General features: G+C 73.9%; 83 protein-coding genes and 2 pseudogenes (1 of these 85 only partly in view). 46 read left to right on the top strand and 39 right to left on the bottom strand.

Annotated elements, in window-relative coordinates:
* Positions 1–2,636: the 3' portion of a S8 family serine peptidase gene (locus tag BLR33_RS18395; protein ID WP_093785611.1), read on the top strand. Its footprint begins 1,045 nt before the window's first position; only the last 2,636 of its 3,681 coding nucleotides appear in the window; its start codon lies beyond the left edge, outside the window; its stop codon occupies positions 2,634–2,636.
* Between the two features lie 53 nt (positions 2,637–2,689).
* Here the strand turns inward: BLR33_RS18395 and BLR33_RS18400 are convergent, their stop codons facing one another.
* Complete coding sequence (locus BLR33_RS18400; RefSeq protein ID WP_093785612.1) at positions 2,690–3,307, bottom strand: GNAT family N-acetyltransferase; 618 nt, start codon at positions 3,305–3,307, stop codon at positions 2,690–2,692.
* Positions 3,304–6,300 (bottom strand): glycoside hydrolase family 2 TIM barrel-domain containing protein, encoded by a 2,997-nt coding sequence (locus BLR33_RS18405; RefSeq protein WP_093785613.1) that lies wholly within the window; start codon positions 6,298–6,300, stop codon positions 3,304–3,306. Before BLR33_RS18405 ends, BLR33_RS18400 begins: the two co-directional genes overlap by 4 nt.
* Before the next feature lie 267 nt (positions 6,301–6,567).
* On the opposite strand from BLR33_RS18405, the gene BLR33_RS35250 reads away from it, so the two are divergent.
* Entirely contained in the window at positions 6,568–7,236 is a 669-nt protein-coding gene (locus BLR33_RS35250) for a hypothetical protein (RefSeq protein ID WP_176930312.1), read from the top strand.
* Positions 7,237–7,342: 106 nt separating this feature from the next.
* On the opposite strand, the gene BLR33_RS18415 is transcribed toward BLR33_RS35250, so the two are convergent.
* Together BLR33_RS18415 and BLR33_RS18420 are read right to left on the bottom strand one after the other, a co-directional pair.
* Positions 7,343–8,245: a transketolase family protein gene (locus BLR33_RS18415; protein WP_093785615.1), complete on the bottom strand. Its 903-nt coding sequence runs from the start codon at positions 8,243–8,245 to the stop codon at positions 7,343–7,345.
* Between the two features lie 27 nt (positions 8,246–8,272).
* Positions 8,273–8,806 (bottom strand): annotated as a pseudogene (locus BLR33_RS18420) (transketolase); the annotation flags it as partial.
* Here BLR33_RS18420 and soxR point away from each other — a divergent pair.
* The 3 genes from soxR to BLR33_RS18435 all read left to right on the top strand — a co-directional run bounded on the left by soxR (position 8,778) and on the right by BLR33_RS18435 (position 11,648).
* A complete protein-coding gene (soxR, locus tag BLR33_RS18425; RefSeq protein ID WP_093785880.1) occupies positions 8,778–9,305 on the top strand; it encodes a redox-sensitive transcriptional activator SoxR in 528 nt (175 codons plus the stop codon). The pseudogene BLR33_RS18420 and the gene soxR overlap by 29 nt on opposite strands.
* Before the next feature lie 557 nt (positions 9,306–9,862).
* The gene (locus BLR33_RS18430) at positions 9,863–10,432 is read left to right on the top strand and encodes a GNAT family N-acetyltransferase (RefSeq protein ID WP_093785617.1); all 570 of its coding nucleotides are present in this window, start codon (positions 9,863–9,865) and stop codon (positions 10,430–10,432) included.
* 355 nt (positions 10,433–10,787) lie between these two features.
* A complete protein-coding gene (locus BLR33_RS18435) occupies positions 10,788–11,648 on the top strand; it encodes an alpha/beta fold hydrolase (protein ID WP_093785618.1) in 861 nt (286 codons plus the stop codon).
* A 209-nt stretch (positions 11,649–11,857) separates the two neighbouring features.
* Here the strand turns inward: BLR33_RS18435 and BLR33_RS18440 are convergent, their stop codons facing one another.
* The 3 genes from BLR33_RS18440 to BLR33_RS18450 all read right to left on the bottom strand — a co-directional run bounded on the left by BLR33_RS18440 (position 11,858) and on the right by BLR33_RS18450 (position 14,274).
* Complete coding sequence (locus tag BLR33_RS18440) at positions 11,858–12,133, bottom strand: hypothetical protein (protein ID WP_093785619.1); 276 nt, start codon at positions 12,131–12,133, stop codon at positions 11,858–11,860.
* 80 nt (positions 12,134–12,213) lie between these two features.
* Positions 12,214–13,203: a hypothetical protein gene (locus BLR33_RS18445; protein ID WP_093785881.1), complete on the bottom strand. Its 990-nt coding sequence runs from the start codon at positions 13,201–13,203 to the stop codon at positions 12,214–12,216.
* Between the two features lie 573 nt (positions 13,204–13,776).
* On the bottom strand, positions 13,777–14,274 hold the full coding sequence (locus tag BLR33_RS18450; protein WP_218136672.1) for a YfbM family protein: 498 nt from the start codon (positions 14,272–14,274) through the stop codon (positions 13,777–13,779).
* 114 nt (positions 14,275–14,388) lie between these two features.
* On the opposite strand from BLR33_RS18450, the gene BLR33_RS18455 reads away from it, so the two are divergent.
* A complete protein-coding gene (locus tag BLR33_RS18455; RefSeq protein WP_093785620.1) occupies positions 14,389–14,865 on the top strand; it encodes a hypothetical protein in 477 nt (158 codons plus the stop codon).
* Between the two features lie 731 nt (positions 14,866–15,596).
* On the top strand, positions 15,597–19,685 hold the full coding sequence (locus tag BLR33_RS18460; RefSeq protein WP_176930313.1) for a discoidin domain-containing protein: 4,089 nt from the start codon (positions 15,597–15,599) through the stop codon (positions 19,683–19,685).
* A gap of 216 nt (positions 19,686–19,901) precedes the next feature.
* Here BLR33_RS18460 and BLR33_RS36180 read toward each other — a convergent pair.
* Positions 19,902–20,090 (bottom strand): annotated as a pseudogene (locus BLR33_RS36180) (MFS transporter); the annotation flags it as partial.
* A gap of 65 nt (positions 20,091–20,155) precedes the next feature.
* Positions 20,156–21,385, bottom strand: a complete 1,230-nt coding sequence (locus tag BLR33_RS18470) for an MFS transporter (protein WP_218136673.1) — start codon at positions 21,383–21,385, stop codon at positions 20,156–20,158.
* 253 nt (positions 21,386–21,638) lie between these two features.
* On the opposite strand from BLR33_RS18470, the gene BLR33_RS18475 reads away from it, so the two are divergent.
* A complete protein-coding gene (locus BLR33_RS18475) occupies positions 21,639–22,085 on the top strand; it encodes a hypothetical protein (RefSeq protein ID WP_093785622.1) in 447 nt (148 codons plus the stop codon).
* 49 nt (positions 22,086–22,134) lie between these two features.
* Here the strand turns inward: BLR33_RS18475 and BLR33_RS18480 are convergent, their stop codons facing one another.
* Positions 22,135–22,671, bottom strand: coding sequence for an RNA polymerase sigma factor (locus tag BLR33_RS18480; RefSeq protein WP_245771498.1), 537 nt, complete (start codon positions 22,669–22,671; stop codon positions 22,135–22,137).
* A gap of 279 nt (positions 22,672–22,950) precedes the next feature.
* Here BLR33_RS18480 and BLR33_RS18485 point away from each other — a divergent pair, with 279 nt between their 5' ends.
* Positions 22,951–24,627 carry an AfsR/SARP family transcriptional regulator gene (locus tag BLR33_RS18485; protein WP_176930314.1) on the top strand — a complete coding sequence of 559 codons (1,677 nt, stop codon included), beginning with the start codon at positions 22,951–22,953 and terminating at the stop codon, positions 24,625–24,627.
* A gap of 52 nt (positions 24,628–24,679) precedes the next feature.
* On the opposite strand, the gene BLR33_RS18490 is transcribed toward BLR33_RS18485, so the two are convergent.
* The 14 genes from BLR33_RS18490 to BLR33_RS18555 form a co-directional block, all read right to left on the bottom strand.
* Positions 24,680–25,330 (bottom strand): TetR/AcrR family transcriptional regulator, encoded by a 651-nt coding sequence (locus BLR33_RS18490; protein ID WP_093785624.1) that lies wholly within the window; start codon positions 25,328–25,330, stop codon positions 24,680–24,682.
* 96 nt (positions 25,331–25,426) lie between these two features.
* Positions 25,427–26,209 carry a dienelactone hydrolase family protein gene (locus BLR33_RS18495; RefSeq protein ID WP_093785625.1) on the bottom strand — a complete coding sequence of 261 codons (783 nt, stop codon included), beginning with the start codon at positions 26,207–26,209 and terminating at the stop codon, positions 25,427–25,429.
* Positions 26,210–26,294: 85 nt separating this feature from the next.
* Entirely contained in the window at positions 26,295–26,615 is a 321-nt protein-coding gene (locus tag BLR33_RS18500; protein ID WP_093785626.1) for a DUF4873 domain-containing protein, read from the bottom strand.
* A 97-nt stretch (positions 26,616–26,712) separates the two neighbouring features.
* Positions 26,713–27,654: an AurF N-oxygenase family protein gene (locus BLR33_RS18505; protein ID WP_093785627.1), complete on the bottom strand. Its 942-nt coding sequence runs from the start codon at positions 27,652–27,654 to the stop codon at positions 26,713–26,715.
* Entirely contained in the window at positions 27,651–28,535 is an 885-nt protein-coding gene (locus BLR33_RS18510) for a ThiF family adenylyltransferase (protein WP_093785628.1), read from the bottom strand. Before BLR33_RS18510 ends, BLR33_RS18505 begins: the two co-directional genes overlap by 4 nt.
* Positions 28,532–29,527, bottom strand: a complete 996-nt coding sequence (locus BLR33_RS18515) for a hypothetical protein (protein WP_093785629.1) — start codon at positions 29,525–29,527, stop codon at positions 28,532–28,534. The genes BLR33_RS18510 and BLR33_RS18515 overlap by 4 nt, the downstream gene beginning before the upstream one ends.
* Positions 29,524–30,825 carry an acyl-CoA dehydrogenase family protein gene (locus BLR33_RS18520; RefSeq protein WP_245771499.1) on the bottom strand — a complete coding sequence of 434 codons (1,302 nt, stop codon included), beginning with the start codon at positions 30,823–30,825 and terminating at the stop codon, positions 29,524–29,526. The genes BLR33_RS18515 and BLR33_RS18520 overlap by 4 nt, the downstream gene beginning before the upstream one ends.
* A 147-nt stretch (positions 30,826–30,972) precedes the next feature.
* Positions 30,973–31,350, bottom strand: coding sequence for an SCP2 sterol-binding domain-containing protein (locus tag BLR33_RS18525; protein ID WP_093785630.1), 378 nt, complete (start codon positions 31,348–31,350; stop codon positions 30,973–30,975).
* A gap of 134 nt (positions 31,351–31,484) precedes the next feature.
* Complete coding sequence (locus BLR33_RS18530; RefSeq protein ID WP_245771500.1) at positions 31,485–33,152, bottom strand: GMC family oxidoreductase; 1,668 nt, start codon at positions 33,150–33,152, stop codon at positions 31,485–31,487.
* Entirely contained in the window at positions 33,149–33,841 is a 693-nt protein-coding gene (locus BLR33_RS18535; RefSeq protein WP_093785631.1) for an SGNH/GDSL hydrolase family protein, read from the bottom strand. Before BLR33_RS18535 ends, BLR33_RS18530 begins: the two co-directional genes overlap by 4 nt.
* A 47-nt stretch (positions 33,842–33,888) precedes the next feature.
* Positions 33,889–34,152: an acyl carrier protein gene (locus BLR33_RS18540; RefSeq protein WP_093785632.1), complete on the bottom strand. Its 264-nt coding sequence runs from the start codon at positions 34,150–34,152 to the stop codon at positions 33,889–33,891.
* 99 nt (positions 34,153–34,251) lie between these two features.
* The gene (locus tag BLR33_RS18545) at positions 34,252–35,256 is read right to left on the bottom strand and encodes a ribonucleotide-diphosphate reductase subunit beta (RefSeq protein ID WP_093785633.1); all 1,005 of its coding nucleotides are present in this window, start codon (positions 35,254–35,256) and stop codon (positions 34,252–34,254) included.
* On the bottom strand, positions 35,253–36,977 hold the full coding sequence (locus BLR33_RS18550; protein WP_093785634.1) for an AMP-binding protein: 1,725 nt from the start codon (positions 36,975–36,977) through the stop codon (positions 35,253–35,255). The genes BLR33_RS18545 and BLR33_RS18550 overlap by 4 nt, the downstream gene beginning before the upstream one ends.
* 547 nt (positions 36,978–37,524) lie before the next feature.
* Positions 37,525–39,039 carry a DHA2 family efflux MFS transporter permease subunit gene (locus BLR33_RS18555; protein WP_093785635.1) on the bottom strand — a complete coding sequence of 505 codons (1,515 nt, stop codon included), beginning with the start codon at positions 39,037–39,039 and terminating at the stop codon, positions 37,525–37,527.
* Between the two features lie 254 nt (positions 39,040–39,293).
* Here BLR33_RS18555 and BLR33_RS18560 point away from each other — a divergent pair, with 254 nt between their 5' ends.
* On the top strand, positions 39,294–40,292 hold the full coding sequence (locus BLR33_RS18560) for a beta-ketoacyl-ACP synthase 3 (RefSeq protein WP_093785636.1): 999 nt from the start codon (positions 39,294–39,296) through the stop codon (positions 40,290–40,292).
* A gap of 366 nt (positions 40,293–40,658) precedes the next feature.
* Here BLR33_RS18560 and BLR33_RS18565 read toward each other — a convergent pair whose 3' ends face one another.
* On the bottom strand, positions 40,659–43,913 hold the full coding sequence (locus tag BLR33_RS18565; protein WP_143031714.1) for an AfsR/SARP family transcriptional regulator: 3,255 nt from the start codon (positions 43,911–43,913) through the stop codon (positions 40,659–40,661).
* A gap of 680 nt (positions 43,914–44,593) precedes the next feature.
* Between BLR33_RS18565 and BLR33_RS18570 the strand changes: the two genes are divergently transcribed.
* Positions 44,594–45,316, top strand: coding sequence for a nucleotidyltransferase domain-containing protein (locus tag BLR33_RS18570; protein ID WP_093785638.1), 723 nt, complete (start codon positions 44,594–44,596; stop codon positions 45,314–45,316).
* A 170-nt stretch (positions 45,317–45,486) separates the two neighbouring features.
* Here BLR33_RS18570 and BLR33_RS18575 read toward each other — a convergent pair whose 3' ends face one another.
* From BLR33_RS18575 to BLR33_RS18590, 4 genes are all read right to left on the bottom strand, one after another.
* Positions 45,487–46,482 (bottom strand): slipin family protein, encoded by a 996-nt coding sequence (locus BLR33_RS18575; RefSeq protein WP_093785639.1) that lies wholly within the window; start codon positions 46,480–46,482, stop codon positions 45,487–45,489.
* 108 nt (positions 46,483–46,590) lie between these two features.
* Positions 46,591–47,538, bottom strand: coding sequence for an SCO2400 family protein (locus BLR33_RS18580; protein WP_093785640.1), 948 nt, complete (start codon positions 47,536–47,538; stop codon positions 46,591–46,593).
* Between the two features lie 250 nt (positions 47,539–47,788).
* Positions 47,789–49,843 carry a CBM96 family carbohydrate-binding protein gene (locus BLR33_RS18585; protein ID WP_093785641.1) on the bottom strand — a complete coding sequence of 685 codons (2,055 nt, stop codon included), beginning with the start codon at positions 49,841–49,843 and terminating at the stop codon, positions 47,789–47,791.
* Positions 49,844–50,138: 295 nt separating this feature from the next.
* Complete coding sequence (locus tag BLR33_RS18590) at positions 50,139–51,887, bottom strand: stealth family protein (RefSeq protein ID WP_093785642.1); 1,749 nt, start codon at positions 51,885–51,887, stop codon at positions 50,139–50,141.
* Positions 51,888–52,164: 277 nt separating this feature from the next.
* Here BLR33_RS18590 and ku point away from each other — a divergent pair, with 277 nt between their 5' ends.
* From ku to BLR33_RS18615, 5 genes are all read left to right on the top strand, one after another.
* Positions 52,165–53,343 carry a non-homologous end joining protein Ku gene (gene ku / locus BLR33_RS18595; RefSeq protein ID WP_093785643.1) on the top strand — a complete coding sequence of 393 codons (1,179 nt, stop codon included), beginning with the start codon at positions 52,165–52,167 and terminating at the stop codon, positions 53,341–53,343.
* 337 nt (positions 53,344–53,680) lie between these two features.
* Complete coding sequence (locus BLR33_RS18600) at positions 53,681–54,874, top strand: polysaccharide lyase family 7 protein (protein ID WP_093785644.1); 1,194 nt, start codon at positions 53,681–53,683, stop codon at positions 54,872–54,874.
* A gap of 164 nt (positions 54,875–55,038) precedes the next feature.
* The gene (locus BLR33_RS18605) at positions 55,039–55,242 is read left to right on the top strand and encodes a DUF6381 family protein (protein WP_176930315.1); all 204 of its coding nucleotides are present in this window, start codon (positions 55,039–55,041) and stop codon (positions 55,240–55,242) included.
* A 303-nt stretch (positions 55,243–55,545) separates the two neighbouring features.
* The gene (locus BLR33_RS18610; RefSeq protein ID WP_093785645.1) at positions 55,546–58,419 is read left to right on the top strand and encodes an RICIN domain-containing protein; all 2,874 of its coding nucleotides are present in this window, start codon (positions 55,546–55,548) and stop codon (positions 58,417–58,419) included.
* A gap of 66 nt (positions 58,420–58,485) precedes the next feature.
* A complete protein-coding gene (locus tag BLR33_RS18615; RefSeq protein WP_093785646.1) occupies positions 58,486–60,399 on the top strand; it encodes an arabinofuranosidase catalytic domain-containing protein in 1,914 nt (637 codons plus the stop codon).
* A 100-nt stretch (positions 60,400–60,499) separates the two neighbouring features.
* Here the strand turns inward: BLR33_RS18615 and BLR33_RS18620 are convergent, their stop codons facing one another.
* Positions 60,500–61,636, bottom strand: coding sequence for a peptidoglycan recognition protein family protein (locus tag BLR33_RS18620; RefSeq protein ID WP_093785647.1), 1,137 nt, complete (start codon positions 61,634–61,636; stop codon positions 60,500–60,502).
* Between the two features lie 265 nt (positions 61,637–61,901).
* Here BLR33_RS18620 and BLR33_RS18625 point away from each other — a divergent pair, with 265 nt between their 5' ends.
* From BLR33_RS18625 to BLR33_RS18715, 20 genes are all read left to right on the top strand, one after another.
* Positions 61,902–63,401, top strand: coding sequence for a glutamate synthase subunit beta (locus tag BLR33_RS18625; protein ID WP_093785648.1), 1,500 nt, complete (start codon positions 61,902–61,904; stop codon positions 63,399–63,401).
* A 544-nt stretch (positions 63,402–63,945) separates the two neighbouring features.
* A complete protein-coding gene (locus tag BLR33_RS18630; RefSeq protein ID WP_093785649.1) occupies positions 63,946–65,028 on the top strand; it encodes an NADH-quinone oxidoreductase subunit B family protein in 1,083 nt (360 codons plus the stop codon).
* A gap of 85 nt (positions 65,029–65,113) precedes the next feature.
* The gene (locus BLR33_RS18635) at positions 65,114–66,895 is read left to right on the top strand and encodes a nickel-dependent hydrogenase large subunit (RefSeq protein WP_093785650.1); all 1,782 of its coding nucleotides are present in this window, start codon (positions 65,114–65,116) and stop codon (positions 66,893–66,895) included.
* A complete protein-coding gene (locus BLR33_RS18640) occupies positions 66,892–67,452 on the top strand; it encodes a hypothetical protein (RefSeq protein WP_093785651.1) in 561 nt (186 codons plus the stop codon). The genes BLR33_RS18635 and BLR33_RS18640 overlap by 4 nt, the downstream gene beginning before the upstream one ends.
* 188 nt (positions 67,453–67,640) lie before the next feature.
* On the top strand, positions 67,641–68,318 hold the full coding sequence (locus BLR33_RS18645; protein WP_093785888.1) for a DUF5947 family protein: 678 nt from the start codon (positions 67,641–67,643) through the stop codon (positions 68,316–68,318).
* Positions 68,315–69,013: a DUF6084 family protein gene (locus tag BLR33_RS18650; protein ID WP_245771501.1), complete on the top strand. Its 699-nt coding sequence runs from the start codon at positions 68,315–68,317 to the stop codon at positions 69,011–69,013. The genes BLR33_RS18645 and BLR33_RS18650 overlap by 4 nt, the downstream gene beginning before the upstream one ends.
* Positions 69,010–70,476, top strand: coding sequence for a hypothetical protein (locus BLR33_RS18655; protein WP_176930316.1), 1,467 nt, complete (start codon positions 69,010–69,012; stop codon positions 70,474–70,476). The genes BLR33_RS18650 and BLR33_RS18655 overlap by 4 nt, the downstream gene beginning before the upstream one ends.
* Positions 70,477–70,556: 80 nt before the next feature.
* The gene (locus BLR33_RS18660) at positions 70,557–71,123 is read left to right on the top strand and encodes a hydrogenase maturation protease (protein WP_093785890.1); all 567 of its coding nucleotides are present in this window, start codon (positions 70,557–70,559) and stop codon (positions 71,121–71,123) included.
* Entirely contained in the window at positions 71,120–71,224 is a 105-nt protein-coding gene (locus tag BLR33_RS37155) for a DUF6893 family small protein (RefSeq protein WP_407639696.1), read from the top strand. The genes BLR33_RS18660 and BLR33_RS37155 overlap by 4 nt, the downstream gene beginning before the upstream one ends.
* A gap of 147 nt (positions 71,225–71,371) precedes the next feature.
* A complete protein-coding gene (locus BLR33_RS18665; RefSeq protein WP_093785652.1) occupies positions 71,372–71,749 on the top strand; it encodes a hydrogenase maturation nickel metallochaperone HypA/HybF in 378 nt (125 codons plus the stop codon).
* Positions 71,750–71,754: 5 nt separating this feature from the next.
* A complete protein-coding gene (gene hypB, locus BLR33_RS18670; protein ID WP_093785653.1) occupies positions 71,755–72,600 on the top strand; it encodes a hydrogenase nickel incorporation protein HypB in 846 nt (281 codons plus the stop codon).
* A gap of 12 nt (positions 72,601–72,612) precedes the next feature.
* Positions 72,613–75,066: a carbamoyltransferase HypF gene (gene hypF / locus BLR33_RS18675; protein ID WP_093785654.1), complete on the top strand. Its 2,454-nt coding sequence runs from the start codon at positions 72,613–72,615 to the stop codon at positions 75,064–75,066.
* A gap of 54 nt (positions 75,067–75,120) precedes the next feature.
* Positions 75,121–75,438 (top strand): HypC/HybG/HupF family hydrogenase formation chaperone, encoded by a 318-nt coding sequence (locus BLR33_RS18680; RefSeq protein ID WP_093785655.1) that lies wholly within the window; start codon positions 75,121–75,123, stop codon positions 75,436–75,438.
* Positions 75,435–76,559 carry a hydrogenase formation protein HypD gene (gene hypD / locus BLR33_RS18685; protein ID WP_093785656.1) on the top strand — a complete coding sequence of 375 codons (1,125 nt, stop codon included), beginning with the start codon at positions 75,435–75,437 and terminating at the stop codon, positions 76,557–76,559. Before BLR33_RS18680 ends, hypD begins: the two co-directional genes overlap by 4 nt.
* Positions 76,552–77,673: a hydrogenase expression/formation protein HypE gene (gene hypE / locus BLR33_RS18690; RefSeq protein ID WP_407639697.1), complete on the top strand. Its 1,122-nt coding sequence runs from the start codon at positions 76,552–76,554 to the stop codon at positions 77,671–77,673. Before hypD ends, hypE begins: the two co-directional genes overlap by 8 nt.
* A 346-nt stretch (positions 77,674–78,019) precedes the next feature.
* Positions 78,020–79,642 carry an ABC-F family ATP-binding cassette domain-containing protein gene (locus BLR33_RS18695; protein WP_093785657.1) on the top strand — a complete coding sequence of 541 codons (1,623 nt, stop codon included), beginning with the start codon at positions 78,020–78,022 and terminating at the stop codon, positions 79,640–79,642.
* A 330-nt stretch (positions 79,643–79,972) separates the two neighbouring features.
* Complete coding sequence (locus BLR33_RS18700) at positions 79,973–80,167, top strand: hypothetical protein (RefSeq protein ID WP_093785658.1); 195 nt, start codon at positions 79,973–79,975, stop codon at positions 80,165–80,167.
* A gap of 152 nt (positions 80,168–80,319) precedes the next feature.
* Positions 80,320–82,461 (top strand): DUF4139 domain-containing protein, encoded by a 2,142-nt coding sequence (locus BLR33_RS18705; protein ID WP_093785659.1) that lies wholly within the window; start codon positions 80,320–80,322, stop codon positions 82,459–82,461.
* Between the two features lie 4 nt (positions 82,462–82,465).
* Positions 82,466–84,217, top strand: a complete 1,752-nt coding sequence (locus tag BLR33_RS18710) for a mucoidy inhibitor MuiA family protein (RefSeq protein ID WP_093785660.1) — start codon at positions 82,466–82,468, stop codon at positions 84,215–84,217.
* A gap of 297 nt (positions 84,218–84,514) precedes the next feature.
* Complete coding sequence (locus tag BLR33_RS18715) at positions 84,515–86,596, top strand: PD40 domain-containing protein (protein ID WP_143031715.1); 2,082 nt, start codon at positions 84,515–84,517, stop codon at positions 86,594–86,596.
* 94 nt (positions 86,597–86,690) lie between these two features.
* Here the strand turns inward: BLR33_RS18715 and BLR33_RS18720 are convergent, their stop codons facing one another.
* The 4 genes from BLR33_RS18720 to BLR33_RS18735 all read right to left on the bottom strand — a co-directional run bounded on the left by BLR33_RS18720 (position 86,691) and on the right by BLR33_RS18735 (position 94,196).
* On the bottom strand, positions 86,691–88,328 hold the full coding sequence (locus BLR33_RS18720) for a S53 family peptidase (RefSeq protein WP_093785662.1): 1,638 nt from the start codon (positions 88,326–88,328) through the stop codon (positions 86,691–86,693).
* Positions 88,329–88,430: 102 nt separating this feature from the next.
* Positions 88,431–91,688, bottom strand: a complete 3,258-nt coding sequence (locus BLR33_RS18725) for a helix-turn-helix transcriptional regulator (protein ID WP_093785663.1) — start codon at positions 91,686–91,688, stop codon at positions 88,431–88,433.
* Positions 91,689–92,187: 499 nt separating this feature from the next.
* Entirely contained in the window at positions 92,188–92,943 is a 756-nt protein-coding gene (locus tag BLR33_RS18730) for a class I SAM-dependent methyltransferase (RefSeq protein ID WP_093785664.1), read from the bottom strand.
* Positions 92,944–93,062: 119 nt separating this feature from the next.
* On the bottom strand, positions 93,063–94,196 hold the full coding sequence (locus tag BLR33_RS18735) for a phosphoenolpyruvate carboxykinase (ATP) (protein ID WP_093785665.1): 1,134 nt from the start codon (positions 94,194–94,196) through the stop codon (positions 93,063–93,065).
* A gap of 132 nt (positions 94,197–94,328) precedes the next feature.
* On the opposite strand from BLR33_RS18735, the gene BLR33_RS18740 reads away from it, so the two are divergent.
* From BLR33_RS18740 to BLR33_RS18760, 5 genes are all read left to right on the top strand, one after another.
* Positions 94,329–94,790 carry a prevent-host-death family protein gene (locus tag BLR33_RS18740; RefSeq protein ID WP_093785666.1) on the top strand — a complete coding sequence of 154 codons (462 nt, stop codon included), beginning with the start codon at positions 94,329–94,331 and terminating at the stop codon, positions 94,788–94,790.
* 303 nt (positions 94,791–95,093) lie between these two features.
* On the top strand, positions 95,094–95,675 hold the full coding sequence (locus BLR33_RS18745; protein WP_093785667.1) for a helix-turn-helix domain-containing protein: 582 nt from the start codon (positions 95,094–95,096) through the stop codon (positions 95,673–95,675).
* Positions 95,676–95,731: 56 nt separating this feature from the next.
* Positions 95,732–96,592: an SURF1 family cytochrome oxidase biogenesis protein gene (locus BLR33_RS18750; protein WP_093785668.1), complete on the top strand. Its 861-nt coding sequence runs from the start codon at positions 95,732–95,734 to the stop codon at positions 96,590–96,592.
* 331 nt (positions 96,593–96,923) lie between these two features.
* Positions 96,924–97,430, top strand: coding sequence for a PGPGW domain-containing protein (locus BLR33_RS18755; protein ID WP_107408896.1), 507 nt, complete (start codon positions 96,924–96,926; stop codon positions 97,428–97,430).
* Between the two features lie 209 nt (positions 97,431–97,639).
* Positions 97,640–98,908: a benzoate/H(+) symporter BenE family transporter gene (locus BLR33_RS18760; RefSeq protein ID WP_093785669.1), complete on the top strand. Its 1,269-nt coding sequence runs from the start codon at positions 97,640–97,642 to the stop codon at positions 98,906–98,908.
* A gap of 156 nt (positions 98,909–99,064) precedes the next feature.
* Here BLR33_RS18760 and BLR33_RS18765 read toward each other — a convergent pair whose 3' ends face one another.
* The gene (locus tag BLR33_RS18765; protein ID WP_093785670.1) at positions 99,065–102,631 is read right to left on the bottom strand and encodes a choice-of-anchor D domain-containing protein; all 3,567 of its coding nucleotides are present in this window, start codon (positions 102,629–102,631) and stop codon (positions 99,065–99,067) included.
* 510 nt (positions 102,632–103,141) lie between these two features.
* On the opposite strand from BLR33_RS18765, the gene BLR33_RS18770 reads away from it, so the two are divergent.
* Genes BLR33_RS18770 through BLR33_RS18780 form a run of 3 tightly spaced genes read left to right on the top strand, consistent with a single transcriptional unit; the run spans position 103,142 to position 107,153 of the window.
* A complete protein-coding gene (locus BLR33_RS18770; RefSeq protein ID WP_107408897.1) occupies positions 103,142–104,773 on the top strand; it encodes an SDR family oxidoreductase in 1,632 nt (543 codons plus the stop codon).
* The gene (locus BLR33_RS18775) at positions 104,770–106,143 is read left to right on the top strand and encodes a cryptochrome/photolyase family protein (RefSeq protein ID WP_093785893.1); all 1,374 of its coding nucleotides are present in this window, start codon (positions 104,770–104,772) and stop codon (positions 106,141–106,143) included. Before BLR33_RS18770 ends, BLR33_RS18775 begins: the two co-directional genes overlap by 4 nt.
* Before the next feature lie 53 nt (positions 106,144–106,196).
* Complete coding sequence (locus BLR33_RS18780; protein WP_093785671.1) at positions 106,197–107,153, top strand: SDR family NAD(P)-dependent oxidoreductase; 957 nt, start codon at positions 106,197–106,199, stop codon at positions 107,151–107,153.
* A 162-nt stretch (positions 107,154–107,315) separates the two neighbouring features.
* Here the strand turns inward: BLR33_RS18780 and BLR33_RS18785 are convergent, their stop codons facing one another.
* Together BLR33_RS18785 and BLR33_RS18795 are read right to left on the bottom strand one after the other, a co-directional pair.
* Positions 107,316–108,158: a hypothetical protein gene (locus BLR33_RS18785; protein ID WP_407639698.1), complete on the bottom strand. Its 843-nt coding sequence runs from the start codon at positions 108,156–108,158 to the stop codon at positions 107,316–107,318.
* Positions 108,159–110,444: 2,286 nt separating this feature from the next.
* Entirely contained in the window at positions 110,445–111,677 is a 1,233-nt protein-coding gene (locus BLR33_RS18795; RefSeq protein WP_093785673.1) for a DUF4032 domain-containing protein, read from the bottom strand.
* A gap of 93 nt (positions 111,678–111,770) precedes the next feature.
* Here BLR33_RS18795 and BLR33_RS18800 point away from each other — a divergent pair, with 93 nt between their 5' ends.
* Positions 111,771–112,253, top strand: coding sequence for a MarR family winged helix-turn-helix transcriptional regulator (locus tag BLR33_RS18800; RefSeq protein ID WP_093785674.1), 483 nt, complete (start codon positions 111,771–111,773; stop codon positions 112,251–112,253).
* Between the two features lie 178 nt (positions 112,254–112,431).
* On the opposite strand, the gene BLR33_RS18805 is transcribed toward BLR33_RS18800, so the two are convergent.
* Together BLR33_RS18805 and BLR33_RS18810 are read right to left on the bottom strand one after the other, a co-directional pair.
* A complete protein-coding gene (locus BLR33_RS18805; RefSeq protein WP_093785675.1) occupies positions 112,432–112,875 on the bottom strand; it encodes a PaaI family thioesterase in 444 nt (147 codons plus the stop codon).
* A 30-nt stretch (positions 112,876–112,905) separates the two neighbouring features.
* A complete protein-coding gene (locus BLR33_RS18810) occupies positions 112,906–113,781 on the bottom strand; it encodes a LysR family transcriptional regulator (protein ID WP_093785676.1) in 876 nt (291 codons plus the stop codon).
* Between the two features lie 114 nt (positions 113,782–113,895).
* On the opposite strand from BLR33_RS18810, the gene BLR33_RS18815 reads away from it, so the two are divergent.
* Positions 113,896–114,930: an aldo/keto reductase gene (locus BLR33_RS18815; protein ID WP_093785677.1), complete on the top strand. Its 1,035-nt coding sequence runs from the start codon at positions 113,896–113,898 to the stop codon at positions 114,928–114,930.
* Positions 114,931–115,343: the final 413 nt, after the last annotated feature.

Genomic DNA, 115,343 nt, shown 5'->3' on the forward strand with positions numbered 1-115,343 from the left:
AGACCGGCGCCCTCTTCGTCATCGCCGCGGGCAACACCGGCGGCTCCGGTACCATCGGCTCGCCCGGAGCCGCCGCCGACGCCCTCACCGTCGGCGCGGTGGACGGCGGCGACACGCTCGCCGACTTCTCCAGCCAGGGCCCCCGGGTCGGCGACGGCGCCCTCAAACCGGAGATCACCGCGCCCGGTGTCGACATCCTGGCCGCCCGCTCGCAGTACGCCGCGGAGGGGGAGGGCTACTACCAGACGCTGAGCGGCACCTCCATGGCCACACCGCACGTGACCGGTGCCGCGGCCCTCATCGCGGCCGAGCACCCGGACCTCACCGGAGCGCAGCTCAAGGACCTGCTGACCAGCACATCGAAGCAGACCCCCGCCTACAGCGCCTTCCAGGCCGGCAGCGGCCGGGTGGACGCGGCGGCCGCCGCGGGGGCCGGCGTCTTCGCCACCGCCACGGCGTACGCCGGCGAGAGCGAACCGGGCCCGGTCCGGCGGCCCGTCACCTACACCAACCTGGGCGGCAGCCCGGTGACCCTCGCCCTGTCGGTCTCCGCCCCGGACGCGCCGGCGGGCACCTTCCACCTTGCGGCAGACTCCGTCGCGGTGCCCGCCCACGGCACCGCCGATGTCACCCTCACCATCGACCCCGCCGCCGCGGCGGGCGCATCGGGCAGCTTCAGCGGCCAGATCCTGGCCTCGGGCCCGGGCGGCGTGCTCGCCCACACCGCGATCTCGCTGGGCGCGGCCTCGCACAAGATGACCATCGACGTCAAGGACGCCGCCGGCAACCCGGCCGACGCGCTCGTGACGCTGCTGCGGTCCGGCGACCCGGACCCGGAGCTGGTGGACGTCAGCGGCAGCGCGACCTTCTACATGCCCGACGACGACTACTCCGCCCTCGGCTTCCTGACTGTGCCGGGCGCCCACGGCCCCAGGTCGCAGGGCCTGGCACTGCTCGGCGACCCGGACGTCGTCCTCGACCGGGACCGCACCGTGACGCTCGACGTCGGCGCCGTCCGGCAGGTCGATGAGACGACCCCGCAGCCGGGCGACCCCACGTACCTGCGGCTGGAGTACGACCGGGCGCTGGGCCAGTCCCAGTGGCACGACTTCGAGGTCGGCGACACCGCGTACGACAGCCTGTGGGTCCAGCCCCAGGGAACCGTCGAGCACGGCGACTTCTACCTCGGCACCCGGTGGCGCAAGGAGCAGCCCGCGCTCACCGTCTCGGCGCAGGGGGCCGACTTCACCGACGTGCTCCGGCAGGACGGTGTCACCCCGCTGCCCGCCGGCACACGCTCGCTCCCCCTGGTCTTCGCCGGCGACGGCGCGGCGGCGGACTACACCGGCCTCCACGCCCGCGGCAAGGCGGTCGTGGTGCGCCGCACCACCGCGGTGACCCCCGTCGCGCAGGCGCAGGCGGCGGCCGCGGCCGGGGCGAGGCTCCTGCTGGTCGCCAACGACCGGGCCGGACGCCAGAAGCTCTCCTTCGGTACCGACGCACTGCACCCGGCCGCAGTCGACGTGGGCCTGCTCTCCCCCGACGAGGGCGACAAGCTCATCGCCCGGGCCCAGCGCGGACACGTGGTGCTGCGGGCCGAGTCCCACCCGGTGCCGGACTACGTCTACGACCTCATGCACACCTGGCACGACCGGCTCCCGAAGGACATGGTCGTCCAGGCGTCGAAGAAGAACCTCGTCCGGATCGACGAGGACTTCGACAGCCCGGGCCCCTCGCCCTACGCGCAGGAATGGCGGTACGACTACCCCGTCTACTCGGAGTGGGGCATCGGCCAGGACGTTCCGCTCGCGGTCGACAGCCACCGGACCGACTGGGTCAGCACCGACGGCGCCAACACGTGGGGCCAGGAAGCCACCGACGGGACACAGTACGAGAGCGGTGTCCAGCGGTCCTACACCCACGGAACCACCATCGGCGAGGAATGGTTCAAGCCCGTCCAGCGCCCGTACCTCAACAACAGCTACCTCGGCCCGACGCGGACGGGCGACCAGATGCGGATCGACGTCCCCGGCTACGGCAACGCCACTCACGCCGGCTACTCCCTTGCATGGGGGAGCGACGCCGGCCAGGACGTCACCCTCTACCAGGGCGGCACCCGGCTGGGCTCCACCAGCAACGGACTCGTCATGAGCCCGAACCTGCCCAGCGCCGCGCCCCTGCCGTACCGGCTGGTCGTCACCAACCGGCGCGACACGTCGTACAGCCCGTACTCCTCCTCGACGACGACGCAGTGGACGTTCACCTCCGCCGCCCCGGCCGTCCCCGACGAGCGGGACCTGCTGCCGCTGCTGCAGATCGGGCTCGACGTGAAGACGGACGCGACCGGCTCCGCCTCTCGCACGGCGGCCTTCGGGGTCACCGTCGCGCACCGCGACCCGGTGGCCGTCGGACTCGTGGACGTCTCCGTCGCCGGCGCCGGCCGACCCGGTGCACCCCGGGTCGAGGTGTCCTACGACGACGGCGCCACCTGGCAGCACCTCGCGGCGGACGCGCACGGGCAGTACCGCTTCCACGCCCCGCGCACGGCGACCTTCGCGTCCCTGCGCCTGAGCGCGAGCGATTCGGCGGGAAACACGGTCGACCAGACCATCATCCGCGCGGTCGGCCTCCGCTGAACAAGGCGGCGCCCGCGCCCCCCTCGCACGACGGGGGGCGCGGGCGCGCGGTGCTACGACGTCGGGCGGCCCAGGTAGGTGAGTTCGCCGACGTCGGGCAGCGGGAGTTCCGTGGAGCCGAGGCGGTCGTAGAACGCGCGGGCCGCGGTGTTCGCGGTCAGCATGCTCAGGTGCACCGCCGGGACCCCCTTGGCGGCGAGCGCCGCGAGGAACGCCGTCATCAGGGCGCGGCCGTGCCCGGCCCGCTGGTAGCCGGGCAGCAGGTCGATGTGCAGGTGGGCCGGGTGGCCGGCGAGGTCGGGGCGGACCATCCGCTGCGGGGTGTGCAGCAGATGGGCCATCAGCTCGCTCGGCGTTCCCGGCTCGCCCGCGGGCGCGGGCCACCGGTCGGCCACCGTCGGCAGCCACTCGTCGCGGAACCGCTCGGCGAAGACCGCGGTGTCGGACGTGCCGAGGATGTAGCCGACGGCCTGCCCGCTCCCGTCGTCCACCACGAACGCCAGGTCCGGTTCGAGGACGGCGTAGGGCGCGGCGAAGATCGCGCCCAGCAGCTCGTGGTCCTGCGGCGGGTACGTGCCACTGGCGTCCTGCCCCGCGTCGGCCGTCCGCAGGCAGATCTCGTACAGCGCCGGCAGGTCGGCCGGGCGGTAGGGGCGTACGGCGGCGGTCACAGGTCGTCCCCCTCGTCGGCCGGCGCGTCCGGGCGGCGGCCCGAGCGCAGGGTACTCGGCGTCTCCCGCCCGCCGCCCTCGGTGCGGAAGGTGACGGCGAAGGCCGCCGGCGCCGCCGCCAGCCGGTACTGCGGCAGCACGCCGGGCCCGCACGCGGCCGTGCCCACCCCGTGCACCGCGTGGTCCAGGTGCACCCACAGCGTCTCGCCCGCGACCAGGTCGTGGGTGTGCCGCGCCTGCTCCAGCTCGCGCGTGCTCCACGGGCGGGCGGTGAACCAGAAGGAGGGCTCGCCCTCGATCCGCAGCCCGCTGCCGTCGGCCCGCAGCAGCCGCGCCCAGCGGACGTCCGCGCGGGCGCCGTTCTCCTGCGGGCGCACGTACGGCGTCTGCAGGTCGGCGACCGGGGAGCGCCAGCGGCCGATCCGGGACGCCTGCCGGGTGTCCGGGTACGCCTCGCCCGGCCCGCCGCCGAACCACTCGGCGGTCTCCAGCGCGGCCGGCAGGCCCAGGCGCAGGCCCAGCCGGGGCAGCGGCACCGGCCAGTCGCCCTCGGGCTCCACCTCGACGGCGAGCCGCAGCCGGTCCCCGGTCGCGCTCCAGCTGAACACCGCGCGCAGCGCCAGGTCGGAGGCGGCCGCGGCCACCCGCGTCGCCACCGTCAGGGTGTCGCCGCCGACGCTGACCCGGTCCACCCGGTGGTGCATGCGGTGCAGGCCCAGCGCGCGCCAGCGGTTGTCCAGCCGCCCGTCCTGGTGCCACTCCGAGCCCATGTCGTTGTCCACCGGCGCCCGCCACACGTCGAGTTGCGGGCCCCGCACCGCGGTCCCGTCCAGGTAGCGCAGGGTGCCGGTGGCCGCGTCGAAGGTGCCGGGGCCGAGCACGACCAGGCCGCCCTCCACCCGGCGCGGGGTGTGCGGGGCGCCCTCGGCCGCCCGCGCCCGCGGCACCGCGTGCTCGGCGGCGAACTGCGTCCAGGCCACCTCGTGGCCCGAGGGCGCCCACGCGGTGTCCTCGGCGAGCAGCGCGCGGACCGTCCACCAGCCCTCGCCGGGCCGCGACGCGGCGGCGAGCACCGGCAGTTCGACCTCGGCGCTCTCCCCGGGCCCCAGCGCGGGCACCTTCAGCGGCCCGGCGTCCGTGCGTTCGCCGTCCACCTCGTACGTCCAGCGGAAGGCGAGACCCGAAAGGTCGGCGACATCATGGAGGTTGGTGACGGTGACCAGGCCGCGGGCCGCGTCGCCGGCGATCCGCACCGGCTCGATCACCTTCTTGAACTCCACCAGGCCCGGCGAGGGCGTCCGGTCGGGGAAGACCAGGCCGTCGCAGACGAAGTTGCCGTCGTGCAGCTCCTCGCCGAAGTCGCCCCCGTAGGCGAAGTACGTCCGGCCGTCGGGGGTCCTGCGGCGCAGGCCGTGGTCGATCCACTCCCAGACGAAGCCGCCCTGGCAGCGCTCGTACGTCTCGAACAGCCGCTGGTACTCGGCGAGTCCGCCCGGCCCGTTGCCCATCGCGTGCGCGTACTCGCACAGCACGAAGGGCATCGCGCGCCGCCTCGCGTCCAACGTGGGGTCCTCCAGCGGGTCTTCCTCGCGGCGGCCGATCGCCTCGGTCTCGGCGTGGTCGGCGTACATCCGCGAGTAGACGTCCACGTCGCGGCAACTGCGGTCGCCCTCGTAGTGGATGGGGCGCGAGGGGTCGCGCCGCCTGATCCACGCGGCCATCGCGGACAGGCCGCTGCCGGTGCCGCACTCGTTGCCGAGCGACCACATCACCACCGACGGGTGGTTCTTGTCGCGCTCGACCATCCGGGCGGCCCGGTCCAGCAGCGCGGGCGTCCACTGCTCGTCGTCCACCGGGTTGCGCCGCCAGCCCACTTCGAGGAAGCCGTGCGTCTCCAGGTCGCACTCGTCGACCACCCACACGCCCAACTCGTCGCACAGGTCCAGGAACGCAGGGTGCGGCGGGTAGTGGCTGGTGCGGACGGCGTTCACATTGTGCTGCTTCATCAGCAGCAGGTCGCGCCGCATCGTCTCCAGGTCCAGGGCGCGGCCGTGGTCCGGGTCGAACTCGTGCCGGTTCACGCCGCGGAAGAGGATGCGGCGGCCGTTCGCCTTGAGCACCCCGTCCTCCACGGCGACCGTGCGGAAGCCGATCCGCAGCGGGATGCGCTCGCCCTCGGTGGCCAACTCCGCGTCGTACAGCCGCGGTACCTCCGCCGACCACGGCTCCACCGGCACCGACACGCTCTGGCCGGTCGCGATGTCCAGGCCCAACTCGGGCACCGACACGGTCCCTTGGGGATCGCACTCCACCAGCAGCGTGCCCTCGCCGGTCAGGTGGTCGTAGGAGCAGTGCACGAAGAAGTCGGCGACCGCGCCCTCGGGGCGCTCGATCAGCGTCACGTCGCGGAAGATGCCGGGCATCCACCACATGTCCTGGTCCTCCAGGTAGCTCCCGGACGACCACTGGTGCACCCGCACCGCCAGGACGTTGCCGCGCGGCCGCAGCACCTCGCCGACCTCGAACTCCACCGGCAGCCGGCTGCCCTTGAAGGTGCCCAGCTCCTCGCCGTTGAGCCACACCCGCGCGCAGGAGTCCACACCGTCGAAGCGCAGCACGGCCGCGCCGCCCGGCCAGTCGTCGGGCAGGTCGAAGAAGCGCAGGTGGTCGCCGGTCGGGTTTTCCGTCGGCACCCGCGGCGGGTCCACCGGGAAGGGGTAGCGGATGTTGGTGTAGGCGGGGCTGCCGTGGCCCTGCAGCGTCCAGTGCGAGGGGACGGGCAGCACGTCCCAGTGCGAGCAGTCGAAGCCGGGACGGGCGAACGACTCGTCCTCGGCCTGCGCGGTCGGCGACAGCCGGAACCGCCAGGCCCCGGCCAGGCTCACCCGGCGCGCGTCCGAGACGGCCGTCCAGGCCCGCGGCGGCAGCGCGCCCGTGCCCGGTGAGACGTCCTCGTAGTACGGTAGCGGCCCGGGCGGCGGCGCCTCGTGCATGGTGCTGCTCCTCGCGGTACTCGGTGTTCGGTCTCGGGGACTCGCGCGGATGTACGATCCGCGGAAACGATTCTTGTCAGGCGGCGGGTCCGCGCGCCAGTTGCATGGGACACGGATTTCCCCGCGGCCGCCTGCCGCCGGCCCGCTGTTTCGCCCAACACTCCTCGCCCGTACGGCACTTGGCCCTACCGCCGACAGTTTGGTGCGCTACGATCCAGCCCGCTCGTAACCTGCCGCGTGGGGGGACACACCGAAATGGCGCCGACCGTGCCGCATGCAGCGGCCGCCCTGTCCGCCGGGCCCGTCGCGGGCCTGAGCGGCACCTCCGCCTTCGTGCTGATCGCCGTGGTGGTGGTCGCCGTCGCGGCCATCGCCGTCACGCCGCTGATCCTGGACGTCCGCCGCGCCACCGCCTGGCGGCAGCAGCTCACCGACCACCTGCTCGACCACGCGGCCGACGACGAGGAGGTCCGCGACTTCCTCCGCGACCTGCGCGAGCCCCGCGGGGTGCGCGGGCTCACCCGCAGCATCATCGCGGTCCTCATCCTCGCCCTGGTCGGCTTCGCCCTCGCGGTCGCCATGCTCTCCTCGGGCGCGGACGCGGGCGACCTGCGCAAGACGATCGTGACGGCGCTGATGACGGTGCTCGCCACGGTCGCGGGCTTCTACTTCGGCACACTGGGCGCCCAGAACAGCGCGGAGGACGCCCGCCGCCCCCAGCGCGCGGCCCCGCGCCCGAAGACGCCGGCCGCGGGCCACGGGGGCACGGTGACGGCGACGGCCACGGCGACGACGGACGCGCCAGGAGGTACGGCGGAGGCTCCCGCGGGCGCCGGCCCCGCTCCCGCGGCGGGTTCCGGCGCAGCACCGGCCGCCGCCGCACCGGCCGCACCGCCCGCGCAGACGGACCCCGCGGGCCCCGACCCGGCGAGCTGAACCCGGCGGGCCCGGCGGGGGTGGGCGAACCCCGTCAGGGTCCGGGCCCCGCCCATCCCACGCATCGGGCCCGCACCTGACGGCTCCGCGGCGCCGCCGTGTCACCTCACAGCTGCAGGAACCCCTCGATGCGCGGCCGCAGGGTCGCCGCCGTCAGGCCGTGGGCCCGCGCGTGGTCCGCGGCGGTGCCGTAGCGGCGCAGTTCCGCGCGGCGCGTGCCGAGCGCGAGAATCCGGTGGGGGAGCGCGGAGAGGGCCTCGGTCGCGAACGGCGTGGAGGTGCCCGCGAGGTAGGGCTCCACCAGGATGAGGTCGGGGTGGTCGGCCCGCCCGACCGCCGCGGCGACACCGGCGGCGTCGAAGGGCCGCACCGTCGAGGCGTACAGGACGCTCACGTCCAGCCCCTCGGTCGCCGCCAGCACGGGGTCCAGCATCGGCCCCACCGCGAGCACCACGCCCGCCCGCCCCTCGCGCACCTGCCGGAAGCGGCCCGGTTCGATGGGCCGCGCCGCCGCGTTCGCCTGGTCGCTGAGCCGGACGTAGACGCGGGTGTCGCCGTCCGCCGCCGCGTGCCGCAGCAGCGCCTCGGCCTCGTCGGGGTGGCCCGGCACGTGCACCGTCCAGCCGTCGAGCGTGTCGAGCAGGGCGACGTCGCCGGGGCACTGGTGGGTGCGCCCCGCGGCCGCGCTGTCGTACGAGGCCGCCGCGCTGACCAGCACCGCGCCCACGCCCTGGTGCCCCAGGTCCAGCTTCACCTGCTCGAAGGGGCGCTCGATGAGGAAGCTCGCGAAGGTGTGCACGATCGGCCGCAGCCCCGCCAGCGCGAGGCCGCCCGCCGCGCCCACCAGGAGCTGCTCCCTGATCCCGACGTCGATCACGCGGTCCGGATGCGCCCTGGCGGCCTCGGCGAAGCGGTCGCCGGAGATCACCGCGAGGACGACGGCCAGCCGCGGGTCGTCGTCCAGCAGCCGGCTCACGACGCTGCCGAAGCGGTCGCGCATGGTGTCCATGGAATGCCCTTCGTTCGGTGCGGGGAGTCAGCTCTTCGAAGCGACCCGGGCGACGACCACGTGCGGCCGCCCAGGATGCGGCGCGGTGAACGCCTCGTACAGCGCGCGGTGGTCGCGGCCGTCCACCGTCGCGGTGGACCAGCCCTCGGCGGCGAACCGCGGCGCGAGGCCGCCGGGCCAGCCGTATGTCGCCGAGGCGTTGTCGACCACGACGGTGTGCAGCCCCTCCAGGCCGACCGCGCCGGCGAACTGCACGGCCTCGAAGTTGCTGCCCTCGTCCATCTCGGCGTCGCCGACGAGCACCCACACCCGCGCCTCCGTCAGTCCCTGGGCCCGCAGGCCCAGCGCGGTGCCCACCGCCAGCCCGAGGCCGTGCCCGAGCGAGCCGGAGCCGATCTCGACGCCCGGCACGAGCGTGCGGTCCGGGTGCTGCCCGAGCGGCGAGTCGTACGAGGCGAAACCGGGCAGCCACTCGACGGGCAGGAAGCCCTTGGCGGCGAGCACCGCGTAGTACGCCATCGGGCCGTGGCCCTTGGAGAGCAGGAAGCGGTCGCGGGCGGGGTTCTCGGGGTCACGGGGGTCCACGCGGGACGACCGGCTGACCATCGGCGAACTCGCCGCCCGCAGCGGCTGCGCGACCTCGGCGCTGCGCTACTACGAGGAGATCGGCCTGATCACGGCCGAGCGCACGGCGGGCGGTCAGCGCCGCTACCGCCGGGCGACCCTGCGCCGCCTCGCCTTCGTCCGCGCCGCCCAGCGCATCGGCCTCACCCTGGAGGAGGTCCGCACCGCGCTTTCCGCCCTCCCGGCCGACCAGGTCCCCTCGGCCGCGGCCTGGAACCGCGTGGCCCGCACCTGGCAGCGGCGCATCGACAGCCAGATCGCCGAGCTCCAGCAGTTGCGGGACCAGCTCACGGGCTGTGTGGGCTGCGGCTGCCTCTCGCTGACGAAGTGCGCGCTCTACAACCCGGCCGACACGGCCGCGTCTGCGGGCCCGGGGGCCCGCTACCTCCTCGGGGAGGGGCCGCCTGCGGCGGGGGAGGAGGGTCGCGGGGGGTGAGGGCCGCTTGTCGCGGCTGCGTGCTCGGGGGTTTGCGGGTTCGCTGGTCGCGGCGCGGTGCTTGGGGGGTCGGCGGGTGCACTTGTCGTGGCGCGTGCTCGGTGAGTCACGGGTTCGGCCACGCGGCCTGCGCGAGGTGGAGGGGGGGTGGGCGGTGCGAGGTGTTTGGGGGCGTGGGCCTTTGGGCTCAAGGGGAGCATCAGCCCCCGGGGGGGCCTGGGGTGGTCGGGGCCGCTGGGCTTGCGTCGGGCGGGGGTCCCGGTGGGTAGGGGGTCGAAGTGGTTGGGTGCGTTGAGTCGTGTGGGGGTGGGGGCCTGGTGGGTGGTGTCTGGGGTGGTTGGGTGCGTTGGGCGCGTGTCGGTGCGGGGCCCTGGTGGGTGCGGCTGGGGGGTCGGGTGCGCTGGGGTTGTGTGTGGGGGCTCCGGTGGGCACGGGGTCGGGGCTGTTGGTCGCGTTGCGTTGTGTCGGGGCCGCGGCGTTGCGTGTGCGCTGCTTCGTCGCAGGCGCGTTGCTTAATCGGTGTGCGCCGCGGGTGGGAGGCGCGGCATCATGCGGGGATGACTGCCGCTGTGGATGTGCCGCGTCTGGCCGCCGATGGGGGGCTGGTGCTGCGGGGCTGGGAGTTGGGTGACCTGCCGCTGGTCGAGGAGGCGTCCGGGGATGGCTACATTCCGCTGATCACCACCGTTCCCCCCGTGTACTCGCAGGCGGAGGGCGAGGCGTTCGTCAGGCGCCAGTGGCGGCGTACGGCAACAGGCGTCGGGTACCCATTCGTCATCGAACGGGTCGCGGACGCCCGGCCTTTGGGGACGGTCGGCCTGTGGCTCCGCGAGGTGGGCGAAGGGCGCGCCACCCTCGGCTACTGGCTGGCCGGCTCCGCCCGCGGCCGCGGGGTCGCCGCCGACGCCCTGCGTGCGGTGTCTCGTTGGGCCCTGGAAGAGCTGCGCATCCCGCGGCTGCAGCTCTACGTCGAGCCGTGGAACACGGCGTCCCGCAGAACCGCCGAGCGGGCGGGTTTCCGGAGCGAGGGCGTGTTGCGGGGGTGGCAGCAGGTGGGCGCGGAACGCAGGGACATGATCATGTATGCGCGCCGCTCGACCGACGAGGTGCCAGGGGACGGCAGCTGAGCCGGGTGTCGCGGCGCCGGCCGACCGGTGCGGTGCGGTGACGTTACGGCTCCACGACCTCGGGCCGGGCTCGCTCCTCCCCCCCACTCGCCGTAAGTCCCGAGGCCTTGGGCGAGCCCAGCGGCTCCCGACCAACCGCCCCGGGGCTGGTGCTTCCCCTGGACGCAAAGCCCCAGCCCCGTAACGACCCAACGGCTCCCGACTACCCCGGTGGGCTGACGTTCCCCCTGGCCGCAAAGCCCCAGCCCCGTCAGCCCCCGACGGCCGCGGGCGTTCCGATGACGTGCCGGGGTCCGTCGTGGGCAGGCGGGAGGGCGGGGCGCCGTGCAGGGGCCCCGGAACGGGAGGACGTGTCGTGTTCGAGGGGTTCGCCACCAGGACGGTGCGCACCGGTGAGGCGTCCATCTTCGTCCGGTACGGCGGCGAGGGCCCGCCTCTGCTGTTGCTGCACGGCCACCCGCGCACGTCGGCGACCTGGCACCGGGTCGCGCCCCTCCTGGTGCGGCGCGGCTTCACCGTCGTCTGCCCCGACCTGCGCGGTTACGGGCGCTCCCGCGGCCCGGCGCCCGCCGCCGACCATGTCCCGCACTCCAAGCGCGCCGTGGCCGGGGACATGGCGGAGGTCATGCGGGCCCTCGGGCACCGGCGGTTCGGGCTCGTCGGCCACGACCGCGGAGCCGCCGTGGCGCTCCGCCTGGTGCTGGACCACCCTTCGGCGGTGACCCGGGTGGCGTTCCTGGACGGCCTGCCCCTCAGCGAGCACCTGGCCCGCGCCGACGCCCGGTTCGCCACCGCGTGGTGGCATTGGTTCTTCTTCGCCCAGCCGGAGATTCCCGAACGCGTCATCAACGCCGACCCCGACGCCTGGTACCGCGGCGACCCCGAGGCCATGGGGCGCGAGAACCACGACGAGTGGCGGGCCGCCACCAGGAACCCCGAGGTCGTGCGCGCCATGCTGGAGGACTACCGCGCCGGGCTCACCGTGGACCGCCGGCACGAGGAGGCCGACCGCGCCCGGGGCGCGCGGATCGGCTGCCCCCTCCTGGTCCTGTGGTCGCTGCGGGACGACCTGGAGGACCTGTACGGCGACCCGCGCACCATCTGGCGCGACTGGGCCGACGACGTGCGGGGCCACGGCATCGACGCCGGCCACCATGTGGCGGAGGAGGCCCCCGGCCCGCTCTCGGCCGCGTTGAGCGACTTCTTCACCCACTGATCCGGCCCGGGTCCGGGCCGGGTTCGCGTGGGGCGCCTTCCGGGTGCGGCGCCTTGGGCCGCGTCGCGATGGGGCGTTGAGTCTGCGCGTCAGGGTGAGCGGGCGGGCTGGCGTCGGTGCGGGGCTTTCGTTCGGGGCGGCAGGCGGTGGGGCGCGCGGTGACCATCAAGGGTGTTGCTGTGCTGACGAGGGGGTCCGCTGCCCCGCCTTCAGCCGAGTTCCTCGTATTCGGCCGGCGGTTCGAGGAGTTCAGGGTGGTCGACCCAATAACGGTCGCCGTGGATCGCCAGCATCGCCCAATGCCACGCTTCGTCGTGGAAAATCAGCCCGGGATACGGCGCACCCTCGGCCTCGTACGGATACCGCAACAGGGCCGCTTCCCAGGCAGCTTCGGGCGTCAGCCCGCCGTGATGCCGCATCACCCAGGCGTAGCCCCGCCGTTCGGCCTCCAGGCACCCGACGTACTCCGCCTCGCTCCACCCCACGCCGCCACGGTAGCCCTCGACGGGCCCGCCCCACCTCCCTGACGACCCCGTGGGGCGAGGCAGGCCACGTGGATCGGAGCTCAGCCGGCGACCGAGATGATGCCCGCCTCGACCGGAGCGGACGTGCCGTACTGAGCTCCCGTGATCACGAAGACGAGGCCACGGTCCTCAGGGCTGCCCGGGCCGTCGAGAGGGATGGTGTAGCGGCTGTAGCCCGCCGGCATGGGCGACGACAGGCGCGTCCACTTCCTGGGGTCGCCGAGGTGGCGGTTGATGAAGAAGTCCGCGTCGTCGTTGTCCGTGACGACGATCGTTCCGTCGGGGCCGCCCGAGTCCGACCACGACACGATCGGCGCCGCGTTCGGCGCGTAGCCGCTCTGGTCGACCAGCGGAAGGGTCTCGGAGAATCGGAACGACTCGGGGTTCCTCGCCAGCCGGTAGTGCACGTGGTAGGTGTAGTCGGCCTGGTCCGGGTTCTCGGGGTCGACGGGCGCTCCGTACTCGAAGGTGATGATCCACAGGTCTCCCCGCAGACGCGCCACCGACGTCATACCAGGGCGGTCCGCGTAGGCCGCCCCCGTCACGTCATCGACCACCGGACCCCAGGCGCGCAGGTCCGTACTGGTCTGGTGGGCGAGCTTCTGCCCGAAATTCGGGTCGCGCTGATCCGAGTAGTAGCAGATCAGCACGTCGTTGTGGAGCAGCAGGAAGGGCTCCCAGACCGGCGTGGCGCCGTTGGTCGTGTCGGCCGGCCCGCCCTGGGCCACTGTGCTGAGGAACGTCCACGTGAGCCCGCCGTCCGTGCTTGCGTAGAGCTGGATGTTGGTTCCGACGCCGCCGAGTTGATTGCACGAAAAGAGCAGCGCGCCCTTGGGCAGGCCCGCGAACGCGCGGGGCAGTTCGTAGAGGAAGGGCTGCAGGGCGAACCCGTTGAGGGGAATGGTGCTGTACAGCCGCCAGGTGCGGCCCTGGTCGTCGCTCCGGTAGAGCGGGAATCCGTCACGTGAGCCCTGGAACGTGGCGAGGATTGTGCGCGATCGCCCCGCAGGGTGAGAGGCGGTGAGTCGCACGGCGCGTGCGTAGGAGCCCTGCACGGCGCCGGCGACCGGAACCGGCCCGAACGGCCTGTCGCCCGGGGGCCTCGCGCCGGGAATCTGCGAGTCGGCGAACGCCGGCGCCGACAGTCCCACGGTGGCTCCGGCCGCCAGGACGGCGCCTGCTCCGAGGAACCTGCGCCGGGAGAGCAGCGAGGTGCGTATCGGTTCGTCTTCGTGCGATCCGCGGTGCTGCATTGCTTACCCTCTTCCACGAAGCGCCCCGACCGACAGGCACTCGTCATGTGCGCGTCGTACAGGATCGGGGTCGTGCACGATCGGAAGACGCTGAAAGGTTATCCGTGAGAAACGATCCCGAAACCGAAGGCGGGGTCGCGTCGCCCCAGGTGAGGTGTGCGGTCGCCGCCCGGTGGGCACGCGCGAAGCCGTCGTGCCGGTGCGGGGCGTGCGCGGACGCAGCGGGTGCCGTCGGCGCGTGGGTGTTGCGGAGGCGCGACCCCGTCGGCCAGCACAAGATGCGCTGACGGATGCGCAATCGCTCTATGGGCAACCGCTGGGTTGTTGTTCGACGTCCCTCGGGTCGGCTGCTCAATCGAGCCAGATCAGCATGGCTTGAACGGCAGAGGCGGCGGCCTGGAAGAACGTGGTCAGCGGGGTGAACAGGTCGCGGGCCCACTCCAGTGAGGTCGGCGAGTCCCAGATCTGCGGGTAGGTCCCGGCCTCGGCGAGTTCGGAGTGATCGACGCCGTGGATCAGCTGGTCGTACGTCATCCGGTGCAGTGCGTCGGCAGCCAGCCGGACCCGGTCGGCGGTCAGGTATCGCGGCGGTCCATAGCCCCAGTCGTCCGCGGCCAGGGGCTCCTCGCCGTGCACGATGTCGACCGGGAATGCCGCGCGATGTAGCAGGAATCCCAGCAGGTCCCAGGTCTTGTGCGTGGTGAAGTGCCGAGCCTCAGCGGGTGCCGGCTCGTTCTCCTCTTGAGCGTCCTGGATCTCGTCGGCGAGTTCCAGGGCCCACTCGGGATTCTTGACTGCTCGGGCCAGCTCTTCGGGTGTGACACGCAGGTACTCGCCGTTCATGCTCATGGGCGGCAGCATATGGAGAGGGTCTGACAAGGCCATCCAAGGCTCAGCCCGGTGAACGGGGCGATGCAGGACGACTCCGACGCCGTGACCACATAGGTCACACTGCGTGGGACCATGGCGACCATGTCAGGTCAGGTCTGGGTGTCGCTCATATCCTTGGGCGGCGTGGTACTCGGCGGCACGCTGTCCTACCTCGTCCAGCACAGGACTCAGTTGTCAGCGGAACGAGCCGAGCAGCAACGGCAACTGAACGCATTGTCGGAGGCCCGGCGCGCGGAACGGCTGGCGTTGCTGGAGCGGTTCATCGAGGTGGCGGCCGAGGCGGAACGCTCCGCATTCAGCCGGCCTTCCGAATGGGACGATACTCACCCCTGGTACTTCACGACCCAGGGCATCATGAACAGGCTATGGGTCGCAGAGCGGCTGATCCGCATCCAGTTCCCCCTACCCGTACATGACGCGGCACGCGCGTACTTCCTGGACCTCAACCGGACGGTGTGGCAGGGCTTGCCCGACGGCGAGAGCGTGAGGGACTACCTGGAGGACAACCGGCTGGCGTTCCTCGACGCGGCCCGAGCGGTCATGGGATAACCCAACTGCCAAACGGTCATTCCCGGAGCGTGGAAGCCGCGTCGGCAGCAGAGGGAGTGGAAACGGGGGAAGGTGCGTGGACGTCTGCCGCGGACGGAAGTTTCCATCCGGCCGCGACCGGGATACGTGTGCGGGGCAAAGAGGCGCGCCCCCTGCATTCTTGAGTTCGAGAATCACCCGATGCCCCGGTACGGCAGGTGTTGCGCACGACAGGAACGGAGGCGCGCGAAGAGCGCCGGCTCGTGCCCAGCCGGTGCACCGTACACGCAGGAGACCGACCGCAAGCGCACCCGCCCCCGGAACCCCCGCCACAAGAAACCCGCGGACTTCCGTCCCGGCCAAGCCCCCACCGCTCGTACCCGGCGCCCGAGAACCCCAACAGGCCCGACGAGCGGTCGCCCCCACCCGGCAGGCCCTGATGCCCCCTCAAGCACGAAGCCGACCGCAAACAAGACGGCTCGCCGCACGGCACGTACGCCCCCGCACCCCCCGTACGAGCCGCCCCACCGAACCCCGCACGCGCCCGCACCCCTCGTACGAACCGCCCCACCGACCCCCCGCACGCACCGGCACCCCCCGTACGAAAAGCCCCAAGCAACCCCCGTACACAAGAAGCCGCACCTCTTGACATACCCCCACCCCTGGCAGCAACGTTTGGCAACGTTGTCAGAGCCGAGTTGAGCCGGGGGACGCTCCACTCCAAGACCCTCCCGGGATTGGACATTCCGCACATGTCGAATGAATCGCCGCGCCCGTCCCGCAGATCCGTGGTGGCCACCGGCTCCACCCTGCTGGCCGGTCTGGGCCTCGGTGTCGCACTGCCCGCGACCGCTTCCGCCCAGGGCGCCCAGAGCTCCACTGCGACCGGCGCCCAGCCCACGGCCGGCAGTCCGGCCGAACTCGCCGCCTACCGCCCCGTCGCGGTCTCCTCCACCGACTACGCCGCCACCCCCGCCGAGTTCGCCGTGGACAGCCTCAACTCCACCGGCGTGCGCGGCTCCGGCTGGCGCGCTGCGGCCGGCGACCCGCAGTGGATCTCGGTCGACCTGCAGGCCGACTGCGAGGTCGACTCGGTGAAGCTGACCTTCGAGGCCACCGTCGACGACCCGGTGTGGACCCCCTCCACCAGCGGCAACCCGTGGGACAGCACCACCGGCAAGGAGATCCTCTCCAGCTGCGCGACGGACTTCGTGGTGGAGACCTCCCGCGACCACTCCTCGTGGACCACGGTGTACCGCACCACCTCCGGCACCGGCGGCGTCGTGGACATCCCGCTGGACCGGCCGGTCACCGCCCGCTGGGTGCGGCTGACCGTCCGCAAGCGCTCCAACGCCAACCCGCTGGGCCTGAACGGCTTCGAGGTCTACGGCCGCGCTGCCGGCCACCGCCCGCAGGCCACCGGCTGGACCGACTGGGGCGTCCACGACCACCGCCCGCCCGCGCTGGAGGTCGCCGCCGACGGCACCGTCCCGCTGGAGTCGGGCTGGACACTGACGATGGACGACTGGGCCGGCGCGGACGGCGCCGCCCTGTCCCGCCCCGCGGTGGACACCAGCGGCTGGCTGCCCGCCACCGTGCCCGGCACCGTCCTCACCTCGCTGGTGGACCAGGGCAAACTGCCCGACCCCGTCTCCGGGTTCAACAACCTGCACATCCCCGAGGCGCTGTCGCGCCACTCGTGGTGGTACCGCCGCTCCTTCACCCTGCCGCGCGGCCTGCCCACCGGCGGCGGCCGCCGGGTGTGGCTGGAGTTCGACGGCATCAACCACAAGGCCGACATCTGGCTCAACGGGCAGCAGGTCGGCGAGATGACCTACCCGTTCGCCCGGTCCGCGCACGACATCACCGCGCTGCTGGCCGACAGCGGCGAGCAGGCGCTCGCCGTGCAGATCACGCCCGTGCCGTACCCGGGCAGCCCCGGCGACAAGGGCCCCGAGGGCCTGTCCTTCGTGGATGCCGGCGCGAACATCATGAACCTCAACTCGCCGACCTATCTCGCCGCTTCGGGCTGGGACTGGATGCCGGCGGTCCGCGACCGCGTCTCGGGCATCTGGAACCACGTGCGGCTGCGCTCGACCGGCGACGCGGTCATCGGCGACCCGCGGGTGGACACGGTGCTCCCGGACCTGCCCGACACCGGCACCGCCGAGCTGACGATCACCGTCCCCGTCCGCAATGCCGCGAGCGCCGACCGCAAGGTCGCGGTGAGCGCCTCGTTCGACGGCGTGCAGGTCTCGCAGACGGTCACCGTGCCCGCGGGACAGAGCACCGACGTCGTCTTCACCCCCACCACGTTCACCCAACTCCGGCTGCGCAACCCGAAGTTGTGGTGGCCCAACGGCTACGGCAGCCCGGCGCTGCACGACCTCGAACTGACCGCCGCGGTCGGCGGGAAGACCAGCGACACCCGCACGACCCGGTTCGGCATCCGGCAGTTCGACTACGCCTACGACACCCCACTGCCGTTCGTCTCCGGCGGGGACGCCTACACCCAGAGCGTCGACCTCGGCCCGCAGCAGGCCCAGCACGTCCGCGTGCGCTGCCTGACCCGCGCCACCGGCTGGGGCTCCTCGCTGTGGACGCTCGCCGTGATCGACAGCTCCGCGCCCAGCACGGACCTCGCGCTGCACAAGACGGCGACCGCCTCCTCCGTCGACGAGTCCGACCACCAGCCGGGCAACGCCACCGACGGCGACCCGGACACCCGCTGGTCGTCCTCCTTCGACGACGACCAGTGGATCGCCGTGGACCTCGGGTCGAGCGTCTCCTTCGACCGGGTCGACCTCACCTGGGAGCAGGCGTACGCGCAGACCTTCACCGTGCAGGTCTCGGCCGACGGCCAGACGTGGACGGACGTGAAGTCCGTGGACAACTCCGCGGTGCCGCTGCCCTTCAACACCGGTGACGCGAGCCTGCAGACCGAGACCTTCGACGCGGTCACCGCCCGCTACGTGCGCATCGACTGCCACCAGCGCGCGACCAGTTGGGGCAACTCGCTGTGGACGCTCTCGGTCGTGGACAGTTCCTCGCCGGGCAAGGACCTGGCGCTGAAGAAGCCGGTGAAGGCGTCCACCGAGGACCCGTCCAACCCGGCGGTGAACGCCACCGACGGGAACGCGGGCACCCGCTGGTCCTCCGACTACGCCGACGACCAGTGGATCCAGGTGGACCTCGGGTCCTCGGTCTCCTTCGACGAGGTCGTGATCGTGTGGGAGGCGGCGTACCCGAAGACGTACACGATCCGCGTCTCGGACGACGGCTCGACATGGACGGACGTCAAGACCGTCGACAACACCCCCGACCCGCTGAAGATCAGCGTCAACGGGGTGCGGGTGTTCGCCCGCGGCGGCAACTGGGGCTGGGACGAACTGCTGCGCCGGATGCCGGCCGAGCGGATGGACGCGGCGCTGCGGATGCACCGCGACATGAACTTCACGATGATCCGCAACTGGGTGGGCTCCAGCGACCGTGAGGAGTTCTTCGCCGGCTGCGACGAGTTCGGCCTGCTGGTGTGGAACGACTTCCCCAACGCCTGGGGGATGGACCCGCCGGACCACCAGGGATACAACGACGTGGCCGCCGACACGGTGCTGCGCTACCGCATCCACCCCTGCGTGGTGGTGTGGTGCGGCGCCAACGAGGGCAACCCGCCGGCCGCGATCGACAACGGGATGCGCAGCGCGGTCCAGACCCACGCTCCCGGCGTGCTGTACCAGAACAACTCCGCCGGCGGCATCATCACCGGCGGCGGCCCCTACGGCTGGGTGGACCCGAACCGCTACATCGACCCGTCCACGTACGGCCTGGGCAGCTTCGGTTTCCACACCGAGATCGGCATGCCGGTGGTCTCCACGGCCGCCAGCGTGCGCAACCTCGTCGGCGACGAGCCCGAGTGGCCGATCGGCGGCGCCTGGTACTACCACGACTGGAGCACGAAGGGCAATCAGGCCCCGCAGAACTACCAGGCCGCCATCGAGGCCCGGTTGGGCACGGCGACGGGCCTGGACGACTTCGTCCGCAAGGCGCAGTTCGTCAACTACGAGAACACCCGGGCGATGTTCGAGGCGTGGAACGCCAACCTGTGGGACGACGCCAGCGGGTTGATGCTGTGGATGTCGCACCCGGCGTGGCACAGCACGGTGTGGCAGACGTACGACTACGACTTCGACGTCAACGGCGTCTACTACGGTGCCCGCAAGGGCTGCGAGGCGCTGCACGTCCAGGCCCGGCCCGACACGTGGCAGGTGACGGCGGTCAACCACACCCCGCAGGCACTCAAGGGCGCCCGCGTCACCGCGCGGGTGCTGGACCTGAACGGGCGGGACGTGGCGGCCAAGCGGACGGTCACGCTGGACGTGCCCTCCTCGGACAGGACCGACGCGTTCACCGCGGACTTCTCCTCCGGGCTGCCGGACCTGCACCTGCTGCGCCTCACCCTCACCGACGCCCGCGGCACGGTGCTCTCGGAGAACACCTACTGGCGCTACCGCGACCCGGCCGACATGAAGGCGCTGGGCCAGGCGCGGCCGGCGAAGGTGTCCGCGTCGCTCGGGCGGGTCACGCACGACGGCTCGCGCAGCCAGGTGACGGCGACGATCCGCAACAAGGGCAACGCGGTTGCCGCCATGGTGCGGCTGTCGCTGATGGACGCCGCCGGCGGGGCGCGGGTGCTGCCGACGCTGTACGGCGACAACTACCTCTGGCTGCTGCCGGGTGAGTCGCGCGAGGTCGTCTGCTCCTGGCCGACCGACGCGCTCGCCTCCGGGCGCCCGGAGTTGCACGTCGAGGGCTACAACGCGCCCGCGGTGACCGCGCGTTGAGACAGGCCCTGTGCGGCGGGTCCCCACCTCGGTCGAGGCACGTCCGAGGTGGGGACCCGCCGCCGGTGGCCCCGTGAGCAGCCGTACTCGTATGCGCGGCACACCTGTTGGCGCGGCAGGACGCGTGTCGAGGGGGGGCTGTCGAGCGGCCGCGCCCGACCGGCGGCGGCGCGTTTCGGGGAGGACGCGGGCAGCGCCGCCGTAGCGGACTGGCCTGCCTGCGGCGCCGACCGCGGCGGCCGAGCCGGTGAGCTCCTTCAGCTGGAGCGGCAGGGCGACCAGGGTCAGGAAGCTGCCGAACGTCGTCACCGTGCCGGCCGTCCACATCAGCCGGAAGTCGCGCGAGGTGCGCCAGGGGGCGGTGTCGGGCAGCAGGGCGCGCAGGCGCGACGTCACGCAGGGCATCGTCGCCGCGGGGGCCGCGGGGGCCGCGGGGGCCGCGGGGGCGGCGGGGGCGGCGGGGTTTCGGGCTACTGGGCCTCGGCGCGTTCTTCTGCCACGTGCGGGTCGCGCTGCTTCGGCGGTCGGTGCGGGCCCGGTGCGGGCGCGCGGACGGCCGAGGCGATCAGGGCCGACACGGCGAGGAGCGCGGCCGCGGCCGTGATCGCGTGGAGGACGCCCTGCCGGTGGGCGAGGAAGCCGATCAGGGGCGGGCCGCCGAGGAAGGCGCAGTAGCCGATCGAGGCGATGACGCTGACGTGGGCGGCGGCGTGGTGCGGGTCGTCGGCGCCGGCGCTCATGCCCACGGGGTAGCCCAGGGACGTGCCGAAGCCCCACAGCACGGCGCCCGCGAAGGCGACCGGGGTGGCGGAGCCGAAGGCGAAGAGCAGGACGCCGGCCGTCGCCACGACGGCGAGCACGCGGACCACGGGCACCCGCCCGTACCGTTCGAACAGGCCCGTGCCGAACCAGCGGCCCGCTGTCATCGCGGCGAGGAACACGGCGAAGGCGAGGGTGCCGAGCGCGGCGGGCCGGTGGTAGCCGTCGATGAGGGCGAGGCCGATCCAGTCGTTGCCCGTGCCCTCGGCGAAGGCGAAGGCGAGCACGAACAGGCCGATCAGCAGGGTGCGCGGGGTGCGCCACGCGGTGAGGACACCGCCCGGCGCGGGGTGCTCGCCGCCGGACCCGGCCGCCTCGGCGTCGCTCCGGCGGTCGGGGAGCATCACGCGTGTGGTCGGGGGGATACCGAGGGCGACCACCGCGGCGATGGCGAGCAGGTGCGCGGTCACGGGTACGTGCAGCGCGACGGCCGCGGCGCCGACGAGCGCGCCCGCGACGGTGCCGATGGAGAAGCCGGCGTGGAAGCGGGACATCACCGTGCGGCCGAGCCGCCGTTCCACCAGCGCGCCCTGCACGTTCATGGCGACGTCCCAGGTCCCGTTCGCGAACCCGAACACGAACAGCCCGGCGGCGACCGGGGCCTCGCCCTGCAGGACGCCGACGGCGACCAGGACGAAGCCGAGCCCCAGCAGGACGGCCATCGCGGCGACCATCCGCCGCGACCCGAACCGCCCCACCAGGTGCCCCGACACGGGCAGCGCCACCAGCGAGCCGATCGCGACGGCCAGGAGCAGCACGCCGAGGGCGGAGGCATCCAGCCCCAGCCGGTCCTTCACCTGCGGAATCCGCGCGGCCCAGCTCGCCCCGGCGAACCCGGACCCGGCGAATGCCAGATAGGTGGCACCCAGCGCGCGCCCCACGACTCCACCCTTCCCCAACCCCACCCCTCCCTCAACGGCCTCCCCATCGTACGCACCGGCCCCTCGTAGCCGTCCGGCCACGAAGCCCGCAGGCTCCGCGGACGGGCGGGTGGGCGGTCGCGTCCTGCTCGGGGCCGCTCCCGCGGGGTGCCGGCGGCCGCTGATCAGCCATGCCGCAGCCGGGAGCCGATCGTCTCCAATGACCCCCGGCGCGAGGGAGGGGAATGTCGGGGGGCGGTGACAGACTCGGGGGATGGCGTTGTGCGACTACTTCTCCGCACCCGACGACCGGGCTGCCGCGGCGGTGGCCGGGCGGTCGGGCGGGCCCGCGGTGTGCGGGTTGGACGCGGTCCCGCTCACGGGGGTCGACCCCGTCGTCGCCGTCGCCCGGCTCGAAGCGATCCTCACCGGCTGCAGCTACGAGGAGGCGACCCGCCGCCCGCGGGCCGGGCGGCTGCTGTCCTCCCCGCAGGGGGACACGCCGATCGTACTCAGCCTCTCGGACACCCTGCTGGACGCACTCGTCCAGGCGGAGCCGTCCGATCTCGCCCGCGCGGCCGGGCCCTGGTCGCGGACCGCGGAGCTGGCCCAGGCCCGCGTCGACGCCCGCACCGCGCTGATCGTCCTGGAGTCCCTGGCCGCCCTGACCCGGCGGGCGAAGGCCGACGGCCGGCGGGTCTACTGCTGGTGGTCGCTGTGAGGGCGAAGGGACCGGTGGGGTGACCCGCGCGCACGGAGCCGGGCACGGCTCAGCGGGCCATCTCCTGCATGTAGAGCGTGCGCAGCCGGCTGCGCGCCCGCGTGTACGCGCTCTCCGCCGACTTGTGCGTGATGTTCAGCGCCCGCGCCGTCTCGGCCGTGGACATGCCGTCCGCCCGGGCCTGGATCACCTGCTGCTCGCGGGCGCTGAGCCGGTCGAGCTGGCCCATCAGCCAGCTGCCGGCCGCCCGTTCGCAGGTCTGCAGCTCCACGTCCGGGCCGTGGTCCGAGCCGCCGAGCGTCTTCACCCGGTGCGCCAGGCGCTGGTCGCGCGTGGCCCGGCGCTGCTGGTCCACGCACAGCCGCAGCGTGATGGTGGTCAGCAGGGCGCCGACCCGGTCCTCGTCGAGCGCGGCGTACGTCGCCGCGCGGATCATCGCTTCCTGGACGCAGTCCTCCGCGTCCGCCGTCCGGCCGAGCCGGCCGACGACCAGCCGCAGCAGCCGTTCTCGCTCCCGCATCACCAGCGACCAGCGACGCTCGCCGGTGCGCTGCCTGATGAGCCGCCTGTCGTCCTTGAATGTCATCCGAGTTGCCCCCGAGTCGTCCGACGGATGCTCTTCGTCGCGCTTCACGGATGAGCATCCGGGCACCGGATGAAGCAAAACTTGAGCGTGCCGCGGGACCGCTCACGGGCTGTCAAGGATTCCTCCATCGCCGTGGTACCCGCATGCAGCCGACCTGCCCGGCGAACCGGTCCTGCCGGAAATCGGACTCCTGTACGGGGGTTCGCGCCTAGAGTGGTCGACGGGATCCGGTGTGGCCGGATTGCGTCGAGGGACGTCTCGCCGACAGGGAGTCGCCACATGGCCTTTGTGCGCCTGCTCGGGAACACGCAATGCCGGGGGCCGGACGGAACAGCGGTCGAACTCGGCGCGCCGCGGCAGCGCGGGGTGTTCGCGATGCTGGCCGTGAACGTGAACGAGGCCGTGACGACGGACAGTCTGATCGACTGGACCTGGGGAAGCGACCCGCCCTCCTCGGCCCGCAACATCGTGCAGGGCTACATCTCCCGGCTGCGCGGCGCGCTCGAGGCCGCCGGGATGTCGAAGGTGGCCGCGGTACGCCGGGCGCACGGCGGCTACGTGCTGGAACTGCCCGTGGAAGCGGTGGACCTGAACGTCTACCGCGACCTGGTGCTGCGGGCCCGGGCCGAGGAGGGCGCCGCCGGAGTGCGGCTGCTGCGGCAGGCCCTGTCGGTCTGGGAGGACAGCCCGCTCGGCGGTGTGAGCTGCCCGTGGGCCGACCGGATGCGCCGGGTCCTGGAGCTGGAGCGGCTGTCGGTGCTGGTGGAGTGCCACGAGGCCGAGTTGCGGCTCGGCCGCCACCGCCAACTCCTGGGCGAACTGCGCGCGCTGGCCGACCGCCACGCCGACAACGAGATCGTCGTGCGCAACCTGATGGCCGCGCTGCACCGTTCGGGCCTGCGCGCCGAGGCGCTGAACGCCTACGCCGACCTGCGCTGGCGGCTCGCCGACCACCTCGGGGTGGACCCGGGCAGCGAGACGCAGGCCCTGGCCGCCGAGATCCAGGGCGGCCCGGCGGCCGCCCGGTTGCCGAACGCGGCGGCCGGCACCCTGTCGGCCCCGCCCGCCGCCGACCCGCCGGCCCCCAGCCAACTGCCGCGCGCGGCACGGCTGATCGGCCGCGAGCAGGAAGTCGCCATGCTGGACGGCTCCGTGGCGGCGGCCGAGTCCGAGCGCAGCCTGCGCGTCATCCAGGGACCGCCGGGCGTGGGCAAGACCGCGCTGGCCGTCCACTGGGCGCACCGGGTCGCCCCCCTCTTCCCCGATGGGCAGATCTTCGCGGGCATGCACGGCAGCGAGGACGGCTCCATGGCGCAGGGGCCCGAGGACGCCATGCGGTTCGTGCTGCGCAGCCTCGGCGTGCCCGACCCGGAGGGCTGGGCCTCGCTGGACGAACTGGCCGTGCTCTACCGCAAGGCGGCGGCCGGCCGGCGGCTGCTCATCGTGCTGGACGACCTCGGCGCGGACGTCTCCGGCGAGTTGCTGCGGGACCTCTGCGATGGTGCGACCGTGGTGGCGACCACCCGCTCGACCGCGCTGCAGGGCAGGCTGCGGTCATGGCAGCCGATCCGGCTGGTCCGGCTGCGGGAGCTGAATGCGCGCCAGGCCGAGCGGATGCTCGCGGCGATCCTCGGCGAGGGCCGCGTCGGCGTGGAGGAGGAGGCGCTGCCGCGGCTGATCCAGGCCAGCGGCCGCACCCCGAAGGCGCTGACGCAGGTGGCCGAGATCGCCCTGAGCCGCCCCCACCTGAGCCTGTGGGACCTCAGCCGCATCCTGGAGGCCCGATCCGAGGCCCGACCGGGAACACAACCGGGAGCCCGGACGAAGGCCCACCGGGACAACCGGACTGAGGGCCACCCGGACATCCCGACCGGCGGCCACCCGGATACCCGGACCGCGGCCCATGACAGCGGCCCGCACCCCAACTCCCCGTCCGGGGACGGCATCGGCACCTGACGGCACCGCCCGAGGATGCGAAGGACGCCGATCCCGGGCCGTGGGGCCAGGCTCAGTACGCGCCCGCGCCCAGTGGCTTGCGGCCCGCCACCGCGAGCGCGTCGAAGAGCCCTTCCAGCTCGCCCAGCGTCTCGGCGAGCGCTTCCTCCTGGTCCTCCGCGCCGGCGATCGCCATCGCCGACTCGCACAGTGCCCCGTAGAGCAGGTGGCCGAGCGCGGGGACGGACCGGGTGGCGATGTCGCCCGCCTCCGCGGCCCGCCGGATGCCCTCCTGCATCATCTGCAGGCAGCCGGTGCTCATCTCGCGGATCGCGTCGGTGCCCAGCGCGCTCGGCGCGTCCAGCAGGGTGATCCGCTGGACATCGGCGGCGAGCACCTCGGCGAGGAAGGCCCGCGCGCCCGCGTACACCGCCTGCCAGGCGCCCGGCTCCGCGGTCTCCGCCGCCGTGTAGGCACGGGCCACCACCCGGGCCAGCCGCCGCTGCTCGCGCTCGTAGACCGCCCGGAAGAGGTCCTTCTTGCCGGAGAAGTGGTGGTAGAGCGCGCCCTTGGTCATGTGCGCCTGGCCGCACACCGCGTCCAGGGAGGCCGCGTGGTAACCGTGCGTGGCGAACTGCTCGCGGGCCGCCGCGAGCAGCGCCTCGATGGTGCTGTCCGAACGCTCGCGCTGTGTGACGTGGGTCCTGCCGCTTGCGGCTGCCACCGCTCACCTCCCGATCGTGCGCAATACGTCCAGCGTACAGTGGTTTCCATTCCGAGGGTACGTAAGCTGTGGTACGGGCGCGCGGCCGGGCCAGGTCTACGAGCTGCCGACCGCCGGGGCGCCCACCCGCCGGGCGAAGGCCAGCACCCGCTGCCAGGCGTCGGCGGACGCGTCGGCGTACTGCGACCGGGCGGCGTCGAAGAAGCTGTGCGGGGTGCCGGGATAGGTGACCACCTCGTGGTCGACCCCGGCGGCCGCCAGCGCCTCCTCGAACTCGGCCACGTGCCGCGCCGGGATGCCCGGGTCGTCGCCAGCCATCAGTGCCAGCACCGGGGACTTCAGCTCGGCGGCCCGCGCGGTGGGGCCGGGGGAGCCGTCCGGGCCGGCGGCCGGCCAGCAGTAGAAGCCCACCACCCCGGCCAGGTCCAGGTCCCGGGCGGCGCCCAGCACGGCGATCCGCCCGCCGATGCAGAAGCCCAGCGTCAGCACCCGCGACGCCGCGCCGCCCTGCGGGGAGCGGGCGTGGCCGACCGCCGCCGCCAGGTCGGTGTAGATGTTGCGCGGGGTCAAGGTGGCCATGTGGTCGGTGTACGGGAAGTCCTTGGCCCGCTTGCCGGTGCCCGCCGAGCGGCCGTAGTAGTCGTAGACGAGGGCGCCCAGGCCGTTCTCGGCGAACCGCAGCGCGAGTTCGGTGTAGAAGCCGTACAGGCCGCGCACGTCGGGCAGGATCACCACGGTGGTGTCGCTGCCGTCCTGGGGCGCGGCGGCGAAGGCGCCGAACACGTTGCCGTCGGCGGCCGTGAGCTCCAGGTACGCGGACCGGGTGGACGCGTCCTTGTCGGCGGGTACCGGCGGGACCGCGTCCTCGTCGAAGCACATGCGGGGTCGTTCCCTTCCTCTGTTCACTGGTGGTGCATGACGTGCTGGTGCTGCGCTGCTGGGCTGCCCGGCGGCCGCGGGCGGTTCAGTGGTCGTCGGCGGGCTCGACGTCCTCCACGCCGAAGGGGACGTGGAACGGGGGCGCGCTCTCTCCCTCGATGCGGTAACGATTCCACAGGTCGGGTTCGCCGATGCGCCCTTCGGCGAACCCCTCCTCCGTGCGGAGGATGACGGCCGCCCCGCGGTCGCCCACCAGCCGGGTCAGTGCCTCGTCGGCCGCCAGCCGGCCGTACCAGCGGTACCGCCCGTCCAGCGGCTGGAACTGCCCGAGCAGCCGGGCGCGGGTCGCGAAGCGCTCCTCGCCCACGATCACCACCGCGGGGCCGTCGTAGCCGTCGTCCTCCATGTCGCTCCTCGTCGCTCCTCGTGTGCCGGGGCGCACGGCCCGGCCGTTCAACCGGTGGGTATTGGGTGGCTGGTGCGTTGCAGGCGCGCGGACGCGCTCAGTGCGCCTTGTCCGGCAGCCAGCCCGCCTCGGCCCACACCTTCTCGGACTTGCCGCCGATCAGGCCGATCGACTGGTAGTACGGGGCGATCCGCTCGGCCCCGTAGGCGCCGTTGGCCTTCGCGATCGGGTTGCTGCGCCCGGCCGCCACGGCCTCCTTGGGGTCGATGCCGGCCCGCTCGTACATCAGCGGGTTGTAGCGGTCGTGCCGGATCGTCTTGACCACACTGGCCAGGAAGTTGCGCAGCATCTCCAGCTTGCGCTTGGAGAGGGTGGGCACGAACCGCTCCAACTCGGTGCGGGCGAAGCTGATGTGCCGCGCCTCCTCCACCACGTGGATACGGGCGACCGCGCGGACCACCGGCTGGACCGTCTCGTCGTTGGCCTGCTCGCGCTGGAAGCGGTCGAAGAACTCCTCGGTGAGCAGGATCATCGCCCACAGGGCCGGCACCGGCGCGAAAGTCTTCAGCAGCAGGCCGTTGCGGTGGGTCTTGGGGGAGACCGGGTAGAAGTCGATGCCGATCTTCTCCGCCAGCCGGGCGAACATGATCATGTGGCGGACCTCGTCGGCCACCTCGGTGATCGCGAACTGCACCTGGGGGCTGCTGATGTCGCGCTTGTAGGCGTACCGCGACACCAGGTGCATCAGGATGTGCTCGGTCCACACGCCCGCGGCCAGCGAGGAGCCCAGCTCCTCCCGGCTGAGCAGCAGCTTCTGCTCCTGGGTCAGCGACGCGTAGAGGTCGGTGCCGTAGATCGATATGCGCTTCTCGGGCAGGAACCACTTGCCGTCCTCCAGCGGCTGGTCCCAGTCGATGTCGACACGCGGGTCGTAGGAGTGCTTGGCGGACGCGATGAGCAGCTGCGCCGCCTTCTTCGTCTGCCGGGCGAGCGGGTCCGCGTCGCGGCGCCGCTCACCCGGTGTGGTGGCTGTCGTCATGGGGTGTGCTCCTGCTCCTTCGGGGTGGGCCGGGGTGCGGGTGAGACAAGGCTGTGGACGTCGAGCGTCAGGGTGTCCCGCACCGGGTTGCCGGCCAGCACCTCCACCACGTAGCGGCTGGCGATCACGCCGAACAGGTGGGAGGCGTAGACCAGTTGGGGGACGCTGTACTCGGCCTCGCCGCGGTGCGCGGTGATGTCGGCGATCAGGTCGGCGGGCACGATCTCGCGCGGGATGATCCGCAGCAGCAGGTTCCACAGCGTCTCGGTCGCCAGGTCCTGCTCGGTCACCTCGCCGGCCAGGGGCTCGGTCTCGACCCGGTAGTCGTAGTAGCGCACGTGCTGGGTGCCGGACATGTCGTAGCCGGAGACGACCGGCACGCGCAGCCGGGCCGCCTCGGCGTGCAGGGTGTACTTCGCCTGCCAGCCCTTGGCGGTGGTGACGTCCACGCCGTCCACCACCGCGTCCACGCCGTCCAGCAGCAGCGCGGCGTTGTCGGCCTGCACGCCGGCGGTGTCCACCACGACCTGGGCGTACGGGTTGATGGCGCGTACCCGGTCGGCGCCGACGTCGGCCTTGTTGCGGTCGAGGTCGGCCAGGGTGGCGCTCTGGCGGTTGAGGTTGTTCAGCTCGTAGGTGCCGGGCTCGGTGAGCACGAAGCCGCCCACGCCCAGCCGGGCCAGCGGCTCGATCGCGGCCCCGCCGGTGGAGCCGCAGCCGGCCACCAGGACCCGCGCGGTGCGCAGCCGGGCCTGCACCGCCTCGGGGATCAGCCCCCGGTTGCGCTCGGTGAACTCCCGGTAGAACGCGTCCGCGTCCCCGGGCACACCCTCGGGAACACCGTCGCGGACGCCGCCGGGAGCAGCTGTACTGCTGGTCATATCCGTACCCTTCTGATGGTGCCCTCGACCGTGGCGACCAGGTTCTTGAAGCCGGCCAGCGGGTCGGCGGCGGTCAGCGCCCGCTCCAGCCAGCCGATGAGCCGGTCCAGCTCCTCCCCGCCCGGGGCCCGCGCCACGAACGGCTTGACCACGTCGCGGGTCACATAGAGCGGGAAGTGGAGGTCGGTGTGCGGCAGCGAGGGCGCGGTGCCCTCGATGACGGTGATGTCCCTCAGGCTGCGGGTGAGCCGGCGGATCGCCAGCCCCTCCTCGCCGTCGCCGACCAGGTAGCGCGGGGCCGGGTCGAGCGCCCGCAGCGTCCGGTAGAAGGCGAGCATCATCTCCAGCGAGACCCGCAGCCGCGTCGCCGCCGAGGCGTCCTGCTCCGAGCCGCGCTGCACCAGCCGCTTGACCTCCCAGACCTCGTCGCTGTGCACCGAGTCCGGCACGGGCACGTGGTCGAAGAAGTTCACCCCGTGCGCCACCTCGGCCGGGAAGGGCCGGCGGGCGGGGTGGGTCAGCGGCAGCGGCTGCTCGTCGGTGGTGCCGACGTAGGAGACGTAGCGCAGGATCGCGCCGGTCTCCTCGCGCAGCGCCATGACGTGCACCTCCTCGCCGTGGTCGTCGTGCGGTTCGGCGAACAGGGCGCTGCCGTACGCGATCTCGTCGCTGGCGAAGCGCAGCCGCAGGTACTGGGCGAGCCGGAAGCCGTAGATCATCAGCCGGTAGCGGTCGGGCAGCCCCGACTGCGGGACGGCCAGCACGGTCAGGCCGTCCGGGCGGCGCGCCACGTAGAGCGGGTCGCACCGGTCCACCAGGCCGCGCAGGCTGATCCGGTCGTGCATCGCCGTCAGGTCGGCGACGTAGCGGCTGCGGCGCCCGGCGAGCCGGGCGTCCTCGGCGGCGGCCACGTCCGTGACGGCGTCCGCGGCGGTGGGCGGCACCGGGACCGCCGCCGCGGCGACGGCGGTCCCGGCCGGGCCTGCGGTCACACCCGCCGTCCGTACAGGGAGCCGGTGATCGCCAGGGCCAGCACCTCCGGGGTGCCCTCGTAGATCCGGGCGCCGAAGGACTCGCGGACCAGCTTCTCCACGTGGTTCTCCCGGCAGTAGCCGCGGGCGCCCAGGATCGACATGGCCTCCTCGGCCACCTCGATCGCCGCCCGGTCGGCGAACAGCTTGGCCACCGCCGGGCCGTAGACCGGCGCCGGCAGCATGTTGTCGGCCTGGTAGGCCGCCTGCAGGTACAGCAGCCGGGACGCCTCCACCTTCGCCGACATCTCGGCCAGCTTGCGGGCGGTGAACTGGTGCTCCCACAGGGGCTTGCCGGCCTGCACGCGCTCGCCGGCGAACTCCCGGGCGTACTCCAGGGCGCCGCGGGCCACACCGGTGGAGATCGCGGCCACGATCGAGCGGGCCTGGTTGGACTGCACCGACAGGTAGTTCCAGCCGTTGCCCTCGCCGAGGACGACGTTCTCGGCGGGCACCACCACGTCCTCGAAGGTCAGCGTGGTGCCCAGGCAGGCCCGGTAGCCCATCTTGTCGGCGACCGCGCCGCGGGTGACGCCCTCGCTGTCCAGCGGCACGACGAAGACGGTCAGGCCGGTGGCGCCGGGGTTGCCCTCGATGTTGGCGAACACCGTGGCCCACTGGGCCACCTTGCCGTTGGTGATGAAGCGCTTGATGCCGTTGAGCACGTAGCCGTCGCCGTCCCTGCGGGCGGTCATCACATCGGCGGCCAGCTCGGCGTTCTCGGGTATGAGCAGGTCGCAGCCGGAGACCTCCTCGGTGATGCCGTTGCAGGCGAGCACCGGCTCGTCGCCGAGGAAGGGCGGCAGGAAGCGGGCCTGCAGCTGCTGGTCGCCGGAGAACAGCACGGAGGTCTGGCCCAGCATGGAGGCGCCGAAGATCAGCGCGGTGCTGGCGCACACCGAGGCCAGCTCCTCCATGGCGACGGCCACACCGAGCACGCCCATGCCGCGGCCGCCGAAGTCCTTGGGGATGGTCAGGCGCAGCAATCCCAGCTCGTGGCCGAGGCGCACCATCTCCCAGTCGAACTCGTCGTGCGGCGCCAGGTCGTTCTCCAGCACCCGCGGCTTGACCACGGTCTGGGCGAACTCGCGGACCTCGTCGCGCAGTTCCTCCACGTCCGGCGGGAGGTCGAAGATCGAGGGCATGGCGGCGGCCTTGAGCGCCCGCAGGTCGGACAGGGTCGGCGCGTTGGGGACGGGGCCGGTGGGCACCGCGGAGGTGCCGAGGGAACCGGCGGTGGTCACAGGGCTATCGGTCACAGCTGGACTCTCTTCGCGTCGGGCGTCAGGGATGCGGTGGCGGACCGGGTAGGGCGGTGCCGGTGTGTCCGCGTGCGGCGGTGGTACGGCGGCGTACTGCGGCGGCAGGGCGGCGATACGTGCTGCGGCCGCGCGGCCTGAAGGGCCTCAGGCGGAGGCTGCGGTCAGCCGCCGGTGGTACTCGCGGCCGAGCACCGGCAGCAGGGCGCCCAGCTGCCGCACCGCGGTGACCTTGCCCTTGACGGCCAGGCCGTGCTCGACGATGGCGCGCGGCAGCGGCAGCTGCCCGAGCAGCACCGCGTGCAGGGCGTCGGTCTCGCCCTCCAGCCGGACGGTGGCGGCCTGCGCGCCCTCGGCCACCTCGTCCTTGTCGATGCGCAGTGCGACCTGCGGGCCGGTCAGCGCGAGCTGGAGCGAGAAGTCGCTCTCCTTGAGGGCGGCGGCGAAGGCCGCGTCGTTCAGGGCCGCCCGGGCGGCGTCGGCGAGGACCGCCTGGGCCTCGGCTGCGGTGGCGTGGACAGTCACGGGGGATGGCCTTTCCGGTGAGGAGTTCGCGGGACGGGTGCTCGGTGACGAGTGGGGATGCGAGGGGACGGGACGCGAGCGGTGGAGACCTGGGCGGGTGGGCCGGTACGGGGCCCTGCGGGCCCGGACCGCGTTCAGCGGCCGGCGAGTTGGCCGACCGGCGCCGCGTCGGCGGCGGCCAGGATCAGGTCGGCCGCGCGCTCGGCGATCATCACGGTGGGGGCGTGGGTGTGTCCGCGGGGGATCGAGGGCATCACCGAGGCATCGACGACTCTCAGTGCCTCGATCCCCCGCAGGCGCAGGTCCGCGTCGACGACGGCGTCCTCGTCCGCGCCCATCCGGCAGGTGCCGACGGGGTGGTAGAGGGTCTCGGCGTACGCGCGGACGAGGGCGGCGACCGACGACTCGGAGCGGTCGAAGGCGCCGGGGGTGAGCGGGCTGCCGAGCCGGTCGGCCAGGGCCGGCCGGCTGAGCACGTGCTGGGCCAGCCGGACACCCGCGGTCAGGGTCCGCAGGTCCTCGCCGGCCGGGTCGGACAGGTAGCGCGGGTCGATCAGCGGCGGCCCGGCCGGGTCGGCGGGGTTCAGCCGGATGCTGCCGTGGCTGCGCGGCCGCAGCAGCACCACACCGAGCGTGACGCCGTGCTGCGGGCGCGCCTGCCGCTGGTCGAGGAAGGGCAGCACCATCCACACCAGTTCCAGGTCGGGCGCCGCCAGCCGCTCGGAGCTGCGGACGAAGGCGAGCGCCTCGGCGATGTTGGAGGTCAGCCGGCCGCGGCGGCCCCGCAAGTAGGTGCCGATCTCGGCGGCCTGGTCGGCGACGCCCGGCGACACCTCGCCGTAGGCCTCGAAGGCGAGCGGCACATAGAGATGGTCGGTGAGGTTGCGGCCGACCTCGGGGCGGTCGGCGTGCACGGCGATGCCGAGCGCGGCCAGCTCGTCGGCCGGCCCGACGCCCGAGGTCAGCAGCAGGTGCGGGGTCCCGACGGCGCCGGCCGCCAGGATCACCTCGGCCTCGGCCCGCACCTGCGCGGGTCCTTCGGCGGTGCGGTAGGCCACGCCCACCGCGCGGCCGTCCTCGATCAGCACCCGCTCGACCTGGGCACCGGTGACGACGGTGAGGTTGGCGCGGTCCTGGGCGGGCCGCAGGTAGGCGTCGGCGGCGCTCCACCGGCGGCCGCCGCGCTGGGTGGTGTGCACCGGCCCCGCCCCCTCCGGGGCGAGCGAGGTGACACCGGTCAGGTCGGGGATGCGCGCCTGCCGGCACGCGGCCAGGAACTCCCGCGTGGCCTCGGACGGGTCGCGCAGGTCCTCGATCCGGATCGGGCCGCCGGAGCCGTACCCGGCCTCGTCGCCGTCCGGTTCGGGGCCGGCCGAGCGGTCCTCGGCCCGCTCGAAGTACGGCCTGACCTCATCGGCCGACCAGCCGGGCAGGCCGAGGGCGGCCCAGCCGTCGTAGTCGGCGCGGTGGCCGCGGGTCCAGATCTGGGCGTTCAGCGAGGAGGAGCCGCCCAGGGTGCGGCCGCGTGGCCAGTTCACCCGTCGCCCGTCCAGCTGGGCCTGCGGCTCGGTGGCGAAGGCCCAGTCGACGTCGGTGCCGAAGAGGGTGGGGAAGGCGGCCGGGATGCTGATCGCGGCCCGGCCGTCGCTGCCGCCGGCCTCGATCAGCACCACGTCGCCGTCACCGCCGGCGCTCAGCCGGGCGGCCAGCACGCAGCCGGCCGACCCGGCGCCGACGACGACGTAGCGCGCGGTCCTGATGTCCGTGGTGGCGGTCCCGCCCGCCTGCGCGGTGCCGCTCACCGCACCTGGCCCTGCGCGCCGTACCGGCTGAGCCGCTGGGAGAGCGTGCGGACGATCTCCGCGGCGAGCGCGGCCTGGCCCTCCATCGCGAAGTGGATGCCGTCCTCGCTCATCAACTCCGGCCGCTTGCGCACCGGGTGGTCCCACATCTCGACGACCATCGCGTCGTGCCGGGCGGCCACCGCCCGGATCCGGCTGTTGAGTTCGGCCACCCGCAGGCCGAACTCGGCGAGTTCGGGCACGGTGTCGAAGACGTTCGCCACGGTGAAGGCGAACACGTCGGCTCCCCGGCCGCGCAGCGCCGTGTACACGGCGTCCAGGTTCTCCTCCACCGCGTCGAAGTCGGGTTCGGGGTCGAAGATGTCGTTGCCGCCGGCGGCGACGTTGACCAGGTCGGGCTCGAACGCCATTACCTGCTCCAGCTGTTCCGCGCGCACCTCGGCGGTGCGCTTGCCGATGACACCGGTGTTCAGATAGGCGAAGTCGGGCCGCCCCTCGCCCAGTGCCGCGGCCACGCGCTTCGGCCAGGAGACGGTGGCGTAGCCGCGGCTGGGACCGCCGACCCCGGCCGCGAAGCTGTCGCCCATGGCGACGAACCGCTGCCAGGGGGCGCCTCGCAGCAGGCGGGCCGACTCCTCCTGCGACAGGCAGAGCGGGTCGGCGGCCTCGCGGCTGAGATCCTCGGTCATGGTGACGGTGCTCCTTCGTTGCCGTTCTTCCGGTTCGGTGGGGCCGGTCAGGCCGCGTCGGTCGGCGCCGCGGCCTGCGCCTCGACGAAGTCCTCGATGTCCTTGACTGTGGTGATGTCGGGGGTGCCGCCGGCGGCGGCCGGGTCGAGCGCGAACTCCTGCTCGATGCGCAGCGAGAGCTCTATGACGGCCAGGGAGTCGTAGCCGAGCTCCTCGACCAGGCGGTCCCCGGAGGCCGCCTCGCGCGCGCCCAGCGGGCTCATCTCGCCGACGATCGTGCGGACCTTGCTGCGTACGGTGCTGCTGTCCATGAGCGCTGCTCGCTTTCCGTTGTGTCGATGAAGGGCGCGGGACCCGCGGTCCCTGCGGCCGGGCGGTGCCGGTGGCCGGCTGCTCGCGGTTCGGGTGGTTCAGGCGGCGCGGGCGGCCGCGGCGCGGATCGGGTGCGGGGCGTTCCACCGCTCCTCGTAGGCGTCGACGGCCTGCTCGACCGCCTGGTCCCAGGCGAGCCCGGCCTTCTCCGTCAGGTGCGGCAGGCCCACCAGGCGCAGCTGCTTGAGCAGCCGCTCGCGGGCGATGTCGATCGCGCCCTGCAACTGGGCGGCCCGGCTGAAGAGGGCGGCCTGGATCGCGGGCACCGGGTTGTACCGGGACGGGCCGATCAGCACCCAGGCGGCCGAGCCGAGCGACTCGAAGTGCGCGTCCTCGACGACCTGCGCGAAGCCGCCGTTGACCACGCCGTCCTGGGCGGCCCGCAGGCCGAAGGAGACGTGCCGCGACTCGTCGCGGGTGACGTTGGTCAGGCCCTCCTCCAGGGCCGGCAGCTTCAGCCGCTTGGCCAGGAAGCGGGTGGTGCGCAGCGCGGTGGCGGCGAGCACGCCCTCGGTGATCAGGTGGTAGTAGATCAGCGCCCGGTACCAGGAGTCGCGGTCGGCGTGGTCGGAGCGCACCGCGTCGGTGACGCGCTGGAGTTCGGGCGCGAAGACCTCGGCGTAGTCCGCCGAGCCCTCCAGCTCCTTGCCGTCGGCGCCGTCCAGCGCGACCCCGCAGCCCTCCTCCAGGTAGGTCTGGAAGAAGCGTACGTGGCGGGCCTCGTCGGCCAGCTGGGTGCACAGGAAGATGCGGTCGTCCTCGGTGGGCGGGGCGTCGATCAGCGCGCCCAGCGTGTGGGTCACCGCGACCTCGCCGACCTCCAGCTCGGCGAGCGAGCCGAGCATCTGGCTGCGGGAGAAGGACGACAGCGCGTTCCACACGGTGGCGTCGCGGGCCGGGTCGACCTGGGCCACGGCCCACTGCTGTCGCTCCCAGCGCCGGTAGAGGTCGGCGGAGTTGGCCAGCCGGCCGTGCTGTTCTGCGGTGGTCTCCGGGGCGGTCTCGGTGACGTCGAGAACGAGCCCCGCGGAAGTGGCGGTCATGACGCAGCCCTGTCCATTCGTTCCGTCGAAGGTGCGGAGGATGCGGTGCCGGCGACGGCCGGACCGTGGGTGTCGTGCAGGACCCTGCCGGGCAGGGCGTTCTCGCCGGCCAGCCGGAAGAGCAGCCGGCGGCGCGGCTTGCCGCTGGAGGTGCGCGGGATGGTGCCGCGCCGGGCGGCCACCACGGTGATCGCGACCGTGGCGTCCAGCGAGGTGCGCAGCATGGTGAGCGCGGCCGGCAGCCACTCCTCGCCGGCGGCCTCGACCACGGCGACCGCCCGGCCGCGCCCGTCGCTGCTGCCCAGCGCGACCGCGCAGCGGCCGGCGGGCACGCCGGGCACGGCGGCCAGCGCCGCCTCCAGGTCCTCGGCGTGGACCTTGCGGCCGCGGACCTTGAGGCTGTCGCCGATCCGGCCGATCACATACAGCTCGCCGTCGAGCAGGAAGCCGGCGTCGCCGGTGTGCAGGCCCGCCGCGGTGAAGGGCGCGGAGGCGTCCGGGTCGGGCGACTGGTAGCCCAGCGCCACGGAGGAGCCGGTCACCCGGATCTCGCCGAAGGCCCCCTCGGGCACCGGCTTGCCGTCGTCGTCCACGATCTCCACGGCGGTCTCGGGGACCGGGCGGCCGCAGGAGCTGAGCCAGCCCGCCGGGTCCTCGGGGCGGTCGAAGCCCAGGGTGCCGGTGCCGTCCACCGCCACCGGCTCGCCGGTGGCTGGCGCGCCGGCCAGCCGGACGATCCGGGCGCCGGTGCCCGGGCGGACCCCGGTGACGGCGAGGGTGGTCTCGGCCATGCCGTAGCAGGGGGTGAAGGCGCTGGTGCGGAAGCCGTAGGGGTTCAGCCGGGTGGCGAAGTCGGCGGCGACCCGGGCGTCCACCCGCTCGGCGCCGCTCATCGCGACCCGCCAGGCGGAGAAGTCGCTGCCCGCCAGCTCCTCCTCCTTGACCCGCGAAGTGGCGTAGCCGTAGCCGAAGTTGGGGGCGGTGGTGATGCTGACGCCGTGCTTGCCGTGCGCCTCCAGCCAGCGGGCGGGGGAGCGGATGAAGTCCATCGGCGTCATCAGCCACAGGTCGATCTGGGCGACGACGGAGCCGAGGAAGGTGCCGATCAGGCCCATGTCGTGGTAGAGCGGCAGCCAGGACGAGCAGGAGTCCTCGGGGGTGACGCCGAGCCAGCCGTGGATGGCGGCGACGTTGGCCGCGAGGTTGTCCGCGGTCACCCGCACGCCCTTGGGGGTGCCGCTGGAGCCCGAGGTGAACTGCAGCAGGGCCAGCTCCGCGGTGCGCGGCCCGGCCGCCGGCTCGTCCGGCAGCGTCTCGGGGAGCACCAGCGGCGCCGGCAGGCCCGCCTTGGCGCAGGAGGCGGCCGACAGCGGCTCCATCGCCGCGTCGGTGAGGACGGCCGCGGGCTCGGCCGCGCGCAGCACGGCGGCGGAGTGGTCGCCGTAGGCCTCGTGGTTGGCGAAGGTGACCGGCGAGGCGATGGGCGAGGGGGTCAGCCCGGCGTACATGGTCCCCAGGAAGGCGGGGACGAAGGTCTCCGGGGTCTCGATCTGCAGGCTGACCACGCCCCGGGTGACGCCCTCGGCGGTGAGCAGCGCCGCGATCTGCCGGGCCTGCCGGGCGATCTCCGGGTAGCCGCGCAGCTGCCAGCCGTCCGCTCGGTAGTAGTGGATCCCGCGCTCGGGGACGGGATCGTCCAGCCAGTCAAGGACGGTGTTCAACGGTTCCCTCTCGGTGGACGGGCACTCGCTTGGTGTTACGCGCCCGGAGGGGAGTCCCCTCGGGAGATTTCGTGCCGCCTTTCCGCGGGCGGTGGTGAGACCGGTGCCGCGGTCCCGTTGCGCCGCGCGGTTCGTCCTGCTGTCGGCTGGTTTCGGCAGCTGGCGGCGGTGGTCAGCGGTGGTCGGCTGCTGGCGGTGGCTGGCGGTGGCTGGCGGTGGCTGGCGGTGGCTGGCGGTGGCTGGCGGTGGCTGGCGGCGATTGCCGACGGCTTCCGGCTTCCGACTTCCGGCGGCGTCCGGCTGCTGGCGGCGTGCGGAAGGCCGGGGGCGGACCGGGGGAGTTCCGCCCCCGGCCTTCGCGTGGCGCGGCGTCCGACCGCGCGGCCCGGGGCCGGCCGGGGATACCGGCGCCGGGAGTTGGGGGCCGGCCTGATGTCCTTACGGCCGGTTCCCGCCCGGCCGGGGACCCTGGGGCCTTGCCGGCCGGGCGGGTTCTGCTCTTGCGTTCTGCTGCGCTCTCGTGCGGGGTGCTGCCTGCCCGTGCGGGTCAGCCGCGGTCGGCCACCGCGGCGCCCTCGGCGGGCGCGGCGGCACCCCCGCTCGCGGCCGCGGCCGCGGCCTGCGCCTGGGCGGCCATGTACGCCTGCACCTGCCGCTGGGTCTCGGCGATGATGGCCATCGACTTCTTGGTGAAGAGCATCGAGGCGGGGATCGTCGAGGCCGCGAGGAAGACGCCGGCCAGCAGGAAGGCGTCCAGGTACGCCTGCGGCTGCAGCGGGTTGTGCGCGGCGATCACCGCGGCCATCACGGCGATGCCGATGGAGCCGCCGAACTGCCGTGCGGTGGTGTTCAGTCCGGTGCCCGCGGCGAACTTCAGCGGGTGCACCGAGATCGCCGCCGCCGTGGTGACGCTGGTCAGCGAGGCGCCGATGACGGCACCGCCGAAGGCGCCGTAGGGCAGCCAGATCGCGAGGAACTTCGGCTCGGCGCCCAGGGCGAAGTAGGCCCACAGGCTCAGCCCGAGGAAGATCAGCCCGCTGCCGATGACCACCGGGCGCTGCTTCTCCGGCTTGATCCTGCTGCCCACGATGATGGCGGTGACCGCGGACAGCACCGCGCCCGGGGTGACGGCCAGACCCGCCTTGAGCACCGAGTAGTGCCAGACGGTGGTCAGGTAGAGCGGCCCGGACAGGAACCAGACGAACAGGCCGGCGCCGATGAAGAAGACGGTGAGGTTGGCGGCCGCGAACATCCTGCTCTCCCACAGCGAGGTGTCCACCGCCGGGGCCTCCCGGCCGCGCGAGCGCAGCAGGGTGAAGGCGGTGAGCAGCACGCCGGCGCCGATCCAGCCCCACGTCTCGGCCGAACCCCAGCCCCAGTCCTCGCCCTTGGTGAGGCCGACGACGACGCCGGCGATGCCGAGGGTGACCGTGGCGGTGCCCAGGATGTCGGGTGACTTGCCGCCGGCCGCGGGGCGCTCCGGCAGCAGCTTCGCGCCGGCGAGCATCACGGCCAGGCCGATCGGCACGTTGATGATGAACACCGCGCGCCAGTCCCAGGCGCTGACCAGCAGGCCGCCGAGCGAGGGGCCGGCCGCCGCGGCGACCGATCCCGAGGCGCCCCACAGGCCGATGGCCTCGGCGCGTTTCTCGGCCGGTGTCTCGGCGAGTACGAGGCCGAGAGCGGCGGGGATCATGCCGGCGGCGCCGATGCCCTGCACCGCGCGCACGGCGATGAGGAAGTCCACGTTCGGCGCGGCGGCGCAGGCGATCGAGGCGAGGGTGAACAGGCCCAGCGAGCCGAGGAAGAAGCGGCGCCGGCCGAAGACGTCGGCGTACCGGCCGGCGGGGGTGAGCAGTGCGGCGAAGAGCACCCCGTAGCTCGTGACCACCCAGGTGAGGTTCGTCAGCGACTCGTGCGGAAAGTCCGACCGCAGATTCGGGAACGCCACGTTCACCACGGTGGTGTCGAGGAAGGCCATGAACGTGGCCGCCGCGGTGAGCAGCAGCGTCGTCCCCGCCTTCGAGCTCTCGGCCGCCGATGGGGCCGTTGCTGAGGTCACAGTCGCTTCCTTCCCAGTTACATTCCTTGGGTATGTAAGTACATACCCTCGGTATGTCGGTGTCAAGGCGAACCCGCGGCGCCGCGGGTGGGGGGACTCCGGCGCGCCCGTGGGGGTCTGTGCGGCAGCCCTACGAGGGGGTCTCGACGGGAGTTCTGCCGCAGTTCGGCGGGAGCCGGGCCGGGTGGCCGCGCGGGGGCGGGGGCCCGGGCGCGTAACACCTGCGGAAGCAGCGCTGACGACGGGAGCCCACAGTGCACAGCACCGAGAGCGAGCGCACGTTCCGGCCCGCGGCCGAGAAGGGACACGCGGCCGTCCTGGGCGTCGGGACCTACCGGCCCCGGCGGATCGTCACCAACGAGGAGATCTGCCGCACCCTGGACTCGTCCCCCGAGTGGATCCTGCGGCGCAGCGGCATCAACACCCGCTGCGTCGCCCAGAGCGACGAGACGCTGGTGGAGATGGGCGCCATCGCCGCCGGCAAGGCGCTGGCCGAGGCGGGCCTCGCGCCCACCGACATCGACCAGGTGCTGGTCGCCACCATGTCCGACATCGACGAGGGGCGGGACCTGGCCGCCGCCGTCGCCGCCCGGCTGGGCGTGCCCGGCGGCAGCGCGCAGGTCAGCGCCGCCTGCTCCGGCTTCACCGTCGCGCTCGCGCTGGCGGCAAGCCTGATCACCTCGGGCGCCGCCCGCAACTGCCTGGTGGTGGGCACCGAGCGGATGACGGACATCATCGACCCCACCGACCGCGGCACCGCGTTCCTGTTCTCCGACGGCGCCGGCGCGGCCGTCGTCGGCGCGGTGGCGGAGCCCGGCATCGGGCCCGTGGTGTGGGGCACCGACCCCGAACTCGCCGACACCATCACCGTGCGCCCGGAACCCGAGCACGACGGCCGCGCCATCCTGCGCATGCGCGGCTCCGCGGTCTTCCGCTGGGCGGTGACCCACCTGCCCGACGTGGCGACGGCCGCCCTCGAACGGTCCGGGCTCGGCCCCGGCGACGTGCAGGCGTTCGTCCCGCACCAGGCCAACCTGCGCATCATCGAGTCCGTCACCGACAGCATCGGCTTCCCCGGCCACGTCGCCGTCGCCCGCGACGTCGTGGACCAGGGCAACGCCTCGGCGGCCTCCATCCCCCTCGCGCTGGACCGGATGCGCACCTCGGGCACCCTGCGCACCGGCGACCTCGCCCTGCTCATCGGCTTCGGCGCGGGCCTCTCCTATGCCGCCACGGTGATCCGGGTGCCTTGACGCCCGTCCGGCAGAACCCGCCCCGGCATGCTCCCGGCCTCCGGCGGGGTGGCCCCCTCACCCCCCTGGGCCGGCGGCCGGAGACGTACCCCACCCTCCGCCGTGCGACGCGGCGGCGTGCTCGCCGCATCGCACAGCGGAGAGCGCCGGCCCCGCCGTGCCGGGCGGACGCCCCTACGTGCCGGGCACCCTCCGGTCCGTGTCCGGCACGGTCCTTGCCCGGCGGGGGCGGGACGTGCGTGCGGTGCCGGGCGCCTCGGGCCCGCCGGCGAGGAGCCACCAGCGCCGCGCGGTTCCGGGGCGCCCAGGCCCGGACCTCGTCGGTGCCGCCGTATGGGTCGCGGCACGCCCCGGCCGCGCTCGCCGTCACACCAGGGCGCGCAGGGAGTCCGCCTCCGGTACGCCGAGGCGCTCGGCTATGCGCAGGCCGCGCGTGGCGGGGCGCCGGGCGCGGCCCCGGCCGGGGCCGGCGCCCACCGCCCGGCTCCAGGCCAGCAGTGCCCGCACCTCGCCGAGCGGCTGCTGCCCCGCCTGGTAGATCGCGGCCGCCCGCCGGTAACCGGCGACGGCCTCGGTGCCGCGCCCGGCCGCCAGGGCACAGTCGGCCTGCGACATCAGGGCCAGCGCCACCACCGGGTGCAGCGCGGTGCCGCGCGCCACCGCCAGCGCCTGCCGGCACTCGGCCGCCGCGTCCTCGTACCGGCCCAGGCGGACCCGGACGGCGGCGCTCTCGGCCAGCGCGCGGGCCACGCCCTGCCGGTAGCCGAACTTCTCGGCGATCTGCCGGGCCTGGCCGAAGCTGCGCAGCGCCTCCTCGGGGCTGTCGGCCGCGGCCTCCACACTGCCCAGGTGGACCAGGCAGTCGGTCTCGATCCGCGGGTCCGACAGGTGCGGGATCGCCACCCGCGCCAGCCGCGCGGCCGCCGCCGCCCTCGCCTGCGCGCCCAGGTCGCTGTGGATGCCGGCCCGGCAGGTCAGCGCGATCGCCAGCCCCTCGTGGAAGGACATCGCCTCGCTCGTGCGCACCGCCAAAGTGCACCAGCGCTCGGCCTCCTCGTAGTGGCCCATGTGGCGCAGCGTCAGGGCGAGGTAGCCCGGCAGCCGCACCCGGCCGAACTGCGAGTCGGCCCGCTCCACCAGCGTCAGCGCCCGCCGGAAGTGGCGCAGCGCCTCGGCCATCGCCCCCGCGTCGTAGACGTTGCGGGCGATGCGGGCCAGCGCGTTCGCCTGCCCCGCCCAGTCGCCCATGTCCTCGTGGATGCGCAGCGCCCGGGTCAAGTAGCGGTCGGCCAGGCCCAGTTCGCCGACCGACCAGTACGCGCGGCCCAGCGTGGTCATCGCCAGTGCCTCCCCGGCCCGCCATCGCGCCCCGCGTGCCACCCGCACCGCGGCGCGCGCGTGGCTCATCTCGCCCTCGCCGTGGCCGACCCGGTAGTGCACGTCCGCCATGTTCAGCAGCATCCCGGTGTGCGCGCGGCCGTCGCCGGACAGCGCGGTCTGCCCCAGTGCGGCGGTGACCGCGGCCCCCCAGTCCTCGCCGCCCGGGTGCAGCCGGATGAAGCCCAGCATCGCGTCGGCCAGCTGCCAACTGGGCCGCCCCAGGCCCATCTCGGCCGCGTGCTTGACCGCCGCGCACAGATTGGCCTTCTCCCGGTCCAGCCACTCGATGCCCATCCCCTGCAGCGCCGCCGGCTCCTGGACCGCGCCGAAGGGCGGCCAGCCCTGCACCGCGCCCCGGTGGAAGCCGGCCACCTGGATGTTCTGGCTGCTGCTGGCCGCCTCCACGCACCGCCGGTACCACTCCAGCAGCCGCACCAGGACCTTCTCGCGCACCGGCCGCGGATCGGCGGCGGCGATCTCGGCCGCGTACTGCCGGACCATGTCGTGCAGCCGGTAGCGGTGCGAGGCGTACTCGGTGAGCAGGTTCGCCTGCACCAGCGCGCCCAGGCGCCGGTCGGCCTCCGGCAGCGAGCAGTCCGCGAGCGCGGCGGCCGCCTCGACCTCGAAGTCCGACCCGGGGATCAGCCCGATCCAGCGGAACATCTGCCGCTGCGCGGGGGCCAGCCGCCGGTAGGACAGGTCGAGGGCCACCCGCATCGCGCCCCGCGCGAGGTCGCTCTCGGCCGCCGCGGTGACCTGCGCCAGCAGCGAGGCCAGCGACTGCTCCGGGCGGCTCGCGGCATAGGCGGCGTTCAGCTGCAGGGTCAGCGGCAGCCGGCCCGAGACCCGCACCAGGCCGTCGGCCGCCGCCGGGTCGGCGTCCACCCGCTCGGTGCCCACCAGCCGCCGGAACAGCGCGAGCGAGGCCGGCATGTCCAGCACGTCCAGCGCGCACTCCTCGGCGAAGTAGCGGACCGTCAGCTCCGGCATGCGGCCGCGCGCGGTGACCACCACCGCGCTGCTGTGCGCGCCGGTGGGCAGCAGGTCGCGCACCTGCTCCGGGCCCGCCGCGTCGTCCAGCACGATGAGGACCCGGTGCCGGGCGAGCAGGGTGCGGTAGAGGGCGGCCCGCTCGTCCTGGCCGTACGGGATGTCGGCGGCGGGCACGCCCAGCGCGAGGAGCACCCGGGCGAGCGTCTCGGCCGGCGAGAGCGGCTCCAGGTTGCGGTGGTGGCCGCGCATGGCGACGAAGAACCGCCCGTCGGGGAAGGCGTCGCGGGCCTGCTGCGCCCACTGCAGCGCCAGCGTCGTCTTCCCCGATCCGGGCAGCCCGCTGACCACGAACAGGTTCCGGCCCGGGCCCACCGCGGCGGCCTGCGCCGGGCGGGCGGTGGCCAGCACGTCCATCGCCCGCAGCTCCTCCTCGCGGCCGAGGAAGACCTCCGGGGCCGGCGGCATCGACAGATCGGCGCCGATCGGGGCCCGGTCGTGGGGGTCCGGCCGCCGGCGCAGCAGCGACGCGCTCGCCGCCTGCAGCTCCGGGCCCGGCCGCGTCGCCAGGTCCCGGGCCAGCCGCTCCACGAAGGCGGCGTACTGGCGCAGCGCCTCGGCCTGGTTGCCGCTGCCGCTGTGCGCCTTGACCAGCCGCAGCATCAGGTCCTCGGCATAGGGGTGCTCGGCGATCAGCCACTGCAGCTCCGGCAGGATCTCGCGGGCCCGGCCCAGCCGCAGCTGCGTGTCGTAGAAGGAGTTGAGCACCTGGCGGCGCTGCTCCTCCAGGCCCGCCCGCAGCGACTCGACCCCGGTGCCCCACAGTCCGGTCAGCGGGGTGCCCGACCACTCGTCGAGCGCCTGGCGCAGCAGCCGGGCCCGCTCCTCGACCGGCGAGTCGTGCCGGCCGCCGCGGGCCGCCAGGTCGCGGAAGCGGTACAGGTCGACCGCGGAGCGGTCGGCGTGCAGCACGTAGCCGCCGTCGCGGGCGGCCAGCTCCACCGCGCTCCCGCGCGGCGCCGCGGCGGCCAGCGCCTTGCGCAGCCTGGTGGCGTAGCCGGCCATCACGTTGCGGGCCATGCGCGGCGGGCGGCCGTCCCACAGCAGCTCGGCCAGCCGGTCGAAGGGCACCGGTACGCCCACGTCCGCCATGAGCAGGGCCAGCAGACCGCGCTGGCGGGGGTGGCCGATCTCCAGATCGCGTCCGCCCGCGAGCGCACGCACCGGGCCGAGAAGTCGTAAGTCGATCAACTGACGCTCCACTCAGCAGAGATGATGTACCCCTCAAAACACCTCGGTGCCGTTGTCCGCGTGACCCGATGTTACGGGCCGGTGGCGGAAGTGACCATGCCCACCGGATGCGGCGGCAATGCCCCGGTCACTCGGCGGTGACCGCCGCCGGTCTGCCTTTCGTCGGTATTTCGCGAGATTTACCGAGGAGTAAGCGCTTTCGCCGGCTCCGGCCCCGCGGCCTGTGCTGTTACCCCGAATTCACGTTTCGCGGCGGCCGTGGGCATTCCCATCTTTCACTCCTGCCCCGTGCGTGCGCATTCGTATGCGCGAAAGGGCACGGCGTTTACCCGTCGGCACCGCCGTGACCGTGCGGTGGGCGCTGCCGTGAAAATCAGGATTTCGCGCGGTGCCTTCCGGCGTGGCGCGCAGCCGATACGCGGTGCCCGCTGCGAGAATCACTGCGCGTGTGTTCGCCTCACTCCGCGTGAGAGACGGTGCGGCCGCCCCCGCGCGGGGGCGCCCCGGCCGGCGCGGTTCGGGTCAGCCGAGCGGCGAACCGGGTTCGGGTGGTGCGTGTGGGGCGCCCCGCCCGAGCCACGCTTTCCCCTGGTGCCCGCCCCGGCCGGGAAATCCGTTCGCCCCGGCCCGCCGCCGCGCGCGACCATGAGCGCTCGCCCGCAGCACCCGGAGAGTCGCCCATGAGCGCAAGTGCACCCCCAACTCCCCACGTCCTGCTGTCCGGTGTGGTCGGCTCGACCGCCTACGGGCTCGCGCACGCCGGTTCCGACATCGACCGGCTCGGCGTGTTCGCCGCGCCCACCGAGGAGTTGGTCGGCCTGCACCGGCCCCGGGAGAGCCACGTCACCACCCGGCCCGACCGCACCCTGCACGAGGCCGCCAAGTGGGCCCGGCTCGCCCTGTCCGGCAACCCCACCGTGCTCGAACTCGCCTGGCTGCCCGACGAGCTGTACGAGGTCCGCACCCCGCTCGGTGACGAACTCATCGCCATCCGCGAGGCGTTCCTGTCCGCGCACCGGGTGCGCGCGGCCTATCTCGGCTACGCCACCCAGCAGTTCAGGCGGCTGTACGAGCGGGGCGACGGCGCCCTCTCCGCCGAGGTCCGCGAGCGCACCGCCAAGCACGCCCGGCACCTGAAGCGGCTGTGCCACCAGGGGTACACCCTCTACGCGACCGGCGAACTGCCGGTCCGGCTGGAGGACCCCGAGGAGTACCGCGCCTTCGGCCGGGAGGTCGCCCGCGACGGCATGGCCGCGCTGCCGCTGCTCCGGCACTACGAGCACGCCTTCGACACCACCGTGAGCGTCCTGCCCGACGCGCCCGACGAGCGCCCGGTCGAGGCCTGGCTGCGCCGTGTCCGCCGCGCCTTCTACGACCGCGAGCAGCAGGCGGCCGCCTCGTAGCCGCCGGACCCGGCTCCGGACGGGAGCCGGGTCCGGCGAGCGGAGTCCTCAGGCCGGACGTTTTCAGGCCGGACGTCTCAGGCTGCTGCCCGCGGGGCCGGGAGGACTCGGCCTCGCGGGCAATGCGCGTGCCAGGCCCCGCCGCCCAGGCGGGCTTTGTCGGACAGGTCCTACGAGCGCCGTGGGTGGGAGCCGGCCAGCGGCTCGCGCAGGTCCAGGTCGGGTTCGCCGACGAGTCCGGCGCCCGGCTCGTCCCCCGCCGCCCGCCCCGGCTCGATCGCCGCGGGCTCCTCCTCGGGGTGCGGCCCGTCCGGCGCGGGCGCGCCACTGTCCCGCCCCGCCGCTCCGCTCCCGCCGTCCGCGGGGGCCGCTTCGCGCTCCCCGTCCTGCCCCTGGCCGGCCGCGCCCTGCTGCGCCCGCTCCAGGAAGCGCAGCAGCTCGACCGGGAAGGGCAGCACCAGCGTGGAGTTCTTCTCGGCGGCCACCGCCACGATGGTCTGGAGCAGCCGCAGCTGCAGGGCCGAGGGCTCGGCCGACATCTGGTGGGCGGCCTGCGACAGCTTCTTGGCCGCCTGGAACTCCGCGTCCGCGTTGATCACCCGGGCCCGGCGCTCCCGGTCGGCCTCGGCCTGGCGGGCCATGGAGCGCTTCATCGTCTCCGGCAGCGAGACGTCCTTGATCTCCACCCGGTCCACCTGCACGCCCCAGCCGATCGCCGGGCTGTCGATCATCAGTTCCAGGCCCTGGTTGAGCTTCTCCCGGTTGGACAGCAGGTCGTCCAGGTCGCTCTTGCCGATGATGGAGCGCAGCGATGTCTGCGCCATCTGCGAGACGGCGAACCGGTAGTCGGCCACCTTGATCACGGCGGCGGCGGGGTCGACCACCTTGAAGTAGACCACCGCGTCGACGCGGACCGTCACGTTGTCGCGCGTGATGCCCTCCTGCGCGGGCACCGGCATCGTGACGATCTGCATGTTCACCTTGTGCACACGGTCGACGACCGGCACCACCAGGATGAAGCCCGGCTCCCTGACCTCCCGGCGCAGCCGGCCGAGCCGCAGCACCACGGCCCGCTCGTACTGCTTGACCACGCGGGCCGAGGCCAGCACATAGACCAGGCCCACCACGACCACCACGGCGGCCACCGTGAGGAGTACCGCGAGCATCACGCACCCCCAAAGGTCCGAACATTCCCCTACCTACTCAACGTAGTCCTTGCGGGAACAGTTCGGACATTTCGGGTGAAACTCGCGCGATCGGGATGGTGGGGAGGATCACTCGATGCAGAGCACCAGGACGCACAGCCCGTGCTGACCCGAGGTGGAGCCGGGGTCCGTGGTCGCGGGCGGCGTGGTCGGGTCGCTGGTCGCGGGCGGGGTGGCCGAGGTGCTGCCGCCCGTGCTCGTGCCGCTGCCCGCGGTGGTCCCGCTGCTCTGGTCGTCACTGCCGGTGCTGGTGGAAGCCGCCGAGGTGCTCGTGCTGCCCGTCGCCGTGGTCTGCGACGGCGCCTGGGTGGTGCTCGTCTGCGGCGCCCGGTGGGCGTGCGAGGTGGTGGCCGTCGTCGTGCCGGTCAGCGGGGAGCTGGCCGCGCTGTCGGTGCTCGGGTGGCTGGTCTGCGCCGCCGGGCGGGCGTGGGCGCCGCGCTGCTTGGGAACCGAGGGCGCGTTGTGCGCGCTGCCGGTGTTCCCGGCCGGGGCGGTGTCGTTGCCGGCCTGCGTCCCGGAGCCGCCGTCCTGCAGCGAGACGGGCGTCACCGTGTCGTACGACGACGCGCTCGCCGGTCCGCCGCGGCCCGTGGTGTGCACGGCCGCCAGCGTCACGCCGCCGCCGAAGAGGGCGAAGGCGGTGGCGACACCCGCGCGGCGCCGGCTCTTCTTCCAGCGGGCCATCTGCCGCCTGCGGGCGGCCCGGCCGCGGTGCAGGGTGGGCGCGATGGACGCCGGGCCGAGGACGGACTCCTGCTCGCCCGACTCCCCGCCGGCCGGGGCGGGTTCGGGCAGCGGCAGGGGCGCGGCGGCGGCCTGCGGCTGCCAGGCGCGGCCAGCCGGTTCCAGCGCGGCGTCGAGTTCCTGGAGGACGGCACCGGCCCGCGAGGACGGCGGTATCGGGCCGCCGGCGAAGGAGTTGCGGCGGGGTATGTCGGCCTCAGGCGCGCAGGCGCCGCAACCCGGGCACACCAGCGCCCCGTTGAGAGTGCGCTGGCACGTGTAGCAGTAGTCCATCCGCGGTCTTCCTGTGTGCTGACTGCGGCCGGGGAGGCCACTGGCATGTTCGCGTCCACCCGGTCAGGGCAGGTGTCACAAGCTAACAGCCGTTCTGGGAGAGGTCGAGTGAGACTTGTGATGCTCCTGCAAAGATCGTCGGTGATCTCGGGCACCGCCCGCGGCAGGCGTCCCGCTATGTCCGAAGTGGCGGCAGCCCGGGCGGGAGGATCCCACCCGGGCTGCCGGTGGCGGCGGTTGGCGGCAGGTGTCAGGGTTTGGTGAAGGTCAGGGTCAGCTGCGGGTGGCCCGTCGTGCCCGGGGCCTCGCGCGACCACAGCCAGGCCGAGTCCGTGCCGGTCGCGGTCAGGGCGAGATCGGCGGTGCCGCCCAGGTGCGCGCCGAGCGCCGAGGCGTCCAGGGCCGCGGTGTAGTCGGTCTGCAGGGCGGAGGGGGCGCTGAGGGTGCCGAGGGAGCCGGTGGCCAGGGCCGGGCGGTTCGCCCAGGTGACCCCGGTCTCGGTCCAGGCGCCGGTGACCTGCTGCACGGCGAGGTCGTCGGTGGAGCCGGCGGTGTCCTGTGAACTGGTGCGCACGCTCAGCCGCGCGCTGGTGAGCACCATCCCCGCCGGGGCGGAGGGCAGCGAGAAGCGCAGGTACGTGGTGTAGGCGCTGCTGCCGCGCACCGCGAGCTGCTGGTCGGTGCCGTAATTGGTGTTCGCGGCCGAGGCGTTGACGTAGGAGTCGGCGGTCGCGTCCAGGGTGACGGTGGAGGAGGTCGGCGTGCCCGGCGTGGTGACGGTCGCCGCCGCGGACCTGGCGCTGGTGTTGCCGGCCGCGTCGCCCGCCGTCACCTGGTAGGTGTAGGCGGTGCCGCGCTGGGTGCGCGCGTCGGTGAAGGTCAGCGTCGGCAGCAGCCAGAACTTGGAGTCGCCGGTGACCGTGCCGATCGCCACGCCGTCGCGGTAGACGGTGTAGGTGAGGGTGGAGTCGTCCAGGTCCAGGGCCGACTGCCAGCGCAGCCGCACCGTGCCGCCGGTGGCGTTGGCCGCCGAGACCTGCAGCGGAATCGAGGGGGCGCGGGTGTCGGGGGTGCTGGCGAAGCGGACCAGCCCCTGCTGCGGGCGGTTGCCGTTGCTGGCGATGCGGGTGAACTCCCCGCCCACCCACATGTAGTCGGTGCTCCCGCTGGTCGCCACCGTGATCGCGCGCGGCCCGATCTGCTCGGTGCCGGCCGGGCCGTCGTCGGTGTCGGGGAACCAGCCGAGCAGCGGCTTGGGGTTGTCCACGGACTCCGCGAGCAGGTGCTGGCGGTCGTTCATCTGCGGGAACTGGCCCATGGAGGAGCAGTCGTGGGCGTGCGAGGCGCTGTAGAGGACGCCCTTGTAGACCCGCACCGCCTGGGTGGCGCCCAGGCACGTGTCGCGCCACCGCTGGGCGAGGGTGCTCCAGCTCACCGCGATCCGGCCGTCGAAGACGCCGCTGCCGGTGCCCTCGTTGCCGGTGTAGAAGCTGGTGCCGTCGCTGGTGATGTTCTGCACGGTGGAGGTCGCCGGGATGAAGCCGGGATACGTCTTCACATTGGCGCCGGTGGTGGCGTTCACCACCGCCAGGGCATGGGAGTTGGCGCCGTTGACGGTGTCGAAGTCGCCGCCGAGGGCGAGTTCGGTGCCGTCGGGGCTGACCGCGATGGTCTTGCCGGCCTGGTCCGCGTCGGCGGTGAACGCCCTGAGGGCGCCCGAGGTGGAGACGGCGGCGAAGTGCTGCCGGGTCTGCCCCGCGACCGTGGTGAAGTTGCCCGCCAGGTAGACGGTGTCGTCGGTGACGGCGAGCCCGCGCACCTGGGAGTCCACGGCGACCTTGAAGGAGTCCTTCACGGTGCAGGTGGCGATGTCGATGGCGGCGATGTTGCTGACCGGCACGCCGTTCACCGACCCGAAGGTGCCACCCGCGTAGAGCGTGCTGCCGTCCGGCGAGACGGCCAGGGCCCGCACGGTCGCGGTGCCCGAGCCCACCGTGAAGGAGAGCCGGCAGGAGGTGGGGGCGCCGGTGGCCGCGTCGAACGCCTGGAAGTTCAGGGCCGGTTGCTCGTCGGTGCCGGCGGCCGCGCCGGGCGGGCGGACCGAGGAGAAAGTGCCGCCGGCGAACACCACGCCGTTCGCCTCGGCCAGCGCCCAGACCACGCCGTTCGTCTGCCACGTCGGCAGGTCATCGGCGGTCATCGCCACCGGCGCGGTCAGCGCCGCCGCCGGCGGGACCGCGCCGGCCCCCAGCGCGGCCGCCACCACGCACGCCGCCGCGGCGGCCGTGGCCCTGATTCTTCGCATGAGACCCCCTGATCCCCGGCGGGCTCCCCATTCGGCCGAAGCGGCCGCGCCCGGCGGCAGACTAGCGCCCGGCGCGCCGCCATTCCGCCGGTTCGGGTGAAATTTCCCCATCCGATGCCAAGGCGTTGCCGGCCCGGCCGCCGACCGCCGGCGGCGGAGCCGGGCGCGCTCAGAAGCCACCCGGAACCGGCGCAGCACCGACGCAGCACCGACGCGGAAGCCACGCAGCGCCCAACGGGAACCGACGCGGAAGCCAGGCGGCACTCACTTGGCGCTCTGCCGCGCCCCGGGACTCTCAGTCCCGGCGCTCGAAGGGGGAGGGGACGGGGAAGTAGTCGGCGAGGAACGGGGTGAGCACGTCCTTCTGCGCCTCGGTGTCCTCACCGGTGGAGACCGTGTCGTTGACGCAGAAGACCGTGCGGTCCCGCTTGGCCAGCAGCCGGCCCAGCCGCGCCTCGGTGTAGGGGTGGGCGAGGTCCACGTAGGCGTAGGAGAGCCGGCCGGGGACCGCGCGCCCGCTGTCGTAGGCGTAGTAGTGGTGCAGCGAGGAGGCGATGGAGATGTCGTCCACGCCGCGGAACCGGCTGATGGCGGTGCGGTGGTGGGCCTCGGGGAAGGTCTGCTCGATCTCGGCGAGCACGCTGCGGCGCAGCGCGTAGGGCACGTGCTTCATCTTCTGGATGATCGTGGTGCCCGCGTGGGTCTCGACGATCCGCCGGTTGTTCTTGCCCGCGGCGGCCACCGGCGGGTCCTCCTCGGTGCGCTCGCCGAGCGGCACGAAGGCAGGGGAGGGGAAGAACTTCGTGGTGCCGTTGCCGAGGAAGAAGTCCTGGGGCACGGTCTCGCGGCCGAGCATCATGTCGTCGTTGAAGTACAGGAAGTGCTCCGAGAGGCCCTCGATGTGGTGCAACTGGCTCTCGATGGCATGGGAGTTGAAGGTGGGCAGGCCCTCGGCGGAGCGGAAGATCTCCCGGTGGGGGACGACGGTCAGGCCCGGCACCGAGGTGTCCAGCCACGCGGGCACCTGGTCGGCGGTGACCAGGTAGATGTGCCGCAGCCAGGGCGCGTACAGGTGCAGGGAGCGCAGCGAGTAGCGCAGTTCGTCGCGGCTGATCCAGCGGGCGGCGTTCGCCGACTCCTCGTGGTAGCCGGTGTCGCTGTAGCGGGCGCGGCGGGCGAGCCAGAGCGGATCGCTGCCGTCCACCCAGGTGTAGACGGCGTCGATCGGGAAGCGGATCTCGTCCATCGGGTGGATCGCGAAGGGCTCGCGGGTGCGCACGGTCAGCGGTGCGTCCTGTGCGGTGGCGCGGGGCGCGAAGCTGGTGAAGTAGCTGTCGGGGACTTCGACGGTCTTGCTGTCGGCGGCGATGTCGGCGGTGTAGCGGCCGGCCCGCGGGGCGACCAGCCGGCCGTCCTCCTCGCGCCAGAACTCGATGTCGCACCCGTACCGCAAGCCGAGCACGAGGCGCCGGGTCGGCTCCGCCCGGTACCAGGCCACGCGCAGCACCGAGGCGTGCTGCAGGCGCCGCCAGGTGGCCGGCTCGAAGCCGGGGTGGGCCGCCGACTCCGCGGCCCGGTTGTTGCCGCGCACCGGCACCACGTAGCCGGGCTGCTCGGCGCAGGCGGCGGCCAGCACATTGAGCACCAGGGTGCGGTCCTCGGCGCGCACGGCGACCGCGGAGGCGATCTGCGAGCGGCCGCGGACGCAGAAGTGCTCCAGGCCGGCGGCGGCCAGCGCGTCCAGCACCCGCCGCAGGTTCTCCCGGCGGGTGGCCAGCGGGGTGAGGTCCGGGTCGAGCTCGGCGATCCGCGGCTCGCCGGCCTTGGTGACGACCGCGCGCCCCGGCCGGTCCAGCAGCGCATGGTGGCGCTTGGCGATCCGGGCCGCGCGCACCCGCTCGGCGGCCGAGGCTGCGTCCGCGATCCGCAGCTTGACCTGCTTGCGCAGGTCGGCGTCCACCCGCTGGGCGATGATGCGGCGCGCCCGCTTGGGCACCGCCCGCCGGTACGCGCCGACCAGGCGCGGCGCCTCGGGATTGCGCACGATGAACCCCCTCCAGGAGCGGCGGTCCCCGCCGCCGCGGCCACATTCGTCGAGATGACCGGCCGGCCGCGGCGGTAGTGCCCCGCCGGCATGGGCGGCCCGGTCGCACGTATCGACACCGCAGGCCGGCAGAAGGTTGTACGAGAGGTGGCGCCCGGGTGAACGAAAGGTGAGGGCGGCGTCCCGTGGCCCGCGGGGCCGGGTGCGCCTAGGGTGACGAACAGGAGAAAAGGGTGATGCGCGAAAGACGCGAAAGAGCCGACATAAGGGGTGTGCGGTGCCACGGGTCTGGTCGGGGAGTCTGACGTTCTCGCTGGTGACGATCCCGGTGACGGTCGAGGCCGCGACCTCCAGCCACAAGGTGGCCTTCCGGCAAATCCACACCGAGGACGGCGGCCGGGTGCGCTACCGCAAGACCTGCGAGCTCGACCAGCAGGTGCTCCAGCCCGACGACATCGGCCGGGCCTTCGAGGCACCGGACGGCACCCTGGTGGAGATCACCGACGAGGAGCTGGACGGGATGCCCCTGCCGACGGTCAAGACGATCGAGGTCAGCGGCTTCGTCGGGCTCGCCGATGTGCCGCCCGAGCAGTTCGACACCCCCTACTTCCTCGCCCCCTCCTCGCCGGCCGCGAACAAGCCCTACGTCCTGATGCGCGACGCGCTGGCCCAGTCCGGCAAGGCCGCCGTGGGCAAGCTGGCGCTGCGCGGCTCGGAGAAGCTGGCCCTGGTGCGGGCCCGCGGGGACGTCCTGGTGCTCCAGATGCTGCACTGGAACGACGAGCTGCGCGCGCCCGACGACGCCGCCCCGCGATCCGATGTCGAGGTGGGCGACGACGAGCTGGAGGGCGCGCTGGCCCTGATCGACTCGATGAGCGGCGTCAGCGTGGAGGACTACCGCGACGAGTACGGGGAGGCCGTCGAGGCGCTGCTCACCGCGCGGATGGAGGGCACCGAGCCGGCCGGGACCGCCGAGCCGCGGCGCAAGGAGGGCGGGGAGACGGTCGACCTGATGGCGGCGCTGGAGGCCAGCGTGGACGAGGCCCGCACGTCGCGGGCGAAGGGCGGCGGGCGCCGCGGCGGCGCCGAGGTCACCCATCTGCACGAGCACCGGTCGAGGAAGGCGGCCGCGAAGAAGTCGGCCGCCAAGCCGTCCTCCGATGCGGCGGCCGAGGGGGAGGACGCGGAGGGCGGGGCGCCCGCGAGGAGGACGGCGGCCAAGCGGTCCGGGCCGAAGGCGGCACCGAAGAAGGCGGCGGCCAAGAAGGCGGCGGCCAAGAAGCAGCCCGGGAAGAAGGCGGCCGCGAAGTCCGCGACGTCCGCGACATCCGGGAAGAAGACCGCCGGGAAGAAGACCGCGGCCAAGAAGACGGCTGCGAAGAGCACGAAGAAGGCCACTCCCAAGAAGGCGGCCGGCAAGCGCTCCGGCGAGTCGGGCCGGCGCCGCACGGGCTGACCTCGGCTGGACGGGCTGGACGGGCCGACCTCGGCCGCACGGGCTGGACCCGCTGGACCGGGTGGACCCCTGCACCGGCTATCACCGGCCCGTCGGCCCCCGGCCGGGCGCGGCCTGCGTGGTCTCTCGCGGCAGCGGGCACCTGCGCGGCCGAGGCCCGGGTGTCACCGCTGCCACCGGCCGGGCCCCCTCCCGGCCCGCGGCACCGGCCCGCACGACGCCACCGCCGGGGCAACGAGCCCACCGTCACGGCCCGTTGACGGCCCTCGCGAGCGCGTGTTATCCAACTAGGGCGCCCCCTTGGACTAGACCAGACCTAGCCTAAGGAAACCCCCACATGACCTACCGCTCACGGCTCCTCGCGGCCACCGCGGCCGCAGGCGTCGCCGGCGCGCTCGGCGTGTTCGGCACCCCCACCGCCTCGGCCGCCGCGTCCGGACCCATCACCGGCCTGGCCGGCAAGTGCGTCGACGTCGCCGCGGCCTCCACCGCCAACGGCACCGCCGTCCAGCTCTACGACTGCAACGGCACCAGCGCGCAGAACTGGACGGTCGGCAGCGGCGACGGCACCGTCCGCGCGCTCGGCAAGTGCCTGGACGTCGCCGCGGGCTCCACCGCCAACGGCGCCAAGGTGCAGCTCTACGACTGCAACGGCACCGGCGCCCAGCAGTGGACCGCCAGCAACGGCGAGCTGGTCAACACCGCCTCCGGCAAGTGCCTGGACGCGACCGACAAGTCCTCCGCCAACGGCACCCAGCTGCAGATCTGGTCCTGCACCGGAGCCTCCAACCAGCTGTGGACGCTGCCCACCGGCGGCGGCAGCACCCCGCCCTCGGGCCTGAACCCCGGCGTCGCCCCCGGCGGCAACTTCAACCTGTCGGTGTGGGAGCTGCAGGAGCCGGTCGGCTCGCCCGGCTCGCCCACCACCATCTCCTCCTCCCGCCTGCAAGGGGCGGGCGGCTTCCAGGACTCGTACTTCTACACCGACTCCTCCGACGGCGCGATGACCTTCTGGGCGCCCGAGAAGGGCGTCACCACGCCGAACTCCAACTACGCCCGCTCCGAGCTGCGCGAGATGAACACCGACGGCAGCGCCGCCGACTGGTCGCTCGCCGGCACCCACCGGCTCAACGCGACCCTGCGCGTGGTCTCGGTGACCTCCAACGTCTGCGTCGGCCAGATCCACCTCGGCTCGGGCGGCTCGTCCACCAAGCCGCTGATCGAGCTGTACTACCACTCCAACGGCGACATCGTCGCCGGCGTCGAGAACTCGCCCGACGGCGGCCAGACCACCCACACCGTCGGCCACGTGGCGGTGGGCACCACCTGGAGCTACACGATCGGCGTCTCCGGCGGCAACACCATCGACCTGACGGTCAACGGCAGCACCACGCACTACGCCATCCCGTCCTCCTTCGACGCCTACCACCAGTACTTCAAGGCGGGGTCGTACAACCAGTCCTCCTCCGACAGCACCACCCAGGGCGCCCGTGTCGCCTTCTACGCCCTGACCGTCTCCCACAGCGGCTGACGGCAGCGGGCCGCCGCCCCTACCGGAGCGTTCCGGCGCCCGCCCCCGCCTCCCGCAGGCGGGGACGGGCGCCGTTCGCCGGGGAAGGGGACACGCGGCGAAACAAGGGGGCATACCGGGGTGAAACGAACGCTCCGGGGTACCCGACCACCATGAACCAGGGCATGAGTGAAGGCGCGGACATGATGCGGGCGGCGGCCCGCGACGTCCACCGGATGCGGGAGCAGGCGCGGGCGCTGGAGGCGGACGCCGAGCGGGCCGCGGACGCCGAGGAGCGACGCCGGCTCCAGCAGGAGGTCCGGCGGCTGGAGTCCGACGCCGAGCAGGAGAGCATGATGGCGGCCGGCGACATCTACCCGACCGAGTAGCCCGCGGCGGCCCGCCTTCCCACGTTGGAGAAGCGCGGCCGGCGATCATCCGCACCCCCGAGGCGAGGCCCGGCGCCCCGCCCGGGGGACAGCTGTGCCCGGTGGGTGCCCTGGTGTGCCCGATCCGCGGCGGATCGGGCAGGCGGACTTCCGTCAAAGGTATGGACATGACAGAGCGTGGAGTGCTGTCATGCTGACTGTCGCCGGGCTTTCCAACGTTGGAATTCCGTTGGGGAGCCCCATCGCGCGGCTCGGAACCCCCCACGCCCGCCCCAGGGCACCCCCCGAGCACCAGGAGTCGTGATGGATCGTCGGAGCTTCCTGCGCGGCGGTGCCGCCGTCCTCGGCGCGGCTGTCCTGGCCGGCCGCTCGGTCACCTCGGCGTGGGGCGCCGCGGGCACCGGCCCGCGCATCGTCCTCGTCGGGGACACCTCGGGCGGCGGCCGCTACCACCCGAACCCCGCCGGGCTGAGCCGCACCCCGCTGCTGAAGCTGCCCTCGGGCAGCGTGCGCGGCACCGGCTGGCTGGCCCAGCAGCTCGCCCTGGACACCTCGGGCCTGGCCGGCCGTTACGACGAGGTCTCCCACTTCCTCGACACCTCCACCACCGGCTGGCTCCACCCGGACCTGACCGGCTGGGAGGAGGTGCCCTACTGGCTGCGCGGGCTGACCGCCCTGGCCGGCGTCACCGGTGACGCGGGGCTGCGGAGCAAGGCCGCGAGCTGGATCGACGGCATCCTCGCCACCCAGCAGGGCGACGGCTTCTTCGGCCCCACCTCCTTGCGCACCCAGCTCGGCGGCGGCCCCGACTTCTGGCCGTACATGCCGCTGCTCCAGGCGCTGTGCACCTACCAGGAGTACAGCGGCGACAGCCGGATCGTGCCCTTCCTGTCGAAGTTCTTCGGCTACCAGGCGCAGTTCGGCGCCTCGGCGTTCAACCAGAGCTGGGCGGCCAGCCGTTGGGCGACCACCCTGTCCTCCGTGCACTGGCTCTTCGCCCGCACCGGCGACAGCGGGTTGCTCGCCCTGGCCGACAAGATCCACCAGTACAGCGCCAGTTACGTGAACAACCTGCCGGTGCTGCACAACGTCAGCCTCGCCCAGGGCTTCACCGAGCCCGCATTCGCCGCCCTGCGCGGCGACAGCTCGCTCACCCAGGCGACCTACCAGGACTACGCCGCGATCCAGGGCACCTACGGGCAGTTCAGCGGCGGCGGGTTCGCCGGCGACGAGAACGCCCGGCCCGGCTACGGCGACCCCCGCCAGGGGTTCGAGACGTGCGGCATCGTCGAGTACATGCAGAGCTTCGAGTCGATGGCCCGGATGACCGGCGACCCGAGCTGGGCCGAGGGCACCGAGACGCTCGCCTTCAACTCCCTTCCCGCCGCCATGGAACCGAACCACACGACGCTGCACTACGCCACCGCCGCCAACCAGGTGCAGCTGGACGACTACGACAAGACCCTCGGCCAGTTCGACAACGCCTTCTCCATGCAGGCGTATCTGCTCGGCGTCGACAAGTACCGCTGCTGCCCGCACAACTACGGCCAGGGCTGGGCGTACTTCACCGAGAACACCTGGCTCGCCACCGCCGACAACGGCCTGGCCGCCATGCTCTACGGCCCCACCACCGTCACCGCCGAGGTCGCCGCCGGCACCGCGGTGACCATCACCGAGACGACCGACTACCCCTTTTCCGACCAGGTCTCCCTGGCCCTCTCGCTTCCGGCGCCGACCGCCTTCCCGCTCTACCTGCGCCTGCCGTCCTGGTGCACCGCGCCCGCCGTGAAGGTCAACGGCCAGTCGGTGGCGGTGAGCGCGGGCTCCGGCTTCGCCGCGCTGAACCGCACCTGGGCGAACGGCGACACCGTCACCCTGTCGCTGCCGATGCCGGTCGCCACCACCACCTGGACCGCCAACCACGACTCCCTGTCCGTCCACCGCGGCCCGCTCACCTACGCGCTGCGGATCGGCCAGAACTTCCTGCGCACCAACGACCCCTCCTCGCACTGGGCGGAGTACGAGGTCTTCCCCACCTCCGCCTGGAACTACGGCCTGGTGCCCGGCACGTTCACCCCGACCACGACGGGCGCGAGCGGCAACCCCTTCACCCAAGGCGGCACCCCCGTCGCCCTCACGGCGCAGGCCCGGGCGATCCCCAACTGGCAGGCCGACACCCAGGACGTCGTCACCACCCTCCAGCCGAGCCCGGTCGCCTCCGCTGAACCCGTCGAGGCCGTCACCCTCGTCCCGATGGGCGCGGCCCCCTTGCGCATCACGTCCTTCCCCACCATCGGCCAGGGCACCTGGAGCTGGCAGCTGCCCGCGACGCCCACCGCCTCCTGGTGCTTCTCCGGCGACACGGTGACCGCCCTCAACAGCGCCTACCTGCCGAGCAGCTCCTACGACCAGTCGCACCCCAGGTTCACCTGGTGGGACCACACCGGCAGCAGCGAGTGGGCGCAGTACACCTACACCTCGCCCATCACCGCCTCCGGCGTGTCCGTGTACTGGTACGACGACATCGGCCACGGGCAGTGCCGGGTCCCGGCCTCCTGGCACGTCGAGTACCTCGACGGCGGCACCTGGCAGCAGGTCGGCGGCGCCAGTGGCTACCCGGTCGCCACCGACCGCTTCAACGCGGTCACCTTCACCCCCGTCACCACCACCGCGCTGCGGATCGTCGTCCAACTGGCCCCCGGCGTCTCGGGCGGCATCCTGCAATGGACGGTCGACGCCACCCTCGCCATCGTCCGGCCCGGCACCTGGTACCGGATCCAGAACAAGAACAGCGGCAAGGTGCTCGGCGTGGCCGGGATGTCCACCGCGGACAGCGCCGACGTGGTGCAGTTCGCCGACAACGGCACCGCCGACCACCTCTGGCAGTTCACCGACCTCGGCAACCACCGCTACACGGTCAGGAACCAGAACAGCGGCCTGCTGCTCGCCGTCAACGCCATGTCCACCGCCAACAGCGCGCAGGTGCAGCAGTACCACGACAACGGGACCGCCGATCACTACTGGCGGCTGATCGACAACGGCGACGGCTGGTACCGCATCCGCAACGGCAACAGCGGCCTGGTGCTCGGCGTGGACGGCATGTCCACCGCCGACAGCGCGCGCGTCGTCCAGTACGAGGACAACCGCACCGCCGACCATCTGTGGCGCTTCCTGTAGGTCCGCCGGGCCCGCGCCCACCGAAGAGGGCACCACCTCCCACCCCCGCCACCGAGGAGTTCACGCATGCGCAGAAGAAGACGCCACGGGCTCGCCGTGGCCGCCCGAACCGGTCCGCGCCGCCTGCCCCGGCCGCTGGCCGCCCTGCTCGCCTCCCCGCTGCGGGCGCTGTCGTCGGCCCTCGCCGCCCTGGTGCTGGTGCTCGGCGCCCTCGTCGCCCTGCCGGGAAGCTCCCAGGCGGCCGGCTCGCTGCCCTGCGACATCTACGCGGCCGCCGGCACGCCCTGCGTGGCCGCGCACAGCACGACCCGGGCGCTGTTCTCGGCGTACGACGGCCCCCTCTACCAGGTCACCCGCGCCTCCGACGGCGCCAAGAGCGACATCGGCCTGCTGTCGGCCGGCGGTTACGCCGACGCCCAGCAGCAGGACGAGTTCTGCGCGGGCACCACGTGCCGGATCAGCAAGGTGTACGACCAGACCTCGCGCCACAACGACCTGCTGCCCGGTCCGGCCGGTACCGCGGGCGGTGCGGACCGCGGCGCGGACGCGAGCGAGCTGTCGGTGACGGCCGGCGGCCACAAGGTCTACGGGATCTGGATCTCCCCGGGCGTCGGCTACCGGTACACCGGTGCGGCCTCGGGCGTCGCCGTCCACGGCCAGCCCGAGGGCGTCTACATGGTCGCCAGCGGCACCCACGTGGGGTCGGACTGCTGCTTCGACTACGGCAACGCCGAGAGCACGCCGTCCGACACGGGCAACGGCCACATGGACGCGGTCAGCATCGCCACCACGTGCTACTTCCAGCCGTGCACGGGCTCGGGCCCCTGGGTCGAGGCCGACATGGAGAACGGCATGTTCCAGGGGAACAACGGCTCCAACACCGCCAACGCGGGCAACAGCAGTACCTATGTGACGGCGGTGCTGAAGAACAACGGGCAGACCACGTACGCCATCAAGGGCGGCAACTCCCAGTCGGGGGGACTGAGTACGTGGTGGAACGGGTCGCTGCCGACCAGAGGCGGCTACATGCCGATGCAGCAGGAGGGCGGCATCATCCTGGGCACCGGCGGTGACAACAGCAACCGCAACATGGGCACCTTCTTCGAGGGCGCCATGGTCGCCGGCTACCCGACCGACGCCGCGGAGAACGCCGTGCAGGCCAATGTCGTCTCGGTCGGCTACAGCGGCGAGACCAACGTGCCCAACGGCCCGCAGGGCACCATCACCGGCCCCGGCGGCCAGTGCGTGGACGTCGCCGCGGACGACACGGGCGTCAACCTGGCCGCGGTGCAGCTGTGGAACTGCCAGTCCTACGCCGAGGACCAGCACTGGACCCACAACGCCAACGGCTCGCTGAGCACCATCGGCCGCTGCCTGGACATCAACGGCAACGGCACCGCGGCCGGCACCCAGGTGGAGCTGTACGACTGCAACGGGGTGGGCGGTCAGAAGTGGGTGCAGCAGGCGGACGGTTCGCTGCTCAACCCGCAGTCCGGGCGCTGCCTGGACTCCCCGAGCGGCGCCACCGCCAACGGCACCCGGTTGCAGATCTGGGACTGCAACGGCTCCGCCGCCCAGAAGTTCGCGGTCAACGGCGGCGGCCCCGTGGCCGCTCCCGGCGGCCAGTGCCTGGACGTGGCGTCCGACGACACCGGCGGCGACGGCGCCGCCGTGCAGCTGTGGGGCTGCCAGAGCTGGGCGGTCGACCAGCACTGGTTCCACCAGAGCGACCAGTCGCTCAAGACGCTCGGCCGCTGCCTGGACATCAACGGCAACGGCACCGCGGCCGGCACCCAGGTCGAGTTGTGGGACTGCAACGGGGTGGGCGGTCAGAAGTGGGTGCAGCAGGCGGACGGTTCGCTGCTCAACCCGCAGTCCGGACGCTGCCTCGACGCACCGAACGGCGTGACCGCGAACGGCACCCGGTTGCAGATCTGGGACTGCAACGGCTCCGCGGCCCAGAAGTTCGCACTGAGCTGAGCCGCGTGGCGCGTATCGGCTGATCCGGAGGCCACCGTCCGGCAAGCCGGCAGGAGCCGGGACGGGCCGGGGGAGTGAGCACCCCCCGGCCCGGTCCGGCTCAGTGGCGGGCGAACGCCTCGCGCACCGAACCGCCCACCACCGCGCACCACGTGCTCAGGTCCACCTTGCCGTCGGGCACCAGGCCGTGCAGGCGCTGCATGCTCTGCACGGCCTTCATCGTCGCGTGGTCGTAGGCGCCGCTGACCGCGACATCGGCGTAGCCCTTGCGGGAGAGCATGAACTGCAGGGCCTGGACCGGCAGTCCCTCGGCGTCCTTGCCCAGCGGCGGCGCCAGCGCCTCCCAGGTGGCCTGGTCGAAGGTGCAGTCCTGGGTGACCGGGATGCCGTTGGCGGTCTGGAAGTCGGCGACGATCGGGTTCATGTCGGTGCCGAAGACGCCGTCGATCGCCAGGTCGGTGTAGCCGGCGTTGTTGAGCAGGTACTGCGCCACCTCGACCACGGGGCCGTCCACGAAGCGCCAGATGTCGGGCCAGCGCCGGTCCGGCGCCGCCGAGAGCGGTGTGCCCATGGCCCGGCGCACCAGGCCCCGCACCATCGGGAACTCGGCGTAGAAGGCGATCCCCGGGCAGTCGGTGGTGTAGAAGTCCCAGTGCCCGAAGATGTCCCACGCCTTCAGGTCGAACTTCTCGCACACCGCCACGCACAGCGTCACCAGGGAGTCCAGCAGCGCGGGCGGCGGGGTCTCGGTGATGTAGGTGCCCTCGTTCTCGATGCCGATGGCGTTGCCGTTCTCACCCGGGCAGTGGGCGGCTATCACCTGGTGCTCGCCGGCCACCAGCGTCTCCAGGCTGCGGTGCCGGCCCTCCAGCACGTAGCCGCCGCGGCTCACCGTGAAGTGCTGGCCGGTGTCGGCCCACCCGTTGGTGTCCATGTGCAGGTTCTGACAGTCCCTGGCCAGTTGGAGCGCGTGGTCGCGCGAGTAGTCGGTGACGTTCGGGAAGGCCATGTGGTGCAGGATGATCTTGTTGGTGGTGTTGCCCGTGATCTGGATCGTGCTGGACGGCGGCCGCGCGCCCCAGGTGTCGCAGTCGATGATCCACGGGAACTCCGGCGCCGGCGTCGCGCCGGCGGCGTCCGGGAAGGCCAGCTCGGCGCCCACCACCGCGGCCACCGCCGTACCCAGACCCGCCTTGAAGAGCGTGCGCCGGTCGACCTCGTGCTCGTGTGTGCCCATGCACTCTCCCGCAGGACGTGGCAGCTTCTTCCAGCTGCCGATGGCCTCTGGAGGATATTTCCCCGGCTGACGCGGTGCCAGGACTCCGGCGGTTACATCTGACCGACGGCCAACTTCCTTTGCGGTCGGCCCGATCGGGACCTCCTGTTGCTCCCGTATGCGCAGCGTCCGACCATGACGACCCTGTGTGACGATGCGACCGAAAGCTGCGCATCGGTCGTAACCTGGACAAAAGGTCAGCGCACACCTGCCCCCGGAGACGGTCATGACCGACCCGTACGGCTTCCTCTCCCTCCCGCGCGCGCCCGTCCCGCCGCGGCCCGTCGAGGAGCGGCTGCGCGACTGGGACGAGGTGTACGCGGGGCAGGCCGAGCTGCCCCTGGTCTCCGAGCAGGCCCGGCGCTGCATGGACTGCGGCATACCGTTCTGCCACCACGGCTGCCCGCTGGCCAACCTCATCCCCGAGTGGAACATCCTGGCCTCGCGCGGCGACTGGCAGGCCGCCCACGAGCGGCTGCACGCCACCAACAACTTCCCCGAGTTCACCGGCCGGCTGTGCCCGGCGCCCTGCGAGGACGCCTGCGTGCTCGCGATCAACACCGACCCGGTGACGATCAAGAACGTCGAGCAGCAGATCGCCGACACCGCCTGGGAGCGCGGCCACGTCGTCCCCTACCCGCCCGAGCGGCTGTCCGGGAAGACCGTCGCGGTCGTCGGCTCCGGGCCCGCCGGGCTCGCCGCCGCCCAGCAGCTGACCCGGATCGGCCACACGGTGGCCGTATACGAACGGGCGGACCGGATCGGCGGGCTGCTGCGCTACGGCATCCCCTCCTTCAAGCTCGCCAAGGACGTCCTGGACCGGCGGCTGGAGCAGATGCGGGCCGAGGGCACCCGGTTCCGCACCGGCGTGGAGGTGGGCGGCGACGGCGTGTCCGCGGCCGACCTGCGCGAGCGCTACGACGCGGTGGTCGTCGCCGTGGGCGCCACCCACCGGCGCGAACTGCCCGTCCCCGGCCGCGAGTTGTCCGGCATCCACCAGGCGATGGAGTACCTCACGCTCGCCAACCGGGTGCAGGAGGGCGACATCGAGGAGCCCGCGATCACCGCGGCCGGCCGGCACGTGGTGATCGTCGGCGGCGGCGACACCGGCTCGGACTGCCTCGGCACGGTGCTGCGGCAGGGCGCCGCCTCCGCGCTCCAGCTGGACATCAACCCCGAACCCGAGACCGGGCGCCCGCCCGGCGAGCCCTGGCCGATCTACCCGAAGGTGTACCGGATCTCGCACGCCCACGAGGAGGCCCGCGGCCGGGCCGGCAGCGACCCGCGGGTGTTCTCCGCGGCCACCCTGCACTTCGAGGGCGACGACCGGGGCCGGGTGAGCGCGCTGCGGCTCACCGAGGTCGAGCCCGGCGCGCGCAGCCCGCGGGCCGGCACCGAGCGGGTGATCCCGGCCGAGCTGGTGCTGCTCGCCCTCGGCTTCTCCGGCCCCGAACGCGGCAGCGGCCTGGCCCGCGGTCTGGGCCTCGCGCCCGACGAGCGCGGCAACTACGCCCGCGACGACGCCTTCACGGCCCTGACGGCCGGCCCCTCGGGCGGCGTGCTCGACGGCGTCTTCGTCGCCGGCGACGCCGGGCGCGGCCAGTCCCTGATCGTCTGGGCCATCGCCGAGGGCCGCTCGGCCGCGGCCGCCGCCGACCGCTACCTCACCGGCGCCACCGAACTCCCCGCCCCCTTGAGCCCGGGCGACCGCCCGATGACGGTCTGAGGCCGCCCCCTCCGGGGGCCTACGGGGAACGCGCCGGCCCCAGCGCAGCCACGCCCGAGCGCCGGCCGCCGCGGACCCCGCCCGCGCCGCCCCGCGCCCCGCCCCGCGTGGACGCCCACCCGCCGGTCGGTGGGCTGCACGGCCGTGCGGCGCGTGCCCTCCAGGGCTCGTCGCCGGCCGGCGGCCGGCGTGGGGGCATGGCTGCCGCGGCGGCCATCGGCAGCGATAGTCCCGGCATGGCCGCCCGGCCGGGGGGCCTGCGCGTCGTGCGGCCCCGAATCCGTGCATGCGTCGCCGCGGGCCTCCACTCCCGTCCGGCCGGGCACGGGCCGCTGCGCGTCCGGGCCCCCCGTCCGGCCCGCGCCGCGGCCTCCGCGCCGCCCCGCGCAGCGGGCGGTACCGTCTCGGCGTAAGGGCTGGGCCATCCCGTCGGCGCTGGTCACCCCGGTGGCCGCCTTTCGCGGGCCGGTGCGGCGCGGCGCGCGGTATCCAGGCAGGGAGCGCCGTTGTCTGGCGTGAGCCCCCCACGCCCAGGAGGCATCCCATGACGGATGCGAGCCCTTCCGCCACCCAGGAGCACCCCGCGAGTCCCGCCGCCGACGAGGCGCCCATCCACGTGCTGTGGATCAACGCGGGCCTCAGCTGCGACGGCGACTCGGTGTCGCTGACCGCCGCCACCCTGCCCAGCATCGAGGAGATCGTCCTGCAGGGCCTGCCCGGCCTGCCCAAGATCGCCGTCCACTGGCCGCTGATCGACTTCGAGTGCGGCCCGGTGCAGGGCGCCGACGCCTTCATCGAGTGGTTCTTCAAGGCCGACCGGGGCGAGATCGAGCCGTTCGTGCTGGTCGTCGAGGGGTCGATCCCCAACGAGGCGATCAAGGCCGAGGGCTACTGGTGCGGCTTCGGCGACGACCCCGAGACGGGCCAGCCCATCACCACCAGCGAGTGGATCGACCGGCTGGCCCCCAAGGCGCTGGCCGTCGTCGCCATCGGCACCTGCGCCACCTACGGCGGCATCCACGCCATGGAGGGCAACCCGACCGGCGCCATGGGCGTGCCGGACTACCTCGGCTGGGACTGGACCTCCAAGGCCGGCATCCCGATCGTGTGCGTGCCGGGCTGCCCGATCCAGCCGGACAACTTCGCCGAGACCCTCACCTACCTGCTCTACCAGGCCGCCGGCTCCGCGCCGATGATCCCGCTGGACGACAAGCTCCGCCCGACCTGGCTGTTCGGCGCCACCGTGCACGAGGGCTGCGACCGGGCCGGCTACTACGAGCAGGGCGAGTTCGCCGCCGCCTACGACTCCCCGAAGTGCCTGGTCAAGCTGGGCTGCTGGGGCCCGGTGGTGAAGTGCAACGTGCCCAAGCGCGGCTGGATGGACGGCATCGGCGGCTGCCCCAACGTCGGCGGCATCTGCATCGCCTGCACCATGCCCGGCTTCCCCGACAAGTTCATGCCGTTCATGGACGAGCCGCCCGGCGGCAAGGTGTCCAGCTCGGCCAGCGGCCTGTACGGCGCGGCCATCCGCCGGCTGCGCGGCATCACGATGAAGACGGTCGACAAGGAGCCCAAGTGGCGCCACGGCGGCCGCGAGCTGACCACCGGCTACTCCCGCCCCTGGTAGCTGCCCGGCAGCGGCCCGCGGCCGCCCCAGCAGCACCTGCGGACCCCCCACCCGAGACACATGACGAAGGGCAACGGCACCGACGATGAGCTCGCCCACGGCCGTAGGAGACGGCAGCGGCCTGATGGAGATGTCCTGGGACCCGATCACCCGGATCGTGGGCAGCCTCGGCATCCACACCAAGATCGACTTCAAGCAGAAGCGGGTCGCCGAGTGCTACAGCACCTCGTCGGTCTTCCGCGGCTACAGCGTCTTCATGCGTGGCAAGGACCCGCGCGACGCCCACTTCATCACCAGCAGGATCTGCGGCATCTGCGGCGACAACCACGCCACCTGCTCGGTGTACGCGCAGAACATGGCGTACGGCGTCAAGCCGCCGCACCTGGGGGAGTGGCTGATCAACCTCGGCGAGTCCGCCGAGTACATGTTCGACCACAACATCTTCCAGGAGAACCTGGTCGGGGTCGACTACTGCGAGAAAATGGTCCGCGAGACCAACCCCGGCGTGCTGGAGCAGGCCGAGCGCACCGAGGCCCCGCACGCCGGCGAGCACGGCTACCGCACCATCGCCGACATCATGCGCGCCCTCAACCCGCTGGAGGGCGAGTTCTACCGCGAGGCGCTGCAGGTCAGCCGGTACACGCGGGAGATGTTCTGCCTGATGGAGGGCCGCCACGTGCACCCCTCCACGCTCTACCCCGGCGGCGTCGGCACCATCGCCTCGGTCCAGCTGCTCACCGACTACCTCACCCGCCTGATGCGCTACGTGGAGTTCATGAAGCGCGTCGTGCCGCTCCACGACGACCTGTTCGACTTCTTCTACGAGGCGCTGCCCGGCTACGAGGAGGTCGGCCGCCGCCGGGTGCTGCTCGGCTGCTGGGGCGCGCTCAACGACCCGGCGCACTGCGACTTCACCTACCGCAACATGACCGACTGGGGCCGGCGGATGTTCGTCACCCCCGGCATCGTGGTGGACGGCAAGCTGGTCACCAACGACCTCACCGAGATCAACCTCGGCATCCGCATCCTGCTCGGCAGCTCGTACTACCAGGACTGGCAGGGCCAGGAGCAGTTCGTCACCCACGACCCGCTCGGCAACCCCGTCGACCCGCGCCACCCGTGGAACCAGCACACCATCCCGGCGCCGCAGAAGCGCGACTTCGACGACAAGTACAGCTGGGTGATGTCCCCGCGCTGGTTCGACGGCACCGAGCACCTCGCCCTGGACACCGGCGGCGGCCCCATCGCCCGCCTGTGGTCCACCGCCCTGTCCGGCCTGGTCGACATCGGCTACGTCAAGGCCACCGGGCACAGCGTCGTCATCAACCTGCCGCGCTCGCTCACCAAGCCGGAGACCACCTTCGAGTGGAAGATCCCGAAGTGGAGCAACGCCCTGGAGCGCAACCGGGCGCGCACCTACTTCCAGGCGTACGCCGCCGCGTGCGCGCTGCACTTCACCGAGCAGGCGCTCGCCGAGGTCCGCGCCGGGCGCACCCAGACCTGGGAGAAGTTCGAGGTGCCCGACGAGTCCATCGGCTGCGGCTTCACCGAGGCCGTGCGCGGGGTGCTCTCCCACCACATGGTGATCCGCGACGGCAAGATCGCCAACTACCACCCCTACCCGCCGACCCCGTGGAACGCCAGCGTCCGCGACAGCTACGGCACGCCGGGACCGTACGAGGACGCGGTGCAGAACACGCCGATCTTCGAGGAGAACCCGCCGGAGAACTTCAAGGGCATCGACATCATGCGCGCGGTGCGCAGCTTCGACCCCTGCCTGCCGTGCGGGGTGCACATGTACGTCGGCGGCGGCCGGACGGTGGAGAAGATGCACGTGCCGACCGGGTTGAGCGGGCTGGCCGGATGAGCGCCCGCCCCGCCGGCACCACCCCCGACGCCGCGGCCCGCCGGGTGGAGGAGCTGCTCGACCGGCTGGCCGGCAGCGGCGGCCCCGCCGTCACCGAGACCGCCGAGGAACTGGTCCGCGCCCTGATGGACTTCTACGGCGCGGGCCTGGCCCGGATCGTCGCCCTGCTCTCCGGCCGCACCGGCAGCCCGCTGGGCGCGCTGCTGGACGACGAGACGACCGCGGGCCTGCTGGTCCTGCACGACCTGCACCCCGACGACACCGCGGGCCGGATCGAGCGCGCCCTGCGCAGCGTGGACGCCGCGGGGGTGCTCGACGTGGACGCCTTCGACCCCGACAGCGGCCGGCTGCGGCTGACCGCCCGGCCCGCCGCGGGCGGCTGCGGCTGCGGCGGCTCCACGGCCGCCCTGCGCGAGCAGGCCGAGGCGGCACTGGCGAGCTTCGCGCCCGAGGTCACCGCGATCGAGGTGGACGAGCAGCCGGCCGCACGGGAGCCGGTGCTGCTGCAGATCGGCAGCCGCCCGCCCGCCCCCGGCGCAAGGACGGGGTCCCGGTGACCGCGACGCCGTCACCGGCGGGTGGGCCCGCGTCGGGCGGGGTTGCCGCCAGGTCGTCGGGTTCGGCGGGTGCGGGTGTCCCGGGCGGGGTGTCTGCGTCGGCGGGTGGGCTCGCGTCGGGCGGGGGCGGGGGGCCGACCACGGGCGGGACGGGGGTCTCCGCGGCGCTCGCCTCGCACCCCGCCGCGCTGCCCGGCCGCAAGCAGGGCGCCGGCGGACGGCCCGCGCGGGGGCTGCGCCGCTTCCGCGGGCCGCGGCCGCCGGCCGCCGAGCGGTGCGAGCTGTGCTCGGTGCCCTTGGAGGAGGAGCACCGGCACCTTGTCGACGTCGAACAGCGGGTGCTCGCCTGCGCCTGCCTGGCCTGCGCGGTGCTCTTCGACCGCGAGGGCACCGGCGGCGGCCGCTTCCGCACCATCCCCGACCGCTACCTGAGCGATCCCGGCCGCGAGGTCGGCGCGGCCGGCTGGCAGGCCCTCGGCGTGCCGGTCGGCGTCGCGTTCTTCTTCCGCAACTCCGCCCTGGACCGGATGGTCGCGCTCTACCCCAGTCCGGCCGGCGCCACCGAGAGCGAGATCGAACCGGCCGCCTGGCAGGCCGCCTTCGGCGGCACCCCGCTCGCCGCGACCCTGGCCCCGGACGTCGAGGCGCTGGTCGTCCGGCGCGACGAGGAGCACACCAGCTGCCACCTGGTCCCGGTGGACACCGCGTACGAACTCGTCGGAAGGCTGCGGCTGCACTGGCAGGGCTTCGACGGGGGCGACCGGGCCCGCGCCGAACTCGACGCGTTCTTCGCCGAGGTGGAGCGCAAGGCGATGCCCGTACCGCAGTCCGCGCCGGCCGCGCCGGAAGGGGGCGGCACGCCGTGAGCGACCTGGACTTCGCCTGCACCGGGGTGCGCGCCGACCCGTACGCCGCCGGGCCCACCCTTGTCTTCCGGCTGCGGGTCACCGCCGCGGGGGACGAGCCCGTGCACGCCCTCGCGCTGCGCTGCCAGATCCGCATCGAGCCCGCCCGCCGCCGCTACGGCGACGCCGAGGCCGCCGGGCTGCACGACCTGTTCGGCGACCGCTCCCGCTGGGGCCGCAGCATGCAGCCGCTGCAGTTCGCCCAGGCCGCGCTGATGGTGCCGGGCTTCACCGGGCGGACCGAGGTGGACCTGCCGGTGCCCTGCACCTACGACACCGACATCGCCGCGAGCCGCTACTTCGCCGCGCTGGAGGACGGGCACGCCCCCCTCACCCTGCTCTTCTCCGGCACCGCCTTCCGCGGCCCCGGCGGCTTCAGCGTCCAGCCGGTGCCGTGGGACCGCGAGGCGCCCTGCCTGCTGCCCGCGCGGGTCTGGCGGGAGATGTTCGACCAGCACTTCCCCGGCTGCGGCTGGATCCGGCTGCCCCACGACACCATGGCCGCCCTCACCGCCTTCCGCTCCCGGCACGCCCTGCCGTCCTGGCAGCAGACGCTGGAGGCGCTGCTCGCCGCGGCCGAGCGGGACCCCTCGCCGGAGGGCGCGGCCGCGACGGTGGCGGCCGGCGCGGGGACGACGGCGGAGGCGACGGCATGACGACGCACACCCCCACCGCCGCAGGCGAGGGCACCGCGGCCGCCGACGAGCTGCTCGCGCACGCCTGCCGGGTCGCCGACGCCGTCCTGTACGAGGGGTACGTGCTCTACCCCTACCGCGCCTCGGCCGCCAAGAACCGGATGCGCTGGCAGTTCGGCGTCCTCGTACCACCCGCCTGGGACGGGCACGCGGGCGAGCACAGCGCCCAGCGCACCGAGTGTCTGGCCGAGCCGCGGCAGGGCGCTCGCCTGCACGTGAGGCTGCGCTTCCTGCGCGTACAGCGGCGCGCGGTGGAGCAGGTGCGGGCGGACGGCGGCCACGAGCCCGTCGAGGCACTGGAGTTGCCCGACCGGGTGCTCGTCGGCTGGGACGAAGGCGTGGAGGAGCAGGCCGAAGTGAGCCTGTCCGTGGCGGAGTTGGTCGCGCTCGGCGAGGGCGGCGCCGAACTGCCCGTGGTGCTGCCGGCCGGCGAGGACACCGAGGACGTACGGGACGCCGCCGGGCAGGTGGTGGGCCGGCTGGTGCGGCGGCGCGAGCCGGTGACCGCGCGCCTGCGCGTGGCTGCCGCCGAACTCCCGGGCCCCTACCGGGTGGTGCGGCTGACCGCCACCGTGGCGAACACCGGGACCTGGGCGCCCGCGGGCTCCGGCACCGCCAGGGACGAGGCACTGCCGCACTGCCTGGTCTCCGCGCACCTGATGCTCGCGCTGACCGCGGGCTCCTTCGTCTCGATGACCGACCCGCCGCAATGGGCCGCGCCCGCCGTCGCCGAGTGCCGCAACCTGCACACCTGGCCGGTGCTCGCCGGGGCCGACGGGCGGGCCGACGCGGTGCTCTCCTCGCCGATCATCCTGGAGGACCACCCGCACCTCGCCCCGGAGAGCCCCGGCGCGCTCTACGACGCCCTGGAGATCGACGAGATCCTCGCCCTGCGCACGGCGGCCCTCACCGACCAGGAGAAACGCGAGGCCCGCGGCACCGACGAGCGGGCCGGCGCCGTCATCGACCTTGCCGACTCGCTGCCGCCGCAAGTGCTGGAGCGCCTGCACGGCGCCGTGCGCTCCCTGCGCGAGGTCACCGCCGGGCCGCGGCCCGCCGACGGGCCGCCCGTGCTGCACACGCCGGGCGAGGACACCGGCGCGTTGATGCAGCCCGGGACGCCGTGGTGGGACCCGGCCGCCGACCGCAGCGTGGACCCCGAGCGCGACCGGGTGCTGGTGGACGGACGCTCGGTCGGGGCGGGCGACCGCGTCGAGTTGCGGCCCGGGCTGCGCCGCACCGACGCGCAGGACATGTTCCTGCACGGCCGCACCGCGCTGGTGGAGGCGGTGCTGCACGACGTGGACGGCAGCGTGCACCTCGCGGTCACCGTGGACGGCGACCCGGGCGCCGAACTCCAGCGCGCGCAGGGCCGGTTCCGCTACTTCCAGCCCGACGAGGTCGTCCCCCTGGAGGCGCCGTGAACACCGTGGACCCGGTGGATCCGGCAGCCGGCTCGGGGACCGGCGGGGCCGTGGCGGAGCGGGCTGCCGCCGGGCGGCGGGTGCTGGTGGCCGGGCTCGGCAACATCTTCCTCGGCGACGACGGCTTCGGCGTCGAGGCCGCCGCGCGGCTGGCCCGGCGCACCCTGCCGCCCGGCGTGGAGGTCGCCGACATCGGCGTACGCGGCGTCCACCTCGCCTACCGCCTGCTGGAGGGGTACGGGACCGCGGTGCTGCTCGACGCCACCGCCCGCGGCGGCGCCCCCGGCACGCTCTACCTCATCGACCACGCCGAGGCCGCGGCACCCGCGCCCGGCGACGTCCTCATCGACGGCCACCGCATGACGCCCGACGCCGTGCTCGCCCTGCTCGGCACCCTCAGCGAGGGCACCGGCGGCAGCCGGCCGGACCGGGTCGCCGTCGTCGGCTGCGAACCGGCCTGCCTGGAGGAGGGGATCGGGCTCAGCGCGGCCGTCGAGGGCGCGCTGGACGAGGCGGTCGAGGCCGTGCTGCGGCTGCTCGCCCCGGACGGCGACCAGGCCGCGGGCGCCGACCGCCCGCACGACACGGAGGGTTCCGCGGCACGAAGGACGCGGGAGCCGGCGATCACCAAGGAGATGCAGCCATGACGAAGATCCTGCTCGCGGCGGCCGCCGCCGGCCTGGCCGCCGCCGCGATCGCGGCCAACCTGCCCGACATCAAGCGCTACATGAAGATCCGCTCGATGTGACACCGGTATGCCGGAAGCGCCGTTAGGGCGAACCTCGGCGCCGCCCGGCGGCGTGGCGGGGGCGGCGACCCCCGCGCCGGGCCTGTACTGGGGTGGTCCCGGGGGCTTCCGGGGCCCGTCCACCACGGGGACCGGCGGGAGTTGAGCATGCACGAGATGTCCATCGCGCTGGCCGTGGTCGGCCAGGTCGAGGACGCGGCGCGCGCGGCCGGCCGGGGAGCGGCCGAGGCCGTGACGCTGCGGGTGGGCGAGCTGGCCGGTGTGGTCCCCGACGCCCTGCGCTTCTGCTTCGAACTCGCCTGCGACGGCACCGTTGCCGCAGGCGCCCGGCTCGTCACCGAGCAGGTGCCGGGACGCGCCCGCTGCGGGACCTGCCCGCACGAGTGGGCCACCGGGATGCCGCCCGAACTCACCTGCCCGCGGTGCGGCGGCGCCGCCCAAGGGCTGCTGTCCGGACGGGAGTTGGAGATCGCCGCCGTCCGGTGGGCGGCCCGCCCCGCCGCCGCCCTGCACGAGGAGCCCTGAGGACCATGTGCGACGCCACCGACCTGCGCAGCGCCGTGCTCGCCAAGAACGACGCCGGGGCCAAGGGGCTGCGGGCCGAACTCGCCGCCCGCGGCACCGCGATGGTGAACCTGCTCTCCAGCCCCGGCAGCGGCAAGACGGCCCTGCTGGAGGCCGAACTCACCCTGGCCGGTAAGCGCGGCGTCCCCGTCGCCGCGCTGACCGCCGACCTCGCCACCGAGAACGACGCGACCAGGCTGGCCCGTTCGGGCGCGCCCGTGCGCCAAGTGCTCACCGACGGGCTGTGCCACCTGGAGACCGACATGCTCCGCGGCCACCTGGACGGGCTGCTGGAGCCGCACACCCGGCTGCTGTTCGTGGAGAACGTCGGCAACCTGGTCTGCCCCGCCTCCTACGACCTCGGCGAGACGCTGCGGGTGGTGCTCGCCTCCGTCACCGAGGGCGAGGACAAACCGCTGAAGTACCCCACAGCGTACGGACTCGCGCACCTGGTCGTCGTCACCAAGCAGGACATCGCGGCGGCGGCCGGCTTCGAGCGCGGGACGTTCCTGGCGAACGTGGCACGCGTGAACCCCGGCGTGGAGGTGCTGTTCACCTCCGCCCGCAGCGGCGAGGGCGTCGGCCTGCTGCTGGACCGCGCGCTCGCCGCCGCGGACGGCGGAGCGGTGCACGAGCCGGTGATGGCGCGGACGGTGGGGGCGGGCGGCCACGGGCACAGCCACGAACACGGCCACAGCCATGAGCACGGTCAGGAACACAGCCACGAGCACAGCCACGGCCACGAGCACAGCCGCCGGCCCGGCCATGAGCACGGCCACGCGCCCGCCGCCACCCGACTCCCCGCGATCTGAGCCCCGTTCGCCATGACCGCAGAACCCGCCGCCGTGTCATCCGGAACCGCCGTGTCCGCCGCGTCCGCTGCGGGCGCCGCCCCCGAGCGGCGCAGGGTCACCGTGCGCGGGGTCGTGCAGGGCGTCGGCTTCCGGCCGTTCGTGTACGGGCTCGCCGGGGAGCTGGGGCTGAGCGGCCACGTCACCAACACCGGGGAGGGCGTGGTCGCCGAGGTCGAGGGCGCCCCGTCCGCGGTGGCCGCCTTCTGCACGCGCATCGCCGCCGAGGCGCCGCCGCTGGCCGTCGTCCAGGACGTGCGGCACGAGCCGGTGGCCGTCCGCGGCGGCGACGGCTTCGCCATCCTGCAGTCCCGCGCGGGCGGCCCGCGCCGTACCCTCGTCGCCCCCGACACCGCTACCTGCGCGGACTGCCTCGCCGAGCTGTGCGACCCCGCCGACCGCCGGTACCGGCACCCCTTCATCACCTGCACCCACTGCGGGCCGCGCTTCACCATCACCACCGGGCTGCCGTACGACCGCGCGAACACCACGATGGCGGGCTTCGCGATGTGCGCGCGGTGTGCCCGCGAGTACGCCGACCCCGCCGACCGCCGCTTCCACGCCCAGCCCGTCTCCTGCCACGACTGCGGCCCCCGGCTCCGCCTGGTCCTGCCGCCCAGCGGCCCGCTGACGCCGCTGACGGACGAACCGGTGGCCGCCGCACGGGAGTTGCTGGCGCGCGGCGCGATCCTCGCCGTCAAGGGCATCGGCGGCTACCACCTGGCCTGCGACGCCGCGAACGCCCGGGCGGTACGGGAGTTGCGGCGCCGCAAGAACCGCGCCGCCAAGCCCTTCGCGCTGTTGGCCGCGAGCCCGGCCGACATCGAGCCGCTGGTGCACCTGGGCCCCGCCGAGCGGGACCTGCTCGCCGGGCGGGTGCGCCCCATCGTGCTGCTGCGCCGCCGCCCGGAGCCGCCCGCCGGCCTGGTGGCCGCCGAAGTGGCACCCGGCAGCGCCGACTTGGGCGTCATGCTGCCCTACAGCCCGCTGCACCACCTGCTGCTGGGCCTGCCGGGCGACCCGCCCGGGCCGCGGCTGCTCGTGCTCACCAGCGGCAATCTCGGCGGCGAGCCCATCGTCACCGACGACGGGAAGGCCCGCGAGCGGCTGGCCGGGCTCGCCGACGCCTGGCTCACCCACGACCGGCCGATCCACGTGCCCTGCGACGACTCGGTGGTGCGGATTCTCGACGGGCAGGAGCTGCCGGTGCGCCGCTCGCGCGGCTACGCGTCCTTCCCGGTGCCGCTGCCGGTGGAGGTGCGGCCCGCCCTCGCCGTCGGCGGCGACCTGAAGAACGTGTTCTGCCTGGGCGAGGGGCGCAAGGCGTGGCTGTCCGCGCACGTCGGCGACATGGACGACCTCGCCACCCTCACCGCGTTCGCCACCGCCGAGCGGCAGTTGGCCGGCATCACCGCGGTGGCGCCCGAACTGCTGGCCGCCGACCGGCATCCCGGCTACCGCTCCGCACAGTGGGCCGCCCGGCACGCCGGGCACCGCCCGGTCCGGCACGTCCAGCACCACCACGCCCACGTCGCCGCGGCCATGGCCGAACACGGCCTGGACGGCAGCCGGCCCGTCATCGGCGTCGCCTTCGACGGCACCGGATACGGCGAGGACGGCGCCGTGTGGGGCGGGGAGTTCCTGCTCGCCGACTACGACGGCCACCTGCGCGCGGCACACCTGGCGTACGTGCCGCTGCCCGGCGGCGACGCGGCCGTCCGCCACCCGTACCGCATGGCCCTGTCCCACCTGCGGTCCGCGGGCCTGGGCTGGCCGGTCGACCTGCCGTGCGTCGCGGCCTGCCCGGAGGACGAACGCCCCGTGCTGGCGCGACAGTTGGAGCTGGGGCTGAACTGCGTGCCGACCTCCAGCATGGGCCGCCTCTTCGACGCCGTCTCCTCGCTCGCCGGGGTGTGCCACCGCGCCGACTACGAGGCGCAGGCCGCCATCGCATGGGAGGCCGCGGCCTATTTCGCGGGGGAGGAGCCGGGCGCGTACGCCTTCGCCCTGCGCCGGGACGACCCGGCCGAGCCCCGATCTCCCGCCGGGGCGGCCGACTTGGGGCGACCCGGGTCCGCCGGCGCCGAGCCGCCTCTCGTGCTCGACCCGGCACCCGTCCTCGCCGCCGTCGTCGCCGACCTGCGGGCCGGTACCCCCGCCGGCCGGATTGCCGCCCGCTTCCACGCCGCCGTCGCCCTGGCCGTTCGCGACACCTGCCGGGCGCTGCGGGCGCGCACCGGCACCGGGACGGTCGCCCTGACCGGCGGTGTGTTCGCCAACGCGCTGCTGTCGGCCGCCTGCGCGCGGGAGTTGGCGGCCGACGGCTTCACCGTGCTGCGCCACCGCCTGGTGCCGCCCGGCGACGGCGGCCTGGCACTGGGCCAACTCGCCGTCGCCGCCCGCCGATCCGCCCGGCCGCGGCCCTGACCCGGCAAGCCCCCGACCGCCGACCGTGAGACACCCGAGGACGAGGAGAGACCCATGTGCCTGGCAGTGCCCGGCAAGGTCCTGGAGATCGAGGAACGCGACGGCACGCGCATGGCGACCGTCGACTTCGGCGGCGTGGTGAAGGAGGTGTGCCTGGAGTACCTGCCGGACCTGCGGGTCGGCGAGTACACCATCGTGCACGTCGGCTTCGCCCTGCAGCGGCTGGACGAGGAGTCGGCCCGGCAGACCCTCGCGCTGTTCGAGAACCTCGGCCTGCTGGAGGAGGAGTTCGGCGACCCCTGGCAGGCCGCGGCCGCCGCCGGGCCGACCGGAGGAGAAAGCGGCCCGGCACAGGAGGAGGCACGCGCGTGAAGTACCTCGAGGAGTTCCAGAACCCCGACCTGGCCGTGCGACTGCTGGACGACATCCGCGCCACCGTCACCCGCCCCTGGGCGCTGATGGAGGTCTGCGGCGGCCAGACGCACTCGATCATCCGGCACGGCATCGACCAACTGCTCCCCGAACAGATCGAGTTGATCCACGGCCCCGGCTGCCCGGTGTGTGTCACCCCGCTGGAGGTCATCGACAAGGCGCTGGAGATCGCCTCCCGGCCGGACGTCGTCTTCTGCTCCTTCGGCGACATGCTCCGCGTGCCCGGCTCCGGACGCGACCTGTTCCGGGTGCGGGCCGCCGGCGGCGACGTCCGCGTCGTCTACTCGCCGCTGGACGCGCTGCGCCTCGCCCGCGAACACCCCGACAAGGAGGTGGTGTTCTTCGGCATCGGCTTCGAGACCACCGCCCCGCCCAACGCGATGGCCGTCCACCAGGCCGCAAGACTCGGCATCCGCAACTTCAGCATGCTCGTCTCCCATGTGCGGGTGCCCCCGGCCATCGAGGCGATCATGCAGTCGCCCGACTGCCGGGTGGACGCCTTCCTCGCCGCCGGGCACGTGTGCAGCGTGATGGGCACCGGCGAGTACCCCGAACTCGCCGAGCGCTTCGAGGTCCCCATCGTCGTCACGGGGTTCGAGCCGCTGGACATCCTGGAAGGGGTGCGACGGGCCGTGCGCATGCTGGAGCGCGGCGAGCCCGGCGTGGAGAACGCCTACCCGCGGGCGGTGCGCCCTGAGGGCAATCCCGCGGCCAGGGCCATGCTCGCCGACGTCTTCGAGGTCACCGACCGCGCCTGGCGCGGCATCGGCACCATCCCCGGCAGCGGCTGGCGACTGGCCGAGCGCTACCGCGAGTTCGACGCCGAGCACCGCTTCAGCGTCGCCGGCATCGACACCCGCGAACCCGCCGAGTGCCGCAGCGGCGAGGTCCTGCAAGGGCTGCTCAAGCCGCACCAGTGCGAGGCGTTCGGCACCACCTGCACCCCGCGCACCCCGCTCGGCGCGACCATGGTCTCCAGCGAGGGGGCCTGCGCCGCGTACTACCTCTACCGCCGGCTCGGCGGTACGCCCGCGACCGTGGAGGCGACCCCCGTTGGCTGACATCACCGACCTGTCCCGTACCGGCGAGCCCGGCCGCGCCGCCGCCACCGTGCCCGCGCCGGCCGCGCCCGACTTCTCCGGCTGGACCTGCCCTGCGCCGCTGCGCGACCAGGAGCACATCGTGATGGGGCACGGTGGGGGCGGCGCGCTGTCCGCCGAACTCGTCGAGCACGTCTTCGCGCCCGCCTTCGGCGGCCCGCTGCTCGCCGGACTCGGCGACTCCGCGGTGCTCCGGCTCGGCGGCGCCCGGCTCGCCTTCTCCACCGACTCCTACGTGGTGCGGCCGCTGTTCTTCCCCGGCGGCAGCATCGGCGACCTCGCCGTCAACGGCACCGTCAACGACCTGGCGATGAGCGGCGCCAAGGCCGCCTACCTCTCCTGCGCCTTCATCCTGGAGGAGGGGGTGGAGACCGCCACCGTCGCCCGGGTCGCCCAGGCGCTCGGCGCCGCCGCCCGCACCGCCGGCGTCGAGGTGGCGACCGGCGACACCAAGGTCGTCGAGGCCGGGCACGGCGACGGCATCTACCTCAACACCGCCGGGATCGGCCTCATCCCCGACGGCGTGGACATCCGGCCGCAGCGGGCGGTGCCCGGCGACGTGGTGCTGGTCAGCGGACCGGTCGGGGTGCACGGCACGGCGATCATGAGCGTCCGCGAGGGCCTGGAGTTCGGCGTGTCGGTGCGCAGCGACTGCGCGGCCCTCGGCGGCCTGGTGGAGGCGATGCTCGCGGTCACGCCCGACCTGCACGTGCTGCGCGACCCCACCCGCGGCGGCCTGGCCGCCGCCCTCGGTGAGATCGCCGCCGCGGCGGGTGTCGGCGTCACCGTCCAGGAGCGCAGTGTGCCGGTGCCGCCCGAGGTCGCCAACGCCTGCGCGGTGCTCGGCCTCGACCCCTGGTACGTCGCCAACGAGGGCAAGCTCGTCGCCTTCGTCCCGCCCGAGCACGCCGACGCCGTCCTCGCGGCGATGCGCAGCCACCCGCTGGGCGCCGAGGCGGCGGTCATCGGCACCTGCGTCGAGGAGCACCCGGGCATGGTCGTCGCCCGCACCACCTTCGGCGGCACGCGCGTGGTGGACATGCCGCTGGGCGAGCAACTCCCGCGGATCTGCTGAGGGGCGCCGCCGCGAGCCGGCGCGAGCAGCAGGGGGCGGCCGGGCTCAGCCCGCCAGCAGGCGGGCGGAGCCCGCGCCCTGCCGCGGCCGCGGATCGTTCGCGGCGGCGGCGTTTATTCGCAGCGGCGGACCGGGCCACGCTGTTACCCTGGCCGGGCATGTGACCGATCGTGACCGTGGAGACGAACGTGGTGGGTGACGACGACATCTCCGGGTGATCCCGGAGCTGTCAGGCCACCGGCAGGCGCTGCCTGAGCGCCGCCGAGGTGGCCTCCTCGTCGTCCCTTCACACACCCTTCCCGGCGGCGCCTGTGTGCCCGCCGTACGCTCCCCGAGGTCACCCGCCATGTCCGACGCCTTCGTCGTCTGCTCCCACCTGTCCTTCTCCTGGCCCGGCGACATCCCGGTCCTCACCGACCTGTCCTTCACCCTCGGCGGCGGCCGCACCGGCCTGGTCGCGCCGAACGGCGCGGGCAAGTCCACCCTGCTCAGGCTGATCGCCGGCGAGTACCGGCCGACCGCCGGCACCGTCACCGTGCGCGGGGTGCCGGGCCACCTGCCGCAGACGCTGCCGCTCGCCGCCGAACTCACCGTCGCCGACGTGCTCGGCGTCGCACCCGTCATCCGCGCCCTGGACGCCATCGAGTCCGGCGACACCGCCGAGGAGCACTTCGCCGTCATCGGCGACGACTGGGACGTGGAGGAACGCAGCCGCGCCCAGCTGGACCGGCTCGGCCTCGGCGGAGTGGCGCTCGATCGCCGGCTCGCCACCCTCAGCGGCGGGCAAGCCGTCTCGCTCGGCCTGGCCGCCCAACTCCTGCGCCGCCCCGATGTGTTGCTGCTGGACGAGCCCACCAACAACCTCGACGGCCGGGCCCGCGCCCGCCTGTACGCGGTGCTCGAGGAGTGGACCGGCTGCCTGCTCGTCGTCAGCCACGACCGGGCGCTGCTGGACCGCATGGACCGCACCGCCGAACTCCACTCCGGCGAACTGCGCTTCTACGGCGGCAACTTCACCTTCTACGAGGAGGCGGTCCGCACGGAGGGTGAGGCGGCCGAGAAAGCGCTGCGCACCGCGGAACTCGACGTGAAGCGTGAGAAGCGGGAGATGCAGCAGGCCCGCGAGCGGGCCGACCGCAGGTCCGGTACCGCCGCCCGCAAGGTCGCCGACGCGGGCCTGCCCAAGATCCTCGCCGGCGCCCGCAAGCGCCGCGCCCAGGAGTCCGCGGGCCGGGCCGGCGATGTGCACGCCTCCCGCGTGGCCGACGCCCGGGCCCGGATGGACGAGGCGGCGCGGGCCGTGCGCGACGAGCAGCGGATCGTCCTCGACCTGCCCGGCACCCGAGTGCCCGCGGGCCGCACCGTCTTCACCGGCGAGCGGATGCGGGTGGCCTACGGCGGTCGGGAGGTCTTCGCGGGCGAGGGCGCCGACCTGGTGGTCCGTGGCCCCGAGCGGATCGCGCTGACCGGGCCGAACGGGGCCGGCAAGTCCACCCTGCTGCGGCTGCTCAGCGGCGACCTCGCGCCGGACTCCGGCCACGTCGTGCGCGCCCAGGGCCGCACCGCCTACCTCTCCCAGCGGCTCGACCTGCTCGACCCCGCCCGTACCGTGGCCGAGAGCATGGCGGCCGCCGCGCCCGCGCTGCCCGAGGCCGACCGGATGAACCTGCTGGCCCGGTTCCTCTTCCGCGGCGACGGCGCCCACCTGCCGGTCGGCGCCCTGTCCGGCGGCGAGCTGCTGCGCGCCACGCTCGCCTGCGTGCTGTGCGCGGAACCGGCCCCGCAGCTGCTGCTCCTGGACGAGCCGACGAACAACCTGGACCTGGTCGGCGTCGGCTGGCTGGAGTCGGCGCTCTCCGCGTACGAGGGCGCGTTCGTGGTGGTCAGCCACGACGAACGGTTCCTGGCGGAGATCGGGGTGGAGCGGCGGCTGTCCCTGGAGGAGGGCCGGCTGTCGGAGGCAGGGTGAGGGCTGCGGGCGTAACGGGGTGCCTGCCGCCGACTGCGGGAGTGGACGTAGGCGCGAACCGTGCGCAGCCTCCGGGTGCGCGGGTGCCCAGGTGCCCAGGTGCCGGGCTGCGCGCGGACGTAGGCGGGAGCCCGTACACGGAGAGCCGTCCGCAGGGCGCCGCAGCCTGCGCGTGCGGTGGAGCGGCGGACAGCACGGGTCGGCGGACTGCCCGTACCGGCACTGCCCGCCCGCTCCCACGTCACCCCCTTGACAGGTGACGGGGCTCGGCGGACGATCGTGCCATCAGCGGTTCCCTCCCGGGTGCCGCGCCCTGGAGGGGAGTCCCTCATGCCGACCGACACCAGCACCGCGGCCCTTCGTACGGAGCAGGACCCGGACGCCGCCGCCCGCCGCGCCCGCTTCGGCCACCTGCCGCCCCCGGTCCGGCTGCAGGACACCGTGGAGGAGCGCCCGGGCACCGTCCCGGACCCCTCCCGCGACACCTACAACGCCGACGAGTGGCTGGTCCGCTACTGCCTCTGAGACCCGTCCCGCACAACGCCGCTCCCGCCGGGTCCGTTCCCGCGAAGGCCGGTTGACCCCCGGCCCCGCGCCCGGGGAGCGGGCGCCGGGCCGGCCCGGCCCGCGGCTCCGCTAGGGTACGCACGACCGGTGGCGGGGCTGGGGGAGGCGCGATGGGCGGCGGGGCGGAATCGGTGCTGCGGGAGGTCGTGGTGCACGCGGCCGGAGCCGTCTGCACGCGTACGGCCCGTGTGGAGCTGCCCGCCTCCGGCGCGGAACCCGTCGTACGGATCAGCGGGCTGCCGCCCACCGTGCAGCGGCACTCGCTGCGCGGCCGGGTCGTGTCGGGCCCGGCCGGGCTGCGCGTCGCCGACATTCGCGTCGATGTGGGTGCCGTCCTGCGGCAGGGCGAGCAACTGCCGTCGCTGCGCCTCGACCTGGAGGACGCCGAGGACCGCGCGAGCCGACTCGCGGAGCGCTGCGAGCGGTTGACGCGCGAGATCGAGCAGGTCGCCGCCTTCCGGGCCGAGCCGCCCCAGCCCAGGCGCGGCGACCCGCCGCGCTGGGCACCCGTGGAGTCCCTGCTCGCCCTCGCCGGCTTCGTGGACACCCGGCTCGGTGTCCTGCACGCCCGACTGCGGGCCGCGCAGGAGGAGTTGGAGCAGGCCGACCACGAGGTGGCCGTCGCGCGGCACCGCCTGCTGGAATCCTCCACCGCGCAGCCCGCCGACCGCGCCGTGCCCACCCTCACCGCCGTCCTCACCCTCGTGCCCGGCGAGGGGCAGCCCGAGGGCGGCTCGGCAGAGGTCGAGGTGGAGTACCACGTCGTGGGCGCCACATGGTCGCCCGTCTACCAGTTGCGCCTGGACGGCAGGACGGGGGCCGGCATCCTCGTGCTGCGCGCGGGCGTCGCCCAGCGCACCGGCGAGGACTGGACCGGCGTGCGGCTCGGTCTGTCCACCGCCGACCTGCTGCGCCGCACCGATCTGCCGGCCCTGCGCTCGCTGCGGATCGGCCGGACCCAGGAGGAACCCGCGCCGCGAGGCTGGCGCGAACCCCCGGCCGGGCTGGAGGAGTTGTTCGCCGGCTACGACGCGGCCGAGCAGCGCAGGCCCAGCGGTCCCGCCCTGGGCGGCGCGGTCGGCGGGGACGTGCCGGTGTCCCGGCACCTGGCCGCGCAGGAGACGTACGGCGCGGCCACGGCCGCCCGGGCCGACGGCGCCGGCTACGGTGCCGCCCTCCACGCCGGCAGCGCGGGGGCCGACGAGGAGGCCGGCGGCACGACCCGCGCGCTGCGCAGCCACGCCCGCCGGACCGGGGGCACCCCGCCGGCCCCGGGCGGCCCCGCCCACGCGCAGAGCTGGATGGCCCACCCGCCGGCCCCCGTTCCGCTGTCCGCGCCGATGGCCCCGAGCAGTGCGCCGCCGGCCGTACCCGGCCCCCCGGCCGCCGCACCCGCGGCTCCCGCGGCACCCTCCGCGGGCATGCTCGACTACAGCGCGCTCACCCTGGCCGGCCCGGAGCGGCCGTTCGACCGCGGCACCCTGACCCGTACCGTGGAGACCGGCGACAACGAGATCGCCGCCCACCGCAGCCGTGCGGCGAAGGTGGCGGACCTGCCCCGCCCCGCGCACGCGGTGGACGTACGGCGGTCCGCCGGGTCCTTCGACTACCGCTTCGAGGCCGCCGCCCCCGTCGATGTCGCCTCCGACGGGTCCTGGCACACCGTGCCCGTCGGCGAGGTGCCGGCCGAGACGGAGTTCGGCTATGTGTGCGTGCCCGCCGAGGACACCGCCGTCTTCGGCACCGTGCTGCTGACGAACACCTCCGCGCGCCCGCTGCTCGCCGGGCCCGCCGACGTCATGGTCGACGGCGACTTCGTGCTCACCGCGCCGCTGCCGACCCTCGCGCCCGGGCAGCGCCAGGCGGTCGGCATCGGTGTGGCCGAGAGCGTCCAGGTGGCCCGGCGCACGCACATGCGCGAGTCGACCGCGGGGCTGCGCGGCGGCACCACCGTGCTGGAGCACAGCGTCGAGGTCGAGGTCGCCAACCGGCTGCCGTACCCGGTGGTCGTGGAGGTGCGCGAGCGGGTGCCCGTCGCAGGCGACAAGGACGTGCGGATCGAGGAGCACCGGGCCGAGCCGGCCTGGGCGGCGCCCGAGGGGCCGCTGCCCGGCCAGGACGAGACCTATGTGCGCGGGGCCCGCGTCTGGCGGGTGGCGCTGGAGCCCGGCCGGACCACCACGCTGACCGGCGGGTACGCCGTGCGGCTGCCGGTCGGCAAGTCCGTCGTCGGCGGAAACCGGAGGAACTGAGGCGATGGACCGCGTGGTTGACGGTGTCGAGGACCGCGGTGCGGACCGCACGGTGACGGGCCCAGCAGGACCCGGGGGCCCGGCGGCCCCCGCCGCCGAGGACGCCCTGCGGCTGCCGATCACTGCCGTGACCTGCCTGGAGGACCGCGCCCAGGTCGAACGCTCCGGCACCGTCCATCTCGCCGCGGGCGTCAGCCGGTTGCGCATCGGCCCGGTCACGCCGCTGGCCGTGGACCGCTCGCTGCGGGCCGAGTTCACCGCTGACCCGCAGGCCGGGCAGGGCGGTTCGCCGTCGGAAGAGGGCCCGATCTCCGCCGGGACGGCCGGTGTTCGGGCCGCGGCACCCCGCGTGCTCGACACCCGCGTCGTGCGTGTGCACACGCCCCCGCCGCCCGGCGAGCCCGGCCGCGACGCCTCCGTGCTGCGGCGCGAAGTCCACGCCCTGGAGCGGGAGTCGCAGGAGGTGCGGCAGCTGCAGGAGCGGCTGGAGAGCGCGCTGGCCGTCGTCGAGCAGGCCCGGGCCGATGTCCACCGCGACATCGTGCAGGGCGCCGGCGCGGGCGACGCCGACCCCGAGCGGTGGGCCGACCGGCTGGACCGGGTCGAGCAGGAGGCCGAGGCCCGCATCGGCGAACTGCACCGCCAGCGCCGCCGGTTGCACGACGTCGAGCAGGAACTCGCCGAGGCCCGTGCCGCCTTGGCCGCGACCGAGAACGAACCGCCATTGCTCACCGCCCACCTGGAAGTCGTCGTGGAAGCCGGGAGCGCGGGCGCCGCGCACCTGAAGGTGGCGCACCTGGTGCCCTGCGCGGTGTGGCGGCCCGCCTACCGGGCCACGCTCGCCGAGGACCGCGGCACCGTCCGGGTGGAGACCGACGCCTTCGTGTGGCAGCGCACCGGCGAGGACTGGGACGGGGTGCGGCTGTCGCTGTCCACGGCGCGGCCGACGCTGGCCGCGAGCCCGCCGCGGCTGACCGAGGACGTCCTGACGCTGCGCGACCGCTCGGCCGAGGAACGGCGGACGGTCGAGGTGGACCTGCGCGAGGAGGAGATCGCCACCGTGGGCGCCGAGTCGGCGCCGGCCGCGACCGGCACGGGCGCCCTGCCCGGCCTGGCCGACGGCGGTGCCGTCCGCGTCCTGGCCGCGCCCCGGCCCGTTGCCGTGCCCGGCGACGGGCGGCCGCACCGGGTGCACCTGTCCGCCTTCACGGCCGCCTGCCGGGCCGAGTGGTCCAGTGCGCCGGAGCTGTCACCCCTGGTGGTGACGACCGCGCGGTTCACCAACGAGGCCGGGCACGTGCTGCTGGCCGGACCGGTGGACCTGCTGCGCGGCAGCGGCTTCCGCGGCCGTGGCGAGCTGCCCTTCGCGGGCGTCGGCGAGGAGGTGCGCCTCGCGTTCGGCAGCGAGGACGACTTCCGGGTGGTGCGCCATGTCGAGGAGCGGCGCGACACGGCGGGCCTGGCCGCGATCAACCAGCGCACCGTCATCACCCGCGAGGTACGGCTGTTCGTCTCGCGGCTGGACGCCGGACCGCAGGCGGCGGGCGAGCGGGAGGTGGTCGTGCGCGAGCGGATACCGGTCTCCGAGGTCTCGGCGGTGGAGGTTCGGCTGCTGCCCGGCGCCTGCGCGCCGGACCCGGGGGCGCCCGACGCCGAGGGCATCGTCCGCTACGACCTGCGGCTGGCCCCGGGCGAGCGGCGCGAGATCACCCTGGCGTACGAGATCACGGCAGCGGCCTCCGTCACGGGCCTGTGACCGTCCTCGCCCCTGGGCAAGATGCGCGGGCCAAGGGTCAACGGCTTTGCCGCGTAAGGAACGTGGCAGCCCCTTTTGGTGGCCTGCTGTTCACACGGAATTCGGCGTTCCCTTCCGTCAAGATCCTTTGCGGCCCGTAGCGTCCACGGGCCGACAACCGGTCCCCACGCGCGGCGGTGCGCCCACGCACCCGCGAGCGCCGGGGCCGACAGCAACGGGGGGCGGCCGGGGGGCCGTCGGCACTTCGCATCAGGTCGATGCCTTCTTCGGGCATCGCGTCATTGGGGGGTCTTCCACTTGGAAGCTCGTACGCGCCGCAACCTCGCGGTGCTGACTTCGGCCGCGTCGCTGGCGGCCGGTGTTCTCGCGGCCACCGCGCCGCAGGCCGGAGCGCTGACCATCAGCGCCACCACCGGCCAGATCTCCACCGTGGGGGCCGACGGCGTCCACGTCGCCAACCCCGACGGCTCCGGCTCGGCCCTCGTGCCCGGCCTGCCCGACCCGTACGGCATGTCGCCGAACTGGGCGCCCGACGGCAGCCGCCTGGTCGGCGGCACCGACGACCCGGGCACCTTCCTGAGCACCCGCACGGTCGGCACCGCCTCGCCCGTCACCACCGTGTGGCCCACCGGCGGCGCGGGCGGCTCGCAGTACTCCGACGCGGTCTACTGGCTGGACGGCAGCTACGTCGTCACCAGCGACACCGTCCAGCTCTTCTACGGCCCGTCCGACGCCTCCTTCGGGCAGCAGCCGCTGCTCACCGGCGCCAACGCGCCCGCCCAGGGCACCTGCGACCGGCACCCCACCGCGAGCATCCTCGGCCCGCTGGCCTTCCAGCGGTCCGCCTGCGGCAGCACCGACTCCGACATCTACGCGCTGGACCCGTCGACGGACGCCCTGCAGAAGATCGTCACCGACGGCGCCGAGCCCGCCTACTCCGCGGACGGCAGCCAACTCGCCTTCACCCGGGTCGTGGACGGCCACCGGCAGATCTTCGTGGCCGCCGCCGACGGCAGCGACCCCAAGCAGATCACCACCGACGCCTCCGACCACCACGACCCGGCCTGGGACCCGGCCGGCGGCCGGATCGCCTACGACGTGGTCACCGACGCGGCGAGCGACAAGCGCGAGACGCACCTGCTCGACCTGGCCGACGGCAGCACCAGCCTGTTCAACGGCGCCACCGGCCGGCCCGCCTGGCAGCCGGTCCGCAACAACACCCTGGACCGCGTCTACGGCACCGGCGACATCACCATCGACCAGGCCGCCTCCCGCTTCACCTTCGACACCACCGGCGCCACCCACCAGCCCGGCCTGATCACCGCCCACTCGGCGGTGCTGGTCAACAAGGGCAACGGCACCTACGCGACCCCCGCGGTCTCGCTGGCCGCCGAGAAGCAGGGCCCGGTCCTGATGACGTCGGCGACCTCGCTGGACGCCACCGCCGTCGCCGAACTCAAGCGCACCCTGCCCAAGGGCAGCACCGTGTACCTGATGGGCAACACCAACCTGCTCAGCGCCAACGTCGCCTCGCAGATCACCGCGCTCGGCTACACCGCGCTGCGGATGGACGGCACCGACCTCGCCGCGGTCTCCGCCCGCACCGCCACCCAGATCACCCACACTCCCGACTGGGTGTTCGTCGCCGACGGCAACGACTACCACGACCCGATCGCCGCCGCCAGCGCGGCCGGCGCGCTCGGCTACAAGGGCCTGGGCGTGGTGCTGCTCACCAAGGGCACCACCATCCCCTCCTCGGTCCAGAACTACCTCAACTCCCTGGACCCGAACACCACCAACCTGGTCTCGGTCGGCGCCAACGCCCGCACGGCGCTGGAGAACACCGCCCTGGCCAAGCCCTGGCAGTTCTACGACGTCAGCGGCAGCTCCAACGAGCAGACCGCGGTCAACCTCGCCGAGTTCTGGTGGTCGGCGCCCAACGCCGCCACCGTGCAGGACACCTGGACCTGGCAGAACGCCGTCACCGGCAACGCGGTCACCGCGACCTACGGCCCCGTGCTGTGGTCCACGGTCGACGTCCTGTCCGACCAGAGCAAGGCGTACCTGACGACGGAGTCCGCGAGCGTGCAGGAGGTGGCGACCTTCGGCGGCAACGACGCGTACTCGCCCACCAACCGCAGCGACATCGGCAACGCGATTGGCATCGACAGCGCCCACATGACCACCCTCTGGTGGGCCGGCGGCGTGCTGCCGGCCCAGGCGGGCTCGGCGAGCAAGTCCCTGGCGAAGGACTTCGCCCGGTCCCTGCCCACCGTCCGCACGCCGCAGGGGCAGGCCCCCGCGCCCGCCCGCAAGTCGCTGACCGTGGACATCCCAGGCGCGCAGCTCCCGCCGCGCACCGACTCCACGCGCCGCTGACGGAAGCGGCGGTAGCGGCGAAGGAGCCCGGGCAGACCGCCCGGGCTCCTTCGCGTATCACACGGAGAGTTGACGGAGCGTCAGCTCACACCGCTCACTGGCTGAGCAGCTTCGTGGCCAGCGTGGCCGCGTTGTACGAGCCCCAGCCGGTGGTGAAGTCCCAGCCGGTGCCCGCGGAGTAGGCGCCGTTGCTGCCACTGGTGATGTCGTGGAAGCCGGTGCCGTTCGCCGCGTACAGGGCGGGGTTGGCGAAGCCCAGGCCGGGCTTACCGGCCGCGGCGGCCTGCTGGTTGTAGAGGGCGGCGAAGGCGGCCCACTCCGGCGCGGCCGCGCTGGTGCCGCCGACCTGGCCCCAGGAGCCCTGCGAGTAGATCGACACGCCGGGCGAGGGGTTGGCGAGCGCCGCGACGTCCGGCACCTGCCGCTTGCCGCCGCCCTGGCTCTTCTGCACCGGGGTCTGCCAGCTCGGGATGGCGAACTTCGAGGACTTGCCGCCACCGCCGCCGGACCACGCGGTTTCCCGGCTCCAGGCGTTGGACGACGTCACCGTCAGCGTGGTGCCGCCGACGCCCGTGACGTACGGGTCGCTCGCCGGGTAGTCCACCGAGGTGCCACCGGTGCCCGCGTCGTCCGAGCCGCTGTCGCCGGAGGCCGCGAAGAAGCCCAGGCCCTCGGCAGCGCCCTGCTTGAACACCGCGTCCACCGCGGTGATGTTGGACGAGGTGCGCTGCGTCTCGGCCGCGCCCCAGCTGATCGACGTCACCGGGATGCCGCTGTCGACGATCGCCTGATAGGTGTCGACCTCGCCCGCGTCGGAGTTCGGGCCCTCGAAGACGGTGACCTTCGCGGCCGGCGCGACCGCGTTGAGCACCTCGATGTCCAGCTCGACCTCGACCTGGCCGTCGCCGAGCGACCCCGAACCGCCGTCCACCTTGTGCACGGTGGGCGCCGACGAGCCGAGCCCGTAGTGGCTGTCGTACGTGGTGATGTTCGACTGCTGGAAGCCGTCGAACTCCAGCAGCGCGACCTGCTGGCCGCTGCCGGTGTACGTGCCCGACACGTTGTAGCCGCCCTTGATCTGCGCCGGGGTGTAGCCGCCGCCGGGGCCGTTGTGCGGGGCCGCCGCGGGCTTCAGCGCGGTGGGCTGGTGGCGCAGCTTGGCCTGGTTGTTCAGGCCCGAGACGTCGCTGACCACCGAGGCGATCGAGGCCGGCAGCGAGGGCGCCGCGTCGTTGGCGTAGAAGCTGCGCCCGGTGGCGGCGTCCTTGTACGTCGACAGCGACGTGCCGAACGCCTTCTGCACCTGGGCGGCGGTGCCGGTGGCGTCCACCAGCAGGTTGCCCGAGTGCACCGCGCCGACCTTCAGGCCCTGGGCGGCCAGGTAGTCGGTGACCTTCTTGACGTCGGCGTCGCTGCGCCCGAAGCGGGCCGCGAACTGCGCCTTCGTCAGGTAGTGGCCGTAGGACGAGGAACGCGGGTCGCTCACCTTCGCCACGAAGGTGTCCAGTCCCGCGGTGTCACGGGACTTCAGGCTCACCGCGACGGTTATCCGGTCGCCCTGCGCCACGGCGCCGGTGCGCACCGCGTGCGAGGAGAGGTTCGGCAGCACGTCGCCGGCGATCTGGGCACGCACGGCGTCGGGGTGCGCGGAGGCCGCGTACGCGGCCGGCACGGCTGCGGCCAGCAGCGCCGGGGCGGCGGCCACGGCCAGCAGTTTCAGGCGGAGAGTCACGAAGGTCCTCCAAGAGGTGGTCGGTCCCCTGGGGGCGGGGCCGTCCACCACGCTATGGAGTCGCGCTGTCGCGCATAAGCGTGGGAACCCTTGCGACCGACGTTAAGGGTGCGTTTCCTGTGACCAACGAGGTGTTGCGGAGGCCATCGCGTGCACCAGCGCCGTCCGCGAGCGCACCCCGAACCTGCGGTACAGCCGCGACAAGGTGCCCTCCACCGTCTTGACGCTGATGAACAGCTCGGCCGCCACCTCGCGGTTCGTCGCCCCGCCCCGCACCAGCTCCGCCACCCGCGCCTCGGCCGGCGTCAACCGCGCCTGCCCGTCCGGGGACTGGCCGTCGACCCGGGCGAGCTCGGCCGCCGCCCGCTCCGCGAAGGGGGCCGCGCCCGCCCCCTCCGCCAGCCGCAGCGCCTCGGCCAGCAGCTCCCGCGCGGCCGTCTTGTGCCGCGCCCGCCGTTCCACGGTCCCCAGCGCGATCAACGTACGCGCCAGGTCCACCGGCAGCTCCAGCCCGCGCAACCGCCCGGCCGACGCCCGCAACAGCGCGGCCCCCTCGGCGAGTTCGCCCCGAGCGGCGGCCTGCAGCCCGGCGGCGCGCTCCAGCGACGCGAGAACACTGCCGGGCACGTGCCCGGCCGAGGCGTACAGGAGGGCGGTGAGTTCGGTGGGTGCGGTGTGCGCGGTAGCCCGCGGCTTCGCTGCTTGCGTCGGCGGAGCTGCCGGCGCGTGTGCGGCCCGCCCGGGGCCTGCCGCTCGCGCCGACGCCTGGCCGAGGACCTCGCCTGCCGCCTCCGTCTCGCCGAGCACCGCCAAGGCCTCGGCGAGGTCCGCGTACCAGCCCAGCAGTGGCGGATCGGCCGCGCCCATCGACACCCCGATCCGCACCACCCGGCGCAGCGCCTCCACCGCCTCGGCCACCAGCGCGCGTTCGCCGCTGAACAGCCCCGCCTGGCCGAGCGCCGCCGACGCCCGCAGCAGGAACAGCTGGTCGCCGTCCTCCTCCGACGCCCGCACCGCCCGCAGCGCCAACTCCCGTGCCTCCGCCGCGCTTCCGCCGTACGCCTCCGCCAGCGCGGCCACGTACAGCGCCGGCGCCGACGCCATCCGCGCCTCCGCCGCGATCCGCATGCAGCGCGCGGCCGTGCGCCGCGCCTGCCCGCAGTCCCCGGCCCGCACCTGCACCCGGGTGAGCGCCACCAGCGCCGCCATGGTGGCCTCCACGCCGTCCGACTCGCCGTCGGCCGCGAGGAGTTCGGTCAGCTGGCGGCCGGCCTGCGCGACGCGATCGGAGTCCAGCGCGAGCACCGCCTGCATCCTGATGAGCCCGCGGCTCTGCGGGCCGCTGTCGGGAAGATGCGCGGCCAGCTCCATCGCCTGCTCCAGCGCCCGCTCGGCCGCCTCCGTCTCCCCGGCCAGCGCGCGCACCCGTGCGAGCGTGGACAGGGCGGCGATCCGCAGGCCGGGATCCTCGGCCGCGGCGGCGCAGCGGGCCGATCGACGCGCGTTGAGTGCGGCCTCGTCGAGGGCGCCGGTGAGCAGACCGCGCACCGCGGCCCAGTGGTGGAGCGCGGCCTCGAGCCCCGGGGCGCCCGCGGCGTCGCGCAGCCCGTCCTCGATCAACTCGCCGTGGTCGCGCAGCGCCTGGCCCGCCGTACGCAGCAGCACCAACCGGGCCCGGACCCGGCAGTGGGCGTCCGCGGAGTGCGCGAGCACCGCGCCCGCGGCCCGCTCCGACTCCCCCCAACGGCCCGCGTCGCAGGCGAAGTCGGCCGCCTGCACCAGCCGCCGGTCGCGCTCGGCGGCCTGGTGCACGGGGGTCCTGCGGACCGCGAGCTCCGCCAACTCCGCCGCGGTGCCCGGCTCCCCGCGCTCCCTGGCCGCGCGTGCCGCGGTCATCAGCGCCGCGGAAGTGGCCGCGTCCTCATACGGGCGGGCCAGCGCCAACTGGCGTGCGGCCTCGGCGGGATCGGTCGCCGCCGCGGCCAACCGGCCGTGCGCCGCCCGGCGTTCGTGTGCGGGCGCCGCGTCGTACACCGCGGCCCGCAGCAGCGGGTGCACCAGGTGCACGGCCTGGGCCGCGTCGGTGCCGGCCAGGCCCGCGCGGGCGGCCTCGGCGAGCGCGGCGGCCGTGTCGGGCAGGCCGGCCGCCTGCAGCAGCGGCAGGGTGGGGTGCTCGGCCGCGGCCGCGAGCAGGAGGGTGTCACGGGCGCCGGGCGGGAGCCGGTCCAGCGGCTCGGTCAGCAGCGTGCGCAGCTCCTCGGGCACCGGCAGCAGGCCGCCGGACTCCGCAGGCAGGGTGTCGGAGGCGGTGTGCCGGGCCAACTCCCGGGCGTAGTACGGATTTCCGGCCGCCGTGCGAATCACCGCGCGTAGCACGGGCGCTGGCAGCCGCTCGGGCTGCAGCAGCCGGGCCACCTCCTCGTCCGGCAGCGGCGGCACCGCGAACTCCGCGCTGCCCGGCGGGCACAGCCGCGCCCCGGCCGGTCGGCCGCCCTCCGGCGTACGCTCGGCGGCCGCGACGGCGATCCGGTCGCCCTCGATCCGGCGGGCGGCGAAGGCGACCACCGCGGCGCTCTGCTCGTCCAGCCACTGCAGCCCGTCGACGACCACCAGCACCGGCGCCATCGCGGCGAGCAGGTGCAGCACCTCCAACACGGCGAGCCGGATGGCGAGTTCGTTGGGCCGCCCGGCGGCGCCGCGGCCGTGCAGCACCGCGATGGGCAGCGCCTCGCGCAGCCCGGGCGGGACCTGGCCGAGGATCTCGCGGGGAACGCGGGCGAGGAGGTCGATGATGCCGAGGTAGGGCAGTTCGGCGTCGGCGGGGGCGGGGGAGCAGCGCAGTACGCGGGTGCCGCGGGCGGTTTCGGCGGCGGCGAGGGTGGTGAGGAGGGTGGTCTTGCCGATGCCGGCGGGTCCGTACACGAGGACACCGCGGTGCTCGCGCAACTGGGCTCGCAGGGCGCCCAGGTCGCGCTCGCGCTCGGCCTCACCGGCGGTTGCCGCTGTCGGGTGCGGGCCGCGGTGGGGTTCACCGTGGGATGGGGTGCGGGGTGTGGCGGGTGCCGGGGACCCGGCGGGCGCGGTGGGTGCGACGGGTCGGGTGGGTGCCGCATGCCGGACGGGTCGGGCGGGGGCGGCGGGTGTCGGGGGCGCGACGGGCGCGGTGGATGCCCCGGGCCCGACAGATGCGATGGGCCCGACGGGCGGGGTGGGTGTCGCGGGCCCGACAGGCCGGGTGCGAGCCGCGGGCGCGATGGGCCCGGTGGGCGCGGTGGGGACGAGGGGGCCGGTGGGTGTCGCGGGCCCGACACCTGCGGTGGGCGCGGTCGGCGCGGCGTCGGGGGCGGCTGGCTGCGGCACTGCGGGGTGCCTCCTTCGTGGTCGTACCGGTCGTACGCGATGTCACCGGGTCCCCGTCGCCCGGCCCCTCCGCGGTGGCTCCCCACCGCGCGTCCCCTTCTCCGCGACCGCGCCCGGTCCGCTGCGCCGCGCGGCACTGCGGCGGTGCGGTGCCGTTGCGCCGCGGCGGCTCGCGGTGTGGCGGTTCACGGCGTGGCCGTTCGCGGTACGGCGGGCTGCGCCGCGTGGCGCTCCACCGTGTGGCAGCGCGCCGTGAGGCGGCCCGCAAGCCGATAAAACGACCATCCCATGTGCTCATGACAATCATCAGAAAGGTGTGTGTCAATATCCCCTCCCCGCAGCCCAGGACCCGCCCGAAGGTCTTGGCGAGCCCTTTGCCAACGCCCGCAGCCCGCCCGCCCTCGGCGTGACCCGTCCACGGCGCGGCGGTGGTGCATCCCCGTCTCCGGTGGGGTGCTCGGTGGCGGCCACGGACAGCTCCCCGGGGCCAGGGCGTCCGCTACAGACGCCGCGCGAACGCCGCATGCACCCCGCGTGACACCGCCATGCTCCCCCCGACGTCTTCGATCGCCTCGTACAGTGCCGCTTGGAGGGCCGTCAGGTTCTCGGGCGCGAGGGCCCGGTGGTCGCTGAAGGTGGCGAGGAGACCGACCCACTCGGTGGCACTCACTGTGGTGTCCCACCGGTACGTGCGGGTTTCGACCGGCCCGAACGCCGCGATGGGCTCGAAGGGCTCGCTCCGCGCCTGGAGCGGTTCGTAGCTGTGCGTCCTTGCCTTCGGCGCGTGCTCGTCGTAGATGCGCTGGAAGACCGCCTCGACGCTTGCTTCGAGGAGGTAGGAACTCCAGAACAGCGCGAGCGTGCCGCCGGGACGCAGCAGCGCCGCGGCCTTCTCGCTGCCGACCACCGGATCGATCCAGTGCCACGCGTCGGAGCACGTGATCAGGTCGAAGCGGCGGCCCGCGGCGTCCCAGGACTCGAAGCTCGCGACCTCCACCGGGACCCCGTGCGCGCGCGTGACATCGGCCATCCGTCCGTCGACCTCCACTCCGAGCACCCGCATCCCGCGGCCGGCCAGGGCAACGGCGACCTTGCCCGTACCGCAGCCGACATCCAGCACGTCGACGGCCCGCAACGCGACGAGATCATCGACGAGGGCGTCGGGAGGGGAGGGCCGGTACCGGTCGTACTGCTCGCTGTCGGAGCCGAACGACTGAGCGCGCGCCCGATCCAGGTGGTACTTCGGCAACGTCATGAGTCCGACGCTAATTGACCGCCCGGCCCGGACTCATGCTGAGAACGGCGCCTCTCAGGCGCCACCGGACCGCGCGGCGGGTGCACGGCCGGTGAGCCGGCGTACGCAAGATCGCAACCTCAGACCGTGGCGGTCACCTTGGTCAGGAGGGCAGTGTTGGCCGGGATGTCGTGGCTGAGGCGGAGCGCGTGGTGGGGCAACCGGGCGAGGCGCGCGGCCACTTCGGCTCGTACGCCGGGGTGACCGCCGCTGTCCACGCCTTGCGCCTGCCCGAAGATGTCGGGGTAGCGGTCCTCGGTCGTGCCCGTCATGAAGTCGGCTTCGCTCACGGAACGGGTGCCGTCGGTGATGGCCGGGAGCGTGCCGGGGAGGATCCGGGGGAAGAGGAGTGCGGCCGCCCGGCCGTTGGTGGCGAGCGGCACGTCGAACAGGGCGGGGAACTGGTCCGGGAAGACCTGCACCTTGTGCTCCCGCCGCCCGTACTCCCACCGCGGGGTGTGGTCGCCCGCGAGCAGCGCCTCCGTCACGGACTCGTGCTGCGTCGGGTGGAAGCTGCCCCCTGCCCGCAGGTGCTCGCGCGCGGTGTCGTCCCAGCCGAGGGAGTGCAGCAGGCCGAGGCCCAGTGCGGCCGCGGCCGGCCAGGGCAGGACCTCGACGTCCCGTTCGCCGGTGGGCCGGACCAGGACCCGGTCGTTGGCGAGGAGTTGCCAGCCGTTGGAGGCGAGCAGCAGCGCGGTGGTGGTCTTCCCGGCGCCCTTGCCACCGAAGGCGAGCACGGTCGCGCCGTCGTCGGGTCGTACGACGGCGGAGGCGTGGAGTACGGCCCAGCCGTCGCGCAGGAGTCGGCCGCGGACGGCCTCCCGCGCGAGGCGGGCGGCGGCCGGGGCGAGGAGGTGAGCGTGGGTGCCGGCGAGGACGAGGCGCCCCGACGACGGCGTGCTGCGGTAGCCGATCCCTTCGCTCGTCGAGGTGGCGATGATGTCCCGGCCGTCGCGCGCGACCAGGAGCGGGTGCTTGGCGTAGACCGCGGCTCGCACGGGGCGGTCGTCGTGGACGAGAAGGGTGACCTCCTCGTAGCCGTCCGGGTCCACGTCCGCGATCACGACGGGCTCCGCACCCACGGCGGCGGCGTCCACCGACGTGGCGTTCCACCAGGGGCCGAAGTACCGCAGCGCCCAGTCGGTGACCACGTCGCTGTTGCTGCGCACGGTGACGGCCGAGGCGGCGACCTCGAGTCGGGTAGCACTGCTCATGCGCCGATCCTCCCGGACAGAACGGGCGAGCGTGGGAAGTCGGCCGCAACCGGCCCAGCCCCAGGCAGCCGCAACGGCCGGCAAAGGCATGCCCGGTACGGCCACCGCGCTGCTCCGAAGTACGCTCCGGTCATGTCCGCCTTGACTGTTACGTTCTCCGATCTGTCGAAGAACTCCGAGCGGGTCGCCGACACCGTCGAGCGTGCCCAGCGCGTCCACGTGACGCGCCGGGATGGCGAGGACCTGTACCTCACCACCGAGCGTCATGACCGCCGGCGCGAGGAGACGGCCGAGGTCACCGCGCGACTGCTTGCGGCCCTGACCCGCAGCGACGAAGGTGTCCGCGCGATTCTGATCGCCTTGCCCGAGGTCTTCCCCTGGGTCCGATACCTCTCGGCGGAGGAAGTCCGTGCATTCGTCCTGGACCTGGTGGACGCAACGCGCGACGTCGCCGAACTGGATGCGCACACCAACCTGCACCGGGTGATCGTCGAGTGGCGCGCCACCGCCAGGATCCTCGCGGACCCCGAACTGACGGCACAGCTGCGGGCTCCGCTTCCGGACGAGGGCCACGGCGAGGTTCCTGCCCCGTGAGCCCCAAGCGCGGGGGCGACGCCCCACTACCGCCTATCGGCAACGAGGGGCGTCTCCGCTTCGCCACGAATGATGCGGCAGAAGGGAGCGGGGTCGACCTGTGCGCCGAGGCTCCGTGAACACTCGTCGCTGCCCGGGGAGCGGCCTCGGTGGAGCGGCTCCCTCGCGGCTGGCACCGCGGCCGGGCCGCCCGCTCGAATCCCCCGCGCCCCCTGCGCAAGGACACCCGTACGCGCCGCAGGCTGCCGCCGCCGTGCGGTAGCGTCGGCGCCGGTAGCGTCTTCGCCGGGGTTCGGGACGGTCATGCAGATCAACGAGCAGGTCGGGCGGCGGTTGCGGCGTCTGCGCGAGGAGCGGCAGCTGTCGTTGTCGGAGCTCGCCCGGCGCTCGGGGATCGGCAAGGCGACGATCTCGGAGCTGGAGGCCGGCCAGCGCAACCCGACGCTGGAGACGCTCTACGCCCTTACCACCGCGCTCGGCGTCCCCCTCAGTACCGTCCTGGCCGACCCGCCCGCCGACCCGCACGGTCTCTCCCACGGCACCCCCGCCGACCCCCTCGGCGCCGCGTCGGCCTCCGGCGAGGCCGTCACCGCCGTCCTCACCGAGCGGCACGAGGACGCCGAAGCCGTCACGGAGGTCTTCCGCATCCGTATCACCGCCGGCGCCGTCCAGCACTCGGGCCCGCACCTGCCCGGCACCGAGGAGCACCTGTACGTCCTGCGCGGCACCGCCCGGGTCGGCGACCCGGACGCACCGGCGACCGCGGGGCCGGGGGAGTACGCGCACTGGTCGTCGCAGGGGCCGCACCTGTACGCGGCCCCGCAGGGCGACGTGGAAGGCGTGCTGTTCGTGCGCTATCCGGTAGCGGACGCCCCACCGGGATGAGCGGTTTGCGGGCCCCGGCGTCGGGCCGCGAAGGCGGCACGGGTAGCGTCGATGCCGTGCTTCGCGTGTTGCTCACCCGCCGATGGATCGTCCTGACCGTCGTGTTCGTCGCGATGGTGCTGGTCATGTACCGGCTCGGGCTGTGGCAGTTCCACCGCTACCAGCAGACCAACAAGGACAACCACCGGATCTCGCTGGCCGTCCACGCCCCGCCGGTGGCCATCGAGACGCTGACCCGGCCGGGTGCGAAGGTGCCCGAGTCCGAGCGGTACCGGCCGGTGACGGTGACCGGGACCTACGACCCCGCGCACCAGTTCGTGGTGCGCCGCCGTACCAACTCCGACGGCGAGATCGGCTTCTTCCTGATCACCCCACTGGTCACGAGCGACGGCAAGGCCGTGCTCGTCAACCGCGGCTGGGTGGCCCCGAACAACGACGACGGCGCCGCCTTCCCGGCGCTGCCGAAGACCCCGCAGGGCACGGTCACCCTCACCGGGCGGCTGCAGCCCGACGAGACCTCCGCGCTCAGCGGCATCCGCAACGTCTCCGGGCTGCCGCCGCGCCAGTACATGCTGATCAGCAGCCGCGAGCAGGCCGCGAACCTGCCGGAGCCGGTGCTCGGCGGCTACCTGGAGCTGGTGTCGGCGAAGCCGCCCCTCACCCGCGCCGACAGCGCGCAGCTGGTCGCGGGGCCGGACAGCGACAGCCAGTCGACCTCGGACGAGGCCATCGTCGGCAAGGGCGTGCACCTGCCGTACGCGATCCAGTGGTGGCTGTTCGCGGCGATGGTCCCGGTCGGCTGGGGGGTGCTGCTGCGGCAGGACCTGAAGGACCGGCGCAAGAAGGCGGCGGCGGCCAAGAGCGCCGCGGCCGCGCCCGCCGAGCCGGAGCCGGTGCCGACGGAGCAGCGGAGCTGAGGCAGCGGGGCTGAGGCGGACCGGGCGGGGCCTCGTAAGGGCCCTGCCGGCTCGCGGGACCGCCGCACCGCGGCCCCGTCCGGCCATCGGGCGCCGGCCGCGCGAAGGGGTGAGAGCCGCGCGAAGACCGCGAAAGGGGGCCCCGGTCTGGTGTGTGCGTACCGATCCGGGACCCCGCGTATCCCAGGGTAGCGGGACACGGCGGCCGCGTGTTCGCCTTGAGCCCGCTTGCCCGCTCCTCCTCGTTCCCCGGTCGTTCACCTCGGGTCGCCACCTCGCGTCGCCTCCTCTCGCGCACGCGCGAGCGGGACGCTCCGTTTACGGTGGACACGTGAACGCACCACGGGCGCGCACTCGGTCCACAGCCCAGAACACCGGGGAGCGGGCCGAGGAGGAGGGCCGCGCGGTCGAGCGGCGGCTGAACCCCGCCACGCGGGTCCTGCTGGCCACGGCCGGCGGGCTGCTGGTGCTGGTCGGCGTGGCCCTGCTGGTCCTCCCCGGCCCCGGCCTGCTGCTGGTGCTCGCCGGGCTGGTGCTGCTGTCGCGGGCGGTCCCGGCGGTGGCCCGGCTGGTGGAACCGGTGCGCGAGCAGGCACTGGCGGGCGCCGAGGCGAGCGTCTCCTCGCGCTGGCGGATCGCCGGCTCGGTCCTCGCGGGCCTCGGCCTGATCACGGCGGGCGTCCTGTGGGGCGTGCGCGTCTTCTCCTGGCTCCCCTTTGCCGGCTGGAGCACGGGGTCGAGCCTCATCCTCTCGGGCCTGATCCTGCTGGCGCTCCTCTACTGGAGCTACCGCCGGGTGGAGTCCATGCGAGCCCGGCGGGAGCCGAAACAGCGTTGACGGGACCCTGCCCGGCGGCCTAGCGTTCCGCACACGGAACGTTCTGTTTACGGAACGCGGCTTGCGGAGCACCGCTGAGCACGGCCGAACGCTGCCCGCAGCAGCCGGACACCGTCGAGCCCAGCCGGACACCGTCGCAAGGCCGCCGGACCCCCGCGGAACGCCGTCCCGCCCTGCCGCCGCACCCGCGCCCGACCCCGGGATGAGTGATGAGACCCGCCGTGCCCTCCCGCTTCGCCGCCGTCCTGAACGCGGCCGCCCCGCCCTCGGCCGTCACCGCCGGGCTGATCACCGTGGTGATCGGCGTGTCCAGCTCGGCCGCCGTCGTCCTGGCCGCCGCGCGGGCGGCGGGGGCGGACCGCGCCGAACTCGCGTCCTGGATGCTCGCCCTCGGCGTCGGGATCGGCGCCACCTGCATCGGGCTCTCGCTGCGCTATCGCATCCCGGTCCTGACGGCGTGGTCCACGCCGGGCGCCGCCCTGCTCGCCACGAGCCTGCACGGGGTGTCCATGGGCGAGGCCGTCGGTGCCTTCCTGCTCTCCGCGCTGCTGATCGTGCTCAGCGGCGTCACCGGCTGGTTCGCCCGCGCGATGGCCTCCATACCCGTCGCTCTGGCCTCCGCCCTGCTCGCCGGGGTGCTGCTGGAGTTCGGCACCGGCCTGTTCCGCTCGATGCACGGCAGCTTCGGCACCCTCTTCCCGATGTTCGCCGCCTACCTGGCCGCCCGCCGGTGGCTGCCCCGCTACGCCGTGCCCGCCGGCCTGCTCGCCGGTGTGCTCGCGGTGACCGCGGCCGGCGACTGGGGGCCCGGGCACATCACGCTCACCCCGAGCGCGCCGGTCTTCACCGCCCCGCGCTTCGACTGGCACGTCCTGGTGGGCGTCGGCGTGCCGCTCTACGTCGTGACCATGGCCTCGCAGAACCTGCCGGGGGTCGCGGTGCTGCGCGGCGCCGGGTACGAGGTGCCGGTCTCGGCGCTGACCGGCTGGACCGGCGCGGTCAACGCGGTGCTGGCGCCCTTCGGCGCCTTCGGGATCAACCTGGCCGCGATCACGGCCGCGATCTGCGCCGGGAAGGACGCGCACCCCGACCCCGCGCGCCGGTTCGTTGCGGCGGTGTGGGCGGGCGCGGGCTACCTGCTCGTCGGCGTCTTCGGCGGCACGGTCGGCGCCCTGCTGACAGCGATGCCGCCGCCGCTGGTGGCCGGAGCCGCGGGGATCGGCCTGCTGGGCACGATCGGCGGCGCGCTGCAGACGGCGCTGGCCGCGGACGCCACCCGCGAGGCCGCCGTGGTCACCTTCCTCGCCACCGCCTCGGGGGTGACCCTGCTCGGTGTCGGCTCGGCGTTCTGGGGACTGCTCGCCGGGGTCGGCACGCTGCTGGTCACCAGGGCGGGGCGGGAACGGAAAGCGCCGCGGGTGACGGCGGAGGCAGAGGGAGAAGCCGCCGGGACGGCAGGTGCCGCCGGGCTCGGGTGAGCCCGGCGGCACCGCCCGACCGCGCGGCCGGCGGTTCAGGTCGTACCGGCCGGCGGCAGCAATCGGTCCGCAACGGCGGGCAGGTGCCGGCCGTACTGCGGTGACCGGCCCCCGTACGGGCCGGGGCGGACCGTGCGGGTCCGCCCCGGCCCGGGTTCAGCTGCTCCAGACCTGCAGCTCGGAGAGCTGACCGGCCGGCCACCCGGTGTTCGCGGTGAAGTTCAGCCGGATGTAGCGCTGGGTGGTGGCGGAGAAGGTGACCGTCACGGTGTTCTGGCCGTTGGGGTCGAAGGTGTAGCCGGCGGCGGACTTCACGGTGGTGAAGCTGCTGCCGTCGGTGCTGCCCTGCACGGACAGCGTCTCGGTGCGGGCGTCCCAGCCGCCCGGCAGCTGCAGCACGAGCCGACTGACGCTCTGCGCCGAGCCGAGGTCGACCTGCACCCACTGCGGGAAGGCGTTGTTGGCGCTCTCCCAGTACGTCGCCTGGTTGCCGTCGGTCACGTTCGAGGACGGGTAGACGTCGGTGTGGCTGGACTCGGTGGTGGGCTTGCCCGCGGCCAGGTTGGTGCTGACCGTCCCGGTCCCGGTGCCGCTCAGCGCCACCAGGGTCGGGCTGTTGGACGCGTTGCCGGCGACGGTGAGGGTGCCGGTGTGGGCGCCGGACGCCTGCGGCGCGAACTTCACGCTCACCGTGCAGGACGCGCCGGCCGCGATGGTGGACCCGCAGGTGTTGGTCTGCGAGAAGTCACCGGTGACCGCGATCGAGGAGATGGTCGCGGCGGCGTTGCCTGTGTTGCTGAGCGTCACCGTCTTGGCCGCGCTGGTGGAGCCCGGCGCCTGGTCGGCGAAGGCGAGCGAGGTCGGGTTCGCCGACAGGGTGGCCGACGACGGGCTGGTGCCGCCGCCCGCCGGGAAGACCTCCAGGTCCGACAACTGGGCCTGCGACCAGCCGGTGTTGGCGGTGATGTTGACCCGCACGTAGCGCGCCGTGGCCGCGTTGAAGGAGATGGTGACGGTGTTGCCGGTAGCCGGGTCGAACGTGTAGCCGGCCGGACCGGCCAGGTTGGTGAACGACTGGCCGTCGGTGGAGCCCTGGACCGCGAGGGTCTGGGCGCGGGCCGCCCACGCGGTGGCCGGCGGCAGCTTGAGCGTCACCTTGCCGACCGAGTAGCTCTGGCCGAGGTCGACCTGTGCCCACGACGGGAAGCCGCCGGTGGCCTCCCAGTAGGTGGAGGCGTCGGTGTCGGTGACGTTCGAGGCGGGGTAGAGGCTGTTGGCGGAGCTGGCCGAAGCCGTCTTGCCCGCCGCGATGTTGGTGCTGCTGTCGATGCCGCTGCCGCTCAGTCCCACCGTGGTCGGGCTGTTGTTGGCGTTGCTGGTGACGGTGAGGGTGCCCGAGCGGGTGCCGCCCGTGGTCGGCTTGAAGGTGACGTTCACCGTGCAGGAGGCTCCGACCGCCAGCGTGGTGCAGGAGTTGGTCTGCGCGAAGTCGCCGCTGACCGTGACACCCGAGATGGTGGCGCTGGTGGTGCCGGTGTTGGTGAGCGTGACCGTCTTGGCCGCGGTGGTGGTGCCCACCACGGTGCCGCCGAAGGACAGCCCGCCCGGGTCGGCGCCGAGCACCGGGCCGGGCGCGGTGCCGGTGCCGGTGAGGGTCACGGTGTTGGTGACCCCGCCGGCGTTGACCGTCAGCGAACCGCTGCGGGCGCCCGTGGCGGTGGGCTTGAAGGTCACCGAGACCGTGCAGGAGCCGGCCGCCGGGATCGAGCTGCCGCAGGTGCTGGTCTGCGCGAAGTCACCGGTGGCGGCGATCGAGGAGACGGCCGCGGCCGCGCCGGTCGGGTTGGAGACGGTGACGGTCCTGGCGCCGCTGGTGGTGCCGGTGGGCACCGAACCGAAGTCCAGGGCACTGGGGTTGGCGGTCACACCGCTGGCCGGGTAGGGCGGGAAGACCGGCGCCGGGAAGCCGCCGCAGTAGGGGGTCCCGGAGATCCCGGAGTTGCCGCCGCCGTCGGTGACCTGGAAGTTGCCGCCCTCGCAGGAGTAGACCGGCGAGGAGTAACCCACCCCGGTCGCGGTGACGTTGGTGAACTTCGCGGCGCCGCCGGTCTGTTCCTGCAGGGCGAAGGTGCCGGTGCCGGCGATGGTCACGTTGTTGAGGTTGACCCCGCTGACGGTGCCCTCCACCCACTGCACGGCCTCGTACGGGCTCTGCTCGATCAGCGCGTTGGTCACGTTGATCGGGCCGTTGATGGCGCCCTGGCTGCCGTCGAACCACAACGCGCCCACGCCGAACTGCCAGTTCGGGTCGAGGCTGCCGTCGCGGATCATCGTGTTGTTGGTGATGTCGGTGGTGCCGACCGGCGTGGAGGTGAAGCGCTGGCCGACGTGGATGCCGCCGCCCTGGGTGAGGCCGGTGTCCTGCACCAGGTTGCCCGAGACGGTGTTGTCGTGGCCGCCGTAGATCGCGATGCCGTTGGCGAGGATCTGCTGCTCGACGGTGTTGTTGGAGATCGTGTCGTTGGCGTCGGCACCCAGCGAGGAGTCCGCCCAGGTGGCGATGCCGTCGTCACCGGTGTTGCGGATCTCGCTGTTGGTCACCGTGGAGTTGGTGACCCCGCCGTGGAAGTTGATGCCGTCGGCCGTGGTGTCGCGGATGCGCATCCCGCTGAAGGTGAGCTTGTCCATCGGCCCGTCCATCCAGGCGCCGACCTTCATGTGGTCGATCCAGATGTTCGACACCGAGGAGTTGCTCATCGCGCCGCCGATGCCGTTGACCTGGGCGCTGTCGTTGCGCTCCTGCACGTCGCCGAAGATCGCGAAGTTCTGCAGGTGCACGTTGCTGCTCGGCGAGGGCGCGGAGTTGCCGTAGAAGCCGGGCGCGGCACCGGTCACGGTGGAATACCACATGCCGGCGCCGGCGACCGTGACGTTGTTGACCGCGATGTGGCCGGGGACCTTGAACGTGCCCGGCGGTATCCACACCGTGCCGCCCGGGCCGGCCGCGCTGATCGCGGCGTTGAAGGCGCTGGTGGAGTCGGCCTGGCCGGAGGCGTCGGCGCCCTCGCTGGTCACCGAGACCGAGCCGGACGGCTGCGGCAGCGCGCCGCCGACGTTCTCGAAGTCGGCGAAGTCGATCGTGTAGGAGGAGGCGTTGTCGCCCGAGTCGACCTGCAGCTTGAAGGTGGTGCCGGCCGGATAGGTGGTCGGGAAGAGCCGGTGCGCCTCGTCGTAGAAGTGGTGCGGGTTGCTGCCCGGGGAGTTGGTGAACGGGTAGCTGCCGTAGTACCAGCTGTAGGCGTTGGTGAGCGTGAAGTCGCTCTGCTTGGTGCCGTTGACGTACAGCGACAGCGGGGCGGTGTAGACCGAGCCGTTGGAGCTGTCGGGGATGCTGTAGCGGAAGTCGATCGAGTTGGTCGCCACCGGCGTGGTGAACGTGACGTACTTGCCGGTGCCCTGCAGCGTCACCGCCTTGCGGTACGACGCCTCGTCCGCGAGCTGGCCCTGGGTCCAACTCGGGCCGATCACGCTGCCGTTGGTGGCGGAGTTCTCCGCCTGCACCTCCACGTAGGGCAGGCTCGCCCCGCTGCCTCCGGTGGCGGCCGCCGACGCGGGCGCCGCGGCCAGCACGATCGCGCCGCCGGCGGCGAGGACCGCGGTGGTCCCTCCCACCGCGACCGCTCTTCTCAGGCTTCTGATCGGGCCTTTGATGGCCTGGAACATCTACTGCTCCTTTCGACACGCAATGCCGGTCCTGTGCACCGTCGGCGCCGCGGGGTGGAACCGAGCGCAGAGCAAGGGGGGACGTGCGGGCGCCGCTCAAGGGCGCGGTCTGGGCGTGGCCGTGCGCCTTGCCGCCTCCGTGGGGGCAGGGCGGCCAGGTGACGCGGGAGCCGGGGCTGGGAGTGGGGGGCGGGCGGCGATGCACAGCAGACCGTAATGTCATCGACACTGCTGTGCAATATCCAGACCGTGCTTCGTTACAACCGAACTTTCTGCTGAAAGTTCTGGAGGTGTCGGCGGTGAAGGTGAACCGCCCTCGGTCCGGGCGCGCCCAGACCGCCGCCGGCGGCCCCGCACGGTATGGGTGGGGAGACACAGCGGGACCACGGCGGACCAGCGGCGGCACCGGGTGGACCGGCGGCGGCTCGACGGCAGCGCCACCGCAGACCGGCGGTGGTCTGACGGCGGCACCACGGCGGACCCGTATCGGACGGGGAGAGGGCGGAGCCCATGAGCGGCGGCACGGCGGAGCAGCACGGGCGGGACCCGGGCGGGACCCGCCCCTCCTGCCTGGTCACCGGCGCCACCGGCTACATCGGCGGCCGCCTGGTGCCCGAACTCCTCGACCGCGGCCGCACCGTGCGCTGCCTGGCCCGCACCCCGCAGCGGCTGCGCGACCACCCCTGGGCCGGCAGCGCCGAGGTCGTCCCCGGCGACGTCACCGACGCCTCCTCCGTACGCGCCGCCATGGAGGGCGTCGAGGTCGCCTACTACCTCGTCCACGCGCTCGGCACCGGCCGCGACTTCGAGGCCACCGACGCCCGCGCCGCCCGCGTCTTCGGCGAGCAGGCGAGAGCGGCCGGCGTGCGCCGGATCGTCTACCTCGGCGGCCTCACCCCCTCCGGCGTCCCCGACGAGCAGCTCTCCCCGCACCTGCGCTCGCGCGCCGAGGTCGGCCGCATCCTGCTCGACTCCGGCGTGCCCACCGCGGTGCTGCGGGCCGCCACCGTCATCGGCTCCGGCTCGGTCTCCTTCGAGATGCTGCGCTACCTCACCGAGCGGCTGCCCGTCATGGTGACCCCCAGCTGGCTGCGCACCCGCATCCAGCCCATCGCCGTCCGCGACGTCCTGCGGCTGCTCGCCGGCTGCGCCGGCCTGCCGCCCGACGTCAACCGCGCCTTCGACATCGGCGGCCCCGACGTCCTCACCTACCGCGACATGATGCAGCGCTACGCTGCCGTCGCCGGGTTGCGCCGCCGCGTGATCGTCTCGCTGCCCGTCCTCACCCCGCGTCTTTCCAGCCAGTGGATCGGCCTGGTCACCCCCGTACCCGGCGCCATCGCCCGGCCGCTGGCGGAGTCGCTGCGCCACGAGGTCGTCTGCCGCGAGCACGACATCACCCGGTACCTGCCGGACCCGCCCGGCCACCCCATCGGCTTCGACCGGTCCGTCGAACTCGCCCTCCAGCGGGTGCGCGAGGCCCAGGTCGCCACCCGCTGGTCCTCCGCCTCCGTGCCCGGCGCCCCCAGCGACCCGCTGCCCACCGACCCCGACTGGGCCGGCGGGAGCCTCTACACCGATGTGCGCGAACGCACCGTCGACGCCCCGCCGCAGGCGCTGTGGCAGGTGGTGGAGGGCATCGGCGGCGAACACGGCTGGTACTCCTTCGCGGCCGCCTGGGCGGTGCGCGGCCGGCTCGACCGGCTCGTCGGCGGCGTCGGGCTGCGCCGCGGCCGCCGCGACGCCGCGCGGCTGCGGGCCGGCGACACCCTGGACTTCTGGCGCGTGGAGGAGATCGAACCCGGACGCCTGCTGCGGCTGCGCGCCGAGATGCGGCTGCCGGGCCTGGCCTGGCTGGAAATGCACGTCGGCACCGACGAACGCGGCCGCACCACCTACCGGCAGCGTGCCCTCTTCCACCCCCGCGGCCTGGCCGGGCACGCCTACTGGTGGAGCGTGGCACCCTTCCACGCGGCCGTCTTCGGCGGCATGGCCCGCAACATCGCGGCGGCCGCGGAAGCCGAAGCCGGTACGGCAGCCGGCGCACGGGCCCGCCCCGAAGGCCGCGCCGCCGGGCCCGGAACCGACGCCGGAACCGACGCGGGGCCCGACGCCCGGCCCGGAAAGGGGGATTCGCGGTGACCACCTCGCTCGTCCTGTTCACCGCCGACCTGCGGCTGCACGACCACCCGCCGCTGCGTGCCGCGCTGGACGAGGCGGACGAGATCGTGCCGCTCTTCGTCCGTGACCCCGCCGTGGACGCCGCCGGCTTCGCCGCGCCCAACCGGCTCGCCTTCCTCCACGACTGCCTCGCCGACCTCGACGCGGCCCTGCGCGAACGCGGCGGCCGGCTCGTCCTGCGCTCGGGTGACACCGTCGAGCAGGTCCGCGAGGTCGCCGCGACAGCCGACGCCCGCACCGTCCATGTCGCCGCCGGCACCAGCGCGTTCGCCCGGCGCCGCGAGGAGCGGCTGCGCACCGCGCTGGCCGCGGACCGGCGGCGGCTCGACGTCCACGACGAAGTGGTCACCGCGCTCGCCCCCGGCGCCGTCACCCCCGGCTCCACCGGCCACTTCGCCGTCTTCACCCCCTACTTCCGCCGCTGGTCGGCCGAACGGCTGCGCACCCCGGGCCGCGCGCCCCAGGCCGTGCGCGTCCCCGACGCCATCGGCTCCGAGCCGCTGCCCTCCCGCGCCGGCGTCCCCGGCACGTCCCCCGGCCTGGCCGCCGGCGGGGAGCGGGTCGCCCGCGCCCGGCTGGCCTCCTGGCTGCGCTCGTCCGCCGACGCCTACGAGCGCAGGCACGACGACCTCGCCGCCGACGGCACCTCCCGCCTCTCGCCCCACCTGCACTTCGGCACCCTCTCGCCGGTGGAGGCCGTGCACCGGGCCCGTGCCCGCGGCGGCCCCGGCGCCGAGGCGTTCGTCCGCCAGCTCGCCTGGCGCGACTTCCACCAGCAGGTGCTGGCCGCCCGCCCCGACGCGGCCCGCGCCGACTACCGCCCCCGGCACGACCGTTGGCGCACCGGAGCGGCCGCCCGCGAGGACCTGGCCGCCTGGCGCGACGGCCGCACCGGCTACCCGATCGTGGACGCGGCCATGCGCCAGCTGCGCGAGGAGGGCTGGATGCACAACCGCGGCCGGCTGCTCGCCGCGAGCTTCCTCACCAAGACGCTCTACCTGGACTGGCGACACGGCGCCCGGCACTTCCTCGACCTGCTCGTGGACGGCGACGTGGCCGCCAACCAGCTCAACTGGCAGTGGGTCGCCGGCACCGGCACCGACACCCGCCCCAACCGGGTGCTCAACCCGCTCCGCCAGGCCCTGCGGTACGACCCCGAAGGCGCCTACGTCCGCCGCCACGTGCCCGAACTCGCCGCCGTCCGCGGCTCCGCGGTCCACCGGCCCTGGACGCTGCCGGCGCCGGAGCGGGACCGCCTCGACTACCCCGCGCCCATCGCCGACCTCGCCGAGGCGAGCGCCCGATTCCGGGCCGCCCGCGGACTTCCCTGACCGCCCGCGCGGGTCTTGTGGTGGAGCGCACTCGAACTCCTAGCGTTGAAGACATGACCACAGCACAGCAACCCATTCCCTCGGGCTTCGGCGCGCAGAGCACCGCCGCCGACGTCCTGCAGGGCATCGACCTGACCGGGAAGCTCGCGGTCGTCACCGGCGGCTACTCGGGCATCGGCATCGAGACCACCCGCGCGCTGGCCGCGGCCGGCGCCCACGTCGTCGTGCCCGCCCGCCGGCCGGACACGGCGAGGGAAGCGCTCGCCGGCATCGAGGACGTCGAGCTGGACGAGCTGGACCTGGCCGACCTCGACAGCGTCAAGAGCTTCGCCGAGCGGCTGCTCGGCTCCGGGCGCGCCATCGACATCGTCATCGACAGCGCGGCCGTCATGGCCTGCCCCGAGACACGTGTCGGCCCCGGCTGGGAGGCCCAGTTCGCCACCAACCACCTCGGGCACTACGCCCTGGTCAACCGGCTGTGGCCGGCGATCGAGCGCGGCGGCGGCCGGGTGGTCGCCGTCTCCTCCAGCGGCCACCACAACTCCGCGATGCGCTGGGACGACGTGCAGTTCACCCGCGGCTACGACAAGTGGCAGGCGTACGGACAGGCCAAGACGGCGAACGCGCTCTTCGCGGTCCAGCTCGACCGGTACGGGGCCGAGCGCGGGGTCCGGGCGTTCGCGGTCCACCCCGGGGGCATCCTCACGCCGCTGCAGCGGCACCTGCCCAAGCAGGAGATGGTCGACCGCGGGTGGATCGACGAGGACGGCACCCCCCTCAACCCGCCGGGTTTCAAGACGCCCGAGCAGGGCGCCGCCACGCAGGTGTGGGCCGCGACCTCGCCGCAGCTCGACGGCAAGGGCGGGGTGTACCTGGAGGACTGCGACATCGCGGTGCCCGCGCCGCCCGGCACGCGCAAGGGGGTCAAGCCCTACGCGGTCGATCCCGAGGAGGCGGCGCGGCTGTGGGCGCTTTCCGCTTCGCTGACGGGGGTCGACGCGTTCGCCTGACGGCGGGTCGGGCGGGGACGGCGGTCCGCCACGGGCCGCTGCGGGGACGGCTACGGGGGTGCCCCCGCTGGTCCGTGTCCGGCCGCCAGGCCGGTCACTCCACGTGCGCCCTGCGACGTCTCGCCCTTGGGTGGTGGGCGAGGCGTCGCAGGGGGTGCGGGTTCAGCTGGTCGGCTTGTAGGAGTAGACGGTGGTGGCCACTTCGCAGACGCTCGGGGGGACGATCTCCACGCGGAGGGTGGCCGCCGCTACGTCGTAGTCCACGCCCTCCGCCTCGAACGTGCCCGAGCAGACGCTGCTCTGCGGGATCTGGAAGAGGGTGCTGACCTGGCCGGTCACCGCGGTGCCGTCCAGCGCGTGCGGCAGGTCCACCTGCAGCACGTCCTTCGCCGCGTCGTCCGACGCGCAGACCAGGCGGGTGGCCGAGACGAAGTCGCAGCCCTGGATGTCGTCCACCGCGTGGTCAAGCGTGATCTGGCCTGCTTGCGGCAGCGTTCCGCCGGTGGCCGGGGTGGACGGGTTCGTGAGCGGCGCCGGGAAGACCTGGAGGCGGTTCACCGTGCCCCACTCGCCCTCCACTAGCCACTGCGCGTCCGGCGACACCGCCGCGAACGAGTTGTTCAGCAGCTCGCCCGCGTCCAGCGGGTGCGTGTAATCGTAGGTCTTACCGGACGGTGTCGTGACCTCGAACATCTTCGACGTGGCGTCGTCGCCGCCCTGGTAGGCGTCGTACACGTAGCCGTTGACGATGTCCGGGTCCCCGACGTGGTTCCAACCCGCGACCCGCAGGCGCAGCGGAATGGAGCCGAGTCCGCGGGTCAGCAGCGAGCCGTCGGCCTTCGTGGCGATGCCCTCACCGCCGGTGAGCGAGCTCACGGTGGTGCTGCCGGTGCGGGTCCAGACCTGGGTCGGATCGGCGTGGGCGGAGGCGGTGCCGGCGACGGTCAGGGCAGCGGCTGCGATCAGAGTGACGGCGGCGCGGTGGAGCGTGGCGTGTGCGGTCAACGCGACCCCCAGGCAAGGGTGGTGGACCGGTCCCGCACCAGGCGCGGGCCGGTTTCGGGTCCCGCCGTGGCGGCGGGTGTGCGGCGCCGGTGCTGCGCTGCTGCGGTGCGTCGGTGCTGCGGTGGTGCGGGGCTCTGCTGCGGTGTTGCGGTGCGGTGTTGCGGGGCTCTGCTGCGGTGCTGCTTGGCGCCGAAGGGACCTTAGTCCCGCCCGTCTCATGCGCACCACTGTGTCACGGCCAACGCGGGTTGAACGGGGGGCGGTTGTCCTTTCTCTGCTCGCTACGGGGTTTTTGCGGGGTTGTACTTTTCGGGGGTGCCGGCCGGGCTGCGAGGTCCGGGGGTGGGGTGCGAAATCGTATATTTACGGGCCTGGCGGCCCACAAATACACGGAAGCATTTCGCACCCCACCCCCTCCCCTCTCCGCCCTTCTGGTGGGGTGCCGCCGCACGGCTCCGTCCGGGGGCTCTTGAGCCACCCGCGCCCTGAGGTACCGGGGTTCAGCGCCGGGGGTTCCGTGTGCCGGTGGGTTCCCCTGCGCCCGCGGGTTCCGGTTCGGCCGGGTTCCGTGCGCCTGTGGGTTCCGGTTCGGCCGTGGGGTTCCGCTCGGTCTTTGGGTCCGGTTCGCCGGGATCCCTGTGCCGGTGGGTTTCGCTCGGCCTTGGGGTCCCGGTTGCCCGTGGGTTCCCGTTCGTTTGCGGGCGGTTGGGGTACTGCCCGGGTGACCGTACTCACTTGCGCCGGTGCGGGCGTCCAGGCGGTGGGTGAACTAGCCTGTCGGGCCATGGGAAAAGGGAGCCCGGCGAGTCCGGCCGAGACCAGGCGATCCGAGAGCGCGGCGCCACGCGTTCCCGACCGCCCTGCCTCCGCCGCTGACAGCCCGCGCATGGACTACTGCACCTCCCGCCGGCGCACCCTCAACGGCGCCTTCATGTGCCCTGGCTGCGGCGCCTACGCCCCCGACATCGACCCCCACATCGATCCCCACGTCGGCTCCGGGGTCGACTCCGAGGCCGGAATCCTCGACGCGGGGGCGGAGTCCGAAGTGTCCCCAGGGCTCGGAGGGGGCGGGGCGCTCGAAGGGGGTTCTTCTTCTGAGGGTTCCGCTGGGGAAGGGGCCAAGGAGGCTTTCCGCGAAGGGGGTTCAGCCGGGGACGGGGCCCTGGGAGGGGGGTCTTCGGACGGGGGTTCCGATTCTGTGGTCGGGGGTTCTCGGGTGGACGGTGGCTCCGTTGGGGGCTCCACGCAGGTGGGTGGCCTCGGTGGTGCCGGTTCCACTGTGGTGGGGGGCTCCCGGGGTGGGGACTCCGTGCTGGTGGGTGGCTCCGCTGGCGAGGGTGCTGCGGGTAAGGGTGGTGCCCGGGATCGGGAAGAGGTCCGGCAGGTGGGGGGTGGGGCTCTGGTGCCCATATCCCAGGGGGAGTCGCGCGGTGGTGGCGTGGTCGTGCCCGTGGCGCTGCCGGCTGAGGTCGATCGGAGTGAGGTGGGGGGCCCGGGGCAGTTCGGGTCCGGTGGTGGGGAGTTGGGGTTCGAGGAGCTGGAGGGAGAGGGGGCGCGGCGGCGGAAGCGGCGGGGGATCGCGGCGGCTGTCGCTGTTGTGGTGGTGGGTGGGGCGATCACCGTCGCCGTTGCCTCGGCGGGGTCGTCGTCCAAGGGGCGGCCGGAGAAGGTGCCCGCCAGCGCCGGGGTGTCGGTGACGACCTCGCGGTCGGCCGAGGCATCCGATGGGGCCGTGCCCGGCGCGACTTCGGGGGTGCCCGAAGCGGCGCACACGTCCGGTGGGAAGGTCGGGGGGACGAGGACCAGCGGGGTGGGCGGCGGCGGGAAACGGTCGTCGTTGCCGACGAGTACGGCATCCGGGGCCGTGACCACGCCGAGCCGCGCGACCGCCTCGCCCACGGCCACCGCGCCGGGCGGCGGCGGGGCGCAGACGCCGAGCGGGAGTCCCACCGCGAGCGGACTCTGCCTGCTCGACCTCTGCCTGCCGAGCCACTCCAGCCGATAGTTTCGGATGGCCCGGTGACCGGCCAGGGCGAGTGATCGGGTGCCTGTCCGGCCACGGTGCCACGGCGCTGAGCAGGGGCGGTAGTTGGGCGCCTGAGTGGTCTCGGTGGTGGCTCAGGCAAGCGGTTGGGTGCCTGTTCAGGGACGGAAGTGGGCAGGGGAAGCACCCAGGTGCCTGTCCGGCTACGTGGGCGGTGGTGGGCGGCGGGAGTTGCCTGGTGCCTGTCCATGCACGGCGCTGAGCAGGGGCGGTGGTTGGGTGCCTGGAGCGGTGGGGGTCTGTCAGCTGGGGTTCGGGGTGGGGTCCGGGGTGCGGTGGGGGAGGACCTCGGTTATGTAGGACTTGACGGCCGCGTCGAGGCCCACGTCGCCCTGGGCGCGTTCGGACATGTACCAGCGGTGTTCGAGGAGTTCGTGGTAGAGCTGGGCCGGGTCGATGGAGCCGCGCAACTCGCGGGGGACGGCGCGGACGGTGGGGCGGAAGACGTCGCGGACCCAGCGGTGGGCCAGCACCTCGGGGCGGGCGCCGAGGGCGTCGCCGGGCGCGTAGTCGTCCTGGGTGGCCATCCACTGCTCGAGGTCGTTGAGGAGGCTGCGGGCCTGGTTCTCCTCGGTGTCCAGGCCGGTCAGGCGCAGGAGCTGGCGCTGGTGGTGGCCCGCGTCGACGACCTTGGGGAGGAAGGTGACGGTGTCGCCGGCCGGGGAGCGCTGGATCTGCATCTCGGCGACGTCGAAGCCGAGGTCGTTCAGGCGGCGGATGCGGCGGTCGATGTAGTGGCGCTTGCTGACCGGGTAGACCGACTCGCGGGTCAGCTCGTGCCACAGGTCGGTGTAGCGCGAGCAGATCGCCTCGGCGAAGGTGACGGGGTCGACCGAGGGGTGCAGCGAGCCGCCCGCCTCCAGGTCCATCAGCTCGCCCGCGATGTTCACCCGGGCCAGCTCGATGTCGTACTCGCGCTGGCCGGTGGAGAGTTGCTGCTGGAGCTGGCCGGTCTCGGCGTCCACCAGGTAGGCCGCGTAGGCGCCGGCGTCGCGGCGGAAGAGGGTGTTGGACAGCGAGCAGTCGCCCCAGGCGAAGCCGACCAGGTGCAGGCGGACCAGCAGGACGGCCAGGGCGTCCAGCAGGCGGTTGACGGTGCCGGGGCGCATGGTCGTCTCGAACATCGAGCGGTAGGGGAGCGAGCCGTCCAGGTGGCGGGTGATCAGGGCCGGTTCGAGCGGGGTGCCGTCGGCGGCGACCCGGCCGGTGACGACCGCGATCGCGTCCACCGCGGGCACCGCGAGGCGGTCGAGGTCGCGCAGCAGGGCGTACTCGCGGTCGGCTGCCCACTCGCCGACCTCCTTGACCGCCACCACCTCGTCGCCGGCCCGGGCGAAGCGCACCACGTGCCGGGAGATGCCGCGGGGCAGGGCGACCAGGGACTCCTCGGGCCACTCGGCCAGCGGCAGACCCCAGGCGAGGTCGAGCAGCGCCGACGGGTGCTCGGCGTCGGTGGCTCTGATCTGCAGAGGCATGGCGGGCCGTCCTTTCGTCCGGACCGAAGGGTACCGTCGGCCCGGGGACGCCGTGTCGTTAGGTCGACAAACGGCCGAGAGTACGATGCGGTCATGGACCACGGGCACGACATGCCGGGTGCGGACGACCTGGCGGACACCCCCGAGCGGCTGCGCCGGCTGCCCAGCCGGCTGCTGGGGCTGACCGCGGCCCACGGCGAGCGCATCCTCAGCGGCCGCCTCGCCGAGGCCGACGCCCGCAAGTGGCACTACGCCGTGCTCGCCGCCCTGGAGGAGGCCGGCCCGGCGAGCCAGGCCACGCTCAGCCGGCGTACCGGCATCTACCGCAGTGACCTGGTCGCGGTCATCAACGAACTGTCCGCGCGCGGGCTGGTGGAGCGCGCCCCCGACCCCGAGGACCGGCGCCGCAACGTCGTCACGGCCACCGCCGCCGGCCGCGAGCGGCTGCGCCGGCTGGACACCTTGCTGGCCGAGGTCCAGGACGAATTGCTCGCCCCCCTCAGTCCCGCCGAACGCACCGAGCTGACCGACCTGCTGACCCGCCTGCTCACCCACCACGGCACCCGCCGGGAGTAGGCGGCGGGGTGGGGTGGGGCGGACGGTCGCGGGGGAGCGGTCGGCCGCCGCTCACCCGGACGGTTCCGGGCGGCGCCGCAGGGCGGCCGCACCCCAGGCCCGCACGCCCGGCGGCCCGTCGCCGCCCCGCCGACACCCGCGGGGCGACCCCGGCGGCCGACCGTACGGCCGAACTGCCTTACCGCTCCCGCGATTCCACCCTCAGCACCGTGCCCTGCGCCACCGCGCACAGCGTCTCGGTGCCCGTCTCGTCCACCGCGTACAGGTCGCAGCGGCAGACGGCCTGGCGGCGGCCGGCCTGGACGGTGTGGGCGCGGGCGGACAGGGTGGCGCCCGCGGCCGGGCGCAGATACTGGATGCTCACCCCGCCGGTGAGCACCGCCGGGCCGAGGACGGAGCCGGCCGCGAAGGTGATCGCGTTGTCGGCGGCGTACCCGAGCACACCGCCGTGCAGGAAGCCGTTCTGCTGGCGCAGGTCGTCGCGCACCGGGACCTCCAGCACCGCCGAGCCGTCGCCGAAGGCGGTGATCCGTGCGCCCAGCAGCCGGCTGAAGGGCTGGCTGTCGAGCGTCGCGCGGGCGGTGTCCAGGTCGAGCTTCGGGTCGAGCCGCGTCTCGGGCATCGGGTCCGGGTCTCCTCGGTGGCGTGGGGCTCAGCGGTCCAGGTACGACAGGAGTTTGCGGGCCGCCGGGCTCGGCCGGTCTCCCTCGGGCAGCGCGACCGACACCTCCCACTGCGGCTCCGGTGATCCGGCGAGCGGCACCGCGGCCAGTGTCGCGGCCTGCTCCTTGCGGGCGATGGGCTGCGGAACGACCGCTATGCCCAGGCCGTGGCGGACCAGGTCGATCAGGGTGTGCACGTCGTAGACCTCCAGGGCGACCCGGCGCGGGGTGCCGCTGTGGGCGAACGCCTCGTCGGTCAGGCGGCGGGCGCCCCAGTCGGGGTGCCAGTCCACGAACGTCTCGTCGGCCAGCTCCGTCCACTTCACCGCCGGGCCGCCGGCCAGCGGGTGCGCCGGGTCGCAGAGCAGCACCATCGGGTCGCTGGTGAGGTGGAGGAGCCGGACGCCGTCGGGCGCGGGCCCGGGCAGGGTGATGAACGCCAGGTCCAGCCGGCCGTCCGCGACGTCCTGGGCGAGCACCGCCGAGCCCGCCTGGCGCAGCCGCACCTCGACGTTCTCGTGCCGGGCGCGGAAGCGGGCGAGCAGGGCGCCCACGTCGACGTTCACGCACTGCTCGGTGCCCACGGCGAGGCTGCCGCGCAGCAGGCCCTGCACCGCGGCGACCGCCTCCTTGGCGGCCCGGGCCCCGGCCAGGGTGCGGGTGGCCTCGCCGAGCAGTGCCCGCCCCGCGCCGGTCAGCTCCACGCTGCGGGTGGTGCGGACGAAGAGGGCCGAGCCCAGCTCGCGCTCCAGCGCCCGGACGGAGGCGGACAGCCCCGACTGGGAGACCATGAGCCGCTGGGCGGCCTTGGTGAAGTGCCGCTCCTCGGCGACGGCGACGAAGTACTCCAGCTGGCGCAGTTCCATGATTGAGAAATCTAGCCGATGAATCTGTTCTCTTTCTTCTATTGGACGGCCCCGGCGGTACGGGGTGAGCATGGTCGCGGCCCCGTACGCGCCCCCAAGGAGAGAGAGCCGCCCATGGAGTACCGCACCCTCGGCCGCAGCGGATGCAGCGTCTCGGCGTACGCGCTCGGGACGATGACCTTCGGCTCGGAGACGTCACAGGAGGGCGCGTTCGCGCAGCTGGACCGCTTCGTGGAGGCGGGCGGCACGCTGATCGACACGGCCGACGTCTACAGTGGCGGCGCCTCGGAGGAGATCGTCGGCCGCTGGCTGGCCGCGCGGCCGGCCGACATCCGCGACCGGGTCGTCATCGCCACCAAGGGCCGTTTCCCGACCGGTTCCGCGCCCAACGACGTCGGGCTCTCCCGGCGCCACCTCGACCGCGCGCTCACCGCCTCGCTGCGGCGGCTCGGCGTGGAGTCCGTCGACCTCTACCAGATGCACGCCTGGGACCCGCTGACGCCGATCGAGGAGACGCTCGGTTTCCTCGACGACGCGGTGCGGCGCGGCCGCATCCACTACGCGGGCCTGTCCAACTACACCGGCTGGCAGCTGCAGAAGGCGGTGGACGTCGCCGACTTCCGCGGGCTCGCCCGGCCGGTGACGCTCCAGCCGCAGTACAGCCTGCTGGCGCGGGAGATCGAGTGGGAGATCGTGCCGGCGTGCCTGTCGGAGGGGCTCGGGCTGCTGCCGTGGAGCCCGCTCGGCGGCGGCTGGCTCACCGGCAAGTACCGGCGCGACGAGGTGCCCGGCGGGGCGACGCGCCTCGGTGAGAACCCCGAGCGGGGGATGGAGGCGTACAAGCGGCGCAGCGCGCAGGAGCGGACGTGGGACGTCGTCGGCGAGGTCGGGGCCGTGGCCGGTGAACTCGGGGCGTCCATGGCGCAGGTCGCTCTCACGTGGCTCGCGGCGCGGCCCGCGGTGACCTCGGTCATCCTCGGCGCGCGTACGCTCGCGCAGCTCGACGACAACCTCGGGGCCGTGTCCGTTCATCTCTCCGACGAGCAGACGGCCCGCCTCGACCGGGCCAGCGATCCGGCTCCCGCGGACTACCCCTACGGCGGTCCGGGCCGCGAGCAGCGCGCCCGCCTCATCACAGGGGGCCGCTGACCGCTCCTCGCTCCGCGCCCCCGGGATACGGCACCCGCTGCTCGGGGGCGCGGTCCCCTGCGGGGTGCCGGGTGGGTGTCGGGTGCCTGACCGCCCGTCGCCTTGGTGCCCCGCTTGCGGGGGTTTCCCCGCGCCCCTGAGATACGGCACCCGCTGCTCAGGGGCGCGGCGAGCCCCACCGATTCCGGCTGCTGCCGGCCGCCGTGTGCGACGTGCCCGCGCTCGGGCCTTCCGGCCGGCAGCGGCCGGTGGTTTTCCACGGTGCCGAATTTCGCCTTCTACGGTGCCGAATTTCGCCTTCTACGGTGCGGATTCTCGCCGTTGGGCCACTGGCCCGTCGCCGACTGCCGCGCCGTCCTGGCTGGTCGCGCAGTTCCTCCCCCAGAACTTCGCCTGGGAGGTACCCCCAGCGC

Origin of the sequence: Actinacidiphila guanduensis (genome assembly GCF_900103985.1) — a bacterium.
Lineage (GTDB): Bacteria > Actinomycetota > Actinomycetes > Streptomycetales > Streptomycetaceae > Actinacidiphila > Actinacidiphila guanduensis.

Excerpts from the sequence above, each read along its gene's own strand:
- BLR33_RS18730 (WP_093785664.1), bottom strand. The coding sequence starts at position 92,943 with ATGACGTTGCCGAAGTACCACCTGGATCGGGCGCGCGCTCAGTCGTTC.
- BLR33_RS18535 (WP_093785631.1), bottom strand. The coding sequence starts at position 33,841 with ATGACCGAGGATCTCAGCCGCGAGGCCGCCGACCCGCTCTGCCTGTCG.
- BLR33_RS18625 (WP_093785648.1), top strand. The coding sequence starts at position 61,902 with ATGACCGACCCGTACGGCTTCCTCTCCCTCCCGCGCGCGCCCGTCCCG.
- BLR33_RS18705 (WP_093785659.1), top strand. The coding sequence starts at position 80,320 with ATGGGCGGCGGGGCGGAATCGGTGCTGCGGGAGGTCGTGGTGCACGCG.
- BLR33_RS18510 (WP_093785628.1), bottom strand. The coding sequence starts at position 28,535 with ATGACCAGCAGTACAGCTGCTCCCGGCGGCGTCCGCGACGGTGTTCCC.
- BLR33_RS18485 (WP_176930314.1), top strand. The coding sequence starts at position 22,951 with ATGGCCTTTGTGCGCCTGCTCGGGAACACGCAATGCCGGGGGCCGGAC.
- BLR33_RS18455 (WP_093785620.1), top strand. The coding sequence starts at position 14,389 with ATGGCGACCATGTCAGGTCAGGTCTGGGTGTCGCTCATATCCTTGGGC.
- BLR33_RS18700 (WP_093785658.1), top strand. The coding sequence starts at position 79,973 with ATGCCGACCGACACCAGCACCGCGGCCCTTCGTACGGAGCAGGACCCG.
- BLR33_RS18765 (WP_093785670.1), bottom strand. The coding sequence starts at position 102,631 with ATGTTCCAGGCCATCAAAGGCCCGATCAGAAGCCTGAGAAGAGCGGTC.
- BLR33_RS18745 (WP_093785667.1), top strand. The coding sequence starts at position 95,094 with ATGCAGATCAACGAGCAGGTCGGGCGGCGGTTGCGGCGTCTGCGCGAG.
- BLR33_RS18680 (WP_093785655.1), top strand. The coding sequence starts at position 75,121 with ATGTGCCTGGCAGTGCCCGGCAAGGTCCTGGAGATCGAGGAACGCGAC.
- BLR33_RS18580 (WP_093785640.1), bottom strand. The coding sequence starts at position 47,538 with ATGGACTACTGCTACACGTGCCAGCGCACTCTCAACGGGGCGCTGGTG.
- BLR33_RS18575 (WP_093785639.1), bottom strand. The coding sequence starts at position 46,482 with ATGCTCGCGGTACTCCTCACGGTGGCCGCCGTGGTGGTCGTGGTGGGC.
- BLR33_RS18475 (WP_093785622.1), top strand. The coding sequence starts at position 21,639 with ATGGCGTTGTGCGACTACTTCTCCGCACCCGACGACCGGGCTGCCGCG.
- BLR33_RS18800 (WP_093785674.1), top strand. The coding sequence starts at position 111,771 with ATGGACCACGGGCACGACATGCCGGGTGCGGACGACCTGGCGGACACC.
- BLR33_RS18605 (WP_176930315.1), top strand. The coding sequence starts at position 55,039 with ATGAGTGAAGGCGCGGACATGATGCGGGCGGCGGCCCGCGACGTCCAC.
- BLR33_RS18500 (WP_093785626.1), bottom strand. The coding sequence starts at position 26,615 with ATGGAGGACGACGGCTACGACGGCCCCGCGGTGGTGATCGTGGGCGAG.
- BLR33_RS18815 (WP_093785677.1), top strand. The coding sequence starts at position 113,896 with ATGGAGTACCGCACCCTCGGCCGCAGCGGATGCAGCGTCTCGGCGTAC.
- BLR33_RS18710 (WP_093785660.1), top strand. The coding sequence starts at position 82,466 with ATGGACCGCGTGGTTGACGGTGTCGAGGACCGCGGTGCGGACCGCACG.
- BLR33_RS18770 (WP_107408897.1), top strand. The coding sequence starts at position 103,142 with ATGAGCGGCGGCACGGCGGAGCAGCACGGGCGGGACCCGGGCGGGACC.
- BLR33_RS18480 (WP_245771498.1), bottom strand. The coding sequence starts at position 22,671 with ATGACATTCAAGGACGACAGGCGGCTCATCAGGCAGCGCACCGGCGAG.
- BLR33_RS18450 (WP_218136672.1), bottom strand. The coding sequence starts at position 14,274 with ATGAGCATGAACGGCGAGTACCTGCGTGTCACACCCGAAGAGCTGGCC.
- hypB (WP_093785653.1), top strand. The coding sequence starts at position 71,755 with ATGTGCGACGCCACCGACCTGCGCAGCGCCGTGCTCGCCAAGAACGAC.
- BLR33_RS18655 (WP_176930316.1), top strand. The coding sequence starts at position 69,010 with ATGACGACGCACACCCCCACCGCCGCAGGCGAGGGCACCGCGGCCGCC.
- BLR33_RS18735 (WP_093785665.1), bottom strand. The coding sequence starts at position 94,196 with ATGAGCAGTGCTACCCGACTCGAGGTCGCCGCCTCGGCCGTCACCGTG.
- BLR33_RS18545 (WP_093785633.1), bottom strand. The coding sequence starts at position 35,256 with ATGACCGCCACTTCCGCGGGGCTCGTTCTCGACGTCACCGAGACCGCC.
- BLR33_RS18810 (WP_093785676.1), bottom strand. The coding sequence starts at position 113,781 with ATGGAACTGCGCCAGCTGGAGTACTTCGTCGCCGTCGCCGAGGAGCGG.
- BLR33_RS18635 (WP_093785650.1), top strand. The coding sequence starts at position 65,114 with ATGAGCTCGCCCACGGCCGTAGGAGACGGCAGCGGCCTGATGGAGATG.
- BLR33_RS18495 (WP_093785625.1), bottom strand. The coding sequence starts at position 26,209 with ATGTGCTTCGACGAGGACGCGGTCCCGCCGGTACCCGCCGACAAGGAC.
- BLR33_RS18610 (WP_093785645.1), top strand. The coding sequence starts at position 55,546 with ATGGATCGTCGGAGCTTCCTGCGCGGCGGTGCCGCCGTCCTCGGCGCG.
- BLR33_RS18585 (WP_093785641.1), bottom strand. The coding sequence starts at position 49,843 with ATGCGAAGAATCAGGGCCACGGCCGCCGCGGCGGCGTGCGTGGTGGCG.
- BLR33_RS18760 (WP_093785669.1), top strand. The coding sequence starts at position 97,640 with ATGAGACCCGCCGTGCCCTCCCGCTTCGCCGCCGTCCTGAACGCGGCC.
- BLR33_RS18540 (WP_093785632.1), bottom strand. The coding sequence starts at position 34,152 with ATGGACAGCAGCACCGTACGCAGCAAGGTCCGCACGATCGTCGGCGAG.
- BLR33_RS18780 (WP_093785671.1), top strand. The coding sequence starts at position 106,197 with ATGACCACAGCACAGCAACCCATTCCCTCGGGCTTCGGCGCGCAGAGC.
- BLR33_RS18460 (WP_176930313.1), top strand. The coding sequence starts at position 15,597 with ATGTCGAATGAATCGCCGCGCCCGTCCCGCAGATCCGTGGTGGCCACC.
- BLR33_RS18505 (WP_093785627.1), bottom strand. The coding sequence starts at position 27,654 with ATGACGACAGCCACCACACCGGGTGAGCGGCGCCGCGACGCGGACCCG.
- BLR33_RS18795 (WP_093785673.1), bottom strand. The coding sequence starts at position 111,677 with ATGCCTCTGCAGATCAGAGCCACCGACGCCGAGCACCCGTCGGCGCTG.
- BLR33_RS18600 (WP_093785644.1), top strand. The coding sequence starts at position 53,681 with ATGACCTACCGCTCACGGCTCCTCGCGGCCACCGCGGCCGCAGGCGTC.
- BLR33_RS18695 (WP_093785657.1), top strand. The coding sequence starts at position 78,020 with ATGTCCGACGCCTTCGTCGTCTGCTCCCACCTGTCCTTCTCCTGGCCC.
- BLR33_RS18640 (WP_093785651.1), top strand. The coding sequence starts at position 66,892 with ATGAGCGCCCGCCCCGCCGGCACCACCCCCGACGCCGCGGCCCGCCGG.
- BLR33_RS18620 (WP_093785647.1), bottom strand. The coding sequence starts at position 61,636 with ATGGGCACACACGAGCACGAGGTCGACCGGCGCACGCTCTTCAAGGCG.
- BLR33_RS18740 (WP_093785666.1), top strand. The coding sequence starts at position 94,329 with ATGTCCGCCTTGACTGTTACGTTCTCCGATCTGTCGAAGAACTCCGAG.
- BLR33_RS18415 (WP_093785615.1), bottom strand. The coding sequence starts at position 8,245 with ATGGACACCATGCGCGACCGCTTCGGCAGCGTCGTGAGCCGGCTGCTG.
- BLR33_RS37155 (WP_407639696.1), top strand. The coding sequence starts at position 71,120 with ATGACGAAGATCCTGCTCGCGGCGGCCGCCGCCGGCCTGGCCGCCGCC.
- BLR33_RS18615 (WP_093785646.1), top strand. The coding sequence starts at position 58,486 with ATGCGCAGAAGAAGACGCCACGGGCTCGCCGTGGCCGCCCGAACCGGT.
- hypF (WP_093785654.1), top strand. The coding sequence starts at position 72,613 with ATGACCGCAGAACCCGCCGCCGTGTCATCCGGAACCGCCGTGTCCGCC.
- BLR33_RS18665 (WP_093785652.1), top strand. The coding sequence starts at position 71,372 with ATGCACGAGATGTCCATCGCGCTGGCCGTGGTCGGCCAGGTCGAGGAC.
- BLR33_RS18430 (WP_093785617.1), top strand. The coding sequence starts at position 9,863 with ATGACTGCCGCTGTGGATGTGCCGCGTCTGGCCGCCGATGGGGGGCTG.
- BLR33_RS18570 (WP_093785638.1), top strand. The coding sequence starts at position 44,594 with ATGAGCGCAAGTGCACCCCCAACTCCCCACGTCCTGCTGTCCGGTGTG.
- BLR33_RS18405 (WP_093785613.1), bottom strand. The coding sequence starts at position 6,300 with ATGCACGAGGCGCCGCCGCCCGGGCCGCTACCGTACTACGAGGACGTC.
- BLR33_RS18805 (WP_093785675.1), bottom strand. The coding sequence starts at position 112,875 with ATGCCCGAGACGCGGCTCGACCCGAAGCTCGACCTGGACACCGCCCGC.
- BLR33_RS18630 (WP_093785649.1), top strand. The coding sequence starts at position 63,946 with ATGACGGATGCGAGCCCTTCCGCCACCCAGGAGCACCCCGCGAGTCCC.